At 74.4% G+C, this 87,611-nt stretch carries 83 protein-coding genes and 1 pseudogene (1 of these 84 only partly in view); 37 read left to right on the forward strand and 47 right to left on the reverse strand.

The window, feature by feature from the left end; genetic code table 11:
• Positions 1-227 carry the end of a lysophospholipid acyltransferase family protein gene (locus ACFHW0_RS19960; protein ID WP_416609693.1) on the forward strand. It extends 553 nt beyond the left edge of the window, so 227 of the gene's 780 nt are visible here — the last part of the coding sequence; its start codon lies beyond the left edge, outside the window; its stop codon occupies positions 225-227.
• A 29-nt stretch (positions 228-256) separates the two neighbouring features.
• Here the strand turns inward: ACFHW0_RS19960 and ACFHW0_RS19965 are convergent, their stop codons facing one another.
• Genes ACFHW0_RS19965 through ACFHW0_RS19975 form a run of 3 tightly spaced genes read right to left on the reverse strand, consistent with a single transcriptional unit; the run spans position 257 to position 2,997 of the window.
• Entirely contained in the window at positions 257-613 is a 357-nt protein-coding gene (locus ACFHW0_RS19965; RefSeq protein ID WP_416609695.1) for a hypothetical protein, read from the reverse strand.
• 19 nt (positions 614-632) lie between these two features.
• Positions 633-2,315, reverse strand: a complete 1,683-nt coding sequence (locus ACFHW0_RS19970) for a hypothetical protein (protein ID WP_416609697.1) — start codon at positions 2,313-2,315, stop codon at positions 633-635.
• Position 2,316: 1 nt separating this feature from the next.
• A complete protein-coding gene (locus ACFHW0_RS19975) occupies positions 2,317-2,997 on the reverse strand; it encodes a hypothetical protein (RefSeq protein WP_416609699.1) in 681 nt (226 codons plus the stop codon).
• Between the two features lie 137 nt (positions 2,998-3,134).
• Between ACFHW0_RS19975 and ACFHW0_RS19980 the strand changes: the two genes are divergently transcribed.
• The 3 genes from ACFHW0_RS19980 (at position 3,135) to ACFHW0_RS19990 (ending at position 6,080) form a co-directional block, all read left to right on the forward strand.
• On the forward strand, positions 3,135-3,896 hold the full coding sequence (locus ACFHW0_RS19980; protein ID WP_416609700.1) for a glycerophosphodiester phosphodiesterase: 762 nt from the start codon (positions 3,135-3,137) through the stop codon (positions 3,894-3,896).
• A 19-nt stretch (positions 3,897-3,915) separates the two neighbouring features.
• Positions 3,916-5,304: an MFS transporter gene (locus ACFHW0_RS19985; protein WP_416609702.1), complete on the forward strand. Its 1,389-nt coding sequence runs from the start codon at positions 3,916-3,918 to the stop codon at positions 5,302-5,304.
• A gap of 62 nt (positions 5,305-5,366) precedes the next feature.
• On the forward strand, positions 5,367-6,080 hold the full coding sequence (locus ACFHW0_RS19990; protein WP_416609704.1) for a thymidine kinase: 714 nt from the start codon (positions 5,367-5,369) through the stop codon (positions 6,078-6,080).
• Positions 6,081-6,084: 4 nt separating this feature from the next.
• Here ACFHW0_RS19990 and ACFHW0_RS19995 read toward each other — a convergent pair whose 3' ends face one another.
• Together ACFHW0_RS19995 and ACFHW0_RS20000 are read right to left on the reverse strand one after the other, a co-directional pair.
• Positions 6,085-6,543: a hypothetical protein gene (locus tag ACFHW0_RS19995; RefSeq protein ID WP_416609706.1), complete on the reverse strand. Its 459-nt coding sequence runs from the start codon at positions 6,541-6,543 to the stop codon at positions 6,085-6,087.
• 116 nt (positions 6,544-6,659) lie between these two features.
• Positions 6,660-8,261 (reverse strand): response regulator, encoded by a 1,602-nt coding sequence (locus ACFHW0_RS20000; protein ID WP_416609707.1) that lies wholly within the window; start codon positions 8,259-8,261, stop codon positions 6,660-6,662.
• Between the two features lie 655 nt (positions 8,262-8,916).
• On the opposite strand from ACFHW0_RS20000, the gene ACFHW0_RS20005 reads away from it, so the two are divergent.
• Together ACFHW0_RS20005 and ACFHW0_RS20010 are read left to right on the forward strand one after the other, a co-directional pair.
• Positions 8,917-10,437: a potassium/proton antiporter gene (locus ACFHW0_RS20005; RefSeq protein ID WP_416609709.1), complete on the forward strand. Its 1,521-nt coding sequence runs from the start codon at positions 8,917-8,919 to the stop codon at positions 10,435-10,437.
• Positions 10,438-10,505: 68 nt separating this feature from the next.
• Positions 10,506-10,922 carry a cation:proton antiporter regulatory subunit gene (locus tag ACFHW0_RS20010; RefSeq protein WP_416609711.1) on the forward strand — a complete coding sequence of 139 codons (417 nt, stop codon included), beginning with the start codon at positions 10,506-10,508 and terminating at the stop codon, positions 10,920-10,922.
• A 24-nt stretch (positions 10,923-10,946) separates the two neighbouring features.
• On the opposite strand, the gene ACFHW0_RS20015 is transcribed toward ACFHW0_RS20010, so the two are convergent.
• The 5 genes from ACFHW0_RS20015 to ACFHW0_RS20035 all read right to left on the reverse strand — a co-directional run bounded on the left by ACFHW0_RS20015 (position 10,947) and on the right by ACFHW0_RS20035 (position 15,543).
• Positions 10,947-11,945, reverse strand: a complete 999-nt coding sequence (locus ACFHW0_RS20015) for a tyrosine-type recombinase/integrase (RefSeq protein WP_416609713.1) — start codon at positions 11,943-11,945, stop codon at positions 10,947-10,949.
• Between the two features lie 47 nt (positions 11,946-11,992).
• On the reverse strand, positions 11,993-13,630 hold the full coding sequence (abc-f, locus tag ACFHW0_RS20020) for a ribosomal protection-like ABC-F family protein (RefSeq protein WP_416609715.1): 1,638 nt from the start codon (positions 13,628-13,630) through the stop codon (positions 11,993-11,995).
• A gap of 312 nt (positions 13,631-13,942) precedes the next feature.
• Positions 13,943-14,374: an Hsp20/alpha crystallin family protein gene (locus ACFHW0_RS20025; protein ID WP_416609717.1), complete on the reverse strand. Its 432-nt coding sequence runs from the start codon at positions 14,372-14,374 to the stop codon at positions 13,943-13,945.
• Positions 14,375-14,469: 95 nt separating this feature from the next.
• Positions 14,470-14,955, reverse strand: a complete 486-nt coding sequence (locus tag ACFHW0_RS20030; RefSeq protein ID WP_416609719.1) for a GNAT family N-acetyltransferase — start codon at positions 14,953-14,955, stop codon at positions 14,470-14,472.
• A gap of 69 nt (positions 14,956-15,024) precedes the next feature.
• Positions 15,025-15,543 (reverse strand): DUF2087 domain-containing protein, encoded by a 519-nt coding sequence (locus ACFHW0_RS20035; RefSeq protein WP_416609721.1) that lies wholly within the window; start codon positions 15,541-15,543, stop codon positions 15,025-15,027.
• Positions 15,544-15,739: 196 nt separating this feature from the next.
• Here ACFHW0_RS20035 and ACFHW0_RS20040 point away from each other — a divergent pair, with 196 nt between their 5' ends.
• Complete coding sequence (locus ACFHW0_RS20040) at positions 15,740-16,873, forward strand: MFS transporter (protein WP_416609722.1); 1,134 nt, start codon at positions 15,740-15,742, stop codon at positions 16,871-16,873.
• A 124-nt stretch (positions 16,874-16,997) separates the two neighbouring features.
• The gene (locus ACFHW0_RS20045) at positions 16,998-18,464 is read left to right on the forward strand and encodes a hypothetical protein (protein WP_416609724.1); all 1,467 of its coding nucleotides are present in this window, start codon (positions 16,998-17,000) and stop codon (positions 18,462-18,464) included.
• Between the two features lie 39 nt (positions 18,465-18,503).
• Here the strand turns inward: ACFHW0_RS20045 and ACFHW0_RS20050 are convergent, their stop codons facing one another.
• On the reverse strand, positions 18,504-19,268 hold the full coding sequence (locus ACFHW0_RS20050; protein WP_416609726.1) for an MBL fold metallo-hydrolase: 765 nt from the start codon (positions 19,266-19,268) through the stop codon (positions 18,504-18,506).
• Positions 19,269-19,346: 78 nt separating this feature from the next.
• Here ACFHW0_RS20050 and ACFHW0_RS20055 point away from each other — a divergent pair, with 78 nt between their 5' ends.
• Positions 19,347-19,970, forward strand: a complete 624-nt coding sequence (locus ACFHW0_RS20055) for an ABATE domain-containing protein (protein ID WP_416609728.1) — start codon at positions 19,347-19,349, stop codon at positions 19,968-19,970.
• A gap of 155 nt (positions 19,971-20,125) precedes the next feature.
• Positions 20,126-21,976, forward strand: a complete 1,851-nt coding sequence (locus ACFHW0_RS20060; protein WP_416609730.1) for an ABC transporter ATP-binding protein — start codon at positions 20,126-20,128, stop codon at positions 21,974-21,976.
• Here ACFHW0_RS20060 and ACFHW0_RS20065 read toward each other — a convergent pair.
• Together ACFHW0_RS20065 and ACFHW0_RS20070 are read right to left on the reverse strand one after the other, a co-directional pair.
• Positions 21,954-22,436: an NUDIX domain-containing protein gene (locus ACFHW0_RS20065; RefSeq protein WP_416609732.1), complete on the reverse strand. Its 483-nt coding sequence runs from the start codon at positions 22,434-22,436 to the stop codon at positions 21,954-21,956. The genes ACFHW0_RS20060 and ACFHW0_RS20065 overlap by 23 nt on opposite strands.
• Before the next feature lies 1 nt (position 22,437).
• Entirely contained in the window at positions 22,438-23,232 is a 795-nt protein-coding gene (locus ACFHW0_RS20070) for an alpha/beta fold hydrolase (protein ID WP_416609734.1), read from the reverse strand.
• A 478-nt stretch (positions 23,233-23,710) separates the two neighbouring features.
• Between ACFHW0_RS20070 and ACFHW0_RS20075 the strand changes: the two genes are divergently transcribed.
• From ACFHW0_RS20075 to ACFHW0_RS20090, 4 genes are all read left to right on the forward strand, one after another.
• Positions 23,711-24,040, forward strand: coding sequence for a nucleoside triphosphate pyrophosphohydrolase family protein (locus tag ACFHW0_RS20075; RefSeq protein WP_416609736.1), 330 nt, complete (start codon positions 23,711-23,713; stop codon positions 24,038-24,040).
• A 110-nt stretch (positions 24,041-24,150) separates the two neighbouring features.
• Positions 24,151-25,101, forward strand: coding sequence for a hypothetical protein (locus ACFHW0_RS20080; protein ID WP_416609738.1), 951 nt, complete (start codon positions 24,151-24,153; stop codon positions 25,099-25,101).
• A 49-nt stretch (positions 25,102-25,150) separates the two neighbouring features.
• Complete coding sequence (locus ACFHW0_RS20085; RefSeq protein ID WP_416609740.1) at positions 25,151-25,300, forward strand: M55 family metallopeptidase; 150 nt, start codon at positions 25,151-25,153, stop codon at positions 25,298-25,300.
• A 161-nt stretch (positions 25,301-25,461) separates the two neighbouring features.
• Positions 25,462-25,968, forward strand: coding sequence for an NUDIX domain-containing protein (locus ACFHW0_RS20090; protein WP_416609742.1), 507 nt, complete (start codon positions 25,462-25,464; stop codon positions 25,966-25,968).
• Between the two features lie 47 nt (positions 25,969-26,015).
• Here ACFHW0_RS20090 and ACFHW0_RS20095 read toward each other — a convergent pair whose 3' ends face one another.
• From ACFHW0_RS20095 to ACFHW0_RS20105, 3 genes are all read right to left on the reverse strand, one after another.
• Positions 26,016-26,381, reverse strand: coding sequence for a nuclear transport factor 2 family protein (locus ACFHW0_RS20095; protein ID WP_416609744.1), 366 nt, complete (start codon positions 26,379-26,381; stop codon positions 26,016-26,018).
• A 106-nt stretch (positions 26,382-26,487) separates the two neighbouring features.
• Positions 26,488-26,928, reverse strand: a complete 441-nt coding sequence (locus ACFHW0_RS20100) for a DUF6194 family protein (protein ID WP_416609745.1) — start codon at positions 26,926-26,928, stop codon at positions 26,488-26,490.
• Between the two features lie 154 nt (positions 26,929-27,082).
• Positions 27,083-27,916 carry a nitroreductase/quinone reductase family protein gene (locus ACFHW0_RS20105; protein WP_416609747.1) on the reverse strand — a complete coding sequence of 278 codons (834 nt, stop codon included), beginning with the start codon at positions 27,914-27,916 and terminating at the stop codon, positions 27,083-27,085.
• Positions 27,917-28,244: 328 nt separating this feature from the next.
• On the opposite strand from ACFHW0_RS20105, the gene ACFHW0_RS20110 reads away from it, so the two are divergent.
• Positions 28,245-28,820, forward strand: a complete 576-nt coding sequence (locus ACFHW0_RS20110; protein WP_416609749.1) for a maleylpyruvate isomerase N-terminal domain-containing protein — start codon at positions 28,245-28,247, stop codon at positions 28,818-28,820.
• Positions 28,821-28,826: 6 nt separating this feature from the next.
• Here ACFHW0_RS20110 and ACFHW0_RS20115 read toward each other — a convergent pair whose 3' ends face one another.
• Both ACFHW0_RS20115 and ACFHW0_RS20120 read right to left on the reverse strand, forming a co-directional pair.
• The gene (locus ACFHW0_RS20115) at positions 28,827-29,303 is read right to left on the reverse strand and encodes a DUF1992 domain-containing protein (protein ID WP_416609751.1); all 477 of its coding nucleotides are present in this window, start codon (positions 29,301-29,303) and stop codon (positions 28,827-28,829) included.
• Positions 29,304-29,364: 61 nt separating this feature from the next.
• On the reverse strand, positions 29,365-29,913 hold the full coding sequence (locus ACFHW0_RS20120) for a GNAT family N-acetyltransferase (RefSeq protein WP_416609752.1): 549 nt from the start codon (positions 29,911-29,913) through the stop codon (positions 29,365-29,367).
• A gap of 130 nt (positions 29,914-30,043) precedes the next feature.
• Here ACFHW0_RS20120 and ACFHW0_RS20125 point away from each other — a divergent pair, with 130 nt between their 5' ends.
• A complete protein-coding gene (locus ACFHW0_RS20125; RefSeq protein ID WP_416609754.1) occupies positions 30,044-30,694 on the forward strand; it encodes a LysE family translocator in 651 nt (216 codons plus the stop codon).
• Between the two features lie 71 nt (positions 30,695-30,765).
• On the opposite strand, the gene ACFHW0_RS20130 is transcribed toward ACFHW0_RS20125, so the two are convergent.
• Positions 30,766-32,820 carry a beta-galactosidase gene (locus tag ACFHW0_RS20130; RefSeq protein ID WP_416609756.1) on the reverse strand — a complete coding sequence of 685 codons (2,055 nt, stop codon included), beginning with the start codon at positions 32,818-32,820 and terminating at the stop codon, positions 30,766-30,768.
• Positions 32,821-32,980: 160 nt separating this feature from the next.
• Between ACFHW0_RS20130 and ACFHW0_RS20135 the strand changes: the two genes are divergently transcribed.
• Positions 32,981-35,320 (forward strand): TIM-barrel domain-containing protein, encoded by a 2,340-nt coding sequence (locus tag ACFHW0_RS20135; RefSeq protein ID WP_416609758.1) that lies wholly within the window; start codon positions 32,981-32,983, stop codon positions 35,318-35,320.
• A 49-nt stretch (positions 35,321-35,369) separates the two neighbouring features.
• Here the strand turns inward: ACFHW0_RS20135 and ACFHW0_RS20140 are convergent, their stop codons facing one another.
• Genes ACFHW0_RS20140 through ACFHW0_RS20150 form a run of 3 tightly spaced genes read right to left on the reverse strand, consistent with a single transcriptional unit; the run spans position 35,370 to position 39,042 of the window.
• Positions 35,370-36,344 (reverse strand): carbohydrate ABC transporter permease, encoded by a 975-nt coding sequence (locus ACFHW0_RS20140; protein WP_416609760.1) that lies wholly within the window; start codon positions 36,342-36,344, stop codon positions 35,370-35,372.
• Positions 36,341-37,378 (reverse strand): ABC transporter permease, encoded by a 1,038-nt coding sequence (locus ACFHW0_RS20145; RefSeq protein ID WP_416609762.1) that lies wholly within the window; start codon positions 37,376-37,378, stop codon positions 36,341-36,343. Before ACFHW0_RS20145 ends, ACFHW0_RS20140 begins: the two co-directional genes overlap by 4 nt.
• Positions 37,375-39,042: an extracellular solute-binding protein gene (locus ACFHW0_RS20150; protein WP_416609764.1), complete on the reverse strand. Its 1,668-nt coding sequence runs from the start codon at positions 39,040-39,042 to the stop codon at positions 37,375-37,377. Before ACFHW0_RS20150 ends, ACFHW0_RS20145 begins: the two co-directional genes overlap by 4 nt.
• Positions 39,043-39,234: 192 nt before the next feature.
• Here ACFHW0_RS20150 and ACFHW0_RS20155 point away from each other — a divergent pair, with 192 nt between their 5' ends.
• The 4 genes from ACFHW0_RS20155 (at position 39,235) to ACFHW0_RS20170 (ending at position 46,446) form a co-directional block, all read left to right on the forward strand.
• Complete coding sequence (locus tag ACFHW0_RS20155; RefSeq protein WP_416609766.1) at positions 39,235-40,455, forward strand: ROK family transcriptional regulator; 1,221 nt, start codon at positions 39,235-39,237, stop codon at positions 40,453-40,455.
• 260 nt (positions 40,456-40,715) lie between these two features.
• Positions 40,716-43,169 (forward strand): glycoside hydrolase family 3 C-terminal domain-containing protein, encoded by a 2,454-nt coding sequence (locus tag ACFHW0_RS20160; protein ID WP_416609768.1) that lies wholly within the window; start codon positions 40,716-40,718, stop codon positions 43,167-43,169.
• Complete coding sequence (locus ACFHW0_RS20165) at positions 43,166-44,224, forward strand: LacI family DNA-binding transcriptional regulator (protein ID WP_416609770.1); 1,059 nt, start codon at positions 43,166-43,168, stop codon at positions 44,222-44,224. Before ACFHW0_RS20160 ends, ACFHW0_RS20165 begins: the two co-directional genes overlap by 4 nt.
• Positions 44,221-46,446, forward strand: a complete 2,226-nt coding sequence (locus ACFHW0_RS20170) for a glycosyl hydrolase family 95 catalytic domain-containing protein (protein WP_416609772.1) — start codon at positions 44,221-44,223, stop codon at positions 46,444-46,446. The genes ACFHW0_RS20165 and ACFHW0_RS20170 overlap by 4 nt, the downstream gene beginning before the upstream one ends.
• A gap of 56 nt (positions 46,447-46,502) precedes the next feature.
• Here ACFHW0_RS20170 and ACFHW0_RS20175 read toward each other — a convergent pair whose 3' ends face one another.
• From ACFHW0_RS20175 to ACFHW0_RS20190, 4 genes are read right to left on the reverse strand one after another with little or no spacing between them, the layout of a single operon-like run.
• The gene (locus ACFHW0_RS20175) at positions 46,503-46,655 is read right to left on the reverse strand and encodes a hypothetical protein (protein WP_416609774.1); all 153 of its coding nucleotides are present in this window, start codon (positions 46,653-46,655) and stop codon (positions 46,503-46,505) included.
• 10 nt (positions 46,656-46,665) lie between these two features.
• The gene (locus tag ACFHW0_RS20180; protein ID WP_416609776.1) at positions 46,666-47,490 is read right to left on the reverse strand and encodes an SDR family NAD(P)-dependent oxidoreductase; all 825 of its coding nucleotides are present in this window, start codon (positions 47,488-47,490) and stop codon (positions 46,666-46,668) included.
• Entirely contained in the window at positions 47,487-48,812 is a 1,326-nt protein-coding gene (locus tag ACFHW0_RS20185; RefSeq protein WP_416609777.1) for a flavin-containing monooxygenase, read from the reverse strand. The genes ACFHW0_RS20180 and ACFHW0_RS20185 overlap by 4 nt, the downstream gene beginning before the upstream one ends.
• A gap of 60 nt (positions 48,813-48,872) precedes the next feature.
• A complete protein-coding gene (locus ACFHW0_RS20190) occupies positions 48,873-49,523 on the reverse strand; it encodes a TetR/AcrR family transcriptional regulator (RefSeq protein WP_416609779.1) in 651 nt (216 codons plus the stop codon).
• A gap of 70 nt (positions 49,524-49,593) precedes the next feature.
• Between ACFHW0_RS20190 and ACFHW0_RS20195 the strand changes: the two genes are divergently transcribed.
• Together ACFHW0_RS20195 and ACFHW0_RS20200 are read left to right on the forward strand one after the other, a co-directional pair.
• Positions 49,594-50,940 carry an MFS transporter gene (locus ACFHW0_RS20195; protein WP_416609781.1) on the forward strand — a complete coding sequence of 449 codons (1,347 nt, stop codon included), beginning with the start codon at positions 49,594-49,596 and terminating at the stop codon, positions 50,938-50,940.
• 184 nt (positions 50,941-51,124) lie between these two features.
• Positions 51,125-52,282 (forward strand): hypothetical protein, encoded by a 1,158-nt coding sequence (locus ACFHW0_RS20200; protein WP_416609783.1) that lies wholly within the window; start codon positions 51,125-51,127, stop codon positions 52,280-52,282.
• A gap of 167 nt (positions 52,283-52,449) precedes the next feature.
• Here the strand turns inward: ACFHW0_RS20200 and ACFHW0_RS20205 are convergent, their stop codons facing one another.
• Genes ACFHW0_RS20205 through ACFHW0_RS20220 form a run of 4 tightly spaced genes read right to left on the reverse strand, consistent with a single transcriptional unit; the run spans position 52,450 to position 54,638 of the window.
• The gene (locus ACFHW0_RS20205) at positions 52,450-52,872 is read right to left on the reverse strand and encodes an SHOCT-like domain-containing protein (RefSeq protein WP_416609785.1); all 423 of its coding nucleotides are present in this window, start codon (positions 52,870-52,872) and stop codon (positions 52,450-52,452) included.
• An 11-nt stretch (positions 52,873-52,883) separates the two neighbouring features.
• A complete protein-coding gene (locus ACFHW0_RS20210) occupies positions 52,884-53,141 on the reverse strand; it encodes a hypothetical protein (RefSeq protein ID WP_416609786.1) in 258 nt (85 codons plus the stop codon).
• Positions 53,141-53,518, reverse strand: coding sequence for a DUF2089 domain-containing protein (locus ACFHW0_RS20215; protein ID WP_416609788.1), 378 nt, complete (start codon positions 53,516-53,518; stop codon positions 53,141-53,143). The genes ACFHW0_RS20210 and ACFHW0_RS20215 overlap by 1 nt, the downstream gene beginning before the upstream one ends.
• A 46-nt stretch (positions 53,519-53,564) precedes the next feature.
• On the reverse strand, positions 53,565-54,638 hold the full coding sequence (locus ACFHW0_RS20220) for a helix-turn-helix transcriptional regulator (protein ID WP_416609789.1): 1,074 nt from the start codon (positions 54,636-54,638) through the stop codon (positions 53,565-53,567).
• Positions 54,639-54,699: 61 nt separating this feature from the next.
• Here ACFHW0_RS20220 and ACFHW0_RS20225 point away from each other — a divergent pair, with 61 nt between their 5' ends.
• The 4 genes from ACFHW0_RS20225 (at position 54,700) to ACFHW0_RS20240 (ending at position 57,855) form a co-directional block, all read left to right on the forward strand.
• A complete protein-coding gene (locus ACFHW0_RS20225) occupies positions 54,700-55,323 on the forward strand; it encodes a DinB family protein (RefSeq protein WP_416609791.1) in 624 nt (207 codons plus the stop codon).
• Positions 55,324-55,415: 92 nt separating this feature from the next.
• Positions 55,416-56,516 carry a winged helix DNA-binding domain-containing protein gene (locus ACFHW0_RS20230; protein WP_416609793.1) on the forward strand — a complete coding sequence of 367 codons (1,101 nt, stop codon included), beginning with the start codon at positions 55,416-55,418 and terminating at the stop codon, positions 56,514-56,516.
• 53 nt (positions 56,517-56,569) lie between these two features.
• On the forward strand, positions 56,570-57,160 hold the full coding sequence (locus ACFHW0_RS20235; protein WP_416609795.1) for a pyridoxamine 5'-phosphate oxidase family protein: 591 nt from the start codon (positions 56,570-56,572) through the stop codon (positions 57,158-57,160).
• 353 nt (positions 57,161-57,513) lie between these two features.
• Positions 57,514-57,855: an RNA polymerase-binding protein RbpA gene (locus ACFHW0_RS20240; RefSeq protein ID WP_007460094.1), complete on the forward strand. Its 342-nt coding sequence runs from the start codon at positions 57,514-57,516 to the stop codon at positions 57,853-57,855.
• 62 nt (positions 57,856-57,917) lie between these two features.
• Here the strand turns inward: ACFHW0_RS20240 and ACFHW0_RS20245 are convergent, their stop codons facing one another.
• The 9 genes and pseudogenes from ACFHW0_RS20245 to ACFHW0_RS20285 all read right to left on the reverse strand — a co-directional run bounded on the left by ACFHW0_RS20245 (position 57,918) and on the right by ACFHW0_RS20285 (position 68,192).
• The gene (locus ACFHW0_RS20245; RefSeq protein WP_416609798.1) at positions 57,918-58,442 is read right to left on the reverse strand and encodes an FxsA family protein; all 525 of its coding nucleotides are present in this window, start codon (positions 58,440-58,442) and stop codon (positions 57,918-57,920) included.
• An 85-nt stretch (positions 58,443-58,527) separates the two neighbouring features.
• Entirely contained in the window at positions 58,528-59,334 is an 807-nt protein-coding gene (locus ACFHW0_RS20250; RefSeq protein ID WP_416609800.1) for a polyprenol monophosphomannose synthase, read from the reverse strand.
• 8 nt (positions 59,335-59,342) lie between these two features.
• Positions 59,343-60,949, reverse strand: a pseudogene (gene lnt / locus ACFHW0_RS20255) (apolipoprotein N-acyltransferase); the annotation flags it as partial.
• 469 nt (positions 60,950-61,418) lie between these two features.
• Entirely contained in the window at positions 61,419-62,756 is a 1,338-nt protein-coding gene (locus ACFHW0_RS20260; RefSeq protein WP_416609802.1) for a glutamate mutase L, read from the reverse strand.
• Positions 62,753-63,145 (reverse strand): hotdog domain-containing protein, encoded by a 393-nt coding sequence (locus tag ACFHW0_RS20265; RefSeq protein WP_416609804.1) that lies wholly within the window; start codon positions 63,143-63,145, stop codon positions 62,753-62,755. The genes ACFHW0_RS20260 and ACFHW0_RS20265 overlap by 4 nt, the downstream gene beginning before the upstream one ends.
• A complete protein-coding gene (locus ACFHW0_RS20270; RefSeq protein ID WP_416609805.1) occupies positions 63,142-63,918 on the reverse strand; it encodes an OAM dimerization domain-containing protein in 777 nt (258 codons plus the stop codon). Before ACFHW0_RS20270 ends, ACFHW0_RS20265 begins: the two co-directional genes overlap by 4 nt.
• Positions 63,915-65,501, reverse strand: a complete 1,587-nt coding sequence (locus tag ACFHW0_RS20275) for a lysine 5,6-aminomutase subunit alpha (protein ID WP_416609807.1) — start codon at positions 65,499-65,501, stop codon at positions 63,915-63,917. The genes ACFHW0_RS20270 and ACFHW0_RS20275 overlap by 4 nt, the downstream gene beginning before the upstream one ends.
• 67 nt (positions 65,502-65,568) lie before the next feature.
• On the reverse strand, positions 65,569-67,137 hold the full coding sequence (locus ACFHW0_RS20280; protein WP_416609809.1) for an amidohydrolase: 1,569 nt from the start codon (positions 67,135-67,137) through the stop codon (positions 65,569-65,571).
• A gap of 5 nt (positions 67,138-67,142) precedes the next feature.
• Positions 67,143-68,192 (reverse strand): zinc-binding alcohol dehydrogenase, encoded by a 1,050-nt coding sequence (locus ACFHW0_RS20285; RefSeq protein WP_416609847.1) that lies wholly within the window; start codon positions 68,190-68,192, stop codon positions 67,143-67,145.
• A gap of 154 nt (positions 68,193-68,346) precedes the next feature.
• Between ACFHW0_RS20285 and ACFHW0_RS20290 the strand changes: the two genes are divergently transcribed.
• Positions 68,347-69,753 (forward strand): KamA family radical SAM protein, encoded by a 1,407-nt coding sequence (locus tag ACFHW0_RS20290; protein WP_416609811.1) that lies wholly within the window; start codon positions 68,347-68,349, stop codon positions 69,751-69,753.
• A gap of 126 nt (positions 69,754-69,879) precedes the next feature.
• Here the strand turns inward: ACFHW0_RS20290 and ACFHW0_RS20295 are convergent, their stop codons facing one another.
• Entirely contained in the window at positions 69,880-70,074 is a 195-nt protein-coding gene (locus ACFHW0_RS20295; protein WP_416609813.1) for a CsbD family protein, read from the reverse strand.
• Between the two features lie 166 nt (positions 70,075-70,240).
• Here ACFHW0_RS20295 and ACFHW0_RS20300 point away from each other — a divergent pair, with 166 nt between their 5' ends.
• The gene (locus ACFHW0_RS20300; protein ID WP_416609815.1) at positions 70,241-70,852 is read left to right on the forward strand and encodes a histidine phosphatase family protein; all 612 of its coding nucleotides are present in this window, start codon (positions 70,241-70,243) and stop codon (positions 70,850-70,852) included.
• Here the strand turns inward: ACFHW0_RS20300 and ACFHW0_RS20305 are convergent.
• From ACFHW0_RS20305 to ACFHW0_RS20315, 3 genes are all read right to left on the reverse strand, one after another.
• Positions 70,782-71,288, reverse strand: a complete 507-nt coding sequence (locus tag ACFHW0_RS20305; RefSeq protein WP_416609817.1) for an Lrp/AsnC family transcriptional regulator — start codon at positions 71,286-71,288, stop codon at positions 70,782-70,784. The genes ACFHW0_RS20300 and ACFHW0_RS20305 overlap by 71 nt on opposite strands.
• Before the next feature lie 93 nt (positions 71,289-71,381).
• Positions 71,382-72,524: an acyl-CoA dehydrogenase family protein gene (locus ACFHW0_RS20310; protein WP_416609819.1), complete on the reverse strand. Its 1,143-nt coding sequence runs from the start codon at positions 72,522-72,524 to the stop codon at positions 71,382-71,384.
• Positions 72,521-73,636 carry a M24 family metallopeptidase gene (locus ACFHW0_RS20315; protein WP_416609821.1) on the reverse strand — a complete coding sequence of 372 codons (1,116 nt, stop codon included), beginning with the start codon at positions 73,634-73,636 and terminating at the stop codon, positions 72,521-72,523. Before ACFHW0_RS20315 ends, ACFHW0_RS20310 begins: the two co-directional genes overlap by 4 nt.
• 218 nt (positions 73,637-73,854) lie before the next feature.
• On the opposite strand from ACFHW0_RS20315, the gene ACFHW0_RS20320 reads away from it, so the two are divergent.
• On the forward strand, positions 73,855-75,234 hold the full coding sequence (locus ACFHW0_RS20320; protein ID WP_416609822.1) for a glycosyl hydrolase family 18 protein: 1,380 nt from the start codon (positions 73,855-73,857) through the stop codon (positions 75,232-75,234).
• 186 nt (positions 75,235-75,420) lie between these two features.
• Here ACFHW0_RS20320 and ACFHW0_RS20325 read toward each other — a convergent pair whose 3' ends face one another.
• Positions 75,421-76,509, reverse strand: a complete 1,089-nt coding sequence (locus ACFHW0_RS20325) for a DUF4037 domain-containing protein (RefSeq protein ID WP_416609824.1) — start codon at positions 76,507-76,509, stop codon at positions 75,421-75,423.
• Between the two features lie 113 nt (positions 76,510-76,622).
• Between ACFHW0_RS20325 and ACFHW0_RS20330 the strand changes: the two genes are divergently transcribed.
• Positions 76,623-76,850, forward strand: coding sequence for a hypothetical protein (locus ACFHW0_RS20330; RefSeq protein ID WP_416609826.1), 228 nt, complete (start codon positions 76,623-76,625; stop codon positions 76,848-76,850).
• A gap of 52 nt (positions 76,851-76,902) precedes the next feature.
• Complete coding sequence (locus ACFHW0_RS20335; RefSeq protein WP_416609827.1) at positions 76,903-77,823, forward strand: 5'-3' exonuclease; 921 nt, start codon at positions 76,903-76,905, stop codon at positions 77,821-77,823.
• A gap of 51 nt (positions 77,824-77,874) precedes the next feature.
• On the opposite strand, the gene ACFHW0_RS20340 is transcribed toward ACFHW0_RS20335, so the two are convergent.
• Both ACFHW0_RS20340 and ACFHW0_RS20345 read right to left on the reverse strand, forming a co-directional pair.
• Positions 77,875-78,756, reverse strand: a complete 882-nt coding sequence (locus ACFHW0_RS20340) for an MHYT domain-containing protein (protein ID WP_416609829.1) — start codon at positions 78,754-78,756, stop codon at positions 77,875-77,877.
• Between the two features lie 165 nt (positions 78,757-78,921).
• Entirely contained in the window at positions 78,922-81,747 is a 2,826-nt protein-coding gene (locus tag ACFHW0_RS20345; RefSeq protein ID WP_416609831.1) for a DEAD/DEAH box helicase, read from the reverse strand.
• A gap of 86 nt (positions 81,748-81,833) precedes the next feature.
• Between ACFHW0_RS20345 and ACFHW0_RS20350 the strand changes: the two genes are divergently transcribed.
• Both ACFHW0_RS20350 and ACFHW0_RS20355 read left to right on the forward strand, forming a co-directional pair.
• The gene (locus tag ACFHW0_RS20350) at positions 81,834-82,607 is read left to right on the forward strand and encodes an HAD family hydrolase (RefSeq protein ID WP_416609833.1); all 774 of its coding nucleotides are present in this window, start codon (positions 81,834-81,836) and stop codon (positions 82,605-82,607) included.
• Positions 82,608-82,667: 60 nt separating this feature from the next.
• Positions 82,668-83,378, forward strand: a complete 711-nt coding sequence (locus tag ACFHW0_RS20355) for a TetR/AcrR family transcriptional regulator (RefSeq protein ID WP_416609835.1) — start codon at positions 82,668-82,670, stop codon at positions 83,376-83,378.
• Positions 83,379-83,565: 187 nt separating this feature from the next.
• On the opposite strand, the gene ACFHW0_RS20360 is transcribed toward ACFHW0_RS20355, so the two are convergent.
• Positions 83,566-84,501: a diacylglycerol kinase gene (locus tag ACFHW0_RS20360; RefSeq protein WP_416609837.1), complete on the reverse strand. Its 936-nt coding sequence runs from the start codon at positions 84,499-84,501 to the stop codon at positions 83,566-83,568.
• A 245-nt stretch (positions 84,502-84,746) separates the two neighbouring features.
• On the opposite strand from ACFHW0_RS20360, the gene lanKC reads away from it, so the two are divergent.
• The 3 genes from lanKC to ACFHW0_RS20375 form a co-directional block, all read left to right on the forward strand.
• Positions 84,747-87,347 carry a class III lanthionine synthetase LanKC gene (gene lanKC / locus ACFHW0_RS20365; protein WP_416609839.1) on the forward strand — a complete coding sequence of 867 codons (2,601 nt, stop codon included), beginning with the start codon at positions 84,747-84,749 and terminating at the stop codon, positions 87,345-87,347.
• Between the two features lie 6 nt (positions 87,348-87,353).
• Positions 87,354-87,473, forward strand: coding sequence for a SapB/AmfS family lanthipeptide (locus ACFHW0_RS20370; RefSeq protein ID WP_089003486.1), 120 nt, complete (start codon positions 87,354-87,356; stop codon positions 87,471-87,473).
• A 71-nt stretch (positions 87,474-87,544) separates the two neighbouring features.
• Positions 87,545-87,611, forward strand: a 67-nt coding sequence (locus tag ACFHW0_RS20375) for a SapB/AmfS family lanthipeptide (RefSeq protein WP_416609849.1), incomplete at its 3' end; no start/stop codon positions are given.

Raw genomic sequence — 87,611 nt, forward strand, 5'->3', positions numbered from 1 at the left:
GGCGCCGCCCGGTGCTGCGCGTGCACTTCGGCGAGCCCGTGGACCTGGCCGACCTCGCCCACGGCGGGCCCGGCGCCGCCCGGCAGGCCACCGACCGGATCATCGACGCCATCACCGACGCCCTCGTGCCGCTGCGCCCCGACGAACCGGAGCGCCCCCGCCACGTCGACCCCGGCCGCCCGAGCGACACCAGCCGCGCGCACCGCCGGCACCGCTCGCCCGGCTGACCCGCCGGGCCGCCGGTGCCCGCGCGCCGTCAGAGCGCCTGCGCCAGCCGCAGCAGCTCGCCGACCGCCGTCGCGACCGGCGTCACCGGAGCCGCCACCACCGCCAGCCGCTGCAACAACCCGGTGACCCGGCCCGGTTCGGCGTCCGGACGGGCCAGCTCCGCGCGCAACTGCGCGGCCGTCACCCGGGCCGGCTCCGACAGCTCGCCCCGGTGCCGGTCGAGCACCTCGAGCAGTTGCCGGACCAACGCCGTGGCGTCGACACCGGCGGGCGCGGCGGCCCACAGGCTGCCGCCGCTGGCGTACGCGCCCGGACCCACCGCCTGGTTGCCCACCTGACTCACCCCGCCGGACTGCTGGATGCCGTAGTTGGTCGCCTCGGGCATGCCTGTCCTCCCCTTCGATTCAGTCGTCACGCGGCCGACGGCTGCGCGGCGGCGCCCCCTCGGCCTGCTGCTCGGCCCGGGCGCCCTGGCCCACCGCCTGGTTGCCGACCACGCTCAGGCCGCCGGTCTGGATGACGCCCTGGTTGAGGATCGTCGTCTGCCGGTTGCGGAACTCGGCCGTGTCCACCCCACGGGCGTCCAGGAAGTCCATGATGGCGGCCAGCACGTGCCGCTCGACGACCTTCAGGTGCTTGGCGGCGTCGAGCACCTGGAAGTAGTTGTGGTACTCGGCGCCGGAGGCGACCTCCCGCACGCCGACCCGGGCACCGTAGTCGTAGCCCAGGTCCTCGCGGGCCAGTTGCCGCAGCCGCGCCTGGCGCCGCCCGCGCGCGGCGCCGCGCACCAGGTCCCGCAGCAGCCGCACCGGCGCGCCGAGCGCGGTGGGCAGCAACCGCTCGGTGCCGGTGGCCAGCACCTGCGCGAGCTGACCCACCGGCAGCCACTCGGTCAGCCGGTCCACGTCGTGGTACCCCTGCCGCGGCGGCTCCAGCACCGTGCGGGCGCACTCCAGGTAGAGCACCTGTCCGTCGGTGGAGAAGTGCAGGAACGTGGAGGCGACGACCTCCCCGCCCCAGGACGGCACCAGGGCGCACAGGTAGTGCCGCGCCGCGCCCTGCGGGCGGCCGGCGACCTCGCGTACCTCGTCGTCGGACCACCGCTGGCGCGGCATCCGCTCCCGGTGCGGCAGCAACCGCGCGTCGCCGGTGAGCCGGTCGCCGCAGACGAACACCCGGTCCTCGAGCAGCAGCCCCGCGAGCCGCTCCGGGGTGGGATCGCCGGCCTGGTCCAGCCGGATCGCCGCCAGCCGGGCCCGCACGTGGTCGATGAGCTCCACGACGGTGAACGGCGCGGGGGCGGACCCGGCCGGGCCGTGGGCGTCCGCCAGGATCGGCAGGGCGAACGACCACCCCGCCACCGGCGTGCCGTGCCCGACGAACGGGGTGTAGCCGCCGTAGACCGTCACGTTGCCGCCCTGGGCGCGGTCGACGGCGGCCAGCCGCTCGGCGTCACGCGCCGGCAGCGACGCCACGCCGGGCGGCTCCGGCCGGAACCGGGCCCGGCGCAACCGGGTCACCAGCAGCCGCCGGGTGCCCAGCAGGTGCCCCACGAGCACCAGGTAGGCGACCAGGCCGACCGGCAACGCCAGCCACGGCCGGCCGACGACCCAACCGGGCAGCCCCGCCGGGTCGTCGCCCGGCGTGGCCGCGCCGAGCTGCAGGACCAGCACGAGCGAGACCGTCGCGATGGCGATCATCGACACGAACGGGCCCACCGGGCCGTTGCGGCCGGGCCGCAGCGGGGCCAGTGAGCTGCCCACCGCCATCGTGACCCCGACCAGCACCGTCGCCAGCGGGGCGAGCAGCACCGCCAGGCCACCGGCGACCAGCAGCCCCACGTCACGCAGACGACGCCGCCGGCGGGCGGCCAGGCAGTGCCGCAGCACCGTGCCCAGGTCGAAGCCCACCGACGGGGCGACCGCGCGCAGGTCGTCGTCGAACACCTCGGCCAGCACCCGTTCGGTGAACGTGTCGTCGGTGTGCGCGGCCGCGCACAGGTAGCGGGTGGCCTCGCTGCCGGCGTCCGGGTGCGAGCGTGCCGACGGCGCCTCGTCGCGCGGGCCGCTGTGCTGCCGTACCACCATGTCAGCCACCTCCGTGCCGGGTCGCCGGGAATCCCCCACGGCGCGGCCCCGGCCCGCGCACCACCGCCCAGGCCAGCAGGACACCCACGACGAACCCGCAGTACAGCGCCCCGGAGATCGCGCCGAGCACCGCCGAGGTCAGGTCCACGCCGCGCAGCATGCCGCTGTCGGTGAGGACGTGGATCGTCACGCCGCACACCGCCGCGAGCACCGCCGCCGTCACGCTCGCGCCGATCACCGCGAGCACCCGGTGCGTACGCCGCGGCGCGGACGCCGGGGTGGCCAGCCGACGCAGCAACGCCACCGCGATCACGACGAACAGCACGGTGCGGGCGTTCTCCGCCAGCCACCAGGCGACATGGTCGGCCCGCAGCGGCCGCACGTCCCATCTCGGCCAGCCCAGCCCCGCCAGGGTCGCCTCGCCCAGCGCCCCCACCAGCCCCGCCGGTCCGTCGCCCCGGGGCAGTCGGTAGCGCCACTCGATGATCAGCCGGGCGGCCCACGGATTACCGACCAGCAGGACCAGCCAGAGCAGCGGCCGGGCCTCCGGCGGGACGCGCCGGTGCGGGCGCTGCGGCGGCGGCACCGCGATGCGGGCCGGCAGCGGGTCCAACGCCCGGGCCGCCACCGCCGGCACGGGCGCCGGCGGCTCCCCCGCCCCTCCCGACCGGGGAGGAGGCATCCAAGACATCACCCGGACATCTTCACCGCAGCGCAGCGCGACACCGCCGTCACTGTCCGACATCCGCCAGCCGCGCTTCGACGCGGTGGCAACCGGGCGGCCACCCGGCGGCCAACGGGGCCGGGCATACTCCCCGCGTGACCCACGCCTACCTCGACGGCGCCGCCCCGCTGGCCTTCGCCCACCGGGGCGGCGCCGCCGAGGGCGACGAGAACACCGTCGCGGCGTTCGCCCGGGCCATCGGGCTCGGCTACCGGTACGTCGAGACCGACGTGCACGGCACCGCCGACGGCGTCGCGGTGGTCTTCCACGACGCCACGCTGACCCGGGTCACGGGCGAGCCGGGGCGCATCGCCGACCTGCGCTGGGCCGACCTGGCCTCGGTACGCGTCGGCGGCGCCGCCGTGGTCCCCCGCCTCGACGAGGTCCTCGACGCCTGGCCGCAGGTGCGGTTCAACATCGACGTCAAGGCCGACGGCGGCGTCGAGCCGACCGTGGCCACCGTCGCCCGCGTCGGGGCCGGCGACCGGGTGCTGCTGGCCTCGTTCAGCGACGCCCGGCTGGCCCGGCTGCGCGCCCTGACGCAGGGGCGCGTCGCCAGCAGCCTCGGCATGCGCGGGGTGGCCCGGCTGCGGATGGCGTCGCTGACCGGGCGGGCGCTGCGGCTGCCACCGTCGGTGGTCGCCGCGCAGGTGCCGGTGCGCTACGGGCGGGTGCCCGTGGTGGACCGCCGGTTCCTGCGTTACGCCCACCGGCTCGGACTGCACGTGCATGTCTGGACGATCGACGAACCTGCCGAGATGCACGAGTTACTCGACCTCGGAGTGGATGGCATCATGACCGATCACGTCGGCGTGCTGCGCGACGTCTACCGCAGCCGCGGCCACTGGGCCGCCTGAACCCGTTCGAAGGACCCCGATGGCCGAGACCGTCACCCCCGCCGTGGACGACACCCCCGCCCCGGCGAGCACCCGCCGCGAACGCAGCGGCTGGTACTTCTACGACTGGGCGATGTCCGCCTTCTCCACCACCGTCATCACCGTCTTCCTCGGCCCGTTCCTGACCACCGTCACCAAACTCGCCGCCGGCTGCGAACTCGGCGCCGACACCTGTTCCGGGTACGTGTACCCGCTGGGCATCAAGGTCGCCGCCGGCTCGTACTTCCCGTACCTGGTGTCGCTGTCGGTGTTCCTCACCGTGTTCGCGCTGCCGGTCGTCGGTGCCATCGCCGACCGCTCGGCGCACAAGAAGCGGCTGCTCGCCGCCGCCGCCTTCACCGGCGCCGGCGCCACCGTCGGCATGCTCTTCGTCACCGGCGACCGGTACCTGCTCGGCGGGGCGCTGTTCATGGTCGCCAACATCGCCTTCGGCGCCGGCGTCGTGGTCTACAACTCGTTCCTGCCGCGGCTCGGCGGCCCCGACGAACGCGACGGCATCTCCAGCCGCGGCTGGGCGCTGGGCTACCTGGGCGGCGGCCTGCTGCTGGCACTCAACCTCGTCGCGGTCAGCATGCTCGGCGAGGAGGGCAACCACCAGCGCACCCTCGACCTGGCCCGCTGGTCGATCGTGTCCGCCGGCCTGTGGTGGGCGGTGTTCACCCTGATCCCGCTGCGCTGGCTGCGCGAGCACCCCACGGCCGCCGCGCTGGCCGGCGGCAACCCGCTCACCGACGGGTTCCGGCAGCTCGGCCGCACCCTGCGCGAGATCAAGGCGTACCCGCTGACGCTGTTCTTCCTGCTGGCGTTCCTGGTCTACAACGACGGCATCCAGACCGTCATCGCGCTGGCCAGCCAGTACGGCACCGAGGAACTGAAGCTCGGGCAGAGCACCCTGATCGTCACCATCCTGCTGGTGCAGTTCCTCGCCTTCGGCGGCGCGCTGCTGCTCGGCGCCCTCGCCAAGCGCATCGGCGCCTGGAAGACCGTGCTGATCAGCCTGGTGCTGTGGACCGGGGTGATCCTCGGCGCGTTCCGGCTGCCCGCCGAGGCGCCGCTGCCGTTCATGATCCTCGGCGCCGCCATCGGCCTGGTGCTCGGCGGCAGCCAGGCGTTGAGCCGGTCGCTGTTCAGCCAGCTCATCCCCGCCGGCAAGGAGGGCGAGTACTACGGCTTCTACGAGATCAGCGACAAGGGCACCAGCTGGCTCGGCCCGCTGGCCTTCGGCATCGTGTTCCAGCTCACCAACTCCTACCGGGTGGGCCTGGTCTCCCTGCTGATCTTCTTCGTCGTCGGGTTCCTGCTGCTGCTGGCCGTGCCGATCCGGCGGGCGATCGTCGCCGCCGGCAACACCCCGCCCCGGGTGCTCTGAGCGACCCGCGCCCGCCCGCACCGGCCGGATCAGCCGACGTCGATCGGCTAGGCTGCCCGACCGTGACCGACCACGCCGCCGCCCCGACCTGCCTGGCGCGCCCGCCGCTGGGCCCCGACGAGTCCCCCGCCAAGTGCGCCGCGGCGCGGGGCGTGGACGGGCGCCCGCTGCACGCGGCGGCGTTGAAGTTCTTCTGGGGGCCGATGGACTGCGGCAAGTCCACGATGGCGTTGCAGATGAACCACAACCACTCCCGGCAGGGCCGCCGCGGCCTCGTCACCACCCGCATCGACCGCTCGCTGGGCCCGCAGGTCACCACCCGCATCGGCCTGGCCCACGAGGCCGTCGAGGTCACCGACGAGCTGGACCTGCGCACCCTCGTGCGCGACACGTGGGCCGAGGGCGTCCGCGTCGACTACCTGATCTGCGACGAGGCGTCGTTCTACAACCTGGAGCACATCGAGCAGATGGCCGAGCTGGTCGACAGCTACGACGTCGACGTGTACGCGTTCGGGCTGGCCACCGACTTCCGCTCGTGCCTGTTCCCGGCCGCGCAGCGGCTGTTCGAACTGGCCGACGAGGTGGCCCGCATCCAGGTCGAGGTGCTCTGCTGGTGCGGCCGGGAAGGGCTGCTCAACGCCCGCGTCGTCGACGGCCGGGTGGTCCGCGAGGGCCTGCAGGTCGTCATCGGCGACACCGTGGACAGCGCCGAGGTGCGCTACCAGGTGCTCTGCCGCCGGCACTACCGCGCGGGGGAACTCGGCCCCCGCCGCTGACGCCTCAGTACGGGTCACCGCACACCCGCCAGTCGCCGTCCTCGCGCACCACCGACAGCTTCCGCTCCTCGGTGAGGCCGCTGTCGCGGGTCAGCCGCACCGTCACCGTGCCGCGCGGGCTGCCACCCCGGGTCGCCACCGACACGTCGACGATCTCGTAGCCGTCGACCACCGGCGGGGTGCGCAGCCAGCTGGTGAACCCGATCGGGCTCCACCGGGTGCGGGTGTCGGCGCAGAGCCGGTCGTACGCGCCGTCGGTGTCGCCCGCCGCCACCGACCGCAGGAACCCGTCGGCGGTCTCGCGCACCGGGCCGCTGGCCTGCGTGACCACCTGCACGTTCCAGGCGCCCAGCCCGGCCACCCCGACGCAGCACAGCAGCACGGTCACGCCCGCGAACACCAACCCGGTACGCACCGGGCGGCCCCGACGGGCCGGCCGGCTCCACGGCTGCTCAGCGCCCACCCGTCGACCGTAGAGAACCGGCGGGCCCGCCCGCAGGAAAGTCGGCCCTGTCGTCCCCCGTGCCGGCCTGCCGGGTCGCGGTCGCCGCCGGCGACCACCACCCCCGCCGCGCGCGGTCACGGCTCGATGAGTCCGGCCCGGATGGCGTAGCGGGTCAGTTCCAGCCGGTCCCTGAGGCCGAGCTTCTGCAGCAGGTTGGCCCGGTGCCGCTCGACGGTCTTGACGCTGATGAACAGCAGGCGGGCGATCTCCTTGGAGGAGTGGCCCTCGGCGACGAGCTTGAGGATCTCCTCCTCGCGCTCGGTGATGGCCCTGGCCGGCAGGCTCTCGCCCCGGGCGCTGCGTTCCAGGTAGGTGTGGATGAGGGCGTTGATGGCGCCGGGATAGAGGAACGGCTCGTCGCGTACGGCGGCGCGGCAGGCCTCCACCAGGTCGCGGTCGGCGACGGACTTGAGCACGTAGCCGTTGGCGCCTACCTTGAGGGCCTCGAAGAAGTACTGCTCGTTGTCGTACATCGTCAGGATGAGGATGCGCAGGCCCGGTTGCTGCCGGGACAGCTCCCGGGCCGCCTGGAGGCCGGTCAGCCGCGGCATGGCGATGTCGAGGATGGCCAGGTCGGGGCGCTCGGTCTGGGCCAGGGCGATGGCCTTCGCGCCGTCGCCGGCCTCGGCCACGACGGTAAGGTCCGGTTCGCTGTCGAGGATGAGGCGCACGCCACGGCGCACGAGGGCGTGGTCGTCGGCGAGCAGGATGCGGGTGGTCACGGCCGGGCCTCGGAGTCGCCGACGGGCACCCGCAGCCGCACCTCGGTGCCGCCGTCCGGGCCGGGCCCCACGGCGAGCTGGGCGCCGATGAGCAGGGCCCGCTCCCGCATGCCGCGTACGCCGGCGCCCTCGGCGGCGTACGCCGATGCCCCGGCCGTCGTCGCGGATCCGCAGCTGCACGTGGCCCGGTCGGCGGGTCAGCGACAGCTCGACGGTGGCGGCCCGCGCGTGCCGGACGGTGTTGGTGAGGGCCTCCTGCGCCACCCGGTAGATCACCAGTTCGGCCTCGCCGTCGAGGGCGGGCAGGTCCGCGCCGAGGTGCTGGCGCACGGACAGGTCCGTGTGCCCGGTGACCTCCGTGACGAGCGCCTTGAGGGCGCTGGTCAGGCCGAGTTCCTCCAGTACGCCGGGGCGCAGCCGGCGGGCGATGCGGCGGATCTCGTCGAGGCTGTCGCGGGTGGTCTCCTGCACCTGGGCGAGTTGGGCGCGGACCGGTTCGGGCGCGGACCGGGCGACCTGCTTGAGTTCGAGCAGGACCGCGGTCAGCGTCTGGCCGACCTCGTCGTGCAGTTCCTGGGCGACGCGCCGGCGCTCGGCCTCCTGGGCGGACAGGGCGCTGGCCGCGCTGGAGGCCCGCTCCGCCTCCAGCCGGTCGATCATGGCGTTGAAGGCGCGGATCAGGTCCGCGATGCCGGCCTGGCCGGCCGGGACCGGCCGGGGCTCGGGCTGCAGCAGGTCGATGGTGGTCATGGCCCGGGTCAGCCGGTGCAGCGGAGCGAGTCCGACGCGCAGCAGCGCGGCGTTGGCGACCAGCATCGCGGCGAGACCCACGGTCAGCACGACGGCCTCGGTGAGCAGCACGGGGGTGGACACCGTGACCGGGCCGAGCAGCAGCAGCGTGGCGGCGACGAGTACGGCGGCGTTGAGCAGGAAGATCCGCCAGAACAGCGACACGACGGTTCCTCCCCTCGCGGCCCGGCTCCGCCCGGCGTCGGCAGTTGTTCCTTGCGGCCCGCCAGGGGCCAGGCCGGCCCGCCCCGCGGCGGTGATCACCCTCATCATGGTCAGCCTGTCGGCCCGGGTGTGTGCTGTAAATGCGTGCGCGCACCCATTATCCGTCGCGCCCGCGACCGGGGTGGGGGCGCGGGCGCACCGCGCCGGGCTGCCGGCGCAGAGCTTCGCAGCAGCGCCGGCGGCAAATGGGTGTCAGCCCCGATGTCGACCCGGCCCGCTCCGATGACCATGAAGGCGAGCCCGGGGCCGGGAGCCGCTGCGGCTCCGATTCCTGCTGCCCGGCTCCGCCTGCCGCCGCCCGCGCGGACGTCGCCCGTCGCGCCGAGACCCCGGAGGATCTTGTGAACCGTCACCTGATGGTGGTCGAGCCCACACCACCGGAGACCGACACGCGCGCCTGCGCCTACCGGTCCACCGACGCGGAGAACGGCCTGCCGGGCGGATGCCCGTGAGCGCGCGGCCCACCCCCGCCTCGACCGTCATCTCGGCGGTCGCCGGCGCCTTCACGACGGTCATGACCACGGTGAACGCCCGGGTGTACGTGTGGCCGCGCCTCGTCGCGGCGTAGCCGGGACCCGCGAGCCAGGGGGCCGCCGTGGATCTCGGTGAGCTGTACGTGACGCTGGCCGTCGGCGCCGGCGTGGTCCTGGCCAGCGTCGGCGCGGCCCGGCTGGCCACCCGGCTGGGCATGCCGGTGTTGCTGGCGTACCTGGCCGTCGGCCTGCTGCTGGGCCAGGACCTGGCCGGTTTCCCGTTCGACGACGCGGCCCTCGCCCAGGCACTGGGCCTGGCCGCGCTGGCGGTCATCCTGGTCGAGGGCGGCCTGACCACCAGGTTCAGCGACGTACGCGAGGTGCTGGCGCCCGCGTCGGTGCTGGCCACCGTCGGCGTGTTCGTCAGCGTCGCCGTCACCGCCGCGGCGGCGTACCTGCTGCTGGACATCGGCTGGCAGATGGCGTTGCTGCTGGGAGCCGTCGTGTCGTCCACCGACGCCGCGGCGGTGTTCTCCGTGCTGCGGGCGGTGCCCCTGCCCCGGCGGCTGACGAGCCTGGTGGAGGCGGAGTCCGGACTCAACGACGCTCCCACGTTGATCCTGGTGCTCACCTTCAGCGCCGCCACCCTCGACGCGGTCGCGCCCCTGCCGCTGGTCGCCACGATGGCCTACCAGTTGATCGCCGGGGGCGCCATCGGCGTGGTGACGGGCGCTACCGGCGTGTGGCTGCTGCGGCGGCTGACCCTGCCCACCTCGGGCCTGTACCCCATCGCGACGGTCGCCTGCGGGGTGCTGGCCTTCGCCGTCGCCGGCCTGGCCCAGACCAGCGGGTTCCTGGCCGCGTACCTGGCCGGACTGGTGCTCGGCAACGCCGGCCTGCCGCACCGCCGGGCCACCCACTCGGTCGCGGAGGGACTGGGCTGGATCGCCCAGATCGGTCTGTTCGTCATGCTCGGCCTGCTGGCCACGCCCAGCGAACTGCCCGCCGCGATCGTTCCCGCGATCGTGGTCGGTACGGCACTGCTGCTGCTCGCCCGGCCCGCCTCCGTGCTGGTGGCGCTGGCCGCGTTCCGGATCCCACTGCGCGAACAGGCGTTCCTGTCGTGGGCCGGACTGCGCGGCGCCGTGCCGATCGTGCTGGCCACCATCCCGGTCGTCGCCGGGGCGCCGGGCAGCGAACAGGTCTTCAACATCGTCTTCGTGCTCGTCGTGGTGTTCACCCTGATCCAGGCCCCGACCCTGCCCTGGCTGGCACGGCGGCTACGCCTCGACTCGCACGACCTGGGACCCGACCTGCAGATCGAGCTGGCGCCGCTGGACGCCATGGACGCCGACCTCATCCACGTCACCGTCGAACCCGGTTCCCGCCTGCACGGGGTCTACCTGCCCGAGCTGCGGCTGCCGCCGCCGGCGGCGACCACCCTCGTCGTGCGGGGCGACGACTCGTTCGTGCCCGATGAGCACACCCGGCTGCGCGTCGGCGACCAACTGGTCGTGCTCACCACCCCACCCGTACGCGACGCCACCGAACGGCGCCTGCGGGCCGTCTCCCGCGCCGGGCGGCTGGCCGCCTGGTTCGGCGAGGCCGGCCATTTCGCTCCACCTGACGACAGGAGGCAATGATGCAGATAGAACGCGTGCCGCTGCCCGGAATCGGCGTCGGCTACACCCTGCACACCGGGGAGTGACAGGTGATCGGGGTCGTCTGCCATCGCGGCGGCCGGCGCGACGTCGTCGTCTACGCGCCCGGTGACCCGGACACCGTGGAACGGTCCGTGACCCTCAGCGCGACCGAGGCGCAGGAGGTGGCCGAGCTGCTGCACCCCGTCGCCACCATCGACCACGTCACGCACCTGGAACGGCACCGGGGGGCGATCAGCGTCGTCGAGCTGCCGGTCACGGCCGCGTCGCCGTACGACGGCCGGACCCTGGCCGAGGCCGTCGCGCGCGTCCAGGGGGTGAGCGTCGTCGCCGTCGCGCGCGACGGGCGGACCATCACCGCGCCGGGGCTGGGGCACGTCCTCGCCCACGGCGACGTCCTGATCGTCGCCGGGGGTCAGCAGAGCATCGAGGCGCTGAGCCGGGCGCTGGTCCACACGGACCCGTAGGCCGTGCGTACCGGCCACCGCAGCTCAGCCGCGGCGGCGGGCCCGGGCGGCCCAGATGGCGTACGCGGGATCGCGGTCGAGGTTGTGCCGGTCCCGGTCGTAGCGGCGGGTGGTGCGCGGGTCGGCGTGGCCCATCGCGTCCTGCACGTCCTCCAGGGGCACGCCCTCGGCGCGGGCGGTGGTGGCGAACGCGTGCCGCAGCGAGTGCGGCGACAGCCTCGCCCAGGCCGGGATGCCGGCCGTCCGGGCCAGCCGGCGCACCAGCCGGAACATCGCGTGCCGGTCCAGCCGGGCCCCGCTGGCGGTGACCAGCAGCGGGCCGGTCAGCTCGTGCACCGCCACGCCCTGCGCGGCGGCCCGCTGGGCCAGGTACGCGTCGAGCGCGTACGCGGTGCCGGGGGTCAGGGCGCGGCGGCGCGACTTGCCGCCCTTGCCGACGAACCGCACGCTGCGGTGGCCCCGCTCGGCGCCCAGGTCGGCCAGGTCGAGCGAGACCAGCTCCCCCACGCGCAGTCCGAGGTCGGCCAGCAACGCGATCGCCGCCCGGTTACGCGCGGCGGTCGGCCCGGTGTCGGCATCGGCGGCGGCGAGCAGCGCGTCGACCTCCTCGGGGGTGAGCCCGACCGTCGCGGAGTGGTCCCGGTCGATGCGGGGGCGGTCGGCGCCGGCGACCGGGTTGGCCTCGACCGCGCGCAGCTTGACCAGGAAGTCGTACCAACTGGACAGGGCGGAGAGCCGGCGGGCGACGGTGGCGGGGGTGAGCGGCTTGCCGGTACGCGCGCCGAGCGTGGCCTCCAGCGCCCGGCCGTACTCGTTGACGTGCAGGAAGTTCGCCTGCAACGGGTCCAGTTCACGGGCGGCGCACCACGCGAGCCAGCCGGCGACGTCGCGCCGGTACGCGTCGCGGGTGTGCTCGGACAGCCGCCGGTTGCGCAGCCACGCCTCGGTGAAGTCGACGGGTCCCCCGGGCAGGGCCAGCGGGGTGGGCCGGCTTGGCCGCGCCGGAGCGTTCGGGGAGAGCATGTGAAAAAGGTTCTCAGCTTCGGGTCGGGAACGGGAGGAGGCGCGCCCTACGCGATCGTGGCCACCGCCGGCTCCTCGACGATCCGCCGGTCGGCCAGCCGCCAGCGCCGGTCGACCCCGACCGCCTCGGCGAACCAGGTGTCGTGGCTGACCATCACCAGGGTGCCCCGGAACTGCCGCAGCGCCTCCTCCACCACGTCGAGGGCGTCGAAGTCGAGATAGTTCGTCGGCTCGTCGAGCAGCAGCACCTCGGCCGGGCTGTTCACCAGCACCGCGAGCAGCAGCCGGCGCAGCTCACCCGCGGAGAGCACCCGCAGCGCCACGTCCCACCGCTCCGGGCCGAACAGGTGGGCGTCGAGCAGCCGTTCGGCGTCGTCGACGTACACCGGCACCCGGGAGCGGAAGTAGTCGCGCACGGTGACGTCGGTACGCAGCGCGTCGTGGGTCTGCGGCAGCACGGCGACCGGCTCCGCGGCCATGACCTCGCCCCCGGCGGGGTGGACCTCGGCGGCGAGGGCCCGCAGCAGGGTGGTCTTGCCTGCGCCGTTCGCGCCGGTGAGCAGGATCCGGTCGCCGGCGCGGACGCTCAGGTCGACGCGGTCGAGCAGCACCCGGCCGCCGGCGCGCAGCGTCAGGCCCCGCGACCGCAGCACCTCCCGCCCGCCGGTGGCCTGCTGGGGGAACGCCAGCGTCAGCGGCGGCCGGGTACGGGGCTCGGCGAGCCAGCGGATCGAGTCCATCTGCCGGCGCAGCCGCCGCTCGCGGGCCTTGGCCTTCTTCGCCACCTTCTTGGCGTAGCGACGCTGCTGGTCGGCGCCGAGGCCGCTGCGCACGGACTCCTCGACTCCGCGGGCCTGCTCCTTGGTGCGGTCGATGTCGGCAAGCCAGCGCCGGTGGTCCTTCTGCTGCGCCTCGTAGTCCAGCAGCAGCCGCTGCCAGCGGCGCGTCTTCTCCGCCCGGTAGTCGCTGTAGCCGCCGGTGTAGGTCTGCGGCGCCTCGTGGATGCCGTCCAGCTCGACGATCCTGGTCACCGTGCGGTCCAGGAACGCCCGGTCGTGGCTGACCACCAGCACCGCGCCGGGAAAGGCCGCCAGCCAGTCGCCGAGCCAGGCGATCCCGTCGGCGTCGAGGTGGTTGGTCGGTTCGTCGAGCACCAGCAGGTCCGGGGCGTGCAGCAGCACCCGGGCGAGGGTGAGCCGGGCCTGCTCGCCGCCGCTGACCCGACGCAGCGGGGTGTCGTCGCGCAGCTGGTCGATGTCGAGGCGCTGGCGGACCTCCGTCAGCCGGGCCTGCGCCCGCCAGCCGTCCAGCGCCGCCCACCGCTCCTGCGCGTCGCCGTACTCGGCGAGCGCCGTGCCGTCGCCGTCGGCCATCCGCCGTTCCAGATCGCGTAGCCGTGCGGCCAGGGGTTGCAGCTCGCCGAGCCCGGCGGCGAGGAACTGCCCGACGGTGGCGTCCGGGTCCGGCACCTGCTGGGCGAAGTAGCCGACCCGGACGCCGGGAGCCAGGGCGACGTGCCCGCCCGACGGTGGCTCCTCGCCGGTGAGCACCCGCAGCAGGGTGGACTTGCCCACCCCGTTCGGGCCCACGAGGCCGACCCGGTCGCCGGCGTTCAGGACCAGCTCGACATCGGTGAACAGCGGCTCGGTGTCGTAGTGCTTGCTGACGGACGCGACCTTCAACACGGGATGCTCCTGCGCGGGACGACGGGCGGGGCCGTCGACGCCCGGGCGGGCGGACGGCCGGAACCGGTGGCGGCGGGGCGCTGCCCTGCCGCGTCCTGCGGGATCACATCGTCCGGTCGACTCCTGACGGTTCGGCTGCGGGACCGCCGTCGAGTGTGGCACCGGCCTACGGCCCCCGCCACCGATTTGCCCCTCTGGCCCGCTGCGCCGCGCACACCCCCGTCGTCGCGGTCGGCTCCCGATCACCCGCGACCCCGGACACGCGACGGGGGCGGGCGGCCGCACCGGCCGTCCCGCCCCCGTTCGCCGGGATCAGGCGTTGATCTCCTTGCGGCCGTTGCCGTTGGCGGTGGCCGTGACGGTGACCCGGCGGGGCTTGGCCCGCTCCGCGACGGGGATCCGCAGGGTCAGCACGCCGTTGTCGTAGCCGGCCTCGAGCTTGTCGGTGTCGAGGGTGTCGCCGAGGAAGAGCCGCCGCGTGAAGGTGCCCATCGGGCGTTCGGCGGCGACGAGCTCGACGTTGTCGCCGGCGGGCCGGCGGCGCTCGGCGCGCACGGTCAGCACGTTGCGCTCGACGGTGCAGTCGATGCTGTCCGGGTCGACGCCGGGCAGGTCGAACGCCGCGTAGAACCAGTCGCCGTCGCGGTAGGCGTCCAGGGGCATGACCGCGGGGCGCGCGGCGGTGCCGAAGAACTGCTCGGTGATCCGGTCGATCTCACGGAACGGGTCGGTACGCATCAACATGGCCTGCCTCCTCGGTTCTCCTGGCCGAAGGTCCCTGAGTTGAGCCGATGCGACTCAACTTCCTCCTCTGTATTTAGCGCGTTGCGGCCGCGTCGTCAACTCAGGACCTTCTCGAACCAGTGCTCGGCGTAGGGGCCGTCGTTGTACGCCGGGATCTCCCGGTAGCCGTGCCGGGCGTACAGGGCGCGGGCCTCGATCAGGTCGCCGCGGGTGTCCAGCCGGATCCGGTCGACCTCGGCGGCACGGGCCCGCTCCGCCATGGCGGCGAGCAGGACCGCACCGCCGCCGTGGCCTCGGTGCGCGGGGCGCACGTACACCCGGGTCAGCTCCGCCCAGCCCGGGCGGTACCGCAGCCCGGCGCAGCCGGCCGGACGACCGTCGCGGTGCGCGACCAGGAGGATCCCGGTGGGCGCGGCCAGGTCGTCGCTCGGCTCGTCGGCCATCGCCGCCGCGACCTCACCCGGCCTGACCGGGCGGCCGTGGTAGCGGCGGACCATCTCCTCGAAGTACTCCTCGAGCAGGGCCGTCGCCTCGGGCCGGTCGGGACGGGTCGGGACAGTCGTCCAGTCTGTCGCGTTCACCCGTCGATCCTCGCCGTCGGGTCAACGGGATATCCGCCGCCACGACGGGGGCGGGCCCGACGCGGACGGTCAGTCGCCGACGCGCCAGTAGACGCCCTGCTCCCGGGCCAGCAACTGCTCGTCGATCAGGTACCGGCGCAGCGCCGCGTGGTCGGAGCCGCCGCGCTCGCACCAGCGCCGCAACACCTCGTCCACCTCCCGCTCCGGATAGCGCACCCCCGGCTCGAAGGACTTCGCCACGTGCGCCAGGACCACCCGTCGCCGGCCGCGCTGCGCCGGCAGGCCGGTCAGCCTGTCGTCGCGCACGAAGGTGCGCAGCACGCGGTCCGTGGAGTCGCCGGCCGGACGGGGCGCCGCCGGCGTACGGGCCGCCTCGCGCAGCCGCTCGGCGTCGACCCGCAGGTCACCGTCGCCGCCGGCCACCAGGCCCGCGTCGACGAGCCGGCGGATCGCGGTCAGCACCTGCCGCGCCGGCAGGCCCGTCCGGTCGGCCACCGCCGGGGCGTCGGCGTCGCCCAGCACGATCGCCGCGAAGACCTGCCGCCGTACGTCGTCGGCGAGTGCCCCCGCCAGAGCCTGCGCTGTCATGCGGCCACCCTGCCAGCCGGCGTACGCGGGCCGCACCCCCATTTCCGCCCGACAGGCGGGCCCGGCGGGTCTACCCGCCGACCGCCTCGGCGCGCAGCACCACCCGGCGCAGCAGGTCGGACAGCTGCCGCCGCTCGTGCGGGGCGAGCGCGGCCAGCAGCCGGTGCTCCTCGGCGCCCCGGACGTCCATGGCCCCGTGCCAGGCCGCCTGCCCCGCCTCGGTCAGTTCCACGTCGACGCGCCGCCGGTCTGCGCGTTGGTGCCCCGCCTGCTCCTGCTGCCCCTCGGCGGCGTGCTCGCCGACCGCCTCGACGCCCGCCGCGTCGCGATCCTCGCCGACCTCGTACGCTGCCTCGCGCAACTCGCCGTCGGCGTCGAACTCCTCGGCGCCGCGTCGCTCGACGTGATCGCGGTGGCGGCCGCCGTCGGTGCGTTCGCCCTGCCCACCGCCTCGCCCCTGGTCGCCGGCACGGTCGAGCCGGCCCAACGGCAGCAGGCCAACGCCCTGATGGGCGTCACCGCCAACACCAGCCGCCTCGCCGGCCCCGCCCTGGCCGGCGCGCTGATCTGGGCCGCCAGGCCCGGCTGGGCGTTCGTCCTCGACGCCGCGACGTTCGCGCTCAGCGCGCTGCTGCTCGCGGTCGTCCGGGTCCGCCACGTCCCGATGCCGCGACGGAGCGTCCTCGCCGACCTCGCCCACGGCTGGCGGGAGGTCCGCCGCCGCGACTGGTTCTGGACCAGCCTGCTCGGTCACGGCGTGTGGAACGGCGCCGCCGCCGTCCTCATGACCCTCGGCCCGGCGGTCGCCGTGCGTCGCCTCGGCGGCGAGGGCGTCTGGGTGCTGATGCTCCAGGCCGGCGCGGTCGGCATGCTCGCCGGCTCGCTGCTTGCCGCCCGGATCCACCCCCGCAGACCGGTGCTGACGGCCAACCTCGGGCTGGCCAGCTACGCCGCGCCGCTGGCCCTGCTCGCCGTCGCCGCGCCCGCCCCGCTGGTCATCACCGCCTACGGGATCGCGCTGAGCGCCATCGGCTACCTCAACCCGGTGTGGGAGACCGTCGTGCAGGGACAGTTCCCGCCGCACGTCCTGGCCCGGGTCACCTCGTACGACTGGCTGGTCTCCCTCGGCGCGATGCCGCTGGGTTACGTCCTCGCGCCGATGGCCGCCCGGACCTGGGGCGAGCCCGCGCCGCTGCTCGCGGCAGGCACTCTGGTCCTCGTCGCCTGCGCCGGCACCGCCGCCGTGCCCGGCGTGCGGCGGCTCACCTCGGCACCGGTGCCGCCCGCCGACGGGGCGAGCCGCCGCGCGGTGAACGCGTCGAGCGCGTGACCGGCCCGGCACGGCCTGCCTTGAAGCGGCCGAACCCGGCCCGACGCCGGGCCGGAGGTCCGGCTCTGCACGGCACCGCCCGGTGCGGCAGAGTGACACCGTTGGCGCAGTTCGAGGAAGGGCGGTGCGCGTGGAGGGTCCGACCGGGGTGGTGTTTCCCAAGACCGACGCGGGACGCAGTACGTCCGCGCTCGGGCGGGCGGTCGTCGCCGACGCGCTGCGCGCCGTCGATCCGGTCGGCGCGCGCTCGGCGGAACACGAGACGAACTGGCGCCACGGTTACCTCGGGCACTTCCGACGGCTCGTCGAGGCCGGACTGCTCTCCCGCGAGGCCGCGGTGACGATCGCCCGCGACGGGCTCGCCTCGCTGCACCGCCGGATGACCGTGCTGCGCGCCGACGGCACCGAGATCGGCCTCGCCGACGCGTTCGGCACGCCCACCGAGGCCGCACCGCTGCGGACGGCGACGGTCGCCGGCACCGGCGAGGTCGACCGGGAGTTGTCCCTGCCGTACCGGGGCCGGCGGCTGCGCGGCGACGACCTGCACCGCCGGCTCGACGCGTGGGTGGGCGCCGGCGTCGTCGAGCCGTCCTGCGCCGACGCGGTACGCGCCGTCATGGCCAACCCGGACTGGCTCGACCTGCGCGACCAGCGCATCGTGGTGCTCGGCGCGGGCGCGGAGATGGGCCCGCTGCCGTCCGTGCTGCGCTGGGGCGGCGACGTCGTCGCGGTCGACCTGCCACGCCCGGAGATCTGGCGGCGCCTGTTGGACACCACGCGCCGCTCCGGCGGCCGGCTCCACCTGCCCGTCCCCGCCGGCGCCGAGCCCGACGACGGCGCGTTGGCCGCCCGCGCCGGCGCCGACCTGCTGCACAACCTTCCGCAGGTGGCCGACTGGCTGCTGGGCGTCGACGGCCGGCTCGTGCTGGGCAACTACGTCTACGCCGACAGCGCGACCAACGTCCGGGTCGCCACCGCGGTCGACGCGCTCACCCTCCGGTTGCAGGACCGCCGCGACGACGTGGCGCTCGCGTTCCTGGCCACCCCCACCGACGTCTTCGCCGTCCCCGGCGACGCGGTGCGCCACGCCGAACGCGGCTACGCGGCGCGCGGCATCGTCCGCCGGTCGTTGCGGGTCGCCTCCGGCGGCAGGCTTCTGCACCGCAACTACCCGCCGGGTGTGGACCCCGGCGTCAACGACAGCCTCGTCCCCCAGCAGGGCCCCAACTACGCGCTGGCGAAACGCCTGCAACGGTGGCGGGCGACGGTGGCCCGCGACGGCGGGGCAACCGTGTCGTTCACCGTCGCCCCGCCCACCCGTACCCGCTCGGTGTTGCGCAACCGGGCGCTGGCCGCCGCGTACGCCGGTGCGCACCGCTTCGGCATCGAGGTGTTCGATCCGGCGACCAGCAACACGCTGATGGCCGCGCTCCTGGTGCACCACCTGCGTACGGGCGGCCCGGCGCTGCCGCACCCGTGGCAGGACGAGGCGTACGGCGCAGCGCACGGTGGGCTGTGGCGGGTGCCGTACGCCCCGCGCAGCGCCCTGGGCCTCGCCGTCCTGCTCGGTCTCGGCGGCGCGCGGACCTGACCTGCCCCGGGCCGCCCGCCGAGCGGACGCCGACGGCTCTCAGCCCAGCTGGAGACGGTCGGCCAGGCCGGCCCGGGTGAAGGCGTCGACCACGTCGTCGCGCCCTTCGGTGAAGTGGGCCCAGCTGTCCACGTGCACGGGCACGACGCGCCGCGCGCCCAGGATGCGGGCGGCCTCGACGGCCTGGACGCTGTCGAGGGTGAGCAGCGCGCCGTCGAACATGGGGGTACGCACGGCCCCGGCGAACAGCACGGCGGTGTCGACCGGCCCGAAGCGCTCGGCGATCTGCCGGACCAGATCCAGCGAGGCGTTGTCGCCGCTGACGTAGACCGTGGGCAGGTCGGCGGCGGTCAGGACGAACCCGACGACCTCGCCGGTGAGCGGCTCGCAGCCCTCCGGGCCGTGCCGGGCGGGCACGCCCGTCACGGTCACGGTGCCACCGCCGGGGCGGTCCAGCTCGACGGACTCCCACGCCGCCAGGCCCCGGGCGGTGCCGCCGAGGCGACCCGCCCCGCTGGGGGTGGTGACGGTCAGGGCGACGTCGGCCAGCAGGGCCCGACCGGCGTGGTCGAGGTTGTCGGGGTGCTGGTCGTGGGAGAGCAGCACCGCGTCGACGGGGCCGAGGTCGGCCGCGCCGGCGGTGGCGGGGGCCGTCTTGGTGAGGATCATGCCGGGGCCCAGGGGGTAGTCGCCGGGGGCGTCGAAGGTCGGGTCGGTCAGGAACCTGAGCCCGCCGTACTCGATGAGGGCGGTCGGCCCGCCGAAGACGCGGACGGGGACGGTCGTCGTGCCGGTGTCGGTCACCACTGTTCCTCACGGTTGGGGATTGTCTTTGCCGTGAGGAACCGTAATCGACTCTCACGGATAAACGCAAGATGTACCATGAGAACCGTGACGGAGTCCGCGACCACCGAGGCCACCGGCCCCGCTGTCCCGCTCCCGGCGCCGGGAGCGGGACGGCACGTCGCGCTGGACTTCGCCAACAGCGCCCCGACGCTGCCCGGCGGCCAGTCCCTCGACCTCCTCGGCACCCCCGAGGCCGCCGCGCGGTGGCTGGCCGAACGCCACCTCGCCCCGCCCGAGGCGGAGCTGCGGGAGGTGTGTGCGCAGCGGTTGCGCGCGCTGCGCGATCAGATCCGAGCCCTGATCGCCTCCCGGATCGACACCCGCCCCGCCCCCGTCGACGCCCTGCGCGCGGTCAACGACGCCCTGACCACGGCTCCCGCCGCCGACCTGCTGCACTGGGACGAGGCGCGCGGCCTGCACCGCGCCCCGGCACACCCCGTCACGCAGATCGTCGACCACGCCATGGCGGTCCTGGCGGCCGACGCGGCCGACCTGCTCAGCGGCCCCCACGCCGACCGCCTCGCCGCCTGCGGCTCCGCGCCCTGCACCCGCTACCTGCTGCGCACCCACGCCCGCCGGCACTGGTGCTCGGTGCGCTGCGGCGATCGCGCCCGTGCGGCCCGCGCCTACGCCCGCCGCACCCGCACCGAGGCGTCCTGACCCGGGCTCTTTCCCGCCGCTAAATGGAAGGCGGCGCCTCGCGGTGTCGCCTAGCCTCGTGAGGACACCACCCGACACGAAGAGGAGATCGATCATGAGGACGTCCGGCGGTTTCCCCGGCTCCCCGTCCGTCTCCCCCGCCGGAAAGGCACTTCGTGTTCGGACTGTTCGAAAACCCTGTTGATCCCTTCCCGACCGGTGACGACCGCACCCCGGCCGCCGGCGCCCGCCGGTTCCTCCTGGAGGAGCTGCGACCGCTGCGACCGGTCGTGACGGCGGCCGTCGCCACCACCGTCCTGGCGGCCGCGATCGAGGTGTGGCTCATCGGGTACGCCGGGCGCCTCGTCGACACGCTCGCCGCCGCGAGCCCGCAGCGGCTCTGGGCCGACCACGGCACCGAACTGCTCACCGTCGCCCTGTTCGTGCTGCTGGTCAGGCCACTGGTCCACGTGGTCGGCGAGGCGCTCGACGACATCGCGTTCCGTGCCAACGCCCGCCCCCTCGCCCGCTGGCGGGCACACCGGCACGTGTCCCGGCAGTCCGTCGGCTGGTTCCGCGACGACCTCGCCGGACGCATCGCCACCTCGGTCCGCGACGGTGGCGATGCCGCCAGCACCGCCGCGTACTCGGTCGTCCACACGCTGGTGTTCGTGATGGCCTACACAGCCGGCTCGGTGTGGCTGATGTCCACGATCGACGTGCGCCTGCTGCTCCCGCTGGGCGCCTGGATACTGGCGTACGCGACGCTCATGCGGTGGGTGGTGCCGCGCTACCGGCGCGCGTCGGAGCGGCTGCAGGACGCGGAGTCCACGCTGACCGGCCTGCTCGTCGACTCGTACGGCAACGTCGACACGCTCGCGTTGCTCGGCGGCCGGGACACCCGCACCGAGCACGACCGCCGGGTGTTCGCGCTGTCCCGGCGCGCGCACCTGGACCTGCAGCGGGTCGAGGTGACGATCAACGGCACCATGATGGCGCTGAGCAGCGCGCTGCTCGTCGGACTCGTCGGTTACGGGATCGTGCTGTGGCGGACCGATGCCGCGCCCCTGGGTCTCGTCGCGGCCGCGCTGGCGCTCAGCTTCCGGATCACCGCGATGGCCGAGTGGCTCCTGGACGCCGTGTCGTCGCTGTTCGGCTCCGTCGGCGCGCTGCGGCGGGCCCTGCGAACCGTCGCGCAACCGCTCGCGGTCGCGGACAGACCCGGGGCGACCGAGCTGCGGGTACGGGGTGGAGCGATCACCTTCGCACAGGTCAGCCACCACTACGGCCGGGGCGGGGGCGGGCTCGACCGGCTCAGCCTCGACGTCGCCGCCGGTGAGCGCGTCGGCATCGTCGGTAGGTCGGGTGCGGGCAAGTCCACGCTGGTCGGCCTGTTGCTGCGGTTCCACGACGCGGAGTCCGGCACGATCATGATCGACGGCACCGACGTCACCGACGTGACGCAGGAGAGCCTGCGCGGCCAGATCGCCATGGTCGCCCAGGAGGCCACCCTGCTGCACCGCTCGGTCCGGGAGAACATCGCCGGCCCCGGTGACGCCGACGAGGCGCGGATCGAGGCAGCGCTACGGCGGGCCTCCGCCGACCGGTTCGTCGCCACGCTGAGGGACGCGGACGGCCGGACCGGCCTGGACGCACATGTCGGCGAACGCGGCGTACGCCTGTCCGGTGGGCAGCGGCAGCGGATCGCCCTGGCCCGCGCGTTCTACCGCAACGCGCCGATCCTGGTCCTGGACGAGGCCACGTCCGCGCTCGACTCCGAGGCGGAGGCCGCCATCCACGACACGCTCAGCGAGGTGATGACCGGCCGTACGGTGATCGCCATCGCCCACCGGCTCTCCACCATCGCCCGCATGGACCGGATCGTGGTCCTCGACGCCGGCCGGATCGCCGAGCAGGGCACCCACGCGCAGCTGCTGGAACGCGGCGGTCTCTACGCGGAGCTGTGGTCGCGGCAGTCCGGCGGGTTCCTCGGCACGGCCGCGGTCAATGCCGCAGCGGTCCCGTGACCTCGATGGGCTCCACGTGCCCGGTGAGCGGCGCACGACGGTGCAACTCGAGCCCGACGTCGATGACGACGGAGCGGTCCAGGGCGCTGACCCGCGTCGTCGGGATCCACCGCGCCAGGTCGGTCGAGCCACCCGTCTCATCACGGAGCTCGCCGCCGGTGACGCGCACTTCATAGAAGACGCCCACGCTGTGCAACTCGGCGCCGTCGGGGCCGCCCCACTCGACGTACCTCGCCCGCGAGTCCACACCGAGCAACCGCTCGACCTGAACGTCGTAGCCCGTCTCCTCGGCCACCTCGCGAACGACCGCGTCGAACGGATCCTCGGCGTGCTCGACCCTCCCACCGGGCAGCGTCCAGTGCCGCTGGGATCCGTCGGGCGACACGTACCGGGCAAGCAGCAGACGTCCGTCCCGCAGACACACCCCGTACGCGGCGACCCGCAGCCGTTGCGCGACCACTTCAGCACTCCCTTCTCAGAACGGGTCGCAGCCCTCGCCACTGCCTCTTCACTGCGGCGCGGAACGCCGCAGTGAAGAGGTCTGGTGCTTCCAGCCAGGGATAGTGACCCGCGTTCGGGACGATGACGACCTCACAGTCGAGGCGTGTTCCGAGGCGCCGCAGGGCACCGGCAGGGCGACTGTCGCCGGCCCCGCCGATGATCATCGCACCTGCCGGTAGGTTCTCGCGGAGTTCGTCCACGCGTGATTCGAGGGGGTCGGTCTTCTTCTCGGCGTTGAGCTGGCGGTTCATCGCGTAGTTGATGGGCCGCAGCGTACGGGCTGACGCCAGCGCCCATTCCCATGCTCTGGCGTGGTCAGCGTGGTCGGTGAACCACGACAGCGTGAGGTACTCGATTTCTTCGGCGTCGGTGCGGGATTCGATCGCATCGAGTTCATCGTGTCTGGCCTGCTGCTCGTCGGTGCGTCGGGCCCGCTGTGCTGTTCGGTCGGCTTTCCGCCAAGGATTTAGGAAGGGCCCGGCGAGCTGAATCAGTCCGGCCACGCGCTCGGGATGGGCCAGCAGGAAATAGCTGGCCAGATTGGTCCCGAACGAATGCCCCACCAGAACAACCCGGTCGTGTCCCCGCGCGTCGAGCAACAGCGCCAGGTCGTGAACGTGGCGGGCGATCGTGTGCTCTCCCTCCCACCAGGATCGGCCGGTGCCGCGCTGGTCGTAGCGATGGACCAGGCACAGGTCGTCGATGATGTCGGCGACCGGGCCCAGATAGTCGGGGACCCCAGGACCGCCGTGCACCAGAACCAGAGGAAACGTCTGCGGGATCGCCGCGCCTGTGGTCCAGGTGCGTAGCCGTGCCCGTCGTCCAACTCGATCATGGCCACGGTCATGGACGTGAGCGTAATGGGGTGAGGTCCGGTACCGGGTCCACCTCGCGTCCCGGGTGCGGATCGCGCCTCACCCCACACCGCATGCCGATGAACCACACCGGCTGCACCACGCCGCCGGGAGCCGGGACGGGCGAAGCCACCTGATCCAAGCTCTCGCAAACCGCTGAGCAGCCGCACATAACAGTCAGCCGCACATAACAGTCATTATGATGTGCGGTCGATTTGCGGCTTTCGTGCGGGCTCTTTATCGGTTTATAGTTACCGGTAATCCAGTAATCGACGAGGAGGCGCCCGTCTCGTCTCAGGGGAGCTGAGGCTGTGCCTTGCCGTGGTCGTCGGGGGAGCCGGCTGGGCGAGTGGCAGGGGCTGGTTCATACTGGTCCGCGATGGACCTGAACGAGTACCAGCGCGGGGCCCTTCGCACGGCCGCCTCGCGTGACAAGAAGAACGAACTGCTCCACCTCGTACTCGGACTGGTCGGCGAGTCTGGTGAGATCGCCGAGAAGTTCAAAAAGTGGGTCCGGGACCTCGACAGCGACGAGTCACGCATCGACCGGGCCGACATCGCCAAGGAACTCGGTGACGTCCTCTGGTACGTGGCGGTACTCGCCGACTACCTCGATCTCACGCTGGACGACATCGCGACCGCCAACCTGGCCAAGCTGGCCAGCCGCCAGGGCCGTGGCGTGCTGGGTGGCAGCGGCGACAACCGCTGAGCCGGGGATTGCCCGCGTAGGCAGTGGGTCGGCTGGAGGACCTGAACCCGACCAGCGGCGGCCGATGGTCACCACGCCTGGTCGACGGACCGCCTGGCTACCATGCTGCCATGATCGAGGAACTGGTCCGGGCGGCCGGAGCCGGCGACGACGCCGCACTCGAGGAACTGATCGAGATCGCCGCCGCCGAGCCGGCACGCCTCGTCGGACACCTGAGTCAACTGCTCGACGCGGGCGTACTCTGGCCGCCGACCTTGTATCGCGGCGCGACCGGAGCCGTGGTCCGCCGGATCATCGACGACGTCGATGCCGGCTGGGCGCCGCACCGGCTCAACCATCTGTTGCTCATCCTCGCGCACGCCTCCGACCCGCGCGCTGAGCAGGCCCTGCGGAGATGGCAGGAGCAGCCGCCGGCCGGTGCGGACAAACTGCACGTCGGGGCGCTGGCCTACGCCCACCAGGCCGGTTGGACGGTCGCTCCCGACGGCAGCCGCCGGGAGCTGTGCGCACCTACGGCGTACCGGTTGATTCCGAACGAGGTGCCAAGGCCCGCCGACGGCCCTGCCTGCCCGTGGTGCGCCTCCCCGCTGTGGACCATCGCCGACCTGGACACCGACACCCCGGAGGTGGGTGAGGTCCTGGCCCACACCGGCTGGGCCGGCCGGCTGAGGATCGTGACCTGCCACATCTGCGCCTGCTACACGACGCTGTGCTGCGAGGTCACGCCCGACGGCGACGCCGTCTGGTGGGCGGGCAACTGCCGCCCGGACTACGCGCCGGTCACCACCGAGCCGGAGGACCCGCCGGCCGTGCTTCCGGCCGTCGGCCCCCGCCGGACATCACCGTTCGAAGCCAGCGCGTGGGACGAAGGCGGCTCCACCCTGGGCGGCCATCCCGACTGGATCCAGGACGCCGAGCACGTCGACTGCCCCGCCTGCCGGCAGCCGATGGACTACCTCGGCCTGGTCGGCGGAGCCGACGTGGACTTCGGTGAGGGCGCCTACTACCTGCACCTGCACGCGCCCTGCGGCGTCGCGGCGGTGAGCTACCAGCAGAGCTGACCGCTGCGGCTCGCATGAACGGCCCGATCGGCGTCGGTACGGTGAGGTGATGACGACGGAACCCGGAGTGCTGATCTCGGCCGACATGGAGGGAATCACGGGGATCGTCCACCCGACCGGGACGAATCCGGGTGGCTACGACTACGAGCGCTCGGGGGTGCAGCTGCTCGTGCAGCTCGGCCAGGTCAAGCCCGGCTGACCGCTCTCCAGGGCCATCGCGCCCGGCCGCGCCGTTGGCATGAATGCCCAGTTCGACACCGACGGCTACCGGCCGCTACGGCTGGCCGAGGTGCCAGCGGGCGGTTGATAGTCTGCGGCGGTGCCGGTCATCATCCGCCTCGCCGCCACGTCCGACATGCCATGACGCCGAACCTGCGCCACTCCGTCCGCGCGATCATCCTTGATGAGGACGACCGCATCCTGCTCTGCCGGTTCGTCCTTCCTCACCCGGTTGTGCCAGAGCAGGCAAAGGCCGTCTGGGCGGCCCCGGGCGGCGGCATCGAACCCGGTGAGGACCGGCTGACGGCTTTGCGCCGTGAACTGCGTGAGGAGACCGGTCTGGCGATCACCGCCGATCCACCGCACGTCTGGCACCAGGAGGTCGTGGCCGCCGACCATGCCCCGGGCTTCGACGGCATCATCAACGACTACTTCCTCATCCGCGCGAACCACTTCCAGCCCCGTGGCGAGCTGACAGACGACCAACTCGCTGCGGAGGAGAACCTCGCCGCGTTCCGGTGGTGGCGGCTCTCGGAGATCGCTGGCCACACGGGACCTGAGCTGTTCTCGCCCCGCGACCTCACCACACCCTTGACAGCGCTTCTCACAGCGGGGACGCCGGACCAGCCGGTCCAACTCGGCCTCTAGCAAGTTCCGCGTGGTGCGGCGCGAGACCGCGCCCGCCTCGTCGCGCGTCAGCGGTGGTCGTTCTCCTTCAACTCGATGACCCAGGCGCGCCGCTCGGCGATCCTGCCGTCTCGCGGGACGAACACCTCGGCCATCGACATGCGCATCTCCTCGCCGGTGTCGCGTCGTACCGAGCCGACGAGTTCGGCCATGACGGTGTCGCCCTGCTCCACCATGCGTACGACCTCCAGGTGGGGCGGCGGCACGAAGCCCGGCCCCTCGATCGCGGCGTCGTACGCCTGCTTGCCCTTGAGATGGAAGGCGCCGAACACCGTCCACTCGACGTCGTCGGTGAGGCAGGACAGGATCTGCGCGTGGTCGTTCTTCCGGAAGCCGTCCAGGTAGGTCTCGACGGTCTGGGTGTTGCGCGACATCAGGCGGTGTCCCCTCGTCTCGGCGGGCCTGCCCCACAGCAGACCTGCCGACGCTAACCCCGGGGTGTGACGGCCGGCCCGTGGGACGCGCCGGCCGTCACGCAGCTCAGGACGAGGCCCGCCGGGACCGGTGGTTGGCGTGCTTGCGGGCCGCGAAGTCGTACGCCTCGGCCAGTAGTCGCCGCACCGTTTCCACGCTCGCCTCGCCGGGATTCACGACACACACCCAGTGCTGCGGGGCGTAGACCGGATGCGGCAGCACGGTGTCCGGCACCGTGTGGTCGACGCCCGGCCCGTGCCGCTGCGCAAAAAGCGCCCCGTACGCCGAGCGGGTCAACCCGATGTTCAGCCGCCACGCACCCGGCCTGTCCAGGGCGGAGGCGTCGTCGTAGTGGTCGCCGGTCACGATCGTCGCGAACGGCAGCTGTCGCTCGGCGGGCAGGTCCCGACCCGGGTCGTAGATGTAGAAGGTGTCCCCGTTCGCCTCCACGGCGTTCACCCCGTCGAAGGTCTCGCGGACGTACCGCTTCATGTCCTCAACGTCCATGCCTCAAGTTTCTTACTGAAGCGCTTCTTGAGGCTTACGCCCGATTTCCGTCGGTCCTGCGCTGTCAACCCTCAAATCGGGGTAGCACCACCCGCGCCGGGCTCCGCCCGCGACCGGGGCCGGCTCGTGCCGGATCCGGTCGCGGGCGCCGCCGTCAGCCGGTGCCGTCGAGGACGGGGATGAGCTGCTCCTCCTCGTACGTCAGGTGGGCCTCCAGTTCGGTGGTGAGACGCTCGACCTCCCGGCGGGCCTGGACCGGCTCGGCGTCGGGGTCACCGACGACCTGCTGGAGGCGTGCGACGAGCGCCGCGATGCGACGGTGTTCCTCGCGCAGCCGTGCCAGCGTCGGGGCGAGATCCGGACGTTGCCCCTCCAACCCGGTGAGCATGCCGTCGTCCTCGTTGCGGTGATGGTGGTGCAGGCCGTGGCAGAAGGTCAGGCAGTTGACCCGCAACTGCGCGCCCAGGCCCGGGCCGGAACGGGCGACCTCGTCGCGGATCAACGCCAGTTCCCGACGGAACGCGTCGTGGATCAACTTGAGCGCCGCGCCCCAGGACGCCGCCTCCGGTGGCCCGCCCGCCACCTGGTGCAAAGCCACCACGGGGATCACCCGCGTCGTCTTCGCCTGGTACGCGGCCCAACCGGGGTCGGCCTCCACGGCCCGGGCGAAGATCTCGTCGCGTTCGGCGCCGGTCAGCACGACCGCGCGGGCCTGGTAGGTGAAGACCCCGTCCTCGACGGTGGCGAGCGGGTCGGCGAGCAGGTTGTGGTACCAGTCCGGGTGCTTCGGGCCGCCCCCGGCCGAGGCGATGACGAGGATGCGTTCCTCGCCGTCGGGCAGGTAGCCGACCGGGGTGGTGTGCGGGGCGCCGGAGCGGGCCCCGGTGGTGGTGAGCAGGATCAGCCTGGCCCCCTCGAAGGGGCCGCCGACCCGGCCGGAGTTGGCGCGGAACTCGTCGATGATCTGCTGGTTGAAGTCGTTGGGCAATGCTCTGCTCTCTGCTGGGCAGGAGGGTGCGGCCACGGTGGATCGCCCGCCCGGCGACCGGTGGCGGCGAGGATGCGGATACGCCGGCGGACGACCGGCGTGGACGGTGAGGCAAGCGTGATGCGGTGGACGTGGCGTCGACACCGGCAGGTGCGGGGCGTCGGCGGGCCGCGGGCCCGCCCCCGGCTCACCTGCCGGCCGGGTGCCCTGTCCGCTCGTGGCCCATGGCCGACCCGGCAGTCACGGATCCGACCCTAGTGCCGGGGGGTCACGACGGGCAAGCGTCATCCGGTTGCCGCAGCCGTGGTGCGGATGGCACGGTCGGGAGATGCCCGAGCTGACCGGCGTCGACGTGGACCGCGCGGTGACCGAGATGACCGCCGTCCTCGGCCCGCACACCGGGCGGGACTGGGGCGTGCCGGCCGGCGGGCTCAAGTGGAGCTGCTGGACCACCGCCGCGCACGTCGCGCACGACCTGCTGGCGTACGCCGGCCAGGTCAGCGGGCGTCCCGACGACGGCTACCTGCCGTTCGACCTGGTCGTCTCCCCCGCCGCCGGCCCGGCCGAGGTGCTGCGGGTCGTCGTCGCCTGCGGTGGCCTGCTGCGGGCGGCCGTCGACGCCGCCGGGCCGGACACGCGGGCGTGGCACTACGGTCCCTGCGACCCGGCGGGCTTCGCGGCGATGGGGGTGGCGGAGACGCTGCTGCACACCGACGACATCGCCCGTGGGCTCGGGGTGCCCTGGCAGCCGCCGGGGCGGCTCAGCGCCGCCGTGGTGCGGCGGCTGTTTCCGGACGCGCCCGCCGGGCCCGCGCCGCGGGTGCTGCGGTGGCTGACCGGCCGTGGCGAGTTGCCCGGCCACGCCCGGCGCACGTCCTGGTCGTGGCGGGCGGCGGTGGACTGACGGCGGCTACGCCGCCCGGCGCCGCCAGGGCGGTCGCCAGCCCCGCCGGCGCGGTGCGGCCGCCGGTGCCGAGGGCGGAGCCGGGGTCGGGGCGGCGGCGGCCTCCCGCTCGGTCCGCCAGCGGCGGACCGCCTCGTCGGCGTTGACCGGGCGCACCGCGACCCGGGGGCCGGTGGGCGTACGCAGCCAGGAGAGGATCTGGGCGTTGAGGTCGGCGACGAACGCCCGCACGGACTCCTCGGTCGGCAGGTCCCGCACCTCGTCGGGCACCTGTTCGATGCGGCGGCGCAGTTGCAGTGGCGTCGGCAGCAGCAGATCGGTGGGAAGCTTCTCGCGCTCCAGGAAACTCTTGATCCACCACGACTCGTCGTACGGCTGGCCGCGACCGGGGATGGGCTTGCCCATGCCGGGCAGGTTGTCGAACTCCCCCTGGTCCTGCGCCGCGCGGATGCGCGCCTCGACCGTCGCTTCCCAGCTGTCCACCTGCCGACACCTCCCCCGGCCCACGGTAACGCGACCACCGCGTCGGGGCCGACGGAAGGAGTCAGCGCCCCGACCGGGCCGGGCATTCCCGGGCGTGCCGGTGGCCGTCGCGGGGGAACGGCGGTCGGGCCGGCAGCACCTCCTGGAAGAGGTAGCCGGCCTTCTCCGCGACGCGGCAGGACGCGGGGTTGTCGATCTGGTGCAGCAGGTCCAACCGCCGCAGGCCGGCGAGCCGGGCGAACGCCCAGTCGGTGACCGCGGTCAGGGCGTGCGGGGCGATGCCCCTGCCCCGCGCGGGCGCGGCGGTCCAGTAGCCGACCTCGGCGTCCCCACCGCCCTCGGTGACGTTCTTGAGGATCACCTGGGCCACCAGGGTCTCGCCGGCCGGGTGCGGCTCGAGCACGGCGAAGCTGAACCGGTTGCCGTCGTCCCAGTCCCGGCGTGCCGCGGCCAGGAACCGGCGCGCCTCGGCGGCCGTGGTCACCGGCGCCCGGGTCCAGCGCCGCAGCACCGGGTCGCGGTACGCGGCGATCAGGGCGTCGGCGTCGTCGTCGCGCCACGGGCGCAGCAGGAGTTCCGGCAGGGTCGGGGTGGCCGGGGCGTGCAGCATCGGCACAGTGTGCCCGTCGCCGCGTCGGCGGTGGGGGCGGGCGGTCGGCGCGCGGTACGCCGGAACGGGCCGGCGGCGCGGTGGCGTACGGCGTAGGGTCGGCGCGAGTCGGGTGCAACGGGGGGACGGCATGGTCGGTACGGGTGCGCTGGTGGGCATCGCGCTGGTGGCGCTGGGGATGGTGTTGACCCCCGGTCCGAACATGGTCTATCTGGTGTCCCGGTCGGTGACGCAGGGCCGGCGTGCGGGGCTGGTGTCGCTGCTCGGCGTCGCCGCCGGATTCGCTGTCTACCTGGCCGCCGCGGTCGCCGGCATCGCGACGGTGTTCGTGCTGGTGCCCGCCCTGTACACGGCGGTCAAGCTGGCCGGCGCGGCGTACCTGCTGTGGCTGGCGTGGCAGGCGCTGCGACCGGGCGGGCAGTCGCCGTTCGCCCCGGCGCCGCTGCCGCCCGACCCGGCCCGGCGGCTGTTCACCATGGGCCTGGTCACCAACCTGCTGAACCCCAAGATCGCGATTCTCTACGTGTCGCTGCTGCCGCAGTTCATCGATCCGGCCCGTGGGCACGTGGCCGCGCAGAGCCTGCTGCTGGGGCTGGCCCAGATCGCGGTGGCGCTGACGGTGAACGCGCTGATCGTGCTCAGCGCCGGCGCGCTCGCCGGGTTCTTCGCGCGCCGGCCGCTCTGGCTGCGGGTGCAGCGCCTGGTGATGGGCGCGGTGCTGGCGGGGCTGGCGGTGCGCATCGCCGCCGACCGGTCCCGCGCCGCCGTCGCCATGCCCTGACCGCGAGCCCGCCGGCGTCTGCGCGCCGGACCGGCGGCGGGCGGTGTCGGGAGTTCGCCGAGGGCGGCGGGTCAGCCGCCGGCGCGGTCCGGGGCGCCACGGCGGCCGGCGGCGTCGGTCTCCCGGAGCACGGCGGCGCCCCCGGCGGGCAGGTGCACCTCCGTGGCGGCCGTCGCGCCGGTGAGCAGGTCGACCCCGGCCGCCGGGACGCGCTGCGGCCGGTCGGTGTGGTTGAACAGGAACAGCCAGCTCGCCCCGGCGGCGCGTCGCCGGACCGCCTCGACCCCGGCCGGCGCCGCCGGGCAGACGGGTGTCGCGCCGGCCGCCCGCGCCGCGTCCGTCACCAGCCGGCGGTAGGTGGCGTCGTCGGGCCGGGTGGACAGGTACCAGGCCGTGCCGGCGCCGTTGCGGTGGCGGGTGACCGCCGGCAGCCCGGCGAGCGTGCCGTCGGCGTACGAGACCACCGGCTCCGCGCCGGCGAGGCGTACCGTCTCGGCCCAGAGGCGACCGGTCCCGCCGTCGGACAGGGGCACCGTCTCGCCGTCGGCGAGCGGGTGGAACTCCTCGACGCGTACGCCCAGCACGTCGCGGAACGCCCCGGGGTGACCGCCGAGCCGGACCCGGGCGTGCTCGTCGGCGACTCCGCTGAGCCAGGTCACCAGCAGGTGACCACCGCCGTGGACGTACCCGCCCAACCAGTCGGCGGTGGCGTCGGAGGCCAGGTAGAGGGCGGGCAGCACCAGCAGCCGGTACCCGTCGATCCGGTCGCCGGGCAGCACCATGTCGGTGCCGAACCCGGCGTGCCACAGCGCCCGGTGCGCCGCGGCCACCTCGTCGCCGTGGCGCAGGTGCGGCGACGGCATCCCCGGGTGGCCCAGGGCCCAGCCGCTGGCGGCGTCCCAGGCGATGGCGACGGCGGCGTCGACCGTGCCGTCGTCGACCTCCGAGATCCGCTCCAGCGTCGCGCCGAGGTCGACGGCCTCCCGGAACACCCGGGTGTCGGGGCCGGCGTGCGGCACCAGCGCGGAGTGGAAGCGTTCCGCCCCGCCCGCCGGGGCCCGCCACTGGAAGAACATGGCACCCCGCGAGCCTCGGGCGACGTGGGAGAGGCTGTGCCGGGTCATCCGGCCGGGTTCCTTGGCGTGCATCCGCCCGCCGCTGTGGATCTGGTTGGGGGCGCTCTCCATCAGCAGCCACGACGCCGGCCGGTCGACGTCGCCGGCGCGGCGAGCCGCGCCGTGACGGGCCCAGCCCCGGGCCAGGTCGGCGGCGAGGGCGGTCTGTTCCTCGGCGCCGACGTCGACCGCGTCCGGGTAGTGGTCGATCGCCACCACGTCCACCTCGGCGGCCCAGCGGGCGTGGTCGACGGGCACCCAGTCGGCGAGGACGTGGTTGGTGGTGACCGGGACCGCCGGGTTGGCCGTCCGCAGCAGGTCGCGCTGCTCGACGTACGCGGCGAGCAGGGTGTCCGACCAGAAGCGGCGGAAGTCCAGCAGGTGCCCCGGGTTGGCCAGGTGCTGCGTGGCGCGGGGCGTGTCGATCTGCCTCCAGTCGGTGTAGTGCTGGCTCCAGAAGCTGGTGGCCCAGGCGACGTTGAGCGCGTCGAGGTCGCCGTGCCGGTCGACCAGCCAACCCCGGAACGCCCGCGCGGTGTGCGCGCAGTGGCAGGTGGTGCCGTACTCGTTGTGCACGTGCCACAGCGCGAGGGCCGGGTGGTGGGCGTAGCGGTCGGCGAGGGCGGCGGCGATGCGCCGGGCGGCGGCCCGGTAGGCGGGCGCGGCGGCGCAGTACGTGTCCCGGCTGCCGTGGTGCAGGCGGACGCCGTCGGCGGTCACCGGCAGCGCGTCGGGGTGCGCCAGCGAGAACCAGGGCGGGGGCGACGCCGTCGGGGTGGCCAGGGCGACGCCGATGCCGCCCTGGTGCAGCAGGTCCAGCACCCGGTCCAGCCAGTCGAAGGTGTACCGGCCGGGCTCCGGTTCGAGTCGCGACCAGGCGAACACGCCGACAGTGACCAGGTTGACCCGGGCGCGACGCATGAGGGCGACGTCCTCGCGCCACACCTCGGCCGGCCACTGTTCGGGGTTGTAGTCGCCGCCGTAGCGGAGCCGCGCGCCGTCGCCCCACATCGTTCACCGCCAGTTTGTTGGGGAGGCGTCCAAAGTATTGATCAGGTTTCGGCCTGTCAACGCCCACTTTCGGCCGGCCCAATGAAGGTTATCGTTGACAGTTAGTTGGGAAGCCAAAGAAACTGACGGGACCGTCGGAACCATCCCGGAGGAGACGCCGATGCCCTACCGACCGCCGTTGGTCCCGTACGAGACCTTCGTGGCCGACCCACCCGACCTGCCGGTGCGCGGCCCCGGCGAGGACGGTGCCGCCGTCGTCGGTCGGGCCGAGGTCGTCGCGACCGACCCGCACGGGGTGACGTTCAAGGCCGCCCTCTCCGACGGCGCGAGCATGGTGGTACGCGTCGACGCCGCCGGTGAGGGGGTGATCCGGGTGCGCCTGTCCGACGACCCGCAGGCCCGCAGCCGCTCCGCCCGGGCGCTGCCGCTGGTGCACCCCGGCGCCCACCCGGCCACCGTCACCGTCGACGACGCCCACGTCCGGGTCGACGCCGGCGCGGTGGTCGCCGAGATCCGGCTGGACCCGTGGCACCTGCGCTTCCTCGGCGCGGACGGGCGGCTGCTGCTCGACCAGGACCCGGGCACCCGCGACATCAGCGGCCGGCGGCGCACCCTGCCGTTCGGCCGCTCCACCGTCGACGGCGCGCCCGTCGCCTGGCACGAGAGCTTCGTCGCGCCCGGCGACGAACGCTTCGTCGGCTTCGGCGAGAAGTTCACCCCGCTGGACAAGCGGGGGCAGCGGCCGCTGATGTGGAACTTCGACGCCTTCGGCGGCGAGTCGGACCGCTCCCACAAGAACGTGCCGTTCTACCTGTCGGACCGCGGCTACGGCGTGCTGGTCGACAGCGGGCTGCCGGTGCAGTTCGACGTCTGCCAGTCCACCCACAGCAGCGTGCAGCTCCTGGTCCCCGACGACCTGCTCGACTACTACGTGCTGGCCGGCCCGACACCGGCCGAGGTGCTCGACCGCTTCGACCGGCTCACCGGCCGGCCGTACCTGCCGCCGAAGTGGGCGTTCGGCGCCTGGGTCTCCTCCGGCTTCTTCCCCGACTCGCAGGAGCGGGTGCTCGAGCGGGGGCGCCTGCTGCGCGAGCGCGGCATCCCCTGCGACGTGCTGCACCTGGACTGCTACTGGCAGGTCGCCGGGCGCTGGTCGGACCTGCGGTGGGACGACGAGGCCTTCCCCGACCCCGCCGCGATGCTGCGTACCCTCGCCGGGCAGGGGTTCCGGGTCTGCCTCTGGATGAACCCGTACCTGATGACCGGCAGCCCGCTCTACGCCCAGGCGGCCGAGGCCGGCTACTTCCTGCGCCACGCCGACGGCAGCCCGTACGTCGCCGACGTCTGGCACGGCAGCCACCCCGCCAGCGCCATCGTGGACTTCACCAACCCGGCGGCCGTCGGGTGGTTCACCGGGCTGCTGCGGCCCCTGCTGGAACAGGGGGTGGCGGTGTTCAAGACCGACTTCGCCGAGGGCGTGCCCGTCGACGCCGTCGCGCACAACGGGATGACCGGCGTCGAGCTGCACAACGTGTACGCGCTGCTGTTCAACGACGTGGTCGCCCAGGTGACCGAGGAGGTGACCGGGCACCGCACCGTGTGGGCCCGCTCGTCGTACCTGGGCGGGCAGCGGCACAGCGCCCAGTGGAGCGGTGACGTCAACGCCACCTGGCCGGGGCTGGCCAGCACCCTGCGCGGCGGGCTGTCGCACGGGCTGTCCGGCGTGCCGTTCTGGAGCCACGACACCGGCGGCTTCCACGGCACACCGACGCCGGAGCTCTACGTCCGCTGGACCCAGTTCGGCGCGCTGTCGCCGCTGGTGCGCCTGCACGGCACCACCAGCCGGCTGCCGTGGGACTTCCCCGACGAGACCGAACGCGACGCGGTGGCCGCCCTGCGGCTGCGCTACCGGCTGATGCCGTACCTGTGGTCGGCCGCGGTGGAGTCGGCCGCCGGCGGGGCGCCGATGATGCGCGCGCTGCTGGTGGACACCCCCGACGACCCGACGGCCTGGACCACGGACCTGCAGTACCGCCTCGGCACCGACCTGATGGTCGCCCCCGTCACGGACCCGTCCGGGCGGCGCGACGTCTACCTGCCAGTGGGCGACGACTGGGTCGACGCCGCCACCGGCGAGCGGCACCCCGGCGGGCGGCACCTGCGGGTCCACGTGCCGCCGCACCGGCTGCCGCTCTACGTCCGGCACGGCGCGCTCGTGCCGGTGGTCGCGCCGGGCGACACGGTGGGCGACGGGCCGTTCCGTGACGTGACCCTGGTGAGCTGGGGCGGGGTCGACGCCCGCCGGGTGCTGCACGACGTCGACGGCGACACGGTCGTGGCGGCCGTCCGCGACGGCGACACCCTGCGCGTGGACACCGACGGGCCGCTGCGGGTGACGCGCGTCAGCGTCGTCGGCGCGGACTGCCCCGCCCGGCTGCTGCTCAACGGCGAGCCGGTGACCCCGGCGCCCTTCGAGGGATGGCTGCCCGACCCGGCCTGACGCGCCGCGGCGCCCGGCCCGCGACGGGTCGGGCGCCGCACGGGTCCGCTCAGCCCTTCACCGCGCCGGTGATGACGCCCTTGGTGAAGTGCCGCTGCACGAACGGGTAGACGATCACCGCGGGGATCACGGTCACCACCACCACCGCCATCTTGACCGCCAGCGTCGGCGGGTACGCGGTGACGCCGGGCAGGCTGACCGCCGCCCCGGACACGTTCGGCGACTGCCCGGCGAGGATGTAGCTCTGCAACACCCGCTGGATCGGGAACTTGTCGTTGTCGTCGATGTAGAGCACCGCGTTGAAGTACGCGTTCCAGTAGCCGACGGCGTAGAAGAGGCCGACGACGGCGATCACCGCCTTGGACAGCGGCAGCACGATGCGCACCAGGATGTGGAACTCCCCGGCGCCGTCGATGCGGGCGCTGTCGAGCAGCTCACCGGGGACGTTCATGAAGAACGCCCGGATCACCACCAGGTTGAACACGCTGATCGCGCTGGGCAGGATCAGCGACCAGATGCTGTCCTTGAGCCCGAGGCCGGTGACCACGAGGTAGCTGGGCACCAGGCCGGGGAAGATCAGGAAGGTCAGCAGGAAGAAGAAGAGCAGTCCCCGGTGCCCCACCGACCCGGGCCGGGACAGCCCGTACGCGGCGAGGACGGTGAGCACCAGGCTCACGGTGGTGCCGAGCACCGTGACGAGGGTGCTGATCCACACCGCCTGGGTGATCTGCCCGCCGCTGAAGATGGTCACGTACGCCGACGGGTCGATCTCGCGGGGCACCATCACCATTCCGCCGGCGTCGTCGATCGTGTCCCGCGAGGCGAGGCTGGTCACCAGCACCGCCCACAGCGGTACGAGCACGGCCGCGACGAGCAGCGCGAGCACAACGCCCTTGGCCACGGTGCCCGGCACCGTGGGCGGCTCCTCCCAGGGGGGCCGCCGGGACCGCCGCCGCCGCGGCGACGGCGGGTCGGGGTTCGGGCGGGCCGGCACCGGTCCGGCGCCACTGAGCTGCGCGGTCATGATCTCGCGTACACCCCCTGCTCGCCGAGCCGGTGCGCCACCTTGTTGGCGGTGAGGATGAGCACCAGCCCGACCACGGCCTTGAACAGCCCGGCGGCGGCGCCGAGGCCCCACTGCTGCGTACTGATGGCCTGGTAGTAGACGAACGTGTCCAGCACCTCCGCGGCCTCCCGGCCGACCGCCTCGCGTTGCAGGATGAACTGCTCGAAGCCGACCGACAGCGCGTCGCCGAGGCGCATGATGAGCAGCAGCACGATCACCGGCCGCAGGCCCGGCAGGGTGATGTGCCACAGCCGCCGCCACCGCCCGGCCCCGTCGGCCGCCGCCGCCTCGTAGAGATTGGGGTCGATCGCGGCCAGCGCGGCCAGGAAGACGATGGCGCCCCAGCCGATGTCCTTCCACACCGCCTCGGCGGTGACCAGCACGATGAAGGTGTCCGGGTCGGTCATCACGTCGAACGGCTGCATGCCGGCCTCGCGCATCTCCTGGGCCAGCAGCCCGGCCCCGCCGAGCATCTGCACGAAGAAGGTGACCACCAGCACCCAGCTGAAGAAGTGCGGCAGGTAGACCACGCTCTGCACGAAGCCCCGGACCCGCCCGGAGACCAGGCTGTTGAGCAGGACGGCCAGCAGGATCGGCAGCGGGAAGAAGAAGACGAGCTGGAACGCGGTGATGCTCAGGGTGTTGCGGACCGCGTCCCAGAACAGCGGGTCACCGAAGAGCGCCTCGAAGTTGCCGAAGCCGATCCACTCGCTGTACCAGAACGCCTCGAGGGGGTCGTCGCCGACGAACGGGTTGTAGTCCTGGAAGGCGATGACGTTGCCCAGCGTCGGCAGGTAGTGGAAGACCAGCAGCAGCGCGGCGGCCGGCGCCGTCATGGCCAGCAGCGGCCAGTCCCGGCGCAGCCGGTCCCGCAGGGTGCGTCGGGGCCGCACGGGCGGCCGGCTGACGGCGGACGGATCCTGCCCGACGGCTGTGGCCGGGCCGGTGGCCGCCGGCGCGTCGACCGCGCCGGCGGTGCCCGGGCCGCTCATCGGCCGTTGTCGGCGAGCGCCTTCTCGTGGAACGCGCGCCCCTCCTCACCTCCGGAGGCGAGGAACTCCTTGCGGACCTGTTCCAGGTCGCCGACGGGGCGGCGGCCCCGGAGGATGTCGCGGATCTTGTCGTCGGTCGGCTGGATGATCTTCGACCAGTTGGCCGGCAGTTCCAGCTTGATGCCGGCGAACAGGTCCTTCTCCATCCGGGCGATGTTCTTCTGGTAGTAGCCCAGGTAGTCGCGCACGTAGTCGGGCGTGTCCCCGCTGCGCACCTTGACCGGGACCCGGCCGCCGATGTGCGTGTACTGCGCGCCCAGTTCCTTGCGGCCCAGCTCGGTGGGGATGGGGCTGCCGTCGGCCGAGCGGGTGAAGTGCTTGCCCTCCACGCCGTACTCGCGCAGCTCGAACTCCCGGCTGCCGAAGGGCGCGGCGCACCAGTTGAGCACCCGCAGCAGCTCGTCGACGCGCTCGGCGCCCAGGCCTTTCCTGACGAAGGTGTAGAACACCGGCTTCTCGCTGCCCCAGATGACCGGCTGCGCCCCGGCCGCGCCGAAGACGGGCAGCGGCTGCATGTCGAAGCTCGGCAGCTCCTTGACCCGCTCGCCCTGCATGCCCTGCCAGGCGCCGAGGCCGTCCTGGTACATGAGGATCTTGCCGGCCTTGAACAACTGCTTCTCGTCGGCGCCCTTGCTGGCCACGGTGTCGGGGTGCACCAGCCCGTCGGCGAACAGCTTGGCGGTGAACTCCAGGGCGGCCGCGAAGGCCGGGTTCTCGAACTTGTGCTCCAGGCCGCCGTCGGGCTTCTTGCGCCAGGTCTGCTGGCAGCCGAAGAACTGCTGCACCATCTCGAAGACGCTGCCGAAGGCCCACACCCCCTTGGCCGGGTCGGTCACCCGGCGGCCGAACTCGTGCAGCTCCTCCGGCGACGACGGGGCCGCCAGGCCGGCCGAGGCCAGCAGGTCGGCGCGGTAGAACAGGGCGTACGCGAACGGCCCGTCGGTCGGGAACGGCACGGCGTACAGCCGCCCGCCCCACACCGAGTACTCCCAGGCGCCGGTCGGCAGCGCGGCCAGGTAGGGGTACTTCGCGGCGGCGTCGCCCTTGAGGTGGTCGGTGAGGTCCTCGAACAGCGCCTTGACCGCGTCGGAGAACCGGGCGACCTTGTCGACCTCCCAGTTGGGGGCGCTGAGCAGCTCCGGCACGTCGCGGGCGCCGAGCATCGCGTTGAGCTTGTCGGCGTACGTGGTGCCGTCCTGCAGGCTCGGGTGCACCTCGACGCCCAGCCTGGCGTTGACCGCCGCGAGGTAGGAGTTGCGGCCCGCCGTCGGCGGGGCGGGGCCCCACCACGGGCTCATGGTGCGGATCGGCGGCCCGCCCCGGCCGGGCTGCTCGGTGACCGCGTCGACGAGGCTGCGCGGGTAGCTGAGGTAGCCGTCGGGGATCGGCCCCTCGCCGGGGATGTCCGGCGGGAGCAGCTCGGCCGCCTTGTGGGTGGGCAGCACCGAACGGATGGCGTCGGCCTTCGTGGCGCTGCCCTTGCTCCCGGCCTCCTTGCTGCAACCGGCCAGGGTGGTGCCGCCCATCGTCGCGGCGGCGCCGAGGCCGAGCAGGCGCAGCAGGGACCGGCGGTCGGTGGATGCGCCCGGCAGGGACGGCTTCACGGCGCACTCCCTTCGTCTTCGGTGGCGGTTTCGCGGACCGCGCGTGTCCGGCTAGAATTAGTTGGGGTTCTAGCCGAACAAACTAATCGACGGTGATCCGTCCCACAAGACAGCGGCCCCGGCGACGTACGCGATGATGGGGCGCGCGGCAGCACCGGGAACGCGCACCGTCGCCCAGGGAGCGGACAGATCGTGATCAGCAGCCACAACGAACCGCGGCCGAGCGACCTCGGCGACGTCCGGACGGCCAACCGGGCCGTCGTGCTGCGGCACGTCCGCCGGCACGCCCCCTGTTCCCGGGCCGACATCGCGGCGCACACCGGGCTGAACAAGGCCACGGTGTCCAGCCTGGTCGGCGAGCTGATCGAGCGGCGGCTGCTGCGCGAGACCGGGCTGACCGAGAACCGGGTCGGCCGCCCCGCGACCATGCTCGTCCTCGACGGCGCCCCGTACGCGGCCCTGGGCATGCAGATCGCCGCCGACGAACTGGTGGTGGTCGCCGTCGACCTGGCCGGCACCCGGCTGCTCACCTGGCGGCGTGCCTTCGCCGCGCCGTCGTCCTCCCCCGCCGAGACGGTCCGCGCGCTGGCGGCCCTGGCCCGGCGGGCGATCACCCGGCTGACCGGGCAGGACCGCCGCGTCCTGGGCCTGGCCGTGGGCGTGCCCGGCCTCGTCGACGCCGACGGCGCCGTCCCCCGGGCCACCGCGCTCAGCTGGCGGGACGTGGCCCTCGCCGCCGACCTACGCGCCGCACTGCGCGAGCCCGGCCTCACCGTCGACGTCGACACCGACGCCAACCTCGCCGTCCTGGCCGAGCACCGCCACGGCGCGTACGCCGGGGCCGCCCACCTGGTCCACCTCACCGGCGGCGCCTCCGTCGGCGCGGGAATCGTCGCCGGCGGGCGGCTACTACGCGGCGGACGGGGATTCGCGGGCGAGATCGGGCACCTGACGCTCGACCCGGCCGGTCCGGCCTGCGCGTGCGGGCGGCGCGGCTGCCTGGTCGCGTACGCCGGGTTGCCGGCGGTGGTCGGCCGCCTCCTGCCCGACACGCAGCAGGACGGGCCGGTCACGGACTTCCTGCCGGAGATGGAACGGATCCAGGCGCTGGCCCGCCAGGACGACCCCACCGTCCTGGCGGGACTGGCCGACATCGGCTGCCGGCTCGGGCACGCCGCGTCCGTCCTGGCCAACCTGCTCAACCCCGAGGCCGTGGTGGTCGGCGGGCACTTCGCGACCCTGGCACCGTGGCTGCTGCCGGCGGCCCGGACGGAGTTCGCCGCGCGGACCCACGCCCCGGGCGCCGGCGGCTGCCTGCTCGACGCCTCCACCCTGGACTCGGCGGCCACCGCGCTCGGTGGCGCCACCGCCGCGCTCGCCGCCGTCGAGTCGGGCCGGCTTCCCGTGGCGTGACCCCGGGCCGTTCGGGGTGCGCGAGGCGGAGGACCTCGCCCTACCGGCGGGCCTTGACCGGACCGGCCCGGTGGTGCCAACCTCGAACCGCCGCCCTGTGGCTCGGGCACCCGGGGCGGCATGTCTCGCGCAGTCGTCGAAGCGCTTCAACGCTTCCGGGCCGGCGACCGCCACCCCCCACCGCGACGCCGCTCGCCCCACCGTTCGTCGAAGCGCTTCGACACGGTCGCGACGCGGACCCACGGAAGGCGACACCGACCATGACCGAGCACCCCGCCCCCTGTCCGCAAGACCTCGTCGACGATTTGCTGGGCCGGCTCACCCTGCCGGAGAAGCTCGGCCTGCTGCACCAGTGGCAGGCGGCCGTGCCCCGGCTCGGCCTGCCCCCGTTCCGCACCGGCACCGAGGCGCTGCACGGGGTGGCGTGGCTCGGGAAGGCCACCGTCTTCCCGCAGGCGGTCGGGCTCGCCAGCAGCTGGAACCCCGAGCTGGTCCGGGCCGTCGGCGCCGCCGTCGGCGACGAGGTCCGCGCCAAGCACCACGCCGACCCCGAGCGGGTCGGCCTCAACGTCTGGGCGCCGGTGGTCAACCCGCTGCGCGACCCCCGCTGGGGACGCAACGAGGAGGGCTGGTCCGAGGACCCGTGGCTGACCGGCCGGCTCGCCACCGCGTACGCCCAGGGACTGCGCGGCGACCACCCGGACCGGCTGCGGACGGCGCCGACGGTCAAGCACTTCCTCGCCTACAACAACGAGACCGACCGGGCCACCACCTCCAGCGACCTGTCCCCCCGGGTGCTGCACGAGTACGAGCTGCCCGCCTTCCGCGCCCCGCTGGCCGCCGGCGCTGCCGTCGCCGTGATGGCCTCCTACAACCTCGTCGACGGGGTGCCGGCGCACCTGAGCCCGCTCATCGAGAACGAGCTGCGCCGGTGGGCGCCCGCGGAGCTGATGGTGGTCGGGGACGCCGGCGCGGTGACCAACATCGCCGGGGTGCAGGGCCACCTGCCCGACCACGTCAGCGGCTTCGCCGCCGCCCTGCGCGCCGGGATCGACAGCTTCACCGAGGACGACGCCGACAGCGCCCCGACCGTCGGGCGGCTGACCGAGGCGCTGGAGCGGGGGCTGATCAGCGTGTCCGACGTGGACCGCGCGGTCCGGCGGATCCTCACCGTCCGGGTCCGCCTCGGCGACCTGGCCCCCCCGGGCGACGACCCCTTCGCCGGCGTCGCGCCGGACGTCGTCGACCGCCCTGCGCACCGGGACCTGGCCCGCGAGGCCGCCCGCCAGTCGATCGTGCTGCTGCGCAACGACGGGCTGCTCCCGCTGACCGACGCGGGGCTGCGGGTGGCCGTGCTCGGCCCGCTGGCCGACGCCGTGCACACCGACTGGTACAGCGGCAGCCTGCCGTACGCGGTGACCGCGTACCAGGGATTGGCCGAGCGGCTGTCCACGGTCACCACCCACCCCGGCACCGACCGGATCACGCTGCGCGTCGGCGGCAAGTACGTCGGCTGCCCGGACAGCCCCGACGGCGGCCCGCTGACCGTCGGCGCCGACGCCACCGGGTTCGACGTCTTCGACTGGGGACGCGACGTGGTGGCGCTGCGCGCCGCGGGCAACGGCCGGCACGTCGGAGCCGACGAGGCCGGCACGCTCGCCAACGACCGCCCGGGACCGGGCGGCTGGGTGGTGCGGGAGACCTTCCGCTTCCACGACGGCCCCGACGGCACGGCGCTGCTGCACCACCTCGCCACCGACCGGTACGTCGCCGTCGACGCGGACGGGCGGCTGCGCGCCGACGCCCCGACCCCGGGCGACGCGACCCGGTTCACGGTGGAACTGCTGGTCGACGGGGCCGCCGGGGCCGCCGCCCTGGCCGCCGCCGCCGACGTGGCAGTGGTGGCGTTGGGCAACCACCCGATGGTCAACGGCCGGGAGACCGAGGACCGCGTCGACCTGGCCCTGCCCGCCGGTCAGGAGGCGCTGCTGCGGGCGGTGCACGCCGCCAACCCGCGCACCGTGCTGGTGCTGACCAGCAGCTACCCGTACGCCGTCGGCGACGCCGGGACGCACCTGCCGGCGGTGCTGTGGTCCGCGCACGGCGGCCAGGAGCACGGCACCGCGCTGGGCGACGTGCTGCTGGGCGACGCCGAGCCCGGCGGCCGGCTCACCCAGACCTGGTACGCCGACGCCGCCGAGCTGCCCGACCTGCTCGACTACGACGTGATCGGCTCCGACGCGACCTACCTGTACCACCGGGGCGATCCGCTGTACCCGTTCGGCCACGGGCTCAGCTACACCCGCTTCGACTACGCCGGCCTGCGGTTGAGCGTCGCCGAGGCCCGCGCGGGCGAGGAGGTCGAGGTGAGCGTCGAGGTCACCAACGCCGGCGAGCGCCCCGGCGAGGAGGTGGTGCAGCTCTACACGCGCCAGCGCCGCTCCCGCGTCAAGCAGCCGCTGCGCCAGCTGCGGGACTTCGCCCGGATCAGCCTCGCGCCGGGGCAGCGGCAGGTGGTCCGGCTGCGGCTGCGTACCGCCGAGCTGAGCTGGTGGGACGAGACCCGGGGCCGCCGCGTGGTGGAGGACGCCACCCACACCGTTCTCGTCGGACGCTCCGCGCGCGACGTGCGGCTGGTCGGCGCCCTCGCCGTACGCGGCGACGAGGCGACCGACGGCCGGGCGGCCCTGCCGGCGTCGGGGCGGGCGCGGTGAGCGGGGCGCGGGGGCGCACGTCGCCCGAGCAGCCCACGATCGCCGACGTCGCCCGGCACGCCGGGGTCGCGGTGAGCACCGTGTCGTACGTGCTCAGCGGCAAGCGCGCCATCTCCGAGGTCACCCGCAACCGGGTGCTCGCCAGCATCCGCCTGCTCGGCTACCACCCGCACGCCGGCGCGCGGGCCCTGGCCAGCCGGCGGGCCAACGTGATCGCGCTGGTCCTGCCGCTGCGCGCGGGGATGCAGGTGCCCGTGGTGATGCAGTTCGCCATGGCCGTGGTCACCACCGCCCGCCGCTTCGACCACGACGTGCTGCTGGTCACCTCCGACGAGGGGCCCGCCGGCCTGCGGCGCGTCGCCGCCACCGCCCTGGTCGACGGCGTCCTGGTCATGGACGTGGAGCTGGACGACCCGCGGGTGCCGCTGCTGCGGGAGCTGGCCCGGCCCAGCGTGCTCATCGGCCTGCCCGCCGACGCCACCGGCCTGACCTGCGTCGACCTGGACTTCCACCGGGCCGGGTGGGCCTGCGTCGCGCACCTGGCCGGGCTGGGGCACCGGCGCGTCGCCCTGCTCGGCGCGCCCGCCGCCGTCTACGACCGGGGCACCGGCTTCGCGCACCGCACCCGCGCCGGCGTGGTCGAGGCCGCCGTCGGCCACGGCGTCGACGCGGTGGCGCTGCCCTGCGAGGAGGGGGCGGTGGCCGTCCGCCGGACCCTCACCGACCTGTTGGAGCGCCACCGGGACGTGTCGGGGCTGATCGTGCAGAACGAGGCCGCCGTGGACCCCGTGCTGGCCACGCTGCCCGCCCTGGGCCGGCGGGTGCCACGGGACGTGTCGGTGGTGGCCGTCTGCCCCGACCGCTTCGCCGAGCAGGCCAGCCCGATGCTCACCGCCGTGCCCGTCCCCGCCGAGGAGATCGGCACGCAGGCCGTCTCGCTGCTGATGGCCAAGCTCGACGGCGAGGCGGTGCCGGAGGTCACCCTGCTGCCACCCCGGCTGACCGTACGCGGCAGCACCGCCGCCCCCGCTTCGACGGCGAGGGCCGGCCGGTGACGGCCGGACCGCCCCCGGCCGCGCACCGCATCGTCGACACCGCCCCCGCCGCCCGCTGGGAGGACGCCTTCCTCTCCGGCAACGGCGAGGCCGGGATCATGGTGTACGGCCGGCCGCACGCCGAACGCATCATCGTCAACCACCACCGCTTCGTCCTGCCCAACGGCACCCGCGACGCCCGACCGCCCGAGCTGGCCGCCCTGCTGCCGCGCATCCGTGAGCTGATCCTCGACGGCCGGCGCACGGAGGCCAGCCGGCTGCTCGCCGGCGACGGCGTGCTGCGCTGGACGCAGTCGTTCCACCCCGGCTTCGCCCTCACCGTCGATGCCGTGGCGCCCGGCCCGGTCGACGACTACCGGCGCCGCACCGAGTTCACCACCGGGGAGGTCGTCGTCGAATGGTCGGGCGGCCGCCGGCGCTCGTTCGTCTCCCGGGCCGACGCGCTGGTGGTCACCCACGTCGACGCGGGTCCCTGCGAGGTGGGCGTCACCGGGGACCTGCCCGGCCGGCCGGAGTCGGTGCGCTACGGCGCCGCCGCGTACCGCCGGGGGGATCTGGTCTTCCTACGGGTGCGGGGCCGCTACCCCGACGCGGGCGGCGCGTACGGCTTCGAGGGGCTCACCCTGCTGCGCGGCGACGTGGCGGTCGTCGGCGACGACCGGGTGGCGGTGCGCGGCCCGGCGCTGCTGACCACGGTGCTCGACCGCCCCGACACGCCGCCGTGGCGCACCGGCGACCTGGAGGACCGGCTGGCGGCGCACGCCGGTGACGACTACGAGACCCTGCTGGAACGGCACGCCGCCCTGCACGGGCGCGCCTACCGGCGGGTGAGCCTGGACCTGCGGGTGCCGGCGGCGCAGCGGCAACTGCCCGTGGGCGAGCTGATCGCGGCGCAGAACGCCGACCCGGACACGCTGCGCCCGGCCCTGCTGGAGCGGCTGTTCCACGCCGGGCGGTACCTGCTGCTCAGCGCCAGCGGCGTCCTGCCGCCCCGGCTGACCGGGCTGTGGCTCGGCTCGTGGGACGCCGCCTGGGCGGGCGACTTCACCACCGACGCCAACCTCAACCTGCAACTGGCCGGCGCGAACGTCGGCGCCCTGCCGGAGGTGACCGCCGCGCACGCGAACCTGGTGCGCGGCCAGGTCGACGACTGGCGGCGCAACGCGCGGGCGGTCTACGGGGCCCGGGGCCTGCTGGCGCCCAGCCGCACCGACGGCGAGCACGGCCACCTGTTCCACCTGCACGAGGACTGGCCCTTCGCCGCGTGGCTGCCCGGCGCGGACTGGCTGCTGCACCCGCTGCACGAGCACCACCTGGTCACCGGCGCGCCCCTCGGGGAGGTGGCCGGCTGGCTGGCGGAGGTGGCGGACTTCTTCGCCGACCTGCTCACCGTCACCGACGAGGCGGGCAGGGTGGTCGTGGTGCCCTCGTACTCGGCGGAGACCGGCCCGTACGACGAGCGGGGGCGGGCGGTGCACGTGGCGGTGAACGCCACGATGGACATCGCCGCGGCCCGGCACGCCCTGCGTACCGCCGCCGAGGTGACCGGCTCGGACCGGTGGGCGGGGCTGCTCGCGCGGCTGCCCGCGTACCGGGTGGACGGGCGCGGGGCGCTGGCCGAGTGGGCCTGGCCCGGCTACCACGGTGACGACGACCACCGCCACGTCAGCCACCTCTACCCGGTGTGGCCGCTGGACGAGATCGACCCGGACGACACCCCCGAGCTGGCCCGGGCCGCGCACCGGGCGTTGACGCTGCGCGGCGACGAGAACCTCTCCGCGCACGGCAGCCTGCACCGGGCGCTGGCCGCCGCCCGGCTGCACGACGGCGCGCTGACTGCCGGGAACCTGCTGAAGATCCTCGGCAACGACATGTTCTTCCGGTCCCTGATGAGCGCGCACAACCCGGGCCTGGTGACGTACAACGCCGACGCCGCGCACACCCTGCCGGCGGTGCTGACCGAGTCGCTGGTGCAGTCCCGCCCGGGGCAGCTGCGGCTGCTGCCGGCCGTGTTGCCGGGACTGGACGCCGGGGCGCTGCGCGGGGTGGCCTGCCGGGGGCGCGTCACCGTCGAGGAGCTGTCCTGGTCGCCGGGGCGGTTACGGGCCCGCCTGCTCTCCCCCGTCGCGCAGCGGATCAGCGTGCGCAGCCCGTACGGCGGGCGGGACGTGGACCTGGCCGCGGCGACGCCGGCCGAGGTGGCCTTCGCCGCCCCCGGATGAGCGGCGCTGGACGTCGAGGCCGGGGCCGCCTGCGCACGCCCTGCGCCGACGGGCGGTCAGAGCGCGTCGGGCCGGCCGAGCGCCGGATGCCGCCGGGCCAGCAGCACCCGCCCGGCGTCGTCGCGCACGACCGCGCTGACCCCGGGCAGCAGGAGCAGGTCGTGACCGACGTGGGCGCGCAGCCGGGCGACGTACGGGGACACGGCCACGCCGGCCAGGCTAGCCGGTGGCGTCGCGGTGCCGGCGCAGCATCCCGGCGGCCAGCGGCGCGGCGTCCAGGTCGCCGGCGGCGACCCGGGCGGCGACGGTACGGCGTACGAGCCGGTCGGCCAGCGTCGGGGCGTGCCGGGCGAGGGCCAGTTCGAGGCGTCCGCGCCGGGTGGTGGCCACGTCCCGGGGTGCCCGCCGGGCGGTGGCGGCGCGCAGGATCGCGGCGACGACCCCCTGCACCGGTTCCGGGCGGGACACTGCCCGCAGGGACAGGCCGGCGTCGGCGGTGCTGTCGTGGATCGGCGAGGCGACCATGCTCGGGTAGACGACGCTCACCCCGACGTGGGTGCCCACCTCGTGGCGCAGCGCGTCGGCGTAGGCGACCAGGGCCCGCTTGCTGACCCCGTACGCGGCGGCCAGCGGCAGCGGCAGCAGGGCCATCCGGCTGGCGACGAAGACCACCCGGCCGCGGGCGGCCTCCAGGGCGGGCAGCGCGGCGGCCGTGGTCCGCCAGGCGGCGAGCAGGTTCACCTCCAGCTGTTGGCGCACCACCGCGTCCGGTGGCAGCTCGGCCGGGGCGGGGCCGCCGACGCCGGCGTTGTTGACCAGCAGGTCCAGCCCGCCGAGCCGGTCCACGGCGGCGGCGACCGTGGGCGCCACGGCGGCCGGGTCGGTCAGGTCGCAGCCGAGCACCGGCACGCCGCCGACGGTGCCCGGCCGGCGGTCGATGCCGACGACCCGCGCCCCGGCGGCGGTGAACGCGGCGCACAGGTGCCGGCCGAAGGTGCCGCTGGCCCCGGTGACCAGCACCCGGCGGTGCTCCAGCGCACTCATGCCGTGGCTCCGGTGGCGCGGGCGCGGCGGGTGCCGGCGGCCAGTTCCCGCCTCAGCTCGGCCAGGTACGCGTCGAAGTCCACCCGCATGGCGGGCCGGCGCTGTCCCCAGCGGGCGGTGGCGGCGCGCAGCTCGGCCCGGCAGGCGGCGCGCTGTGCGTGCGGCTCGGGCAGCGCGTAGCGGCCGGACAGTTGCGCCGCGACCAGCTTGGCCTGCGCCTCGACCAGCGGGAACGCGGCGCCGGTGGACTGCATCAGCCCGACGAACGCCAGCCCGGGCGCGTCGAGGTGGAACACGTGCCGGTACAGCGGCATGGTGTCCGCCCCGTCGCCGAGCAGCGCGGGGTCGAGGAACGGAATCTCCACCCGGTAGCCGGTGCACCAGATCACCAGGTCGACCTCGTCGGCGCGGCCGTCGGCGAAGGTGACGCGTTCGCCGTCGAAGCCGGCGATGCCGCGGCGGGGTTCGATCTCGCCGTGGGTCAGCCGCGACAGCAGCCCGTCCGACAGCGTCGGGTGGTCCTGGAGGAAGCCGTGCGCGGGGGCGGGCAGGCCGTAGCGGGTGGGCGCGCCGACGGTCGCGGTGAGCAGCCGCTGGGTGATGCGCTGGCGCAGCCGCCACGGCAACCGCCGGGCCAGGGCGCCGTTGAGGGTGTCCGACGGGCGGCCCAGGAGGTGCTTCGGCACCACCCAGACGCCCCGGCGCAGCGACAGCAGGGTGCGCCGGGCCGCGTACGAGGCGTCCACGGCGATGTCCATGGCGGAGTTGCCGCCGCCGACGACCAGAACCCGCCGGCCGGCGAGCTGTTCGGGCCCCCGGTAGGCGTGGCTGTGCAGCTGCTCGGCGGTGCAGGTGCCCGGTGGGGTGGGGGTGGGCGGTTTCGGCACCCGGTTGTGGCCGTTGGCGACGACGGCGGCGTCGACGGTGACCTCGACGCCGCCGTCGGGTCCGTCGGCGTGCACCGTCCACCGGCCGTCGCCGGCGGGGACGACCCGGTCGACGGTGTGCCGCAACCGCACCGCGTCGTGCAGCCCGAACCGGTCGGCGTAGCCGGTGAGCCAGCCGGCGACGCGGCCGTGGTCGGGGTAGTCCGGCCAGTGCGCCGGCATCGGGTGGTCGGCGAACTCGGTGCGCGCCTTGCTGGTGTTCAGGTGCAGGGTCCGGTACGCGGGCGAGCCGGGCGCCCCGTACACCCAGAGACCACCGACCCGGTCGGCCGCCTCGAAGCAGACGGCGGGCACGCCGGCGTCGGCGAACGCCTTGAGGGTGGCCAGCCCGGCCGCGCCCGCGCCGATGACCGCCACGGACGGCTGCGTACCCATCGCCGGCTCCTTCCCATTATCCAACGTGCGTTGGATAATGACCCGCTACGCCTCGGCACGTCAAGGCGTCGCCGGCCCGTACAGCCCGTCGAGGAAGCGGTGCACGAAGGCGCGGAACTCCCGCCGCTCGCGCGCCTGCGACCCCCCGCCGGCGGCCAGGGCGACCACGTGCCCGTGCACCGCCCACACCAGGCTGCGCACCGTCACGTGCGGCGTCGGCTCGACCAGCGCCCCGGCCGCCGCGGCGGCGGCGAGCAGGTCGGCGACGAGCCGGTACAGCGGGGCCGCGTACCGCTCGTCGAGTTCGGCGTGCCGCTGCGGCTCCAGCCAGCGGCGCAGCCACAACGCGGTGGTCTCCGGCCGGTCCTCCAGGAAGTCCACGAACACGTCCACCAGGTCGTGCAGCGCGCGCCGGACCTCGGCCGGCCCGCTGTCCAGCGCCTGCCGGGCGCGCCCGGCCGCCGCCTCGAGCGCCTCCCGCTCGGCGGCGAAGACCCGCGCGAAGCAGGCGTCGTAGAGCTGCGCCTTCGTACCCGTGTGGTGCGAGACCGTGGCCACGTCGACGCCGGCGGCCGCCGCGACCTCCCGCAGCCCGACGGCGTCGAAGCCCCGCCGGGCGAACAGCGCGGTCGCGGCGGTCAGCACCACCTCCCGGGTCGGTCGGGTCTCGTCACGGCGGGGCCGCCCGGGTCGACGGCGGGGCATGGTCATGGCCGCCATTCTGCCCCTACAATCCAGCATCCGTTGGATTGCGGGCTGCGCGCCCGCCGAGGAGGCCGCCATGACCGGGCTCGACCAGCAGCCGGCCGGCACGGACACCACCGCCCTGCCGCGTGGGCCGTTGCTCGGCTTCGCCGCCGGTTCCCTCGGCATGGGCGTCTGGGTGACGGTCCCCGGCCTGCTGCTGCTCTACTTCCTCACCGACGTGCTGGCCGTCGCCCCCTGGCTGGCCGGCCTGGCGCTGCTGCTGCCGAAGGTCGCCGACGTGCTGCTGCATCCCTGGATCGGGCACCGCTGCGACGTCGAGCAGGCACGCCGGGGCGACCGGCGTCGGCTGCTGCTGCTCGGCTGCGCCCTGCCGCTGGCGTTCGCCACGCTGTTCGCCGTGCCCGGCGCGCTCACCGGCGCGCCGGCCGCAGCCTGGGTGGCGCTCGCCTTCGTCGTCGGCAACCTGCTCTTCGCCGCCTACCAGGTCCCCTACCTGGCCACCCCCGCCGACCTGCGGATCGGCTACCACGAGCGCACCCGGCTGATGGCCTTCCGGATGGTGGTGCTGACCCTCGGCATCCTCGCCTCCGGGCTGCTGGCACCCCTGCTGGCCGGCGGCGAGGACGCCACCCGGGCCGGCTACCAGCGGATGGGCGTGCTGCTGGCCGTCGGGATGCTGGCCGCCATGCTGGTCGGCGTGGCCGGCATCGCCCGGCTGCGCCGGGCCGCCGCCGCGACGCCCGCACCGCACGGCGGCGGCTGGCGAGGGCTCGTCGTGGCGCTGCGCGACCGGCAGTTCCGTTGGCTGGTCGCCGCGTACCTGGCCATGTCCACCACCACCCACCTGGTCCTGGCCGCCGTGCCCTACTACGCCGAGTACGAGCTGGGCCGCCCCGGACTGACCACCGTGCTGGTGGCCGCCTTCGTCGCCCCGGCGCTGATGGTCACCCCGGCCTGGCTGACGCTGGCCCGCCGCGTCGGCAAGCAGCGGGCGCTGCTGGGCGCCCAGGGCGCCTTCGCGGTCGGCTCGCTGGTCCTCGCCGTCGGCCGCCCCGCGGGGCTGCCCGTGCTGGTGGCCGCCGTGGCGGTGCTCGGCGTCGCCTTCGCCGGCATGCAACTGCTGCCGTTCTCGATGGTGCCCGACGTCATCCGGGCGGGCGGCGGCGCCGCCGGCACCTACACCGGGGTCTGGACGGCCACCGAGGCCACCGGCGCGGCGCTGGGCCCGTGGGCGTACTCGCTGTGCCTGGCCGCGGGCGGGTTCGTCGCCTCCACCGCCGGTGAGGGCGTCACGCAGCCCGACGGCGCGCTGACCGCGATCCGCTGGGGCTTCGGGCTGCTGCCCGCCGCGGCGATGCTCGTCGCGCTGCTGCTGCAACGCCGCTACACCCTGGACCGTACGGCCCGCACGGCCGGCTGAGCAGCCCCCACACAGGTCCGCGCGGTGCACACCGGCTGCCGGTTCGCCCCCGCGCCGCCGGCGGCACGCGCCGCCCACGCCGCAGGCGGTCCGCCGCGCGGCGGGCGGACCGGGGTCGCTCCGGCCCGGAGGCGCGGGGCGCTGCGCCGGGGGCCACCGGGCCCGGCAGTAGACTCCGCCCTCGATGGACGCCGAGCCCGCCCCCGCCGAGACCCGCCCCTGCGCCCACTGCGGACGCCAGGTGCCGCAGCGCGTCGGCGCCGGCCGGCCGTTCCGCTACTGCCGCGACAACGACGGCGCCTGCCAACGGGCCTCACGCAACAGCCGGATGCGGCACCGCAACGCCCCCGGCCTGCCCGGTCAGGTGGCCCGCACCTGGGAGGCGGTGGACCGGCTGGAGCAGGTCGCGGAGGCCCTCGCCGACGCCCTGCACGCCGAGCTGTCCCCGGTCGGGGTGGAACGCCAGCTCGCGCAGGCCCGCGCCGACGCCGCGACGCAGGTCGCGGCGGCCCAGACCGAGCGCGACGACGCCCGCCGCGACGCCGAGGACGCCGCCGCGGCCGCCGTCCGGGCCCGCGAGGAGGCCCGGTCCGCCGTTGCCGAACGCGACGCCGCCCACGACGAGGCCCGGCGCGCCGCCGAGCGGGCCACGGCCGCGGTCGAACGCGCCGACCGGGCGGAGGCCGCCCGCGACGACGCCCGCCGGCAGGCCAGCGCCGCGGAGGCCCTGCGCACCCAGGCCGAACGCGACCGCGACACGGCCCGCCACGAGCTGCGTGCGCTGCGCGCCGAGGCCGACGCCGAGCGCCGCCGCGCCACCGAGCTCACCGGCGAACGCGACGCCGCCCGCGCCGACGCCGACCGGGCGACCCGCGCCGCCACCGAGGCCCTCGACCGCGCGCAGCGCCTGCACGCCGAGGCCGAGCAGGCCCGCGAGCACGCCGCCCGGGCCCGCGAGCAGGCCGAGCGGGCGCGCACCGAGGCCGACGTTGCCCGCACGGCCGCCGCCGAGGCCGACACGGCCCGCCAGCGCGCCGAAGCCGCCCGCCGGGAGGCCGAGACCGCCCGGCAGCGCGCCGAGGCGACCGCCGAGCAGGCCCGCGCGGAGCTGGCCGACCTCGCCGGCCGGCACGACACGCTGCGCGCCGACCTGGCCGCCGCGCGCGAGGCCGCGAGCGCCGCCGAGGGCCGTGTCGAGGACCTGACCGTACGGCTGCGCGCCGCCGAGACCGACCGCGACGAGGCGCAGCGGCGCACCGCCCAGCTCGCCGACCAGGTCAGCCACCTCGCCGCCGCCCTGGCCAACCTCGGCACCCCCGGCCGCGCCCGGCAGGCCCCCTGAGCGCCCCGGACGGCGACCGACGCGGGCCTCGCCGCTGTCGACGTCGACCCGGCCGGCTGCGCGGCTAGAATCCAGATTCGCAGTTCAACCGTGCTCTGTGATAGCGGACGCGGCCTCGGGAGGGTGTTCCCGCACCCTTCCGAGGGTCCGTCCCACCCCGACGGCGGCTACTCGCAGAAGACACGCACGGTGGCATCGGGCTGGTCGACCTCCACGGTCATCTCGTCGAGGTGCTCCACGAGCGCCTCGAGCTGTTCGGGCTTGAGCTGCGTGAGGTCGAACGGCACGCCCGACTTGCTCAGCTCGGCGTTGGCCTGGCCCAGTGCCTGCGGCGGGATCAGGGCCGCCAGCCGAACGCCGGCTCGCAGCAGTTGCAGCGGCACCCGTACGTTGACCCGCCCCGGCTCGCCGTTCTCCACGGTGTCCACCACCACCCGCAGGTACTTCGCCCTGTTCTTCGGCCGGGTGCCGAGGCTCGACGCCGCCGGCGGCTGGGTCCGTTCGAGCGCGGTGATGAGCCGCTCCGCCTCCTCAGCGGTGATCTTTCCCTCGGCCAGCATGTCGAGGATGTCCCTGCGTTGTTCGTTCATCAGAAGCTCTCCTATCGGACGGTGACGAGCACGGCCGTACGGCCCTGCTCGATGTCGAGCCGGGTGCCCGGCAACGCGGAGACGATGCGCCAACCCGTGCCGAGCGCGCCCACCACGCTGACGCGGTACGCGAGGCAGGCCACCGCTGCCACCAGCACGGCCAGAACCGCGACCGGTGAGCACACGAGCACGACGGGGAGCACCGGGATCCAGATCCGGACGGGACGGCTGTCCGAACGGGTGACCCGTACGGTGAGCGAGCGTGGCATCACGCGCGGCCCTCCAGTTCGGACACCGCCTGTTGTGCGGTGAGCTCACCGCGGCGCAGCCGCTCGATGACGTCGGCCCGCGACGGCGCCGGATCGGTCTCGACGAAGTCGAACATCTGCGCGATCCGGTTCAGTCGTGACTTGACCGTCGGGTAGCTCACCCCGAAGATCCGCTCCATCTCCTTGATGGAGCCGTGGCACCGCACGAACGCCGTGACGAAGACCTGATCCTCGGCGTTGAGCTGGGCCAGTTGCGGCAGCGCGAACTCGCCCTCGATCGCGACGCCGCCGCTCGCCAGGCGCACCCGTTCGACGACGAACGGCTGGCCCCGGGTCAGATTCGTGAGTTCCTGCCAGTCCATCGCCTGCTCTGTCATATCCGAAGTTCTAACCGGCAAATCTTTAAATTCCTAGAGTCTGACCTTAATTTTCTTGAGATCGCACTTCCTTCGGTTGCTGCTGTGCCCGGCGTCCACCCGGCTCCTCCCGTCGGCGACGACCGGCGGGTGCGTCGGTGGCGGCGTCGGCGTAGCGGCGGGCCAGCTGCGCGAAGGCGTCCCTGAGCTCGGCCGGGCCGACGACCTCGATGTCGGCGTCGAAGCGGCCGATGGAGGCGGCCAGGCCGGCCCACGACCACGAACCCAGGACGAACCGGCAGCGGTGCGGGCCGAGTTCCTCGACGACCGCGTCGCGGGCGTACCCGGACACCGCCGCGGCGGGCAGGTCGAGGATCACCTCCCCACGGCAGGGCCAGTCGCCGGAGCCGTCGGAGCCCCGGAACCTGCTGGTCACGAAGGCGGCCACCGCACCTCCGGGCAGCTCGCGCGGCGTGAACCGGGGCCCGGTGGGGGTGCGCGGGGCGATCCGGTCGGCACGGAAGGTACGCCAGTCCTCGCGGTCGAGGTCCCAGGCCACGAGGTACCAGCGCCCGCCCCAGGTGACGAGGTGGTGCGGCTGCACCCGGCGCGGCGGAGGCCGCCCACCGTCGTCGCCGGCCTCCGGTGGGGACACGGGGGTGTAGTCGAAGCGCAGCACCTCGCGGGCGTGCACGGCGGCGCCGAGGGCCATGAGCACGCCGCTGTCGACCTGCGGCTGCGCCCGGGACGCGGACGGCTCGACGGCGGTGACCCGAAGGACGTCGATGCGGCGGCGCAGCCGGGCGGGCATGACCTGCCGCACCGTGTGCAGTGCGCGCGCCGCGGCTTCCTCGATGCCGGCGCCGGCGGTGGTGGCGAGTTGCAGGGCGATGGCCAGGGCGACGGCCTGCTCGTCGTCGAACAGCAGCGGCGGCAACTGGGTGCCGGCGTCGAGCCGGTAGCCGCCGTCGGGTCCCTTGAAGGCGGCGATGGGATAGCCGAGCTCCCGCAGCCGCTCGACGTCCCGCCGCACGGTGCGCGCGCTGACGTCCAGCCGCGCGGCCAGCAGCGCCCCCGGCCAGTCCCGGCGCGCCTGCAGCAGCGAGAGCAACGCCAGCAGGCGCGCGGAGGTCTTCGGCACCTGCCCATGATGCCCACAGAAGCGGACACTCCCTGTCCTCTTCGGCTGCGAACGTTGTCACGTGCCAACCGACGACGACAACAGGGAGCCGAACGCCGTGACCGTCACCACCACGCCCCCGTCGACCCTCGACGCCGAACGGGCCGACCTGCTCGCCGCGCTCGCGAGCGCCCGAGCCGCCCTGACCGGCACCGTCCGCGGCCTCAGCGACGAGCAACTCGGCCAGCGCCCGACGGCCAGCTCCCTGTGCCTGGGCGGGCTGATCAAGCACGTCGCGTCCGTCGAGCAAGGGTGGATGCGCTTCGTGGCCGAGGGCCCGTCGGCGATGCGCTACGACCTGCCCGACGGGGTCACGTGGGCCGACCTCGCGGCCGGTACGGCACGCGAGGTGCCGCAGTGGGCCATCGACCACGAGACCGACTTCCGGATGCTGCCCGGCGAGACCCTGGCCGGGATCCTCGCCCGTTACGAGCAGGTCGCCGCCCGCAGCGAGGAGATCGTCGCCGCCGTCACCGACCTGTCGGCGACCCACCCGTTGCCGCAGGCGCCGTGGCACGAGCCGGGAGCGGTGCGCAGCGTACGCCGGGTGCTGACGCACCTCATCGCCGAGACCGCCCAGCACGCCGGGCACGCCGGGCACGCCGACATCCTGCGCGAGACCCTCGACGGGCAGCGGACCACCTGAGTACTCGGGCGCCGACCGGCGTCCCGAGCACTCGTCCCCCAGGCAGGTCCCGTCCCCCGCACCCGGGGGACCCGCAGGAGAGGCGTGAGCCGATGACCGTTCTCGACCACCGGGCACTCAACCGCGCGACCCTGGCCCGGCAGCTGCTGCTCGATCGCGCCGACATGCCGGTCCTCGACGCCGTCGCGCACCTGGGCGGCCTACAGGCGCAGGAACCGCAGGAGCCGTTCGTCGGGCTCTGGTCGCGGCTGCGCGCGTTCGACCCGGCGGCGCTGTCGGACCTGCTGACGGGACGCGCCGTGGTGCGGATGCACCTCATGCGCCGCACCGTGCACCTCGTCACCGCCGACGACGCCCTGGCCTGGCGGGCCCGCCACGACGGCATGCTGCGCCAACGGGTCCTCGGCGTCTTCCGCAGCGAACTCGCCGGGGTGGACCTCGACGAACTCGCGGCGGCGGGCCGGGCGGTGCTGGCCGGCGAGCGGTCCCGCTCGCCGAGCGAGGTGGCGCGGGCCCTGGCCGAGCGCTGGCCGGCACCGGGACCGCGGGCGCTGGGCGAGATGCTGCTCGCCGCCCTCGTCCCGGTGGTGCAGCTGCCGCCGCGCGGGCTGTGGCGCACGAGGGCGGGAGTCCGTACCGTCCTGCTCTCCACCTGGCTGGGACGCGAGATCGACCCGCCGGCACCGCAGGGCGGCGATCCCGTCGGCGAAGCGCTGGTGCGCCGCTACCTGGCCGCGTACGGCCCGGCCGCCACGGCCGACCTGCGCGCCTGGTGTGGCCTCGCCGGGCTGCCGGCCGCGGTGGCCGCGATCCGCGAGGAACTGGTCGCCTTCCGCGACGAGCGGGGCCGGCAACTGTGGGACCTGCCCGACGCGCCGCGCCCCGGCCCCGACACACCCGCCCCGGTGCGGTTCCTGCCGGCGTTCGACAACGCGCTGCTCGGCTACGACGACCGCAGCCGCATCGTCGACGACGCCCACCGTGGCCTGTCCGTCGCCGGCACCCGCGTCGTCCTGGTCGACGGCCGGGTCGCCGCTACCTGGAGCGGCACGGCCGACACCGTGCTCGTCACCCCGCTGCGCCGCCTCTCCCGCGCGGAGCGCGCCGCCGTAATCGAGCGGGGACGGGCGTTGGCGTCGTTCCTCTCCGACGACGACAGCGACCGCGTACGCATCGCCGCGTCCACGCCCTGAGCGCCGCACCACCCGGGGCAGTGGGGAGACCCCTACCGGGCCATGATGCGGAGGTGGGAAAGACATACGAGCGCATCGAGGGCCGGCTGCGCAGCTTCATCGAGGACCAGCCGCTGTTCTTCACCGCCACCGCCCCGCTGTCGGGCGACGGCACCATCAACCTGTCGCCGAAAGGGCTGCGTGGCTCGTGGGCGGTCGTCGACGCGCACACCGTGGCCTACCTGGACTTCGCGGGCAGCAACGCCGAGACGATCGCGCACCTGCGGGAGAACGGCCGGATCACGCTCATGTGGTGCGCGTTCGACGGGCCGCCGAACATCGTGCGGGTGCACGGGCGCGGCGAGCCGGTGTTCCGTGACGACCCCCGCTGGGGTGAGCTGACGGGCCACTTCCCGGACATCGACACCAGCGTGCACGGCCTGCGGGCGATCATCGTCGTGCGCGCCGAGCTCATCCGCGACACCTGCGGCTACGCGGTGCCGTTCATGTCCTACGACGCCGACCGCGACCTGCACGCCCGGCGCTTCGCCCGCGAGGACGACGCGTCGCTGAGCGACTACTTCGCCGGCAAGGACCACGTGGCCCGCAGCATCGACGGGCTGCCGGGCCTGCCGCTGCCGCTGCCACCGACCCCGGCGACCTGAGCCGGCCGCCGCGTCGCAGTGCCGTTCCCCGCGCCGGGTCGCTGCCCTTCCCCGCGAGGAGGAGCGGACCGGGCTCTCGGGTGGGCGGCGGCGGGGGCCGGGGCGCGTATCCGCGCGGCGCGGCCGGCGCGTCACCGGCCGCCGCGACCTGCGCCGCCTCGGGACGGCTACCATCGCCGGTGGCACAGCGGAAACACTCCACCCGTCCGACCCGGCCCGGGGCGACCCCGTCGGGCGGCTGGCATGGCCGGCTACCCTTGTGCAGGCCCGCCCGGCGTCCGGGCGGGAATGGCCCGGCGGGAACGGACCGTTACACCGAGTAGACCAGCACCACGAACGAGGGGAAGTCGATCATGGGCGAGCGTATGCTGCGTGGCAGCCGTCTGGGCGCGGTCAGCTACGAATCCGACCGCAACACGGAGCTCGCGCCGCGTCAGACCCGCGAGTACCTCTGCGCCAAGGGCCACCAGTTCGAGGTCCCGTTCGCCGTCGACGCCGAGGTCCCCACGACCTGGGAGTGCAAGTTCGACGGCAGCGTGGCCCGGCTGGTCGACGGCAACGAGCCGGAGCAGAAGAAGGCCAAGCCGCCGCGCACCCACTGGGACATGCTGCTGGAGCGGCGTTCCATCGCCGAACTGGAGGACATCCTCGCCGAGCGGCTGCAGGAGGTCCGCACCCGCCGCGGCCGCGCCTGAGCCGCACCTGGACGCCACGGCGCCCCGGGAGCATCCGCTCCCGGGGCGCCGTCGTGTCCGGATCAGTTCCGGCCGGGCTCGACGATCTCACCCTCGATGGCGCGACCCCCGTCGACGACGACGGTCGGTTCGGCAGCCGGCTGCGGCTGCGGCTGCGGCGCACCCCGACGCACCCGCACCCGGCGCGGCCCGAACAGGTCACCGGCGACCATCGACGACACCCGCCGCTCCGCGGCCCGCTGCACCCCGTTGCGGGCCAGCCGGCGCACCGGCGGCACCAGCAACGACACCCCCACCAGGCCGCTGAGCAGGCCCGGCATCGCCAATAGCAGCGCGCCGAGGAGCCCGACGAGACCGTCGGTGACCTGCCGGCCCGGCGGCTGACCGGCCTGCGCGGAAACCTTGAAGCCACGCCAGGCGCGCATCCCCTCCCGACGCAGCAGCACCAGCCCCAGCAGCGACACCGCGAACACCGCCAGCAGTGCCGAGCCGAACCCGATCGCCCGCCCCACCGCGACGAACACCAGCAGTTCCAGCAGCGTCGCCGCCAACAGGGCCAACGGCACAAACCTCAGTCCTCGGCGCATCTCACCCCATTCGCCATCAGCGGCGCCTGCGGCGGGGCCACCCCGCGCGGGCGCCGGCGCCCCGTCCAGCATGACACGCCGCCGCTCAGGGCCACCGCACCTGACCGGTGGGGGTGCCGTGCAGTCCCCGCCGCACCGCCAGCCGCCGGTCCTGCACCCCCCACGCCGTGATGCGCCACAACGCCTCCGCCACGATCAGCGGGCTCATCTTGCTGCTGCCGCGCTCCCGCTCGGCGAACGTGATCGGCACCTCGACGATGCGCGCCCCGCACCGGTGCGCCAGCCGCGACAACTCCACCTGGAACGAGTAACCCTGCGAGCAGACCGACGCCAGGTCGATCTCGTCCAGGGCCGCCAGCCGGTACACCCGGTAGCCGCCGGTGGCGTCGGACAACGGCATGCCCAACACCAGCCGCGCGTACAGGTTGCCGCAGCGCGACAACAGCAGCCGCCGCAGCGGCCAGTTCACCACCCGCGCCCCGGCGGTCCACCGGGAACCGATCACCACGTCGGCGTCGCGGGCGGCGGACAGCAGCGCGGGCAGGTCCTCCGGGGCGTGCGAACCGTCGGCGTCCATCTCCACCACCGCGTCGAAGCCGCGCTCGCGGGCCCACGCGAACCCCGCCAGGTAGGCCGCGCCGAGGCCCTGCTTGCCCTCGCGGTGCAGCACGTGCACCCGACGGTCGTCGCCGGCCAGGGCGTCGGCGAGCGCACCGGTGCCGTCCGGGCTGTTGTCGTCGGCGACCAGGATCTCCACCGCCGGGGCGGCGCGACGCACCCGCGCCACGATCCGCGCCACGTTGTCGGCCTCGTTGTAGGTCGGGATCACCACGAGCACCCGACCCACCCCCGGATGACCGTTGTCCGTCCGGGTGCCGGTCGTTTCGCCCACCGTCGCTCCCCCTCCGCCGGCGTACCGGCTGGTGTCACCCGGCGTGCGGCCGGCGACGCAGCACGCCCGCGCCCACCAGGGCCGCCACGGCCAGGGTGGCCAGCGCCACCTCCGGCCACAACCCGACCCGGGTGGCCAGGGTGCGCCCGTCGTCCAGTCGCAGCTGCCGCACCACGACCGCTCGGGTGTTGAACCCGGTGGCGTCGCTTACCCGCCCGTCCGGGGCAACGAACCCGGACACCCCCACCGTGGAGGCCATCAACGCCGGCCGGCCGTGCTCGACCGCCCGCAGCCGCACCATGGCCAACTGCTGGCGCGCCTCGGCCACGTCGAACGTGGCGTTGTTGGTCTGCACCACCAGCAGCTGCGCCCCGCCCGTGACGGTGTCGCGTACCACCTCGTCGTAGGCGACCTCGAAACAGATCACGTCGCCGAGCACCGCCGCCCCCGTACGCAGCACCCCCGGCTCGCTGCCCGGCACGAAGTCGGCGCGTACCCGGTCGACCTGCTTGCTGATCATCCGGGCCAGATCGCGCATCGGCACGTACTCGGCGAACGGCACCGGGTGCCGCTTGGTGTACAGCTGCTCCAGGTCCGGGCCGCTGCCGGGCCGCCACAGAATCCCCGCGTTGCGCACCTGCCCCTCCCCCGGGCCGCGCAGCACCGCACCGACCAGGATCGGGGCGCCGACCGCGTCGGCGGCCTGCGAGATGCGCGCCCCGGCGTCGGTGTCGCGCAGCGGGTCGATGTCGCTGGAGTTCTCCGGCCACACCACCAGGTCGGGGCGGGGCCGCACACCGGCGGACACCTGCCCGGCCAGCTCGATCGTGGCGTCGACGTGATTGTTCAGCACCGCCTGCCGCTGGGCGTTGAAGTCCAACCCCAGCCGGGGCACGTTGCCCTGCACGATCGCCACCGTCACCGCGCCGCCGCCCCCCGCACCGGACACCGGCACCAGCAGCCCCACCACGGGCACCGCGACCGCCGCGGCGGCCAACCCGGCCACCGGCACCCACCAGCGCCGCCGCCCGCCCCACGGCCGCCACAGCGCCGCGACCAGCAGCCCACCGGTCAGCGCCACCGCGAACGTCACCAGCGGCGCGCCACCCCACGCGGCCAGCCGCAGCAGCGGCGAGCCGTCCTGGCTGAACGCCAGCCGCCCCCACGGGAACCCGCCGAACGGGGTGCGGTCACGCAGCGCCTCCTGCCCCACCCACAACACCCCGGTCACCGCCGGCCAACTCCACCGCACCCGCTCGACCAGCGGCGAGGCGTACGCGCCCGCCGCGCCCAGCAGCGCCAGGTAGCCGGCCTGCAACAGCGACAGCAACACCCACGGCAGGTAGCCGGTGTGCAGGTTCGTCCAGCTCAGCAGCGGCGCGAACAACGCCACCCCGGTCAGCAGACCCAACCCGGCGCCCGCGCGTACACGGCGGCGGTGCGTCGCCGCGGCCAGCAACGCCACCCCCAGCGGCGCGAGCGGCCACAGCCCGTACGGCGGGAACGCCGCCAGCAACGCCAGCCCGGCCACCACCGCCATCGCCGCGGCCACCGGCAACGGCAGCGCCCGCCCGGCAGGCGGTCCGCTGTCGTCCCCGGTCGGCGCCGGCCCCATCCCCACGATCACGGGCCGAAGGCTACCCGCCGGCCGGATGCCGCCCCACCGGGCCACACACCGGCGCAAGGGAAGCCGCGGACACAAATCGGGGCGCGGCTCGCGCCGCGCCCCGATGCTCCCAGGCCCTTCCCGGCCGGTGGGGCGAGAATGAGCTGCGCCGACCTTCGGACCGACCCGACGCGGACTGGCTGCCCCCGCCTGGCCGTTGTCTACTGGCCGTGCACCTCACCCTGCCCGTACACCGGTAACCGCGGCCGGTTCGCGCCGCCCCGCCGACCCCCGCCCGCTGGACCTGGCCGCCGCGACGCACTGCTCACATGTCGCTCGGCCAGCGGACGAAGGGACGAAGCGAACAACAGCCGCTTCCCGTAGTAGGACTCAAAGACGGTACGGCGTGGACCCCCGCCGCTGTCAACCCACCCGGGCCTGTCGTGTGATGCACCACGGCGTGTCGCGTCGGCGAGTCTCAATCCGTGGCGAGGTGCCGGCGCAGCAACGCCCCCGCCGCCTCCGGATGCTCGGCCGCCAGCAACCCACCGGCGGCCAGCACGTAGTCGACGTCGACCACCGGCCGCGCCGCGCGCGGCAGCGGCCACCCACCGGCGTGGTCGGCCAGCACCGCACCCAGCACACCCGCCGCGTCCGCCGGCGCGGCGTGCCGCAACACCCCACCGGAGCCCACCAGCAGCCGCACGTCACGCAGGTCCCGCCCGGCCCGCTCACCCGTGGCCGCCCCCCGGGCGTGCCGCCGCAACGCCACCGTCGCCGCCAGGGCCGCGATCCGCGCGTCCACCGCACGCTCCGCGTCCCCCGCCGGCAGGAACCCCGGATCGCCGGCGCGCACCGCCGCCCCCGCCGCCAGGTCGTCGCGCTGCGCGTCGGTCAGCAACCGCTCCTCGACGGCCGCCCGCACCACCCCCGGCGCGCTCCACCGCATGCCCAGGTCCCCCTCGACGGTACGGGCCCGCCACAGCGACCCCGCCACCTCCCGCCCCGGCCCGGTGGCCCGCTCGTCCGGCGTGAGCACCGAATACACGTCCGTGGTGGCGCCACCCACGTCCACCACCACCAGATCACCACCCAGCGTGTCGGCCAGCACCTCCACGCCGATCAGCACCGCGTCGGGGGTGGCCGCCCGCACCAGCCGCGCGAACCGCGACCCCCGCGACAGCCGCTTCCCACCGATCACGTGCCGCAGGAACACCTCCCGGATCGCCGCCCGCGCCGACGCCGGCGCCAACACCCCGATGCGCGGCAGCACGTTGTCGGCCACCGTCACCGGCACCCGCGCCCCCGCCAGCACCGCGTGCAGATCGTCGCGGACGTCGACGTTGCCGGCCAACACCACCGGCACCCGCCAACGCGCCCTCGCCAGCCGAGTCGCGTTGTGCGTCAACGTCTCGGCGTCACCGCCGTCGGTGCCGCCGACCAGCAGCACCACGTCCGGGCGGGCCGCCCGCAACCCGGCCAGCTCCGCCGCACCGAGCCGACCCGCCGCCACGTGCACCACGTCCGCGCCCGCCGACAGACCCACCCGCCGGCCCGCCTGCGCGGTCACCAGCCGCTCGTAGCCCACGACCGCCAGGCGCAACCCACCCCCGGCCGACGAGCACACGTACCACGGCACCCGACCCACCGCCAGGCCGGCGGTGGCCGCCGCCACCGCCGCGTCCAGGCCGTGCAGCACATCCGTACCCACCGTCGTCGGCGCCGACGCCGACGACACCAACGCGCCCGCGTCGAGATCCACCACCGCCACCTTCGTGTACGTGGACCCGACGTCGGCGCAGACCGCGTACCTCACGCCACCGGCGGAACGACCACCGTGCCGGTCGCGGTGACCGCCACGATCGGCTCGTCGAGCACCTCCGCGGCCGACTCACCCCGATCCGAACGACCCCGGCACACCACCCTCGCGGCGAAGTCGATCGTGCGGCTGCGCGTACCCACCCGGGTCACCGTCGCCGTCACCTCCAACACGTCGCCCGCCCGCATCGCCGACCGGAACTGCACGTCCGAGTACGACGCGAACAGCCCCTCGTCACCGTCGGTCCGGATACACACCTCCGTGGCCACGTCCCCGAACAACCCCAACGCGTACGCCCCGTCGACCAGGTTGCCGGCGTAGTGGGCGTGCGAATACGGCACATACCGTCGGTGCACGACCGTCAGACCCACCCGGGAATCACTCATGCCTTCGCCCTCTTGTCCGTGGTCAACGCATGCACCAGGAAACTCGCCACCTCACCCGGGGTGGTCCCCCGGCCGAAGATCCGATCCACGCCCAACTCGCCGGCCATCGACTCGTCGAAACGCGGCCCACCCACGATCAGCAACGGCCGACGCCCCGCCGGCATCGCCTCCCGGAACGCCGCCGACATCTCCCGCGTGTTGTGCAGATGCGCGTCGCGCTGCGTCACCACCTGCGACACCAGCACCGCGTCCGCGCGCTCCACCCGCGCCGCCTCCACCAACTCCGGCACGCTCACCTGCGCACCCAGGTTCGTGACCTTCAACTCCCGGTAGTACTCCAGGCCCTTCTCCCCGGCGATGCCCTTGACGTTGAGGATCGCGTCGATGCCGACCGTGTGCGCGTCCGTGCCGATGCACGCCCCCACCACCGACAACTTGCGCCGCAACCGCCGCTTCACCACCGCGTTGACCTCCTTGGCGCTCAGCAGCGGAAAGTCACGCTCCACCACCTGCACCGCCGACAGGTCCACCAGATGGTTCACCCGCCCGTACACCACGAAGAACGTGAACCCGTCGCTCATCGGCTTGGCGTGCACCAGCATCGCAGGATCGATGCCCATCTTGTTCGCCAACTGCACCGCCGCGCCCTCGGCCCGCTTGTCGTGCGACACCGGCAACGTGAACGACACCTGCACCATGCCGTCGCCCGTCGTGTCCCCGTACGGCCGCACGATCCTCTTCCCGGCGTCCCCGCCGGCCTCGACGGCGCTCACGCCCGTGCCACCTCTCCACCCGCCACCGCCGGCGCCTCCAGGATCTCCGCGGCCGGATTGAAGTAGCCCGCCTCGTGCGCGGCCACCCCCGCCAGGCCCTTGCCCCGGTCCGCCGGCCGCTTCATGATCCCGAACGTGCCCTCGGCGATCGCCGTCAACAGCGACTGCTCACCGATGCGCTCCAGCAGCTCGACCGCCTCACCCAGCACCCGGTTGGCCCGCTGCTGGATGAACCCGCCCGGCGCCGGCACGAAGTCCTCGTGCAACCCACCGGCCGCACCCAGCACGTACCGCACGTTCTGCAGAGCGATGTCCCGATCCGACAACCACGGCGTCACCACCGCCTCGGTCATCATCCCCACCAGCAGGATCCCCTGACCGGTCACCGTCCCCACCAGATTGAAGAACCCGTCCAACAGGTTGCCCCGGAACACGTCGCCGGTCATGTGCTTGGTCGGCGGCATCCACTTCAACGGCGCGTCCGGGAACAACTCTCGCGCCAGCAACGCGTGCGCCAACTCCAACCGCAACGACTCCGGCACATCAGGGTTGATCTCGAACGCGTGCCCCAACCCCAACTGCCAGTCCGCCAACCCCGCCTCGTGCGCGAAGAACTCGTTGAGCAACTGCGACACCGTCACCGTGTGCGCCTCGTCCACCGCGTCCGCGGTGGTCAGGTAGTTGTCCTCACCGGTGTTGATGATGATCCCCGCCCGCGCGTGCACCTGACGCGAGAACCGCTGGTCCACGAACGTCCGGATCGGATTGATGTCACGGAACAGGATCCCGTACATCGAGTCGTTCAACATCATGTCCAGCCGCTCCAGGCCGGCCAACGTCGCCATCTCCGGCATGCACAGACCCGACGCGTAGTTCGTCAGCCGCACGTACCGGCCCAACTCCCGCGACGACTCGTCCAGCGCCGCCCGCATCAACCGGAAGTTCTCCTGCGTCGCGTACGTGCCCGCGAAGCCCTCCCGCGTCGCCCCCTCCGGCACGTAGTCCAGCAACGACTGCCCCGTCGACCGGATCACCGCGATGACGTCCGCACCCGCCCGCGCCGCCGCCTGCGCCTGCGGAATGTCCTCGTAGATGTCCCCCGTCGCCACGATCAGATAGATCCACGGCCGCTGCCTCGGATCCCCGAACCGCTTCACCAGCCGGTCCCGCTCCGCCCGCCGCCGGTCGATCGCCCGGATCCCCGCACCCACCGCCCTGCGCGCCGCCTTCCGCGCCGCCGTGGCCGCCTTCCTCGTCGGCACCTCGAACCGCACCGACCCGGCCGCCGCCTTCTGCGCCAGCAACGTCACGTCACCGAGCTGCTCCCGGGCCAGCGCGTCGAACACCGGCAACGCCACCCCGTGCCCCAATCCCACGTCCGCGACCACCGCGTCCACGAGCCGGTTCACCCACGGAATCCCGTCCGGATCGGCACCGCTCACCCCGGCCAGCCGCAACACCGCACGCTCCACCGACACCGTCGTGTGGCTGCGCGCCAGATCCACCACCGGCTGCCCCGCCCGGCGCGCCAACTCCCGCGCCCGCGCCACCAGCCGCGGATCCAGATCAAGCTTGCCCGTCACACCGTCACCCCGATCCGCCCGGCGACAGCGCCACGCGCCCCCCTTGCCGTACCGATGGTTCGCTCGCTCACGAAGACCCTTCCTCATAGATCACGTCACCGCGCAACACCGTGCGCCGACACACCGGCAGCGGCGTCGGGTCCAGCGGACCACGCGCCTCCACATCCGCCGCCAACAACACCGGCAACCCCCGGTCCACCCCCGCCGGCGTCGACCACACCGCGAACGTCGCCGGCGCCCCCAACGCCAGCACACCCTCGTGGTCCATCCGCACCGCCCGCCACCCGCCACGGGTGTGCGCCGCGAACGCCGCCCGCACACTCATCCGCTGCGTCGGGCTGTGGTGCCACACCGCCGCCCGCACCGAACCCCACGGATCCAGCGGCGTCACCGGCGAATCCGACCCGAACGCCAACGCCACCCCGACGCCGTGCATCGCCCCCATCGGATTCGACTCCAACGACCGCTGCAAACCCAGCCGCGACTCGTACATCCGACCCGCGCCACCCCACAACCGGTCGAACGCCGGCTGCATGCTCGCCACGATCCCGTACTCCACGAACCCCGCGATCAGCCGCTTGTTCATGATCTCCGCGTGCTCGATGCGGTGCCGCGCCGCCCGCACCCGGTCCGTACCCAGCTTCTCCGCCGCCCCCGCGAAACCCTCCAACACCGTCGAGATCGCCGCGTCACCGATCGCGTGGAAGCCACCCTGCACACCGTGCGCCGCACAGTCCAACAGATGCTCCCGCACCTGCTCCGCACTCAGATAGCCGTGCCCGCAACCCCCGTCACCGTCCAGGTAGTCACGCGACACGTGCGCCGTACGCGACCCCAACGCCCCGTCGGCGAACAGATCACCCCCGGCCCCCACCGCACCCAACTCCCGGGCCCGCGCCGCACCCAGCAGCTCACCCCAGTACCCGTACACCTCCGCCACACCGTCACCCGACATCGCCAACAGACCCGTGAAGTCCTCCTCGTCGGAGATCTCCGGACCACCGCACTCGTGCACCGCCGCGATACCCAGCGACGCCGCGTGCGCCAACGCCGCCCGCTGCGCCGCCACCCGCTGCGCCCGCGTCACCGACGCGAAGGCCGCCGCCCGCACCACGTGGTGCGCGTCCCGCCGCAACCACCCCGACGCGTCATACCCCGCCGCCGACACCACCTGCGGACACGCCGCCAGCAACGCCGCCGACACCAGCGCCGAATGGATCGACGCCTGCGACAGATAGACCCGCCGACCACCGGCCGCCCGGTCCAGCACCACCGCGTCCGGCAGCTCCGCCACCGGCCAGCTCGACTCGTCCCAGCCGTGCCCCAGCACCACCGCGTCCGACGGCAACCCCGCCGCGAACCCCGCCACCGCGTCCAGCAACTCCCCCGCCGACCGCACCCCCGACAGGTCCAGCCCCGACAACGCCAACCCCGTGTCCGTCGCATGCACGTGCGCGTCGACGAACGCCGGCGTCACCAACGCCCCGTCCAGATCCACCACCCGCCCGGCGGCCGGCGCATCCGCGTCCACCCCCAACCAGGAGATCCGGCCGTCGGTGACCAGCAGAGCCGTCGCGCTCGGATCGGCCGGGCAGTGCAGCGTCCCGCCGCGGTACAGAGTCGAGGGGTTCGTCATGACCATCAGTCTGCCGCCAGACGCGCCTCGAACAACGCCCGCACCCCCGACTCCGAACGCAGCAGACCCAACGCGAACTCCGCGTGCCCCGGCACGTACCCGTTGCCGACCAGCATCGTCACGTCCGCCGCCAGGCCCTCCGCCCCCAACGCCGCCGCCGCGAAACTCGTCGCCATCGAGAAGAACACCACCGTGCCGCCATCCGCCGTCGCCAGCACCGCACCGTGCTCACAACCCGGCACGTCCACGCAGACCACCGTCACGTCCGCCGGCGCCTCCAACGCCGTCGTCACCGCCGTCGACAACGCCACCGGATCCCGGGCGTCGGCCAACGCCACCGCGTCCGCCAGACCCACCGCCGCCAGCGCGTCACGCTCCGCCACGACCGGCACCACCCCGACCGTACGGGCGGCACCCGCCCGCCGCGCCGCCGCCAGCGACAGCGACCCGCTCTTGCCCGCGCCACCGATCACCGCCACCCGCACCGGCGTCGGGTCCCCCGCCCGCTCCCGCTCCGCCACGTACCGCGACACCACCCGCGCCGTCAGCGCCGGCGCCCCGCACACGTCCAGCACCGCCAGGGACAGCTGCGGATCGAGATCCGCCGGCAGCACCGCCGCGATCGACCGGGCGAACAGGATCGCGTACCCGTCACACGGCACCTGCTCGCTGCGCCCGTCCCAGCGGGCCAACCCGTCGAGGATCGTCAGCGGCGTCAACGTCAGCGACACCAGGGTCGCCACCCGCTGCCCCGCCCGCAGCCCCAGCGGGGACCGCCGCCCCGCCTCCTCCACCGTGCCGATCAGCATCCCGCCCGACCCGGTCACCGGGTTCTGCATCTTGCCCCGGGCGGACACGATCTGAAGCACCTCGGCGCGGACCGCGTCGCCGTCCCCACCGTGCTTCTCCCACAGCTGCCGGAAGCTCGCCGCGTCCAGGTTCAACCGCTCCACCCGGATCCGCACCTCGTTCGGCGCGATCTCCAGGCTCGCGTCCAGCCGCCACGCGGCCTGCGGCAGCACCCCCGCCGGTTCGACAACGCGGTGCAGACCCACCGGTGACGTCACGCCGACCTCCCCTGTCACGCCGCTCGAAGCCCCGACCAGGGCTCGCGTAGCGGGAAAACTTACGGCAGACTAATTTCTTCACCGAATATTTTCCAGTAGCCTTCGGGATCGCTGACCAACCGCACCACATTGAGGAGGGGCCGTGACCCAGACCCAACCGGCGGAGACCCTGTCCCCGCCCCGCCCGGCGCCGGTCGCGGTCCCCACCGCCGGACAGCCCTACGAATACCGCCGCGCGCCCCTCGTCGAACCCGACTGGACCCGCTTCCCCGGCTGGCGCCACGTCACCCGCGACCAGTGGGAGAACGCACAGTGGCAGCGCGTCAACTGCGTCAAGAACATCAAGCAGCTGCGCACCGTCCTCGGCGACGCGGTCGACGAGACCTTCTACGCCGACCTCGAGGCCGACCAGAAGGCCCTGGCCACCATGTCCATGCTGGTGCCGCCGCAGATGATCAACACCATGGTCCCGTTCGCCCCGATGACCACCGAGGCGTTCCTCGCCGACCCCATCCGGCGCTACATGATCCCCGTCGCCTCCGACCGGCGCACCGACTGGCCCTCCCACCCGTACGCCAGCCGCGACTCCCTGCACGAACACGACATGTGGGTCGCCGAGGGCCTCACCCACCGCTACCCCACCAAGGTCCTCGCCGAGCTGCTCTCCACCTGCCCCCAGTACTGCGGGCACTGCACCCGCATGGACCTCGTCGGCAACTCCACCCCCGCCGTCGACAAGCTCAAGCTGACCCTCAAGCCCGTCGACCGCTACGACGCCCACATCGGCTACCTCAAGGCCCACCCCGGCGTCCGTGACGTCGTCGTCTCCGGCGGCGACGTGGCCAACGTCCCGTGGAAGAACCTCGAGTCGTACCTGATGCGGCTGCTGGAGATCGAGACCATCCGCGACATCCGGCTCGCCACCAAGGCCCTCATGGGCCTACCCCAGCACTGGCTCCAGCCCGACGTCGTCGAGGGCCTCGAACGCGTCGCCCGCACCGCCGCCCGCCGCGGCGTCAACCTCGCCATCCACACCCACGTCAACCACGCCCAGTCGCTCACCCCGCTGGTCGCCCGGGCCGCCCAGACCGCCCTCGACGTCGGCGTACGCGACGTGCGCAACCAGGGCGTGCTCATGCGCGGCGTCAACGCCACCGCCCCCGACCTGCTCGACCTCTGCTTCGCCCTCCAGGGCGAGGCGGGCATCCTGCCGTACTACTTCTACATGTGCGACATGATCCCCAACGCCGAGCACTGGCGGGTCCCCGTCTGGCACGCCCAGCAGCTCCAGCACGACATCATGGGCTACCTGCCCGGCTACGCCACCCCGCGCATCGTCTGCGACGTCCCGTTCGTCGGCAAGCGCTGGGTGCACATGCTCACCGAGTACGACCGCGACCGCGGCATCTCGTACTGGACGAAGAACTACCGCACCTCCATCGAGTCCGCCGACGCCGAGGCGCTCAACAAGCGCCACGCCTACTACGACCCGATCGACACCCTGCCCGACACCGGGCAGCAGTGGTGGGCCGCGCACCGCAACGACTGACCACCACCACACCGTCACCCCCGGAGCCGGCACCGGCCCGGGGGTGACGCGTTTCCGGGCCCACCCGGCCCGGCAGTGCCACCCGGCGACGTGGCCACCCGCCGGGGCCGCCCCATCGCCCGTGGGTCACCTCGTGAAGGCGTCCTTCACGTCTCCGCCGGCGTCCTTGAGGTGCTCGCCGGCCTGCCGGGCACGCGCGTCGCTCTGCTGGGCGGCACCCTCGCCGCGCATCCGCTCGTTGCCGGCGGCGCCGCCGAGCCGCTTCCTGGCGGCGCCGGCCAGCTGGCCGGCCTTGTTCTTCGCCTTGTCGGTGAAGCCCATGTCGCCTCCTCCGCACGGACCGGGTCTCCCCCGGCCTCGCCTGCCCGGGTGCCCTCACCTCACCGTTGGAAACGTCCGGCGGGTGGTGTGCAGCACCGCACACCCGCTAAGGCATCCTAGGATGCTAGGTGAACGGTGGGGAGAGGCCGTCTGGTTGACTGGAGCGATGGGAGAGCTTCTGCTGATCCGGCACGGCGAGACCACCTGGAGCGCCAGCCGCCGGCACACCTCGTACACCGACCTCCAGCTCACCCCCGACGGCGAGCGGCAGGCCCGCGCCCTCGGCCGCTTCCTCGCCGGCCGGCGCTTCGCCGCGGTCCTGACCAGCCCCCGCGCCCGGGCGCTGCACACCGCGCGGCTCGCCGGCCTCACGGTCAGCGGCACGGCCGACGACCTGGCCGAGTGGAACTACGGCGAGTACGAGGGACGCACCACCGCCGACATCCGCGACGACCACCCGAGCTGGTCCATCTGGGCCGACGGCTGCCCCGGCGGGGAGTCCCCGAACCAGGTCGGCGAGCGCCTCGACCGGGTGCTCGCCCGGGTCGGTCCACTGCTCGACCGGGGCACCGTCGCCCTCGTCGGGCACGCCCACAGCCTGCGCGTGCTCGGCGCCCGCTGGGTCGGCCTGCCCCCGTCGGCCGGGGGGCTGCTGCGCCTGGACACCGCCACGGTCAGCGTGCTCGGCCACGAGCACGGCCGGCGGGTCATCCTGCGTTGGAACCAGCCGGCTCCCCCGACGCCCGCGACCGCAGCCGAGTCTGGGGCTCGGCACTGATCTTCGGCGGCCGGTTCTCGTACGGCGTCGACAGCACCACGGTCGTGCGGGTGGTCACGTTCGCCGCCGTACGGATCTCCTGGAGCAGCCGCTCCAGGTCGGCGGGGCTGGCCACCCGCACCAGCAGGAGGTAGAAGTCCTCCCCCGCCACCGAGTAGCACGAGTCGATCTCGGGCAGGTGGGCCAGCCGCTCCGGCGCGTCGTCGGGCTGCGACGGGTCGAACGGCCGGATCGCCACGAACGCGGTCAGCGGCAGGTCGAGGGCCTCGAAGGAGACCCGGGCGGCGTACCCCTTGATCACGCCACGCTGCTCCAGCCGGCGCACCCGTTGGTGCACGGCGGAGACCGACAGGCCCACCTTCTCCGCCAGATCCGTGTACGACAGCCGACCGTCAGCGGTCAGCGCGGCGATGATGGCGCGGTCGATCTCCTCCACGGCGTGCAACCTACCGGGAAAACGCCGTCGCGGCGACGACGCGGCCCGCCGACGCGACGCGGCACACGTGCCGCGCCGGCGGGGCGGCGCCCGTCAGCCCCTCGCCAGCGCCCGGGAGATGACCAGCCGCTGGATCTGGTTGGTGCCCTCGACGATCTGGAGCACCTTGGCCTCGCGCATGTACCGCTCCACCGGGTGGTCGGCCACGTAGCCGGCCCCGCCGAGCACCTGCACCGCGTCGGTGGTCACCCGCATCGCCACGTCGGTGGCGAAGAGCTTCGCCTTCGCCGCCTCGATCGAGTACGGCCGGCCGGCGTCGCGCAGCCGGGCCGCGGCCAGCGTCAACGCCCGGGCCGCGGAGATCTGGGTGGCCAGGTCGGCGAGCGTGAAACCCAGTCCCTGGAAGTCGATGATCGCCCTGCCGAACTGCTGGCGCTCCCGGGCGTAGCCGACCGCGTAGTCCAGCGCCGCCTGGGCCAGCCCGACCGCGCAGGCGGCGATGCCGAGGCGCCCCGAGTCGAGGGCGGACATGGCGATGGTGAAGCCCGCCCCCTCGCCGCCGATCAGCCGCTCGGCCGGCACCCGGGCCGAGTCGAAGGCGATCTGCGCCACCGGGGAGGAGCGCAGCCCCATCGTCCGCTCGGCCGCCTGCGGGGCGATGCCGGGCGTGGCGCGGTCGGCCAGCAGGCAGGAGATGCCCTTCGGGCCGTGGCCGCCGGTGCGGCAGAAGATGTCGTAGAAGTCCGCCACCTGCGCGTGGGTGATCCACGCCTTGGTGCCGTCGACCACGTAGTCGTCACCGTCGCGCACGGCCTTCGTGGTCAGCGCGGCGGCGTCCGACCCGCCCTGCGGCTCCGACAGGCAGTACGCCCCGAGCAGCTCCCCGCCGATCATGTCGGGCAGCAGCTTGCGCTGCTCGTCCGTGCCGAACTGGGCCAGGGGGTAGCAGGACAGGGTGTGCACGCTGACCGCCTCGGCGACCGCGAGCCAGCGGCTGGCCAGGATCTCCAGCACCTGGAGGTAGACCTCGTAGGGCTGGGCGGCGCCGCCGTGCTCCTCGGCGTAGGGCAGGCCGAGCAGGCCGGCCCGCCCGAGGGTGCGCAGCACCTCGCGGGGGAACTCGGCGCGCTCCTCGAACCCGGCGGTCCGCGGCGCCAGCTCCCGGTCGGCGAGCTCGGTGGCGAGTTCCAGCAGGTCATGGGCCTCGTCGGTGGGAAGGATCCGGTCGACAGTCATAGCGCGATGAGCTCCGTGGGGGTGGTGTTGAGCCGTTGCACGCCGTCCGTGGCGCAGACGACGATGTCCTCGATGCGGGCGCCGTGCCGGCCCGCCAGGTAGATGCCCGGTTCGACGGAGAACGCCATCCCCGGCTCCAGGGGGCGGGCGTTGCCGGCCACCACGTAGGGATCCTCGTGGCCGTCCAGGCCGATGCCGTGGCCGGTGCGGTGCAGGAACGCCGCGCCGAACCCGGCGGCGGCGATCGGCTCCCGGGCCGCCGCGTCGACGTCGGAGGCGGTGACCCCGGGGCGGACCGCGGCCACCGCGGCCCGCTGGGCGGCGTGCAGCACCGCGTAGTAGTCGACGAACTCGGCGGGTGCCCGGCCGCCCGCGACGTAGGTGCGGGTGCAGTCGGAGCGGTAGCCCGACGGCATCGTCCCGCCGATGTCCACGACGACGGGTTCGCCGGCGCCGATCGGGCGGTCGGAGGTGCCGTGGTGCGGGCTGGCCGCGTTCGGGCCGGCGGCGACGATCACGAAGTCCACGCTGACGTGGCCGGCGGTCCGGATCGCCGCGGCGATGTCGGTGCCCACCTCCGCCTCGGTGCGTCCCGGCCGCAGCCACTCCCCCATCCGCTCGTGCACCGCGTCGATCGCCGCGCCCGCCTCGGCCAGCGCCGCGACCTCGGCCGGGGACTTGCGCAGGCGCATCTCGCGCAGCACCTCGGAGGCCAGCCGCTGGGTGGCGCCGGGCAGCGCCGCGCGCAGGGCCAGGACCTGCTCGGCCCACATCCGGTCGGCCAGGCCGACCGTCGCCACCGGCCCGCCGAGCGCGGCGACGAGCAGCGGGTACGGGTCCGTGCCGTCGGCGTGGTCGACGATGCGTACGCCGGTGGCCGGTGCCGGGGACGCCTCGGCGGCCGGCCGCTCCAGGGTGGGCACGATCAGGGTGGGCTCGCCCTGCGCGGGCAGCACCAGGCAGGTGAGCCGCTCCCCCTCGTGCGCGTCGTAGCCGGTCAGGTAGCGCAGATCGGAGCCCGGGGTCAGCAGCAGCGCGTCCAGGCCCGCCGCGGCGGTGGCGCGCCGGGCCTCGGCCAGCCGCCGGGGCGGATACAGCTCGTCGATTCCCACCCGGTCAGCTTAACGGTCGTTCGGGGCGTGGACCCAGCCCGCCCGGCGGGAGGGGAGCGCCCGTCAATCCATCGAACATCGTCGTTGACGCGACAGTTAACACTCCTTAGGATTTGGCTGCCTCGAGGATGTCCACCCGTCCCCACCCGTACGCCCGCACCCGGCGCCGCCGACGCGGGCGGCACGGCCGCCACCGCCCGCCCACGGGAAGGCCCCCGATGCCCTCATCGCTGTCCCGCCTCAGGTCGGCCCTCGCCGCCGGCCTGCTCACGCTGGCCACCGCGGCCACCACCCTCACCCTGGCCCCCGCCCCCGCGCAGGCCGCCGTGCTGCCCAACGGCTTCCGCAGCGTCGGCTACCTGCCGTCCTGGACCGGCGACGTCAACGCGGTGCAGTACGCCAAGCTGACCCACGTCAACTACGCGTTCGTGCTGCCCAACGGCGACGGCAGCCTCCGCCCGGTGGAGAACCCCGCCAAGCTCTCCCAACTGGTGTCCCGAGGTCACGCCAGCAATGTCAAGGTGTCGATCGCGATCGGCGGCTGGAACAACGGCGACGACTCCGCCTTCGAGGCGCTCGCCGCCAACGCCGGCACCCGCACGACCTTCGTCAACAACGTCGTCAACTTCGTCAACCAGTACAACCTCGACGGCGTCGACATGGACTGGGAGTACCCGGACCCGGGCGCCTCGGCGACCAACTACACCGCGCTGATGCAGCAGCTGGCCGGTGCCCTGCACAGCCGGGGCAAGCTGCTCACCGCCGCCGTCGTCTCCGAGGGCTGGTACGCCGAGGGCGTGCAGCCGGCCGTGTTCGGCCACGTGGACTGGCTCAACATCATGGCGTACGACGGCGGCAGCCCGCACGCCAACTACGACTGGTCGATCAACGCCGTCAACTTCTGGAAGTCCCGGGGCCTGCCCGCCCGCAAGGCGGTGCTGGGCGTGCCGTTCTACAGCCGGCCCGGCTACCACACCTACGCCTCGCTGGTCGCCATGGACCCGGCCAACGCCAACCGCGACTGCACCACGGTCGGCGGGACCCAGCAGTGCTACAACGGCATCCCGACGGTGAAGCGCAAGACCCAGTGGGCCATGGCCAACGCCGGCGGCATGATGAACTGGGAACTGAGCCAGGACACCACCGGGGCCACCTCCCTGGTCAGCGCGATCTACGACACCGCCACCGGCGGCACCACCCCGCCGCCCGTCGGGCGTACCGGCCCGATCACCGGGATCGGCGGCAAGTGTGTCGACGTGGCCGCCGCCGGCACCGCCAACGGCACCGCCGTGCAGCTCTACACGTGCAACGGCACCAACGCCCAGACCTGGACGGTGGGCACCGACGGCACCCTGCGCGCCCTCGGCAAGTGCGCCGACGTGACCAGCGCCTCCACCGCCAACGGCGCCAAGGTGCAGCTGTGGGACTGCAACGGCACCGGCGCGCAGGTCTGGCAGGCCCAGTCCAACGGCACGCTGCGCAACCCGGCGTCCAACAGGTGCCTCGACGCCACCGGCAACAGCTCCGCCGACGGCACCCGGCTGCAGATCTGGGACTGCTTCGGCGGCGCCAACCAGGTCTGGCGACTGCCCGCCTGAGCGGCACGGGGCCCCGTCACCGCCTCGGCGGGGCGGGGCCCGCGCGCCGGTCGCCCCCTCCCCCGGGCATCAGTCGCACGTCGGCCCGGCCGCCCCGGGCACCGTCCGCCGCCGGCCCGGCGCGCCGGCCGCCACCGGTCTTCGGTCCGCGCTGCCTCCCTTCGGCCCGGACCGGCCCGCCCGGCGTCAGCCCGGTCCGTGCGCGACCGTTGGCAGCGCGTTGGCGAGCCGGCGGGCACGGTGCGCGTGGGTCAGCACGTCCACGCTGTCGACGTACTGGTCGACCGCGCCGAGCGGCGCGCGTGCGCGCAGCGCCGGATCGGTGATGGCGGCGCGCAGCGCGGCGGCGACCCGACCGGCGTCCAGGACCAGGAACGGCCGTCCGTGGAACGGCCGGGGCCGGGCGCGCACCGGGGCCGCCAGGCCGGTGTCGTCGGTCCGGGCGGCGAGGGCCTCCAGCGCCCTGACCAGCGCGTCCTCCCGCCGGCGCCAGTCGCCCGGGCCGAGCGCGTCGGCCAGGGCCGCGACCAGGGGCGCCGCGTCGGGCAGCCGGGCGAACAGCGTGCCCAGCCACTTGTCGTACGGGGGCCAGCGGCGGTGCAGCAGCAGGCCGAGCCGCATCAGGTCCCGGGCCAGCCCCGCGGTGACCACCCGGCTGCCGAGGTCGTCGCCGGTCTCGGCGCAGCGGCCGGGCAGGTGCTCGGCCTGGGCGACGCGCGTCCACGCGGCGGCGAGCACGTGCCGCCACACGTCGTCCGGGTACCACGCCAGCGCCGCCCGGGCCCCGGTGAGCGCGCCGTCGAGGCCGTCGTGGAACACCTCGCCGCCGGTCACCTCGGCCAGCCGCTGCGTCGGCGTGGCCAGCCAGTCCGCCGTCGTGACGCCGGCGGCCGGGTCGAAGCCCAGCCGCTCGCGCCACCAGCCGCCCAGCTCGTCGATCGTCACGCCGTGGCGGCTGCCCGCCGGGTCCGCGACCCCCAGGCGGCCCTCCCCGGTGAAGCGGGTGGGCCAGCCGAGGAACTCCGCCGGCAGGTCGGCGTCCAGCGCCGCGCGCAGGTCCGGGATCGTCGCCGCGTCGGACGCGGCGACGAAGAGCTGCCCACGCGGCCCCCAGTCGTGGTCGGTGGAGCGGGGGGTGTCCAGACCGAGCAGCTCCGAGCCGCCGTCGAGCAGGCCGGCCGCGTAGCGCAGGCCGGGAAGGCGACGGCGCAGGATCGGGGCGAGCACCTCGTCGTGGAACCGGCGGCCGAGCGTCAAACCCGCAACGAACGTCACACCGGTAAGTCTGCGCCGCGCAGCGGCGGGCCCGCAGCCCGGTTCCGCCGCCAGCGACCGTACGCGCCGATAGGCTCGGCTCGTACGGTCGCCGACGGAGAGGACCGACCCCCGTGGCAACGACGGACCGGGAGCGCGCCGCGACCCGACGCCGCCGGCTGCTCTGGGCGGGCATCCTCGCCGTGGCGGGCCTGGTGCTGCTGGCCGTCGGCCTGACCGTCGCCGACGGCACGGCGGCCTGGATCGAGGTGGCGGTCGCGATCGTGCTGCTGCTCGCCAGCTACGGCCTGCAGTACGTGGTCCGCCGCGAGACGCTGCACCGCGACCACGAACGCCCCTGACCGGCCGCGCCGTGCCCCCTGATCGTCGGTGGCATGTGCCAGGCTGTCGGGCGTGGCACAGCGACCCCCGATCCTGCTCATCGACGCGCCCAGTCTCTACTTCCGGGCCTACTTCGGCATACCCGAGTCGGCGGCCCGGGCCGCCGACGGCAGCCCCGTCAACGCGGTGCGCGGCTTCCTCGACATGCTGGCGAGCCTGATCCGCACCCGCCGGCCCGACCGGATGGTCTGCGCGATGGACCACGACTGGCGGCCCGACTGGCGGGTGGCGCTGCTGCCGTCCTACAAGGCGCACCGGGTGGCCCCCGAGGGCGGCGAGGTGGTGCCCGACACCCTCAGCCCGCAGGTCCCGCTGATCCTGGAGGTGCTCGACGCCGTCGGGATCGCCCACGTCGGCGCGGCCGGCTACGAGGCCGACGACGTGCTCGGCACCCTCTCGGTGACCCAGCCGGCGCCGGTCGAGGTGGTCTCCGGCGACCGGGACCTGTTCCAGCTCGTCGACGACGCACGCCCCGTGCGCCTGCTCTACGTGGGGCGGGGCGTGGCCAAGCTGGACGACTGCGACGACGCCGCGGTGCGCGCCCGCTACGGGGTTCCGGCGGACCGCTACGCCGACTTCGCCGCCCTGCGGGGCGATCCCAGCGACGGACTGCCCGGCGTGGCGGGCGTGGGCGAGAAGACGGCCGCCCGGCTCGTCGAGCGGTACGGCGACATCGCGGGCATCCTGGCCGCCCTGGACGAGCCGGGCTCCGGCTTCGCCCCCGGGCTGCGCACCAAGCTCACCGCCGCGCGTGACTACCTGGCCGTCGCGCCGCAGGTGGTCCGGGTCGCCCTCGACGTGCCGCTGCCCGAGCTGGGCACCGAGCTGCCGACCGCACCGGCCGATCCCGACCGGCTGCTGGAGCTGGCCGGCGAGTGGAACCTGGCGGGCTCGGCACGCCGCCTCGTCGACGCCCTCGCCCAGCGGTCCTGACGCCGCCCGCCCGGCCGGGCCCGGCCGGGCGGCGGCGACCCGCTGGACGGTTCAGCGCGGCGGGTCGCCCCGGCGGGACGGGAACGGGGTGCCCGGTTGGCCGAGTGTGGACCGGGCCCGCAGCCCCACCGGGTCCGGCGCCGCGGGCGCCGGCTCGGCCGCTTCCTGGCCCCGCAGGTTGTCGAAGTACGCGGCGGCGGCCCGGTCCTCGGCGGTGGGGGCGGCCAGCAGGGCGTAGACCAGCCCGACCACGCCGAACACCACCGCGAGGATGATCGGCACGAGCAGGGTGCTGACGCCGGCGCCGGACACCTCGCCCTGCCCGGCGTGCGGATGCACCGACATGGCGCTCATCCCGGTGAAGTGCATGCCGTTGACGGCGACGCCCATCAGCAGCGCCGAGCCGACGATCGCCAGCCCCCGGCGGACGGTCATCGCCAGCCACAGCGCCACCGTGGCCGCGACCACCGCGATCACGACCGACAGCACGACCCGCGTGGTGTCGTAGTCGATCCGGCCGTTGAGCCGCATGGCGGCCATGCCGGTGTAGTGCATCGCGGCGACCCCCGCGCCCGTGAACAGACCCCCGGCGAGCAGCCGCACGGCGGAGAACCGCCCGGTGCCGACGATGGCCAGGCCGATGCCGACCGCGATCACCGCGATCATCGCGCTGGCCACGGTGATCGGCACGTCGTACCGGATCCGGGTGCCCTCGACGGCGAAGCCGAGCATCGCCATGAAGTGCATGGTCCAGATGGCGGTGCCGCCGATGGCCCAGGCCGCCATGGTTCCCCACCAGGCGCGCTGGCCCGCGCTGCCCGCGGTGCGGATCCGGATCGCGCAGATCAGGCCCAGGGCAGAGCCCAGCACCGACAGCGCGTAGCTGAGCGCGGGGGTGATCCACCCGTACTCGAAGTGATTGATCTCCGCCACGGCGGCCTTCTCCCAGATCGATCCACCGACGCGCGATCTCGCGCCGGAGCAATGATCAGGGATGCCTCTGCCAGGCACGACGGCACCCCCCGGAGAATTCGGGGGGTGCCGTCGCGATGACTTTGCGATGCGTCGGTTTCGATGCCCGATTGCGGACCGTAACGGTCAGGCCGGGGTGTGGTAGGCCAGCACGCCCCGGTTCACAGCGCCGATCGCCTGCCGGGCCGTGGACCTGAGCTCCGCCGAGGCGCCGCCGGAGTCGGCGAGCTGGCCGAGCAGGTCGACCACCTGCCGCGCCCAGCGGACGAAGTCGCCGGCCGGCATCTCGCCGTCGATCTCGTGGCCGCTGCCGAGGACCTTCGCGAGCGCCTCGCCCCGCGCCCAGCGGTAGACCGGCCAGGCGAAGCCGAGGTCGGGCTCGCGGGTGACGGTGAGGCCGCGGGCCGCCTCGTCGGCCTCGATCTCGCTCCACAGCTTGAGCGTCTCGTCGACCGCCTCGGCCACCGGGCCGCGCGGCAGCGACGCCCGCTCGTCGACGTCGCGGCGGGCCTCGAAGACCACCACGGAGACCGCCGCCGCCAGCTCGGCCGGGGAGAGCCCGTCCCACACCCCGCGCCGCAGGCACTCGGCGACCAGCAGGTCCGCCTCGGTCCAGATCCGACCGAGCATCCGGCCGGCGTCGGTCACCGCGCCGTCGGGCGTCAGGTAGCCCCGGGCGGTGAGCAGCGCCACGATCCGGTCGAACGTGCGGGCCAGCGAGCCGGTGCGGCCGGCCACCCGCTGCCGCAGCTCCTCGGTGTCGTTCTCCAGGCGGCGGCGCCGCTCCGCCCAGCGGGCGTGCTCCTCGCGGTCGGGGCAGGCGTGGCAGGGATGCCGGCGCAGCTCCGTGCGGAGCTGGCTGAGCCGGTGGTCCTCACCCACGGCCTGGCGGGACCGGCCGCCCCGGCGGCCGCCCTGCCGGTCCAGCCCGGTGCCGCTGACCTCGGCGGCCAGATCGCGCCGGGCCGCCGGGGACCGGTGGTTGAAGTGCTTCGGCACCCGGATGCGCGCCAGCACCTCGGCGGGGGCGGTGAAGTCCCCGGGGCTGACCCGGCCCGCCCAGCGGTCCTGGGTGAGCACCAGCGGCCGGGGCTCGCCGAAGCCGCCCGTGGCCGGGTCGAGCACGACGGCCAGGCCGGCCCGCCGGCCCGACGGCACCCGGATCACGTCGCCGACCCGCAGCCGCTCCAGGGAGGCCACCGCGGCGGCCTTGCGCTGGCTCTGCCCCTGCCGGGCGATGGCCCGCTCCCGCTCGCCGATCGCCACCCGCAGCGCGAAGTACTCGTCGAAGTCGCCGTGGTGGCAGGCCGCCTCCGCGCCGTACGCCTCGATGGTCTCGGTGTTGCGCTGCACCTGGCGGGCCAGGCCGACCACCGAGCGGTCCGCCTGGAACTGGGCGAACGAGGACTCCAGCAGCGCGCGGGCCGGCTCGGTGCCGACCGTGCCGACCAGGTTGACCGCCATGTTGTACGACGGCCGGAAGCTGGACCGCAGCGGGTAGGTGCGGGTGGAGGCGAGACCGGCCACGTGCCGGGGGTCGGTCTCCGGGGACCAGACCACGACGGCGTGCCCCTCGACGTCGATGCCCCGACGGCCGGCGCGGCCCGTGAGCTGGGTGTACTCCCCGGGCGTCAGGTCGACGTGCGCCTCGCCGTTGTACTTGACCAGGCGTTCCAGCACGACGCAGCGGGCCGGCATGTTGATGCCCAGGGCGAGCGTCTCGGTGGCGAAGACCGCCTTGACCAGGCCCCGGACGAAGAGCTCCTCGACGACCTCCTTGAACACCGGCAGCATGCCGGCGTGGTGGGCGGCCAGGCCGCGTTCGAGGCCGTCGAGCCACTCCCAGTAGCCGAGGACGGTCAGGTCCTCGCCGGGGATGGCGGTGACCCGCGACTCGACGACCCGGCGGATCTCGGCCCGCTCGTCGGGGGAGGTGAGCCGCAGGCCCGCGGCGAGGCACTGCTGCACGGCCGCGGCGCAGCCGGCGCGGCTGAAGATGAACAGGATCGCCGGCAGCAGCCCCTCCCGGTCGAGCCGGTCGACGATGTCGGGGCGCATCGGACCGCGCCAGCGGGGCCCGCGCCGGCCGCCGCCGGGGCCGGCGCTGCGCCCCTCGCCGAGTTCCAGCCGGCGCATGGTGTCGCGGGTGTAGCGCAGCAGCTCGGGGTGCACGTCGTGCTTGCGGGCGGCGTCGGCGTCGTGGAACAGGTCGAACATCCGCTTGCCGACCAGCATGTGCTGCCACAGCGGCACCGGGCGGTGCTCGCTGACCACCACGGCCGTCTCGCCGCGCACCGTGACCAGCCAGTCGGCGAACTCCTCGGCGTTGGACACGGTGGCCGACAGGGAGACCAGGGTGACCGAGGCGGGCAGGTGGATGATCACCTCCTCCCACACGCCGCCGCGGAACCGGTCGGCGAGGTAGTGCACCTCGTCCATCACCACGTAGGCCAGGCCGTCGAGGGTGGCCGAGCCGGCGTAGAGCATGTTGCGCAGCACCTCGGTGGTCATCACCACCACCGGGGCGTCGCCGTTGATGGCGTTGTCGCCGGTGAGAAGCCCGACCTGCTCGGCGCCGTAGCGGTCGACCAGGTCGTGGTACTTCTGGTTCGACAGGGCCTTGATCGGGGTGGTGTAGAAGCACTTGCGCCGGCGGGGCGGGGCGCCCCCGTCGCCGGCCGCGGCCGCCGTCGCGTCGCCGGGCGCCGTGCCGCGCGCCGGCGTGCCGCGCAGTGCCAGGTGCACGGCGAACTCGCCGACCACGGTCTTGCCGGCGCCGGTCGGGGCGCAGACCAGGACGCCGCTGCCCCGCTCCAGAGCCTGGCACGCCTCCCGCTGGAAGTCGTCGAGATCGAACCCCAGATCGAGGGCGAACTCGTCCAGTGCCGGGAACTGTGAGGCCTGCGCGGCCCGGCGGCGCGCCGCGGCGTACCGCTCGGCGGGGCTCGACATGCCTCCAAGATTAATGCGTACCGCCGACAGCCACCGGACAAGGCCGACCGGCAGCCGGGTCGGAGGCGGTCGGTAGGGTGCACGACGTGCCGGATCATGCCGAACCGCCCCACGCCTCGCGCGGCGCCGACGACGCCGTCCGCCCGGGTCCGTCCCGCCGGCCGGTGGAGGCGGTCCTGCTCGACTTCCACGGCACCCTGGCCCAGGTGGAGGACCCCCGGGACTGGGTGCTCGCGGCCGCCGCCGCCTGCGGGGTGACCCTGGAGCGGATGCGGGCCACCGCGCTGGCCGACCGGCTGCTGACCGCCGGCCGGGCGGGCGGGCCGCTGCCGACCCGGGTGCCGCCCCGGCTGACCGAGCTCTGGGCCGACCGGGATCTCTACCCGCACGCCCACCGGGGCGCCTACACCGGGCTCGCCGAGACCGTGGACGCGGGCATCGAGGGCTTCGCGGAGGCGCTCTACGAGCGGGTGCTGGTGCCCGAGGGCTGGGTGCCCTACCCGGACACCGCCCCGACCCTGGCCGCGCTGCGGGCGGGGGGCGTCCGGGTGGGCGTGGTCAGCAACATCGGCTTCGACATCCGGCCGCACTTCGAGGCCTGGGGGTTGGCCGGGCTGGTCGACGCGTTCGTGCTCTCGTACGAGGTAGGGCGCTGCAAGCCGGACCCGGGGATCTTCCTGCGCGCCTGCGGGATGCTCGGCGTCGACCCGGAGCGGACGCTGATGGTGGGCGATACCCCGGCCGACGCGGGGGCCGTCGCGGCCGGGTGCGCGGTGCTGGTGCTGCCGGCCGCCGAGGCGGGCCGGGCCAACGGACTGGGCGCCGTGCTGGACCTGGCCGGCGTCGAGAAGCAGAGCTAACGGCGCGCCGACAGCGTCGTTAACACGCGGCGCTAACGCGAAGGCGTTATCGTCGCTGCCATGATCACCGAGACGTCGCCCCGGGACCGGATCGTCCGGGCCGCCGCCGCGCTGCTCGCCGAGGGTGGCCGGGATGCCGTCTCCACCCGCGCGGTCAGCCGGGCGGCCGGGGTGCAGGCGCCCACGATCTACCGCCAGTTCGGCGACATGCGCGGCCTGCTGGACGCGGCGGCCAGCTACGGGTTCGCCGCGTACCTGCACGCCCAGGCGGCCGGCGACCTCGTCGACGACCCGGTCGACGACCTGCGCCGGGGCTGGGACCTGCACGTCGGCTTCGGCGTGGCCAACCCGGCGTTCCACGCCCTCATGTACGGCGACCCGCGCCCCGGCGAGACCCCGACCGCGGCCCGGGTCGCGGCCGACATCCTGCGCCAGCTCGTGCACCGGGTGGCCGAGGCGGGCCGGCTGCGCACGGGCGTCGACCAGGCGACCGAGATGCTGCACGCCAACTCCTGCGGGGTGACCCTCACCCTGATCCGGACCCCGCCGCCGCAACGGGACCCGGCCCTGTCGACCCGCACCCGCGAGGCGACGCTCGCCGCCCTGGTCACCGACTCCCCCGCCGCCCGGGCGATCTCCCGGGCCGACCGACCGGTCCGGCACGCGGTGGCGCTGCGCGCCGCCCTCGACACCCTCACCACCGACCTCACCCCCGCAGAACGGACCCTGCTGGCCGAATGGCTCGACCGCATCACCCGCACACCCTCCTGACCCGCCCGCCCCCGGCCCCGACCCCGGCGTCGATCATGGACTTCTGGTGCCGGTTGTGTCCGCTTACACCACTTGTGTGGGGCACCATAACTGCATGATCGACGCCGTGGCGGGGGCCGGGGCCGGGGCGGGGTGGGGGCGGGCGGGAGGGAGGGAGGGAGGGAGGGAGGGAGGGAGGGAGGGAGCGTCAGCGGAGGAGGTGGAGGGCGGCGGGGGTGGCCGTGACGGTCAGGGGGAGGGGCAGGGCGCGCTCGCCGTCGGCGTACGTGGTGATGCCCTCGGCGTCCAGCTCGACCGTACGGGCGCGGAAGCTGCGCACCAGCGGATGCGTCACGTGGGTGCCCCGGTAGATGCGCGGCTTGACCCGCATCAGGGTGCGCCGGTCGAACCGGCCACCCACCACCACGTCGAGCAGGCCGTCGGTCGGGTCCGCGTCCGGACAGATCCGCATGCCGCCGCCGTAGCTGGCGCAGTTGCCCACCGCCACCAGCACGGCGTCCACCTCGTGCGGCACCCCGTCGAGGCGCAGCGTGTAGCGGCGCGGGCGCAGCCGGGCCAGTTCCACCAGGATCGCCAGGTCGTAGCGGCGCGGCCCGCTCGGCCAGCGCATCCGGTTGGCGCGCTCGTTGACGATCGCGTCGAAGCCGGCCGCGAGCACCGCCCCGTACCACCGGTCCGCGCCGTCGGCCCCCGTCATCCGCGCCAGGTCCACCGGGCGGGTGCGGCCGTCGCGCAGCGCCGCCGCGATCACGTCGACGGCGGCGAGCGGGTCGGCCGGGAAGCCGGTGTCGGCGGCGAAGTCGTTGCCGGTGCCGGCGGGCACCGGGCCGAACGGGACGCCCGTTCCGGCGATCGCCTGCACCGCGCGGTGCACGGTCCCGTCGCCGCCGACCGCGACCAGGGCCGACGCGCCGTCGCGCACCGCCGCACGGCAGGCCGCCTCGGCCTCGTCGGCGGTGCGCGCGTGCAGCGGGCGTACCGGCCGGCCGGCGGCCGCGAGCCGGTACAGCACCCGCGGCAGCAACCCCCGGTGCCGGCCCCGGCCCGCGGTGGGGTTGGCCAGCACGGCGACGGGTCCGACGCCGGCGACGGAGGGGTGATCGTCTGCGGTCACGGCGAGCACCGTACCGCCACCGGCCCGGGTGGGCGTACCGCCCGGCCCGTGGCGGCGAACCGCCGGCGGGGCAGCGCGCGCCCTGGGCGCAACTGACATTTGTCACGGCCGACCCGTGCGGCACGCATTCGTCGTCATGACTGAACGCACTGGAGCCGCCATAGCCCGAACGGACAGACTCATCTCCATCGACAGGCCGGGGGCATCGGCCGAACGGCAAAGGCACCGACCGAACAGCGGAGGGAGTGGTCAGGGTGGACGAGCGCTACGACAGCTACTGCGCCGCCGACCGGCTCTTCTACGACTCTCTCGGCAGCGCGGTCGAGCAGCCCACCTTCGCGGCGGCCCAGCGGCCCGTCCCCGACGGCTGGCGCTCCGAGCCGCTCGACGACTGGCTGATCTACGCCCCCGAGGGGGGCACGCTGCCCCAGCAGGGCTGGAAGATCCACGTGTCGGCGACGCTCGGCAACGCCGAGCGGGTGCTGGACGCCGTCTGGGACTACTGCGTCCCGCGTGGACTGTCCTTCAAGTTCCTGCGCGGCCCGCGCACCCTGCTGCTGCGCAACTCCAAGTACGCCTCCCGGGCGGCCAGCGGCAAGTTCGTCACCGTCTACCCCCGCGACGACGCGGAGCTGGAGCTGGTCTGCAAGGAGCTCGACGAGCTGCTCGCCGGCGAGCCCGGCCCGTACATCCTCAGCGACCTGCGCCATGGCGCCGGCCCGGTGCACGTACGCTACGGCGGCTTCGCCGCGCGCTACTGCCACTCCCCCGACGGTCAGGTCGTCCCGGCGATCGAGGACGACACGGGCACGCTGGTGCCCGACCGCCGCGACCCGGTGTTCCACGTGCCGTCCTGGGTGACGCTGCCCGACTTCCTCGGCCCGCACCTGGCCGCCCGCAACGCCACCAGCACCGACGAGGTGCCGTACCGGATCGAGAAGGTCATCCACTTCTCCAACGGCGGCGGTCTCTACGTCGGCCGGGACGTGCGGACCGACACCCAGGTGGTGCTGAAGGAGGCACGGCCGCACGCCGGCCTCGACGCCGACGGCACCGACGCGGTGGCCCGCCTGGCCCGGGAGGCCGACGCGCTGCGCCGGCTGGCCGACCTGCCGCAGGTGCCCCGGGTGCACGACGAGTTCGCCCTCGGCGAGCACCGGTTCCTCGCGCTGGAGTTCATCGAGGGCCGCGCGCTCAACAAGGTCCTCGTCGACCGGTACCCGCTGATCGACGCCGACGCCACCGACGCCGACCGCGCCGACTACACCCGCTGGGCGCTGGACGTGCACCGGCAGGTCGAGGAGGTCGTCACGGCGATCCACGACCGCGGCCTGGTCTACGGCGACCTGCACCTGTTCAACGTCATGGTCCGCCCGGACGACCGGATCGCGCTTGTCGACTTCGAGGTCGCCGCGCCGATCGACGGTCACCGCCGGCCGGGACTGCGCAACCAGGGCTTCGCCGCGCCCCGGGACCGCACCGGTCCCGCCGTCGACCGGTACGCCCTGGCCTGCCTGCGGCTGGCGCTGTTCCTGCCGCTGACCCAGCTCGTCCGGCTCGGGCCGGACAAGGCCGCGCACCTCGCCGACGTGATCGCCGATCACTTCCCGGTGCCGAGGGAACTCCTCGACGACGCCGTACGGGAGATCACCGGCGCCGCCCCGGCGGACGCCGGACCGGCACCCGACCTCACCGTCGACGTCGGACCGGCCCACCGGGACCGGCTCGCCCGGGCGATCCTCGCCAGCGCGACACCGGAGCGGGACGACCGGCTCTTCCCCGGCGACATCGAGCAGTTCCGCAGCGGCGGGCTGAACCTCGCCCACGGCGCGGCCGGCGTCCTGTACGCCCTGCACGTCAGCGGCGCCGGACGGTGGCCGGAACACGAGCAGTGGCTGGTCCGCCGGGCCACGGCGCCCGCCTCCGGCACCCGGTGCGGCTTCTACGACGGCCTGCACGGCGTCGCGTACGCCCTCGATGCGCTCGGCCGCCGCCAGGACGCCCTCGACGTGCTCGACGTCTGCCTGCGCCAGCCGCTCGACGGCCTGGACCACAGCCTCTCGGGCGGCCTGTCCGGCATCGCGCTCAACCTGGCCGAGCTGGCCGGGCGCACCGGCGAGACGGCCCTGCGCGACGCGGCCTGGCGGGCCGCCGAGCGGGTCGTCGACCAGCTCGCCGACGACCCGGGGCCGGAAATCAGCGGCGGGCGCAATCCGTACGCCGGGCTGCTGCGCGGCCGGACCGGGCCGGCGTTGCTGCTGGTGCGGCTGCACGAGCTGACCGGCGAGCAGGCGCTGCTGGAGCACGCCGCCACGGCCCTGCGCCAGGACCTGCGCCGCTGCGTGGTACGTCCCGACGGCGCACTGGAGGTCAACGAGGGCTGGCGCACCATGCCCTACCTCGGGCAGGGCAGCGTCGGGATCGGACTGGTGCTCGACCAGTACCTGCGGCACCGCGCCGACGAGCGGTTCACCGAGGCCAGCGCCGGCGTGCGCCGCGCCGCGCGGTCCCCGTTCTACGCGCAGTCCGGCCTCTTCGCCGGACGGGCCGGCATCGTGGCCTACCTGGCGGCGTACCCCGACGATCCGCAGCGCTGCCGCGAGCGCGACGCCCAGGTGGCCCGGCTGGCCTGGCACGCCCTGCCCTACGCCGACGGCACCGCCTTCCCGGGCGAGCAGTTGCTGCGGCTGTCCATGGACCTCGGCACCGGCACCGCCGGCGTGCTGCTGGCTCTGGCCGCCGCGCGGCCCGACGCCCCGGTGAGCCTGCCGTTCCTCGCGCCCCTGGCGGGCGCCCCCGACTCCCCCGCTTCGGCGAGGGCGACCGATCCGACCGACCAGCACGGAAGGAGGTGACACGACATGGCGCTTCTCGACCTCCAGGGCATGGAGATGGCCCCCGCCGACCGTACCGGCGGTGGCAGCCGGGCGAGCCTGCTGCTCTGCGGCGACAGCTCGCTGTCCGTCACGACCTGCAACTGATCCGTTCGCCTTCACCGGCGACGTCAGGGCAAGACCACCCGATAGACCAGCACAGAAGGAGATGACTCGACATGGCGCTTCTCGACCTCCAGGGCATGGAGATGGCCCCCGCCGACCGTACCGGCGGTGGCAGCCGGG

This window comes from Micromonospora sp. LOL_025 (genome assembly GCF_048060285.1).
In the GTDB taxonomy this organism is placed as follows: Bacteria; Actinomycetota; Actinomycetes; order Mycobacteriales; family Micromonosporaceae; genus Micromonospora.

What these genes read in the sequence shown, in the direction of transcription:
- ACFHW0_RS20190 (WP_416609779.1), bottom strand. Translation starts at nt 49,523, where the DNA reads ATGACCATGCCCCGCCGTCGACCCGGGCGGCCCCGCCGTGACGAGACC.
- ACFHW0_RS20135 (WP_416609758.1), top strand. Translation starts at nt 32,981, where the DNA reads ATGCCCTACCGACCGCCGTTGGTCCCGTACGAGACCTTCGTGGCCGAC.
- ACFHW0_RS20240 (WP_007460094.1), top strand. Translation starts at nt 57,514, where the DNA reads ATGGGCGAGCGTATGCTGCGTGGCAGCCGTCTGGGCGCGGTCAGCTAC.
- ACFHW0_RS20215 (WP_416609788.1), bottom strand. Translation starts at nt 53,518, where the DNA reads ATGACAGAGCAGGCGATGGACTGGCAGGAACTCACGAATCTGACCCGG.
- ACFHW0_RS19985 (WP_416609702.1), top strand. Translation starts at nt 3,916, where the DNA reads ATGGCCGAGACCGTCACCCCCGCCGTGGACGACACCCCCGCCCCGGCG.
- ACFHW0_RS20265 (WP_416609804.1), bottom strand. Translation starts at nt 63,145, where the DNA reads ATGAGTGATTCCCGGGTGGGTCTGACGGTCGTGCACCGACGGTATGTG.
- ACFHW0_RS20180 (WP_416609776.1), bottom strand. Translation starts at nt 47,490, where the DNA reads ATGAGTGCGCTGGAGCACCGCCGGGTGCTGGTCACCGGGGCCAGCGGC.
- ACFHW0_RS20110 (WP_416609749.1), top strand. Translation starts at nt 28,245, where the DNA reads ATGCCCGAGCTGACCGGCGTCGACGTGGACCGCGCGGTGACCGAGATG.
- ACFHW0_RS20145 (WP_416609762.1), bottom strand. Translation starts at nt 37,378, where the DNA reads ATGAGCGGCCCGGGCACCGCCGGCGCGGTCGACGCGCCGGCGGCCACC.
- ACFHW0_RS20095 (WP_416609744.1), bottom strand. Translation starts at nt 26,381, where the DNA reads ATGTCGCGCAACACCCAGACCGTCGAGACCTACCTGGACGGCTTCCGG.
- ACFHW0_RS20370 (WP_089003486.1), top strand. Translation starts at nt 87,354, where the DNA reads ATGGCGCTTCTCGACCTCCAGGGCATGGAGATGGCCCCCGCCGACCGT.
- ACFHW0_RS19965 (WP_416609695.1), bottom strand. Translation starts at nt 613, where the DNA reads ATGCCCGAGGCGACCAACTACGGCATCCAGCAGTCCGGCGGGGTGAGT.
- ACFHW0_RS20160 (WP_416609768.1), top strand. Translation starts at nt 40,716, where the DNA reads ATGACCGAGCACCCCGCCCCCTGTCCGCAAGACCTCGTCGACGATTTG.
- ACFHW0_RS20075 (WP_416609736.1), top strand. Translation starts at nt 23,711, where the DNA reads ATGGACCTGAACGAGTACCAGCGCGGGGCCCTTCGCACGGCCGCCTCG.
- ACFHW0_RS20210 (WP_416609786.1), bottom strand. Translation starts at nt 53,141, where the DNA reads ATGCCACGCTCGCTCACCGTACGGGTCACCCGTTCGGACAGCCGTCCC.
- ACFHW0_RS20310 (WP_416609819.1), bottom strand. Translation starts at nt 72,524, where the DNA reads ATGACTGTCGACCGGATCCTTCCCACCGACGAGGCCCATGACCTGCTG.
- ACFHW0_RS20125 (WP_416609754.1), top strand. Translation starts at nt 30,044, where the DNA reads ATGGTCGGTACGGGTGCGCTGGTGGGCATCGCGCTGGTGGCGCTGGGG.
- ACFHW0_RS20195 (WP_416609781.1), top strand. Translation starts at nt 49,594, where the DNA reads ATGACCGGGCTCGACCAGCAGCCGGCCGGCACGGACACCACCGCCCTG.
- ACFHW0_RS20300 (WP_416609815.1), top strand. Translation starts at nt 70,241, where the DNA reads ATGGGAGAGCTTCTGCTGATCCGGCACGGCGAGACCACCTGGAGCGCC.
- ACFHW0_RS20295 (WP_416609813.1), bottom strand. Translation starts at nt 70,074, where the DNA reads ATGGGCTTCACCGACAAGGCGAAGAACAAGGCCGGCCAGCTGGCCGGC.
- ACFHW0_RS20085 (WP_416609740.1), top strand. Translation starts at nt 25,151, where the DNA reads ATGACGACGGAACCCGGAGTGCTGATCTCGGCCGACATGGAGGGAATC.
- ACFHW0_RS20245 (WP_416609798.1), bottom strand. Translation starts at nt 58,442, where the DNA reads ATGCGCCGAGGACTGAGGTTTGTGCCGTTGGCCCTGTTGGCGGCGACG.
- ACFHW0_RS20015 (WP_416609713.1), bottom strand. Translation starts at nt 11,945, where the DNA reads ATGCTCTCCCCGAACGCTCCGGCGCGGCCAAGCCGGCCCACCCCGCTG.
- ACFHW0_RS20185 (WP_416609777.1), bottom strand. Translation starts at nt 48,812, where the DNA reads ATGGGTACGCAGCCGTCCGTGGCGGTCATCGGCGCGGGCGCGGCCGGG.
- ACFHW0_RS20355 (WP_416609835.1), top strand. Translation starts at nt 82,668, where the DNA reads ATGATCACCGAGACGTCGCCCCGGGACCGGATCGTCCGGGCCGCCGCC.
- ACFHW0_RS20205 (WP_416609785.1), bottom strand. Translation starts at nt 52,872, where the DNA reads ATGAACGAACAACGCAGGGACATCCTCGACATGCTGGCCGAGGGAAAG.
- ACFHW0_RS20055 (WP_416609728.1), top strand. Translation starts at nt 19,347, where the DNA reads ATGAGAACCGTGACGGAGTCCGCGACCACCGAGGCCACCGGCCCCGCT.
- ACFHW0_RS20230 (WP_416609793.1), top strand. Translation starts at nt 55,416, where the DNA reads ATGACCGTTCTCGACCACCGGGCACTCAACCGCGCGACCCTGGCCCGG.
- ACFHW0_RS20025 (WP_416609717.1), bottom strand. Translation starts at nt 14,374, where the DNA reads ATGTTGATGCGTACCGACCCGTTCCGTGAGATCGACCGGATCACCGAG.
- ACFHW0_RS19970 (WP_416609697.1), bottom strand. Translation starts at nt 2,315, where the DNA reads ATGGTGGTACGGCAGCACAGCGGCCCGCGCGACGAGGCGCCGTCGGCA.
- ACFHW0_RS20090 (WP_416609742.1), top strand. Translation starts at nt 25,462, where the DNA reads ATGACGCCGAACCTGCGCCACTCCGTCCGCGCGATCATCCTTGATGAG.
- ACFHW0_RS19975 (WP_416609699.1), bottom strand. Translation starts at nt 2,997, where the DNA reads ATGCCTCCTCCCCGGTCGGGAGGGGCGGGGGAGCCGCCGGCGCCCGTG.
- ACFHW0_RS20035 (WP_416609721.1), bottom strand. Translation starts at nt 15,543, where the DNA reads ATGACAGCGCAGGCTCTGGCGGGGGCACTCGCCGACGACGTACGGCGG.
- ACFHW0_RS20200 (WP_416609783.1), top strand. Translation starts at nt 51,125, where the DNA reads ATGGACGCCGAGCCCGCCCCCGCCGAGACCCGCCCCTGCGCCCACTGC.
- ACFHW0_RS20320 (WP_416609822.1), top strand. Translation starts at nt 73,855, where the DNA reads ATGCCCTCATCGCTGTCCCGCCTCAGGTCGGCCCTCGCCGCCGGCCTG.
- ACFHW0_RS20100 (WP_416609745.1), bottom strand. Translation starts at nt 26,928, where the DNA reads ATGGACGTTGAGGACATGAAGCGGTACGTCCGCGAGACCTTCGACGGG.
- ACFHW0_RS20120 (WP_416609752.1), bottom strand. Translation starts at nt 29,913, where the DNA reads ATGCTGCACGCCCCGGCCACCCCGACCCTGCCGGAACTCCTGCTGCGC.
- ACFHW0_RS20280 (WP_416609809.1), bottom strand. Translation starts at nt 67,137, where the DNA reads ATGACGAACCCCTCGACTCTGTACCGCGGCGGGACGCTGCACTGCCCG.
- ACFHW0_RS20080 (WP_416609738.1), top strand. Translation starts at nt 24,151, where the DNA reads ATGATCGAGGAACTGGTCCGGGCGGCCGGAGCCGGCGACGACGCCGCA.
- ACFHW0_RS20345 (WP_416609831.1), bottom strand. Translation starts at nt 81,747, where the DNA reads ATGTCGAGCCCCGCCGAGCGGTACGCCGCGGCGCGCCGCCGGGCCGCG.
- ACFHW0_RS20130 (WP_416609756.1), bottom strand. Translation starts at nt 32,820, where the DNA reads ATGTGGGGCGACGGCGCGCGGCTCCGCTACGGCGGCGACTACAACCCC.
- ACFHW0_RS20140 (WP_416609760.1), bottom strand. Translation starts at nt 36,344, where the DNA reads ATGACCGCGCAGCTCAGTGGCGCCGGACCGGTGCCGGCCCGCCCGAAC.